Origin of the sequence: Pseudomonas agarici (genome assembly GCF_900109755.1) — a bacterium.
Lineage (GTDB): Bacteria > Pseudomonadota > Gammaproteobacteria > Pseudomonadales > Pseudomonadaceae > Aquipseudomonas > Aquipseudomonas agarici.
The window spans coordinates 1-106,201 of the sequence record NZ_FOAR01000022.1; the positions used below are offsets into that span (position 1 = coordinate 1).

Genomic DNA, 106,201 nt, shown 5'->3' on the forward strand with positions numbered 1-106,201 from the left:
CCCGGTGGACAGCCGCAATGGACTCGTGCGCCGTCCAGCGCGGTGGCAACCCCCATCCATTTCATGGCCGGCAGGCTTTCGACAATCACCCCGGCTTTGCCGCATAACGGGCAAGGGGTGGTTTTATCGCCGAGCCGCAAGACGCCTCGACCACCGCCTTGCGTGGCACTGGGCAGGCTGCTGATACACACCGCGCCAGTGGTGGTCCGATCACCGTCCAGGCCTTGTCCCATGCCGTTGACACTTCCTCGACCCATGATTCAGCCCTCAATCGATGGCAGGCAAGCGAATTCCTCGCAGCCAGCCAGTGGCGGTTCGGTAAAAGCCGACGGATTCAGCGTGCCGAAAACTTCAAGGGAGGTTGGGTGGGTGTAGCGCTGCTGCAAAGGTATATTCATTTTGTTATTCCTAGTCCTTTGGGCTTTTTGGGGCGGCTGTTCCTGCGTCACGTTGTTGTGTGCCTGTAATCGGACGAATATCAGGGCAATGACTGCAAGAAGAGCGGCTGGCCGTTCAAAGGCTAGCGTCCGGGTCGCCAAAAGTAAGTAGGACGCATCTGAAACAGACTTCGAAATATTGCCTTGTCTGTCATGGAGTCGGTTTCAGCAGGCGTTTGGTATGGCTTGATCAGTCGATTGCAGTTCATGGCTTGACCCTCTTTTTTGATGGTCGCTAGCTCCTTGTAAAATCAAGCACTTAGGATGGGGCAAAAAAAGAGGGGTAAACTAACAATCTGGGAATATTTCCCTTTGCGGGCAATGTATTATCATTGAATCGCTCTGGTTCACTGCCGCATAGGCAGCTCAGAAAACCGCAGGCACGTTGCCGGCGTCGAACGCAACGTTCACTGCCGCATAGGCAGCTCAGAAAATAGCGCAGGAGTGTACTGCTATGAACAATAAGTTCACTGCCGTATAGGCAGCTCAGAAATCAGGTGCGCGGGGTGGTGAAGCTACCCCACAGTCCTCTGCCGTACAGGCAGCTTCCCGCCATTCGCTCAAGACCCACCCAACCGCCGTCAGCAAACCGATAAACACAACGATGTGGCGATCACAAACAGTTCCGCGTTTTCTTGACGCCTAAATGCCAGCACTTTATGATGGTGATATCAAAATAATATTAATTGTATCTAGGAATGTACATGCGGGTTGTCACCCTCGGGATGAGGTTCCTCGCGGCGTTGCCGCGCTGTGTTACCCCCCTTCGAAAAACCACCTTTAAATACCCGGAGCGTTCGCAACCGCTCGGGCAATAACGCATCGACCCCCGCAATGAATTCGCGCCGGGAAGCTGGCTGTGTCCGCGCGGGCAGGTCCGGTCGCCGATAGGTCAAGCAATCAAGCCGTTTCGCAATTTTTTTAAGTTCGATCCTCCAGGAGTGTGCTGCGTGAAAAAGATGTCGCAGATAATGGTGTCAGGGATGGCCACGGCCTTGCTGATATCCATCGTCGGTTGTACCACCCAAGAAACTTCCCGGGCGTTACCGGTGCAGCAGGTTGAAAGCGTCAATCGGCCGTTTGCCGGCGTGCGTACCCCGATTGCCGTCGGCAAGTTCGATAACCGCTCCAGCTACATGCGCGGGATCTTTTCCGATGGGGTCGACCGTCTCGGTAGCCAGGCCAAGACCATTCTGATCACTCACCTGCAGCAGACCAATCGCTTTAGCGTGCTGGACCGCGACAACATGGCGGAAATCCAGCAGGAAGCGAACATCAAGGCCCAGGCGCAAAAGCTCAAGGGCGCGGACTATGTGGTCACCGGCGATGTCACCGAGTTCGGTCGCAAGGAAACCGGCGACCAGCAGTTGTTTGGCATCCTCGGGCGCGCCAAGACTCAGGTGGCCTATGCCAAGGTCGCGCTGAATATCGTCAATATCGTGACCTCCGAAGTGGTGTATTCCACCCAAGGCGCCGGTGAGTATGCGCTGTCGAATCGCGAGATCGTCGGCTTCGGCGGCACCGCCAGTTATGACTCCACCCTCAATGGCAAGGTTCTGGACCTGGCCATGCGCGAAGCGGTGAACAAGATGGTCGACGCCATCGACAGCGGTGCCTGGAAACCAGGCCAGCGTTAATTCATTCGATAACAGGGAGCTTCAGCCGTAATGAGTCATCTATTCAAGTTGCTGCGATCCGTCGCGGTTGTCGTTGCAAGCGGTGCGGTGTTGGTCGGATGTGTTCAACAACCCAAGACGTTGTATCAGTGGGAAGGCTATGAGCCTCAGGTTTACCAGTACTTCAAGGGCGAATCCAAGGAAGCGCAGCTCGTGGTGCTGGAAGCGGATCTGGAGAAAATGAAGGCCACTAATCGCGCCGCGCCGCCAGGTTATCACGCTCATATGGGCATGCTGTATGGCAGCCTGGGCCAGGACGATCAGATGGTGCAGCAGTTACAGACCGAGAAGGCGCTGTTCCCCGAATCGGCCGCCTATATGGATTTTCTGTTGAGTAACGCGCAAAAGGGCAGCAAGCCATGAACCTGCGTCTTTTGGCTGTCGTGACCGGGTTGCTCATGGTGAGCCTGTTGACTGGCTGTGCCAAGCCGATCAAGAGCCTCGATTATTCCGCCTACAAGCAAGCGCGTCCACGGACAATCCTGGTATTGCCGCCGTTGAACGAGTCGCCGGATATCAAAGGCTCATACAGTCTGCTGTCCCAGGTAACGTTCCCGCTGGCCGAGGCCGGTTACTATGTGATGCCCGTGACGCTGGTGGACGAAACCTTCAAGCAGAACGGTTTGAGTGCCGCCGCCGATATCCACAATACCTCACCGGCAAAGCTGCATGAGATCTTCGGCGCGGACGCGGCGATGTATATCACCGTGACCCAGTACGGCACCAAGTACATGGTGCTCAGCAGTAATACCATCGTGACCGCCAATGCCAAGCTGGTCGACCTCAAGTCCGGCACCACCTTGTGGACCGGCAGCGCGACGGCGTCGAGCGAGGAGGGCAATAACAATAACCAGGGCGGTCTGGTGGGTATGCTGATCACGGCGGCGGTCAAGCAGATCATCAACAGCTCCACCGACGCCGGGCATCCGATTGCCGGTCTGGCCAGCCGGCGCCTGTTGTCCGTGGGGCAAAACACGGGGCTGCTTTATGGGCCGCGTTCGCCGAAGTACGGTTCTGATTGATGGTCCTGAACGGCGTAGCCGTTGCCGCGCTGCCTGTCGTCTGTTCTTTCTGATCGGCGCCGCCTAAGATGGCCGTCATAAGGATCAGCACAGGGCTTAATGACGGCCAATGTCGAAAAAAGACACCATCTCTATTCATCTGGTGCGTGAGGCGCTGTTGCAAAGTTGCGCCCCGGGAGCCGCTACCGAGGAGGTGCTGGACAAGATCGGAATTGCCCCACGGTTGCTGGAGCAGCCCGACAGCCGCGTACCGGCCAGTGACTACGCCCGGCTGTGGCGCCTGCTGGCGCACCGCAACGACGATGAGTTTTTCGGCATGGACCCGCGCAAGCTGCGCTCCGGCAGCTTCGCCTACCTGTGCCGGGTCGGCATGGCACAACCCACGGTAGCGACGGCACTGGAGGCGGTGCTGGGCTTTCTGTCGCTGATGTTCGAGCGCTTGTCGGCCCAATTGCTGATCCAGCAGAGCCTGGCGGAAATCGTCCTGTTGGAGGCCGAAGGCGAGGCGCGTCGGCCATTCACCTACTTCGCCTACTGGATGATCGTCCATGGGGTCGCTTGCTGGCTGGCCGGGCGGCGCATTCCGATCCTGGCCATCGAGTTGCGTTGCGCCGAACCGGACTACTGCGAAGACTATCGGGTGATGTTTTCCGAGAACCTGCGTTTTGCCCGACCACGCACCCGGATGATCTTCGCCGCCGATTGCCTGGAGCTGCCGATCAAGCGCAGCGCCCAGGAGTTGCAGCGCTTTCTCGGCCACGCGCCGGCCAATATCCTGGTCAAGTACCGCGACGCCCAGAGCCTGGCCAGTCGGATCAAGCACGACCTGCGGCAGTTGCCCGCCGAGCGCTGGCCGGATACCGAAGGCCTGGCGCTGCAATTGTGCATGTCGGCCTCGACCCTGCGGCGCCGGCTGGCGGAGGAAGGACAAACCTATCAGGGCCTCAAGGACAGCGTGCGCAAGGAGCTGGCAATCGTCTGGCTGGCCGAGCCCTTCATCAGTTTCGCCGAAATCGCCACGCGCTTGGGCTTCGCCGATGCCAGCTCGTTCTACAAGGCCTTTCGCAAATGGTCCGGGTCCAATCCGGGGCATTACCGCAGCCTGATCCTCAACGAAGCGCAATAGCTAGTGGCCGGTGTGGTGAGTTCGGCTAATCATTTCCAGCGCCCAAGCCTCTGACCCGCATAGCTGTTCCTCGCCATGGCGATTGCGTCATTGGCCAAACCAGTCAAGCAGGTTGAAGGCTTTGACCATTGTCCCAAGTCCCTGACGGGGCGACTATTTCCAGGGTTTTTCTACGGTTCCCTCTTCCTTCTAATAACAAGATTAAGAGCGAGAGATTGATGTTATGCGCGACTACCTGGCTGCCACCGAGAACTTTAACTATCAGCACACGGTCGATGCGGCCTTGCAAGGGACTTTGACGGCGCTCAACGCCAGCGTCGAATGCTGTGAGCGGCATGCCTTGCCGGGGCGGATCGCGTTGTTCTGGGAAGGCTGCGACGGCAGCAGTGCGACCTATACCTTCAGCGAGTTGCAGGAGCGGGCCGGGCGTTTCGCCAATTTTCTGCTGGCCCAGGGCGTATGCCGTGGCGACAAGGTCGCTGGGCTGTTGCCGCGCAATGTCGAGTTGCTGGTGACCCTGTTCGCCACCTGGCGCATCGGTGCCGTCTATCAGCCGCTGTTCACCGCTTTCGGCCCCAAGGCCATCGAGCACCGCCTGGGCAGTTCCGCAGCCAAGGTGGTGGTGACCGATGCGGTCAACCGCGCCAAGCTGAGCGAAGTCGGCGATTGCCCAACCATCGTCACCGTTGGCGGGCCGCGCGGGCAGGGCATTGTGCGCGGCGACTTCAGCTTCTGGGCCGAGCTGGACAACTATCCGGCCCGTTGCGAACCGGTGATGTTGAGCGGTGAAGAGCCGTTCCTGCTGATGTTCACCTCGGGCACCACCGGCCCGGCCAAGCCTCTGGAAGTACCGCTCAAGGCGATCATTGCCTTCCAGAGCTACACCCGCGATGCGGTGGACTTGCGTCCGGAAGACGCGTTCTGGAACATCGCCGATCCGGGCTGGGCCTATGGTCTGTATTTCGGTATCACCGGGCCACTGAGTCTGGGCCATCCGATCACCTTCTATGATGGCCCGTTCACCGTGGAAAGTACCTGTCGGGTGATCGAGAAATACGGCATCAGCAATCTCACCGGTTCGCCGACGGCCTATCGCTTGCTGATCGCGGCGGGAGAGGCTTTCTCTGGCAGGGTCAAGGGCAAACTGCGGGCCGTTAGCAGCGCTGGCGAGCCGTTGAACCCGGAGGTGATCCGCTGGTTCGCGGAAAACCTCGCGGTGACTATCCTTGACCACTATGGCCAGACCGAACTGGGCATGGTGCTGTGCAACCACCACGGCCTACAGCACCCGGTGCATGTCGGTTCGGCGGGCTTTGCTTCGCCCGGCCATCGCATCGTGGTGTTGGACGACGACTGTCAGGAGCTGGGTGTCGGCCAGCCGGGGATTCTCGCCCTGGACCGCTCCCAGTCGCCGATGTGCTGGTTCAACGGCTATAAGGGCTTTGATACCAAGGCCTTTGTCGGCCGTTATTACCTCAGCGGCGACACGGTCGAGCTGAACGCCGATGGCAGCATCAGCTTCGTCGGGCGCAGCGACGATGTGATCACCACTTCGGGCTACCGGGTCGGTCCGTTCGATGTGGAAAGCGCGTTGGTCGAACACCCGGCGGTGGTGGAGGCGGCGGTAGTCGGCAAGCCCGATCCCGAGCGTACCGAGCTGGTGAAGGCCTTCGTGGTGCTCAGCCGGCAGTACCGCGCCGGGCCGCATTTGGTCGAAGAGCTGCGCCAACATGTACGCAAGCGCTTGGCGGCCCATGCCTATCCACGGGAAATCGAATTCGTCGAGGAACTGCCGAAGACTCCGAGCGGCAAATTGCAACGCTTCATTCTGCGTAACCAGGAAATCGCCAAGGCCCAGGCGAGACTCGACACCTGAGCCGGTTTCGGTAACGGGCCGCAAGGGCCCGCCACTTTATCTATGGTTTTAACGAAGGACATTGGTGATGCATATTCAAGACAAGGCTTTCCTGGTCAGCGGCGGGGCTTCCGGTCTGGGGGCGGCCACCGCCGAGATGTTGGTGGCCGCCGGTGCCCAGGTGATGCTGGTGGACCTCAATGCCGAAGCTGTCGCCGCCCAGGCGCAAAAGCTCGGGTCGCGGGCCCGCAGCGTGGTGGCGGATGTCACCCAGGAGGCTCAGGCCCAGGTCGCGGTACAGGCAGCGGTCATGGCCTTCGGCGGTCTGCACGGTCTGGTCAACTGCGCCGGTATCGTGCGTGGCGAGAAGATTCTCGGCAAGAACGGCCCACACCTGCTGGAGAGCTTCAATCAGGTGATCAGCGTCAATCTGATCGGCAGCTTCAACCTGTTGCGTCTGGCCGCTTCGGCAATGGCCGAAACCGAGGCTGACGCGGACGGCGAGCGTGGGGTGATCATCAATACCGCCTCGGTCGCTGCCTATGACGGCCAGATCGGCCAGGCCGCCTATGCCGCCTCCAAGGGCGCAATCGTCAGTCTGACCCTGCCGGCCGCCCGTGAGCTGGCCCGTTTCGGCATCCGTGTGATGACCATCGCGCCGGGCATCTTCGAGACGCCGATGATGGCCGGCATGACCCCTGAAGTCCGTGCCGCGCTGACGGCCGGCGTGCCGTTTCCGCCGCGCCTGGGCAAACCCTCCGAATACGCCGCGCTGGTTCGGCATATCATTGAAAACGGCATGCTTAACGGCGAGGTGATCCGTCTCGACGGCGCCTTGCGCATGGCTGCGAAATAGGAGAAGCGCTCATGACCACTCAAGACCCGATTGTTATCGTCAGTGCCGTGCGCACCCCGATGGGCGGCTTTCAGGGCGACCTGAAGAGCCTCAGCGCGCCGCAACTGGGCGCCGCCGCCATTCGCGCAGCCGTCGAGCGTGCCGGTGTGGCCGCCGACGCCGTGGAGCAGGTGCTGTTCGGTTGCGTACTCTCGGCCGGACTCGGCCAGGCACCGGCCCGCCAGGCGGCGTTGGGCGCCGGACTGGACAAATCCACCTGCTGCACCACCCTGAACAAGATGTGTGGTTCCGGCATGCAGGCGACGATCCTTGCCCACGATATGCTGTTGGCCGGCAGTGCCGAAGTGGTGGTGGCCGGCGGCATGGAAAGCATGTCCAACGCCCCTTATCTGCTGGACCGTGCCCGTGGCGGCTACCGTATGGGCCACGGTCAGGTGCTTGACCATATGTTCCTCGATGGGCTGGAGGATGCCTACGACAAGGGTCGCTTGATGGGCACCTTTGCCGAGGATTGCGCCCAGACCCACGGTTTCAGCCGCGAGGCTCAGGATGCCTTTGCCGTGGCGTCGCTGACCCGGGCGCAACAGGCTATCAACGCAGGCCGGTTTAAGGATGAAATCGTTCCGCTGCAGGTGACTGTCGGCAAGGAACAGCGGCTGATCAGCGATGACGAACAGCCACCGAAAGCCAAGCTGGACAAGATCGCCACGCTGAAGCCGGCGTTCCGCGCGGGCGGTACGGTCACGGCGGCGAACTCCAGCTCGATTTCTGATGGCGCGGCGGCGCTGGTGCTGATGCGCCAGTCCGTAGCCAAGGCGCATGGTCTCAAGCCTCTGGCGGTGATCCACGGGCACGCGGCGTTTGCCGATACCCCAGGTTTGTTCCCCATCGCGCCGGTGGGGGCGATCCACAAGTTGCTGAAAAAGACCGGCTGGTCGCTGGATCAGGTCGACCTTTTTGAAATCAACGAGGCTTTTGCCGTGGTCACTCTGGTGACCATGGGCAAGCTGGAAATTCCCCATGGCAAGGTCAATGTTCATGGCGGTGCCTGTGCTCTGGGCCATCCGATTGGCGCGTCCGGTGCGCGGATTCTGGTGACCCTGCTGTCGGCCCTGCGCCAGCAAGGCCTCAAGCGCGGGATCGCGGCCATCTGCATCGGCGGCGGCGAAGCCACGGCCATGGCCGTCGAGTGCCTCTAGGAGTGCCCATGTTACCGAGCCAAGAGCAACAACAGATCAGCGACGCGGCCCGATCCTTTGCCCAGGAACGGCTGAAACCGTTCGCCGCCGAATGGGATCGCGAACACCGTTTTCCCCGAGAGGCCATCGACGAGATGGCCGGGCTGGGCTTTTTCGGCATGCTGGTGCCGGAGGCGTGGGGCGGTTGCGACACCGGCTATCTGGCCTATGCCATGGCCCTGGAGGAAATCGCCGCTGGCGACGGTGCCTGCTCGACCATCATGAGCGTACACAACTCGGTGGGCTGCGTGCCGATCCTTAACTTTGGCAGCGAGGAGCAGAAAGCCCGGTTCCTGCCGCCCCTGGCCAGTGGCGCGATGCTCGGGGCCTTTGCCCTGACCGAACCGCAGGCCGGCTCCGATGCCAGTGGCCTGACAACCCGCGCACGGTTGGACGGCGATCACTACGTGCTCAACGGCTGCAAGCAATTTATCACCTCAGGGCAGAACGCCGGGGTGGTGATCGTTTTCGCGGTGACCGATCCGAGCGCAGGCAAGCGTGGCATCAGCGCCTTTATCGTGCCCACCGACTCGCCGGGTTATAAGGTGGCGCGGGTTGAGCACAAGCTCGGCCAGCATGCTTCGGATACCTGCCAGATCCTCTTCGAAGACGTACAGGTGCCGGTGACCAATCGCCTGGGCGAGGAGGGCGAGGGTTATCGCATCGCCCTGGCGAACCTGGAAGGTGGGCGTGTCGGTATTGCCGCACAGTCGGTGGGCATGGCTCGGGCGGCGTTCGAGGCGGCGCGTGATTATGCCCGCGAGCGACAAAGCTTCGGCAAGGCCCTGGTGGAGCATCAGGCCGTGGCCTTCCGCCTGGCGGATATGGCGACCCAGATTGCCGTGGCGCGGCAGATGGCGCACTACGCCGCCGCCCTGCGCGACAGCGGCAAGCCAGCGCTGGTGGAAGCTTCGATGGCCAAGCTGTTCGCCTCGGAAATGGCCGAGAAGGTCTGTTCCGCGGCGTTGCAAACCCTGGGTGGCTATGGCTATCTAAGCGACTTCCCGCTGGAGCGGATCTACCGTGACGTGCGGGTCTGCCAGATCTACGAAGGCACCAGCGACATTCAACGCATGGTCATTTCGCGCAACCTGTGATCAAGGACTCTATCGATGAGCTATGAAACCATTTTGCTGGACATCAAGGGCCGTGTCGGCCTGATTACCCTGAACCGTCCGCAGGCGCTCAATGCCCTGAACGCCCGGATCGTCAGCGAGGTGAACCAGGCGTTGGACGCATTGGAAGCCGATCCGCAGATCGGTTGTATCGTCCTGACCGGTTCGAAGAAGGCCTTTGCCGCCGGCGCCGATATCAAGGAAATGGCCGAGCTGACCTACCCGAAGATCTACCTCGACGACCTGTTCAGCGACAGTGACCGGGTGGCCAATCGGCGTAAGCCGATCATTGCCGCCGTGGCTGGCTTTGCCCTGGGTGGCGGCTGTGAGTTGGCATTGATGTGTGACTTTATCCTGGCCGGCGACAACGCCAAGTTCGGCCAGCCGGAAATCAACCTCGGGGTGCTGCCGGGCATGGGCGGCACCCAGCGCCTGACTCGTGCGGTGGGCAAGGCCAAGGCCATGGAAATGTGCCTGACCGGGCGCTTTATCGACGCCGTGGAGGCCGAGCGTTGTGGGATCGTTGCGCGGATTGTGCCGGTCGACGAGTTGCTGGACGAGGCGTTGAAGGTCGCGACCCTGATCGCGGGCAAGTCGATTCCCATCAGTATGATGGTCAAGGAAAGCGTCAACCGCGCTTTTGAGGTCAGCCTGTCCGAAGGTGTGCGCTTTGAGCGCCGGGTGTTCCACGCGGCGTTCGCCACCGAGGATCAGAAAGAAGGGATGGCGGCCTTTATCGCCAAGCGCGAGGCGCAGTTCAAGGACAGTTGAGTCTATTGGGCATTGTGGCGAGCGGGCTCGCCACAAGACCAGGCTCATCGGTCAAACAAGGTAATGCTTGAGTTCCCGCGCAATCAGCATTCGCTGAATCTCGCTCGACCCTTCGTAGATTTGCGTGATCCGCGCATCGCGGTAGTAACGCTCCACCGGGTAATCTTCCAGATACCCGTAGCCGCCATGGATCTGCAGCGCCGATGAGCAGACTTTTTCGGCCATTTCCGAGGCGAACAGCTTGGCTTGCGAAGCCTGCGACAGGCATGGCAGGTCGGCGCTGCGCAGCCGTGCCGCATGCAGGATCAGCAGGCGCGAGGCGTTGATTCGGGTGTGCATGTCGGCCAGCATATTGGCGATGCTTTGGTGCTCGATGATCGGCTTGCCGAACTGTACCCGCTCACGGGCATAGACCAGCGCCGCCTCGAACGCGGCGCGGGCGATCCCCAGCGCTTGGGCGGCGATACCGATGCGGCCGCCTTCCAGGTTCGACAGCGCAATCGCCAAGCCCTTACCGCGCTCGCCCAGCAGGTTGGCTTCAGGCACGCTGCACTGGTTGAGCGTAACGGCGCAGGTGTCCGAGGCACGAATGCCCATCTTGTGTTCGGTACGGTCGACGATAAAACCGGGAGTATCGGTGGGTACCAGAAAGGCGGAAATACCCTTCTTGCCCAGCGCCGGATCGGTCACGGCAAAGACGATTGCCAGCTTGGCCCTTTTGCCATTACTGACGAACTGCTTGGCGCCGTTGATCAGCCACTGGCCGTCCTTGAGTTCGGCGCGGGTGCGCAGGTTGTGGGCTTCGGAGCCAGCCTGGGGTTCGGTCAGGCAAAAACAGCCGATAGCCTTGCCGGTGGCGAGCGCCGGCAGCCAGGTTTGCTTCTGGGCCTGGCTGCCGTAGTTGAGGATCGGCCCGCAGCCGACCGAGTTGTGGATGCTCATCAGCGCGCCAGTGGCTCCGTCACCGGCGGCGATTTCCTCCACGGCCAGGGCGTAGGCGACATAGTCGACGTAGGTGCCGCCCCATTCCTCGGGCACCACCATGCCCAGCAGGCCCAGTTCACCCATCTTGTCGACGAGGCCGTCGTCGATCCAGCCGGCCTTTTCCCAAGCCTGGGCATGGGGCGCGATCTCGCCACGGGCGAAGTCGCGGGCCATGTCGCGGATCATCACTTGTTCTTCGCTCAGTTCGATATCGTGCATGGTTCAGTTCCCGCTCGTGTCGAGGCCGTGGAAAAAACGGGCGATCTGCTCGGGCCGTAGCGCCTGCAGGGTGGGTGGGTTCCAGCGGGGCTGCTTGTCCTTGTCGATCAGCAGGGCGCGCACGCCTTCTATCAGGTCGCCGTGCTCGAACCATTGGCGGTCCAAGTGCAGTTCCAGGGCAAAGCATTCCTCCAGGCCCAGGTGCCGACCGCGCCGGAGCATTTCCAGGGTCACGCCCATGGCCAGCGGCGAACGGGTCTCCAGCAGGTCGGCGGTGGTCATGGCCCACTCATGGCTGTCGGCGACGGTCGCCTGCCGCAGTTGCTCGACCATGCTGGGGACGTCGGGCAGGGCGAAGAAGTAGTCGATGGCCGGGCGCAGCTTGTCCAGTGGGGCGTCGGGCAACGTCTGTACGCCGAGCCTGGCGAGCAGATTCTGCAAGTCCTTGAGGGGCGTGTCGTGCCACTCCAACCGGTCGAGGCACCCGTCCAGTTCGTGGCGCTTGTCACTGCTCAGATACCAGTCGGCGAGGCCGCAATACAGGGCATCGGCGGCGCGAATCTGGCTGCCGCTGACCCCCAGGTAGAGACCGATCTCACCGGGAATGCGCGGCAGGAAATAGCTGCCGCCGACATCCGGGAAATAACCGATAGCGACTTCCGGCATGGCCAGCCGACTGCTTTCGGTGACTACCCGCAGGTCGGCGCCTTGCGCTAAACCCATGCCACCGCCAAGGACAAAACCGTCCAGCAACGCCAGCACCGGCTTGGGGTAATGATGGAGGCTCAGATCCAGGGCGTATTCCTCGACGAAGAAATCTTCGTGCAGGCGCCCGCCACTCTGGTAGCTGTCATGCAGCGAACGGATATCGCCGCCAGCGCAGAATGCACGATCGCCCGCGCCGCGCAGGGTGACGGCGTGGATGTGCGGATCCTCGGCCCAGGCATCGAGCTGGCGTTGCAGCAGGCGGATCATGTTCAGGGTCAGGGCATTGAGGCCGGCGGGACGGTTTAAGGTCAGGTGGCCGATATGGTTGCGCACCTCGGCCAGCACCTCGGCCGGAGCGTCTGCGAGGCGCGTGACAGCAGCGGATGAAACCTGAGCAGTCATTACTAACTCCCTGCTTTTATTGTCTTTTTGAGTGCGTTCGGCGGACGAACGATGATGGATCGTAACAGTGCAAATTTGCCCAATACAACCCTGATAAGTGCAGGTCTTGTTTGCATTTTTGCCTGTTGGAAGAGTGGTCTGAACAGTCTGGCCCAACGTGCCGGGGTTGCAAGTGCAATCCAGCCCGCTCCACTGGCGGGAGTGCGTTGCGAATCCGGTTCGTATCGTGCCGACTCAATGCTAAAGTCGCTTTTTTTGAGCAGGGAACGGTCATGCGGATGTTAATCGGGGCGTTGGTGGCAGTGGCGTTGGCGGGGTGCATGAGTCCCGGCATGAATCAGACCCGCACCACCGGGCCGACCAAGAGCTTTACCTCGAGCAAGGCCGACAATGCCGTCGCCCAGTGTGTCCAGTTCTCCTGGCAGGACGAGGCGGTGTTTGGCGTGGATGCCGCCGCTTACCTGCAGTTGGGCTACAAGGGCGGCTCCACTGTCTATACCAGGGGGTCGGAGTATTTCGTCGATGTTCGGCGCGACGTTAATGGCACGCTGGTCGATTATTATGCGACCACCAGCAAGCCGATTGGCGCCAGGCGCTTGGCGGCGGTGGCGACTTGTTTGTGATCTTGCGATGACTCATTACCGCGCCTTGACCATGGAGCTGTGATATCCGCACTTGAGCTAACCAATTAACCGTACAGGCCATTAGCCGACTCAACCCGACGCTTGGGTGTGCAGAATGTCAGTTACCCATTGGTTGATGCTCTTGTGAGATAGCTCGGCTTTGGCGGCTATCGAGGCATGGAGCTCTGGAGCCAGGCGTAGGCTGAGTTTCCCCGAGTAAGGTTTTTGAGGCGAGCGGCTCAACTTGGCACAGGTTTGGAGGTAATCATCGACTGCTTCTTCGAACGCTGCTCTGAGCTCTTTGACCGACTCGCCATGGAATCCGACGATATCGCGAATTCCCGCAATATGGCCGACAAACAACCCATCTTCATCGCTGTACTCAATACGGGCAGCGTAGTTTTTGTGATTCATCACATTCATGGTGTGACTCCTGCTTGTTCCAGAAAAGCGCGAGCATCGCGAACCTGATAAGGCTTGGATTCCTTGTCAGGATGCGGCCTGTGAAACGTCACGACGACGCCATTGAGTTCGAAACGTACTCGTGAACCCCTGCCTTCAACAACGCTGGCTCCAACGGCCAGCAGCAGGCTTTCGATGCGGGCCCATTCAAGCGTATTGGGAACCGGCCTTGAAAAGATGGCTTTCAGCGTAGTGAGCTGTTTGTTATTCATGGTATTAAAAAATGATATCAATTTGAAGGGGCAAACTGATTTTAATGGCGTCCGACCCAAGTACAATGGCAATTACGTCACCAATTGATTCATGCCGCCGCCAATGGTCGACGAGATTCAGGTGGTAACAGTTGGCCAACTGTTACCGTATCTCGCGGGATGATGGGTCAAGCTTGACGCAGACTAACCACACAGGCCACTAGGGGCTATCGCGATTAGCCATATCCAGTTAGGAGCGCGGGACCTGCAGGCATGGTTGCTTTCTACCGAGCGGTATTGGCGGCGGGCGATCAGGACAACGGCCTGGCGGCAAACCGGGGCAATGGCGTGCAGGTGAGTGTTCGGCTCGCCTAGCGCTCGATAGCCAGCGCCACGCCTTGCCCGCCGCCGATGCACAGGGTCGCCAGGCCTTTTTTTGCATCGCGCTTGATCATCTCGTGCAGCAGGGTCACCAGCACCCGGCAACCCGAGGCGCCGATTGGGTGGCCGAGGGCAATGGCACCGCCATTGACGTTGACCTTGCTCGCGTCCCAACCCAACTCCTTGCTTACCGACAACGTCTGGGCCGCGAAAGCCTCGTTGGTCTCAATCAGATCAAGCTGCTCCAGGGACCAGCCGGCCTTGTCCAGGCAGCGACGGGTGGCGCTGACCGGGCCGATGCCCATGATCGCCGGGTCGACGCCGGCATTGGCGTAGGCGGTGATTTTCGCCAGCACCGGCAAGCCCAGGGACTTGGCCTTGGCGGCGCTCATCAGGATCACTGCCGCGGCGCCGTCGTTCAGCGATGAAGCGTTACCGGCGGTGACCGTGCCGTCCTTCTTGAAGGCCGGCTTAAGCTTGCCCAGCGATTCGTTGGTGGTGCCGGCGCGGGGCTGTTCATCGGTGGCGAAGGTCACTGGATCGCCCTTGCGCTGGGGAATCACGATGGGGGTGATCTCTTCGACAAAACGCCCGGCCTGGATGGCGGCCACGGCTTTGTGCTGCGAAGCGGCGGCGAAGGCATCCTGGGCTTCGCGGCTGATGGCGTATTTGTCCGCCAGGTTTTCGGCGGTGATGCCCATGTGGTAGTCGTTGAACGCGTCCCACAGGCCGTCGCTGATCATGGTGTCGACCAGTTGGCCATGGCCCATGCGCAGGCCGGTACGGGCGCCGGGCATCACGTAGTTGGACAGGCTCATGTTTTCCTGGCCGCCGGCGACGATCACTTCGGCATCGCCGCAGCGAATAGCTTGGGCTGCCAAGTGCAGGGCCTTGAGGCCCGAGCCGCAGACCTTGTTCAAGGTCATGGCCGGCACCGCGTGGGGCAGGCCGGCCTTGATTGCGGCTTGGCGCGCCGGGTTTTGGCCGGCCCCGGCGGTCAGCACCTGGCCCATGATCACTTCATCGACCTGGGCACCGTCCAGGCCGGTCTGGCTCAGCAACTGGCGAATTACCGCGGCACCGAGGTCCACGGCGGAAATAGTGGCCAGCGAGCCCTGGAAACTGCCCACGGCGGTGCGGGTGGCGGCGACAATCACTACATCTTGCATCGCTTGATTCCTCATCAGGAAAACTGCATTTCAGGCACGTGCTCGGGAACGATCAGTTTACCGGCGGTCTTGCTGACAATTTCTTCGACGCTGACGCCAGGTGCGCGTTCCTTGAGGACAAAGGCGCCATCTTCGATTTCCAGGTAGGCCAGGTCGGTCAGCACGCGCTTGATGCATTGGGCGCCGGTCAGTGGCAGGCTGCAGCGCGACAACAGTTTCGACTCGCCGTCTTTCGAGGCGTGAGTCATGGTGACGATGATGTTTTCGGCCCCGGCCACCAGGTCCATGGCGCCGCCCATGCCCTTGACCAGCTTGCCGGGGATCATCCACGAGGCGATGTTGCCCTGCACGTCGACTTCGAAGGCGCCGAGCACGGTCAGGTCGATATGGCCGCCGCGAATCATCGCGAAGGATTCGGCGGAGGAGAAGATCGAGGCGCCGATACGAGCGGTCACGGTCTGCTTGCCGGCGTTGATCATGTCGGCATCGACTTCATCTTCGCTGGGAAAGGAACCCATGCCGAGCAAACCGTTTTCCGATTGCAACATGACTTCCATGCCAGCCGGAATGTAGTTGGCGACCAGGGTCGGAATGCCGATGCCGAGGTTCACGTAGAAGCCGTCCTGCAGTTCGCGGGCGACACGCTGAGCCATTTGTTCGCGGGAAAGTGCCATTGTAGTGTGCTCCGTTAGTCGATAAGGCCGAGGCTTACTTGCGCACGGTGCGCTGTTCGATGCGTTTCTCGAACGTGCCACAGATGATCCGATCGACGTAGATGCCGGGGGTGTGGATCTGCGCCGGGTCCAGTTCGCCCGGTTCGACGATTTCCTCGACTTCGACCACAGTGATCTTGCCGGCGGTGGCGGCCAGCGGATTGAAGTTTTGAGCCGTGTGGCGATAGATCACGTTGCCGAAATGGTCGGCCTTCCAGCCTTTGACAATGGCGAAGTCGCCGGTGATGGACTCTTCCATCAGGTAGGGACGACCATTGAATTCGCGGGTTTCCTTGCCGTCCGCGACGGGGGTGCCGTAGCCGGTGGCGGTAAAGAAGGCCGGGATCCCGGCGCCGCCGGCGCGCATTTTCTCCGCCAGGGTGCCTTGGGGGGTCAAAATCACCTCGATCTCACCGCTGAGCAATTGCTTTTCGAACAGGGCGTTTTCGCCCACATAGGAGGCCACGACCTTGCGGATCTGGCGGTCTTCCAACAGCACGCCAAGGCCGAAGCCATCGACACCGCAGTTGTTGGAGACCACGGTCAGGTTGCGGGTGCCCTTGCGCTTGATCTCGGCGATCAGGTTTTCCGCAATACCGCACAGACCGAAGCCGCCGCAAAGCACGGTCATACCGTCTTCCAGGCCGGCGAGGGCTTCCTCGTAGGACGCCACGCGTTTATCGAAACCTGCCATCTGCATGATCCTCTTTGTTGTTCGTGGCCCCAGCGGCCTTTGAGTAGAGTGTTGCTCCAGGAAATATATTTGTTAAGTTGATTTTTAGGTTTGATTGATTGATAAATCTCAATAATGGCCATTCACGCCGAGACAATATCGATGACCGTCAAACAGCTTAGAGCCTTTCTCACCGTTGCCCAGAGTTTAAGCTTTGCGGTGGCGGGGGAACGCCTTTATTTGTCGCAATCGGCCCTGAGCCTGACTATCAAGGCGCTGGAGGAGGGGTTGGGCGGTCGCCTGTTCAGTCGCAACACGCGTAATGTCGCGCTGACCCCGGAAGGCGAAGCCTTGCTACCCCTGGCCCGACGACTGATCGCCGACTGGGATAATGCCGAGGATGAACTGCGCCAGCGTTTCACCTTGCAACGGGGTCGGGTGACCTTGGCGGCGATGCCGTCGTTTGCTGGCAACTTGCTGCCGCCTATCCTCAAGACCTTTCGCGCTCGCTATCCCCAGGTCAATGTCGCGGTAAACGACGTGGTCAATGAGCAGGTGCTGGAGATGGTCGGGGATCGTCAGGTGGAACTTGGGGTGGCGTTTGCGCCGTTGCAGAACTCGTCGCTGACGTTCACGCCGTTGTATGTCGACCGTTTTGTCGCTGTGGTACCGGCCGATTCGCCCTTGGCCGAGCGCCAGGAGATCGACTGGGAGTCGTTGCTCAAGGAGCCCTTTATCACCTTGCAGCGCCCCTCCAATGTGCGGGTGATGCTAGAGGAGCATCTGCGAGCCAGGGGCATGACCCTGCCGGTGGAGTTCGAGAGTCATCAGTTGGCGACGGTGGGACGGATGGTCGCCAGTGGCCTTGGCGTGAGCGCGGTGCCAGCATTGTGCGTGGGACAGATGCGCGAGTTGGGTGCCCGTTGCATCACCCTGCATGATCCGGTGGTGGAGCGGGCCATCGGGGTATTGACCAAACCCGGTCATGAGCTGTCCGCCGCCGCCCAGGCATTGTTCGATATCTTGTTGGAAGAAAAATCCCGTTACCTGAATTTTTGAGAAATAACTCGGCCTTGCGTGGATCTTTTCCTACGATGCGCAATCATTACCCCATGAATATTCAAAGGAGGTGCGTATGTTCATCCGGTCTTTGACCCTCGCGGCTCTGTCGCTTGTCGTGTCCAACCCCTTGTTGGCGGCCGATACCGACTCTCCGTTGGCCCAGGACTACCAAAGAAACCGTGCGTTGATCGTGATCGCGCCAAGTACGGCGGACCCGACGTTGGTCGGGCTGAAAAAGGCGCTTGATGACCCTGCCAACCAGAAGGCTTTCGACGAGCGCCAACTGGTGCTCTATGAGGTGGCGCAGACCGTGGGCAAGCGAGCCAACAAATACATGGAGCAGCCGACCACCATGGCCCTGATTCGCGGGCTCAGGCTTGGGGTCACGCCCGAGGGCAAGGCCACGGTGATCCTGGTGGGCAAGGATGGTCAGCAGCAGACCCTCGAACATGACGGGCCATTGGCACTGAAGGAAGTGTTCAGCGCGGTCGATACGTTGCCGGCTTCCGAGAAGGAAACCGTGGCGCCGACGCCCGCTCCACCAACGGCTGGCGCCGAGGCGAAGCCGGTCAAAGGCGCTAAGCCTGGCAAGGCGGAGAAAACCGGCAAAACGCCTACTGTGCCCAAGGCGCTGGACGACTAAGCCGAGTAATATGAGCCCGGTGATTACTGACCGCTTTTTGTCGATCAGCTTTATCGCGGCATTGCCCGCGGCTGAAAAAGCCAAGGTTGCCGGGCAATTGCAAACCCTGATCGCAAGCCACCCAGCCTTGCGTGGCCAAGAGACCATCGCCTTTCCCTACCGGACCGAGGCTTATCGCTGCCTGCGCCTGGACTGATGCTCGACGCCCGGCCTGACGTTGGGCAACAGACGGAAGAGGGGCTCCTATCCGTATCTGGTTATAATCTTAGATTGTATTTTTATAAGCATTCATAACATTAAGCGCTATGCTGCCCACCGGTTTTTGTCGTCTCGCTAGATTCTCCGGGGTTTGCTAATGGATGTCGGTAATTTCGGTTTTGTCACGGCAGGCTTGGTGGTCGGTTTTATTGTCGGATTGACAGGTGTCGGTGGCGGCTCTCTGATGACGCCGATCTTGCTGTGGTTTGGCATCAACCCGGTAACGGCTGTGGGCACCGATCTCTTGTACGCTGCGATTACCAAGTCCGGTGGCGTTCTCGTTCATAAGAAAAACGACAATATCGACTGGAAGATCACCGGCTGGCTAACCCTTGGCAGTGTGCCGGCGGTGGTGTTGACCCTGTGGTTCCTGAGCAGCCTGCACACCGCGCCTGAATCCCTGAACAGCGTTATCAAGCGGTCGCTGGGCGTTGTGCTGCTGCTGACGGCGCTGGCCGTGTTGTTCAAGAACAAGTTGCTGGCTTTTGCCCACCGCCGAGGCGTCGACCACTCGCAAATCAGTGCGCCGAAGTTGAACGGGCTGACCCTGCTGACCGGGCTGGTTCTCGGTACCATGGTGGCCTTGACCTCCATTGGCGCCGGAGCCTTGGGCACGGTGGCGTTGTTTATTCTCTATCCGTTTCTACCGACCCGGCGCCTGGTGGGCACGGAAATCGCGCACGCGGTACCGCTGACGCTGGTGGCGGGCCTCGGGCATGCGAGCATGGGCAACATGAACTGGGAACTGCTGGGCTTCCTGCTGATGGGCTCGCTGCCGGGGATCTATATCGGCAGCCATCTGACCGGGCGGGTATCGGATGGGTGGTTGCGACCGTTCCTGGCAGTGATGCTGTTTATGATCGGCTATAAGCTGGTGTTCTGATATCGCCACCTAATTAATCGCCATAACTCCTTTCAGGTTCCATCTGTTAGATCGCTTCAGTGCGAATCCTGCCGGTCGTCGAGCGAAGCTGGCCTCGGCGGAGAACTCGAGAGCGTTGCTTCAGTCGAGGCAATAAATCGAGGGGCAGGCACGAGATTACCGCGTCAGTCTGACGGCTTCGGGATAAATCTTTGCGTCAGAATTTAAATTTAAAGTACTCGCATTGGATGAAGATCGGCAATTGACCTGCAACCTTTGATGTAACACTCGCGGTGGTTTTTTAGGCTGCACCAGCGAGGCCGGTGTAATGTATTGGAAAATAACGGCGGAGCCCTCTATGTCCGATCAGCCTGCGTTTCGAAACGACTTCGACGATAACCGGTTCCGTCTGTTGGTCGATGCGGGCATCGACTGCGCCATTTACACGATCGATCCCCAGGGCGTTGTCGTCAGTTGGAACAAAGGGGCCGAGCGCTGTAAGGGGTATCCAGAGGAAGAAATCCTCGGTGCACACTTCTCCTGCTTCTACACCCCTGAAGACCGCCGAGACGGAGTGCCCGAGCAGGCCCTGGACACCGCTATCAGCGAGGGGCGATTTGAAGGCCAGGGCTGGCGAGTACGCAAGGACGGCACACGTTTCTGGTGCTATGTAGTCATCGACCCGATTCGCGATCCACTGGGGGGCCTGCTGGGGTTCGCGAAAATCACTCGTGACCTGACCGAGCATAAGCTTGCCGAGCAAAACCTGAAACAGAGTGAGCAGCAGTTTCGTCTGCTGGTGCAAAGCGTTACCGACTATGCCATCTACATGCTTGACCGTGAGGGGCGGGTCAGCAGTTGGAATCCGGGCGCACAGCGTATCAAGGGGTATTTGCCGCAGGAAGTCATCGGGAAGAATTTCTCGATGTTCTACACCGAACAGGATCGCGCCACTGACGAACCCCTCCGGGCCCTGGATATCGCCGCGCGCGAGGGGCGATTCGAAAAGCAGGGCTGGCGGGTACGCAAGGACGGCACGCAGTTCCTGGCCCATGTGATACTGGACCCGATCCGCGCCGATACCGGCAAGATTATCGGCTTTGCCAAAATCACTCGCGATATCAGTGAGTCGGTCGAGGCGCAAAAAAAGCTGGAGCTGGCGCGCGAGGCGCTGTTTCAGTCGCAAAAGCTCCAGGCCATCGGCCAACTCAGTGGCGGTATCGCCCATGATTTCAACAACTTGCTAACGGTCATCCAAGGCAATCTTGAGCTGCTGCACAAACGCGTCGACGGCGATCCGAAACTCTCGCGGCTGGTGGACAACGCTTTGCTCGGTACCGAGCGCGGGGTTTCGCTGACCCAACGCATGCTGGCTTTCGCCCGCCGTCAGGAACTCAAGACCGAAGTGGTGCACCTGCCGCGGTTGATCACCAATCTCCTCGACCTGTTATGCAGCTCGGCAGGGCCACAGGTGGTGGTTCAGGTCCAACTGTCGGAGGAGTTGCCGGCGGTACATGTCGACATCAACCAGTTGGAGTTGGCATTGCTCAACCTGGTGAGCAATTCCCGCGATGCGATGCCGGCGGGTGGCACCATCCGGATCAACGCCGAGATCCACGGCAGGACCGGCACGCTGCCCCACGATGACTATGTGTGCCTGTCGGTGATCGATGATGGCGAAGGCATGGATGAGCAAACCCTGGCTTACGCGGCCGATCCGTTCTTCACTACCAAGGGGGTTGGCAAGGGCACCGGTCTGGGGCTGTCGATGGTCCACGGCCTGGCGGAGCAACTGGGCGGGCAGTTGGTGCTCAAAAGTAGCAAGGATCAGGGCACCACCGCGCAACTCTGGTTGCCGGTAGCTACCGATGCCGTCACGCGGCTGCCGTTGCTACCGGAGAAAACGCCTGGGCCACTGTTCAAGCCCTTGACGGTGCTGGTGGTTGACGATGACAGCCTGGTCCTCAACAGCACCATGATGCTGTTGGAAGATTTGGGGCATCGGGTAATTTGCGCGGTTTCCGGCGTCCAGGCACTGCAGTGCTTTGGGCACAAACCGGATATCGACCTGATGATCACCGACGTGGCCATGCCGCAGATGGACGGGGCGCAGTTGGCCGAGGCTGTGCGCAACTTGTATCCCGCGCTGCCGATCATTCTTGCCACCGGATATGCCCAGCATCTGGAGGGCATGGCTGTGCAGCTCCCGCGAATCCTCAAACCTTACAACCAATTGCAACTGAAGGAGGCCCTGGCGCGGGCCATGCCCAGGGAAACACCGCCAGGCGCCGATCTTCCCCCAGCGCTGGCTTGAAGTAGACTAGCGAGGCACTTCCCTGTATTGCCGACGCATTGTCCTGGCGCGTTTTTCCAGGACCAGATAGGTTATCGCCGCCAGTAACAGGGGTGCCAGATAGTAGAAGGTTCGATAGCCCAGCAAGGCGGCGATCAAGGGAGCCCGGTCCAACTGGTCGTGCAACAGCGCAATAAATACCGTCTCCAGCACACCGAGGCCAGCGGGAATGTGGGCGATGACTCCAGCCACGCAACTGATCAACAGGACACCCAAGATCGAGGGATACACCAGCTCATGGGGCAACAGCATGAAGATCAGCCCCGCCATCAGTGCCCAGTTGCTGGCGCCGAGCCCGACCTGGAGTAGCGCCAGGCGCAGCGAAGGCAAGGTAATCTCGTGCTGGCGCCAGACCCAGGTTCTTCGTTGGACGAAGCCACAGGCATAGAGGTATCCACCCGCCAGGACGAGGAGCAACAGCCCCAACAGTTGCAGGCTGGCAACGCCAATGGCCCAGCTATCGGGTAGTTTGACCAGGCGCAAGGAAAAGACCACTCCGGCCAGAGCTATATAGCCGATCCAGTTCGTGACGATTCCCAGGGTAATGATCCGAGTGATGGTCGGCGTATCCAGGCCCAGGCGCGTATAGAGACGGTAGCGCAGGGCTATGCCGCCGATCCAGGTGGTGAAATTCAGGTTGAAGGCGTAGCAGACAAATGCCACGGGTAGTACCTGGCGTGTTGGCAGGGCGTGGCCGGTATACGAGCGTCCGAGCAGATCGTAGCCGCTGACCACCCCATAGCTCATCAGCGCCATGACCAGGGCGGTTAGCAGTGTCGCGGGAGCATAGCTGCGTGCCGAGCGCACTACTTCACTCCAGTCCAGATGACGCACCAACAGGTAGAGCAGGACCAGCACCAGTACCAGAAAGAACAGTGTCAACAGATGCTTGCTCCATGTCTTCCAGGCTTGAGCGGTCATCAGTTATTGCCCTTGTGAAGGTAACTGCCGGGCTCATCGGGCGTCCATGGGTGCAGGTCCTGGCGGTGCGCCGGCAACCAGCCGGCGATAGTCGGAAAATATCTCGTGCAGTGGAAGCATAGGAAGATCAGCGGCGCCCGCCACCAGTAACCCCGGATCATCCGCTGTAAGGTGATGCGCTTGCAGTGCTGGCTGACCAGTTCGGACAGATGCCGGTGCAGGTTCCCGGTGAAAACCGCGTCGCGGATGAACAGATTGGCTTCCAGGTTCAGCGCCAAACTCAGCGGATCAAGATTGCTGGAGCCGACCGTGGCCCATTCGTCATCTATCAACGCCACTTTTCCATGTAATGGACGTTGGCAGTATTCAAAAATTTTCACCCCGTCGCGCAGCAGGTCGTTGTACAGCAACCGGGAAAAGGCCCGCACCCAGCGCATATCCGGTTGCCCCTGCAGAATCAGGGTGACGTCGACCCCCCGTCTGGCGGCGTTGCGCAATGCGCGCAGGAGCCGATAACCGGGGAAGAAATAGGCATTGGCCACCACCAGCCGTGTGCGCGCAGCCTGAAACGCGGCGAGGTAATGGGCCTCGATGTCATGGGTATGGTGCAAGTTGTCACGTTCGAGCAGCATGGCCCGAGCGGGACCACTGGGCACTGGCGTGGGCAGTAGCTGGCTCGGTGGGGCAAGCACCGCGGCCAGCAGGCGCAGGCTCGAATCGCGGATCTGCCTGACCACAGGGCCTGTGACCTCCACGGCATAGTCCTGCTTGGCCATGGGACCATAGTCGATCAGATGATCGGCTCCGTAATTGAGTCCGCCAATAAAGGCGCGCCGCCCATCGATGACCACGATCTTGCGGTGCAGGCGACGGAACAGATTGGTGCGCAGACCAATCAGACGGGGTTGGGGGTCAAAGATGTGTACCCTGACACCCTCGGCGGTCATGGCATGGATAAACGCCTTCGGCAGGTCAGCCGTGCCGTAGCCATCCATCGCGACTTCGACCCGCACGCCGCGCTGCGCGGCTTTGATCAGCACCTGTTGTAACGCTCGCCCGACCTTGTCGTCGACGATGATGAAGGTTTCTAGCAACACCTCCTGTTGGGCCAGGCGAATGCTCGTGAACACCCGCTCGTAGTAGTCCTCGCCGTTGACCAGTAGTTGTACGTCGTTGCCGTCCTCCCATGAACCGTTCACAGCAGCACCTCCACGGCCAGGGCAGCGTGGTCCGACAAGTGTGACCATGGCCACGCGGAGAGCACGTTGGCCGTGCCCGGCTGCGCGTTGCGCAGGTAGATGCGATCAAGGCGCAACAGCGGCAGGCGCGCGGGAAAGCTGCGGGCCGGGGCGCCCTGGGTGTGGGAGAAGGCTTCGACAAGCGATTGCGCGGCCAGGCGGGTATCGGCACGCCGGCGCCAATCGTTGAAGTCACCGGCAATGATCACGGGCGTAGTGGCTGGCAAGCTCTTCAGGTAGTCGAGCAACAGATCGACCTGGCGCTGGCGCTGGGCTTCGCGTAATCCCAAATGTACACAAATGGCATGCACTTGTGCATGGCCCGACACCTCCAGGCGACAATGCAGCAAGCCACGCTGCTCGTTGCCCCGGACCGAGACATCTAGATTGTCGTAGGCCTGGATCGGAAATTTCGAGAGTAGGGCATTGCCATGGTCGCCATCGGGGTAGACCACGTTGCGCCCGTAGGCGAAATCCGGCCACATGGTGTCGGCGAGAAACTCGTACTGTGGCAACGACGGCCAGGCAGGGTGGCGGCGGGCATGGCGGATCTGGCTGCCATGCACCTCCTGGAGAAACACCAGGTCAGCCCCCGTGGTGCGCACGGCATCGCGCAACTCGGGCAGGATAAATCGCCGGTTGAGCGGCGTGAAACCCTTGTGTACATTGAGCGTGAGCACCGTGAGTCGCCGCACCGGAGGGGCTTGCCGGGTGATATCGGCGAGGTCCGGCAGCGTGCTGCTCCTGATCATGGCTCCTCCGATTCGGCTATCCCATCAATATAGGTGCGACCAGAAGGTTTTCGGCGGAGTTCAAGGTGAGTGACGAATGGCTGCGGGCAGGGTAGCACCGCAAGGTTGTCACACGGCGCTGATCCGGCGATCACATCCGTCATTACTGCAACAGATGTACTGCCAGACCGATGAGCGCACAGACCAGCAACACCTGGATGACGCCCCGCTTGAAGCGCAACAGGGCAATCGCCGCGGCGATGGCGATCAGTGCCGAAGGCCAATCGAGATTGCCCCTGAAGCCCTGTGGCCAGAGCACGTGGTAACCAAAGAAACACGCCAGGTTGAGAATCACACCGACAACTGCTGCCGTAATGGCAGTGAGCGGGGCAGTGAACCTGAGTTCCTCGTGGGTCGACTCCACCAGCGGCCCACCGGCGAGGATGAACAGGAACGAGGGCAGGAAAGTGAACCAGGTTACGAGGGTGGCGGCCACCGCACCCGCTAGAAATACCTGGTCGGCACCGAATACCTGCGAAACATAAGCCCCGACAAAAGCCGCGAAGGCGACCACCATGATCAGCGGCCCCGGCGTGGTTTCCCCCAAGGCCAGTCCGTCGATCATCTGGGTCGCGGTTAGCCAGCCGTAGTGACCGACCGCGCCTTGATAGACATAGGGGAGCACGGCGTAGGCGCCGCCAAAGGTCAGTAACGCGGCTTTGGTGAAGAACCAGCTCATCTGGGTCAAGGTGCCCTCCCAACCATAGAGTGCGCTCAAGACGCCCATCGGCAACGCCCACAGCGCGGCGCCGATCAGTACCAGCCAACCCAGTTTTAACCAACTGAACCGGGCATGCGCCGGGGACGGCGTGTCGTCATCGATCAAGGCGGGGCCAAATGATTTTCTGTCGCTGCTATGGCCGCCCGTCCTGAACTTTTCGGGCGCCAGGCGTCCTCCGACATAGCCGATCAAGGCCGCGCCCAGGACGATCAAAGGAAATGGCAGGTTGAACGCAAAGATCGCCGTGAATGAAGCGGCTGCTATCGCCCACAGTCCATTATTCTTCAGCGCCCGAGAGCCGATCCGATGGGCCGCCTGCACCACGATAGCCGTCACGGCGGGCTTGATTCCGTAGAAGAGCCCCGCCACGACGGGCACTTCACCAAAGGCGATGTACATCCAGGACAACGTGATCAGGATGAACAGTGAGGGCAACACAAACAGTGCTCCGGCAATCACGCCTCCCCATGTCCGATGCATCAACCAGCCGATGTAGGTGGCCAGTTGCTGGGCTTCCGGACCAGGCAACAACATGCAGTAGTTGAGGGCATGCAGAAAACGCCGCTCGGAGATCCAGCGCCGTCGCTCCACCAGTTCCTGGTGCATGATCGAAATCTGTCCTGCTGGTCCGCCAAAGCTGATGAAGCCAAGTTTGAGCCAGAACCAGAACGCCTCGCGCAAACTGATCGGCCTGGGTCTGGACAGCTCTTCAAGCGTTGGGGCGAACGCCTTGTGCATCGGGTGACTCCTGTGTGCATGGCCATGCTATTGGGTTACCTCGATGATACCGGCGTCCACCGACCCCTGTCCGGATCGCTTAGGCCTTCAGTGCTGTTTCGATCGTCGCGATATCGATCTTGCCCATGCCCATCATGGCATCGAAGGCACGCTTGGCGGTCGCCGGGTCGGGATGGGTAACCGCCGCTGTCAGCATGCGAGGGGTGATCTGCCACGACAGGCCCCACTTGTCCTTGCACCAGCCGCAGGCGCTTTCCTGGCCGCCGTTGCCGACAATCGCGTTCCACAAACGGTCCGTTTCGGCCTGGTCGTCGGTGGCCACCTGGAACGAGAACGCTTCGGTATGCCTGAACGCCGGACCGCCGTTCAGTCCGAGACACGGGATACCCAGCACCGTAAACTCGACGGTCAGGACATCGCCCTGTTTGCCGGCGGGATAGTCGCCAGGGGCACGGTGGACGGCTTTCACCGCGCTGTCCGGGAAGGTCCTGGCGTAGAACGTCGCGGCCTCCAGAGCGGTGCCGTCGTACCACAGACAAATAGTGTTTTTGCTGATCATCCGGGTTCTCCACGATAGGGGCTGACACCTGGATTCTAGTCGAGGAGGGTTTTCCGCGTGGTTTCGCCACAGCCGCCCTGCCCGCAGGGCGGCCTCCCAGGACTTAGATTCGCGCCAGCGCCTGCGCCAGGTCCGCCCGCAGGTCTTGGACATCCTCGACACCCACCGACAGCCGGACCAGAGCGTCGCCGATACCGAGTTGCGCGCGCGTCGGTGCGGGAATGGTGGCGTGGGTCATGATCGCCGGGTGTTCGATCAAGCTTTCCACGCCACCCAGGCTCTCGGCCAGGGCGAAGATCCGCACGCTTTCGAGGAAGCGCCTGGCGCCAGCCAGGTCGCTCTTCAGGTCAACAGAAATCATCCCGCCGAAACCGTGCATCTGCCGGCGTGCCAGTTCGTGTTGCGGGTGCGACGCCAGGCCTGGGTAATAGACACGCGCCACCTGTGGCTGCTGTTCCAGCCAGGTCGCCAGTTCCAGGGCGTTGCTGCAATGGCGCTCCATGCGCAGCGACAGGGTCTTCACACCGCGTAGGGTGAGGAAGGCATCAAATGGCCCGGCAATAGCGCCCACCGAGTTCTGCAGAAATCCCAGGCGTTCGGCGAGTTCGGCATTTTGCCCGACCACCGCGATGCCGCCGATCACGTCCGAGTGGCCGTTCAAGTACTTGGTCGTCGAGTGCACCACGATATCAAAACCCAGTTCCAGCGGGCGCTGGATCCAGGGACTGGCAAAGGTATTGTCGGCGACGCAGATGATCCCCCTGTCGCGGCAGAGGCGGGCGACGGCGGCCAGGTCGGTGAGGCTCAGCAGGGGGTTGCTCGGCGTCTCCACCCAGACCATCCGCGTATCCTCGCGCAGCGCCGCTTCGAAGGCGCTCAGGTCCGTCAGGTCGACGAAGCTGAACCGATGGCCGGCGCTACGCTGGCGCACCTTGTCGAACAGCCGGAAAGTGCCGCCGTAGAGGTCGTTGCCGGAAACCACATGGGCACCGGCATCGAGCAATTCGAGCACGCTGGCAATCGCCGCCAGACCCGAGGCAAAGGCGAAGGCCTGGCTACCGCCTTCGAGATCCGCCACACAGCGTTCCAGGGCAAACCGCGTCGGGTTGTGGGAGCGTCCGTAGTCGAAACCCTTGTGTACGCCGGGGCTCTCTTGCAGATAAGTGGAGTTGGCATAGATCGGCGGCATCAGCGCCCCGGTGCTCGGGTCCGGCGACTGCCCGGCATGGATGACCCGGGTAGCGAAGGCGGGGCGTGCGGTAGGTGTGTCGTATGGGCTCATGCCAGGGATCTCCGTAAGTGATTGAGCAGGTCGACGCGGGTAATCAGGCCATGGAAGCCCGACGCGTCGGCAATGATTGCCACCAGCCCGCGATCCAGCTCCGCCTGCAGTTCGGCCAAGCTGGCGGCAGGCGCCAAGGTTCGCACGTTATCGGTCATGACACTGGCCACGCTCAGGCGAAAGTGTGCCGCGTCGGCGTGCATGCCCAACAAGATATCGGATTCATCGATGACGCCTGCCAACCGCTGCCCGTCCACCAATACCGGCAGTTGCGAGACATCCGCCAGGCGCATGCGCTGGAAGGCGGTGAGTAAGGTGTCGTCCGGTCCCACGCTGATCACCCGGCCATCCTCGAAGCGCCGGGCGATCAGGTCGCGCAGGTCGCCGTAGCGCTTGTACTGCAGCAGGCCCTGGTCGTTCATCCACTGGTCGTTGTAGACCTTGGACAGGTAACGGGTGCCGGTGTCGCAGACAAAGGTCACGACGCGCTTGGGTTCGCTCTGCTCGCGGCAGTAGCGTAGCGCCGCAGCCAACAGGGTGCCAGTGGACGAGCCGCCGAGGATACCTTCGGCGCGTAGCAACTGGCGGGCATGGTCGAAACTTTCCTCGTCGCTGATCGAGTAGGCGTGGCGCACGCTGGACAGGTCGGCAATCGAGGGAATGAAGTCTTCACCAATGCCCTCAACTGCCCAAGAGCCTGCGGTACCGACGATGCCGCTGCGACTGTATTCGGCGACCACCGAACCGAGCGGGTCGGCCAGCACCATGGCCAGGTTCGGTTGCACGCGCCGGAAGAAACGGGTCAAGCCGGTCAGGGTGCCGGCCGAGCCGACACCGACGACGATGGCGTCGACATCATGCTGGGTCTGCGCCCAGATTTCCGGTGCGGTACTGGTTTCGTGGGCCAGTGGGTTGGCCGGGTTGTTGAACTGGTCGGCGAAGAACGCGTCGGGAATCTCCTCGGCCAGACGGGCGGCGACATCCTGATAGTACTCGGGATGGCCCTTGCCGACATCAGAGCGGGTGATGTGCACTTCGGCGCCCATGGCCTTCAGATGCAAGACCTTCTCGGTGGACATCTTGTCCGGAACCACCAGTACCACTCGGTAGCCCTTGGCCCGCCCCACTAGCGCGAGGCCCAGGCCAGTGTTGCCCGCCGTGGCTTCGACAATGGTCGCGCCAGGGCGCAGGCGGCCATCGCGCTCCGCGGCATCGATCATCGCCAGACCGATACGATCTTTGATCGAACCGCCGGGATTCTGGGATTCGAGCTTGAGGAACAACGTGCACGGGCCGGTATCGAAACGGCTTACGCGCACCAGCGGCGTATTGCCGATCAGTTCGAGAACGGCAGGGCGGGAGTTGTTCGGCATGTCTTCACCTCGTTTCAGGGGGAGTGCGTACTGAATGGACAGCGGGCGTGGACTGGTGGTTGCACACGCGCTGTTGCTTGGAGCATAGCGCCTGTTTTCATGATCCGGTCATCGAGACCGCCGGTCCGATCGGTCATAGCCTTTGCGTCCGGCACATTCATCTGAACGATTCAGTGTCTATGCTGGTCAACTCCTGTTTAGCCGCAGAATCAAGAGGTGATCGCGATGGTCAAGACTTACAGCTATGCCGCTCAAGACCCGAAAGATTCGCTCAAGCCATTCACCTTCGAACGTCGCTCGCCAGGCGCCGATGATGTGCAGATCGATATCCTCTATTGCGGTGTTTGCCATTCTGACCTGCACACGGTGCGCAATGAGTGGAACAACACCCTGTATCCCTCGGTACCGGGGCATGAGATCGTCGGTCGGGTGACTGCCGTGGGGGCCAATGTACGCAGGTTCAAGGTCGGTGAGCTGGCGGGCGTCGGTTGCATGGTCGACAGTTGCCAGCACTGTGCCTCCTGCGCGGAAGGTGAAGAGCAATACTGCGAGAACGGCTTTACCGGGACCTACAACGGTCCGCTGTTCGGTGGCGAAAATACCTTTGGCGGCTACTCGGACACCATTGTGGTGAAGGAAAAGTTCGTCCTGCGCATCTCTCACGCCGACGCCGATTTGGCTGCCGTCGCGCCATTGCTGTGTGCCGGGATCACCACCTATTCGCCATTGCACCACTGGAAAGTCGGTCCCGGAAAGAGGGTCGGGATAGTGGGCTTGGGTGGGCTGGGCCATATGGCGGTGAAAATCGCCCATGCCATGGGCGCATATGTGGTGCTGTTCACCACCTCGTCGAACAAGCGCGAGGACGGCCTGCGCCTGGGGGCCGATGAGGTGGTAGTGTCGAAGAACCCGGAGGAGATGGCCAAGGTTGCCAACTCCCTGGACTTCATCCTCAACACCGTGGCCGCGCCGCACAACCTGGATGCTTTTCTCGCGCTGCTCAAGCGCGATGGCACCATGACCCTGCTCGGTGCTCCGGACAACCCGCATCCGTCACCGACGGTATTCAACCTGATCTTCAAGCGCCGTAGCCTGGCCGGTTCGCTGATCGGTGGGGTCCGCGAAACCCAGGAGATGCTGGATTTCTGCGCCAGGCATGGCATTGTCTCGGATATCGAGATGATTGCTATCCAGGACATCAACCAAGCCTACGAGCGCATGCTCAAAGGCGATGTGAAATATCGCTTCGTGATCGATATGAACAGCCTCAAGCAGGAAGTCGCGGCAGCTTGATCGCACCCCTGCCGATAAGGCCCGGACGCTCAGCCGGGCCTTATCGGGATCGTGGGGTCAGGGGTCGACCTGACCCATCAACTCGCTGACCGACTCGGGGCGCCGGGCATAACGTTGTGCCAGCACCGCACAGACCATCAACTGGATCTGATGAAACAGCATCAACGGCAGGATCAGCACGCCGACGGTGCTGCCGGCGAACAACACCTGAGCCATCGGTACGCCGGTCGCCAGGCTTTTCTTCGAGCCGCAGAAGACGATGGTGATGCGGTCCTCCTGGTCGAAGCCGAACGCCTTGCCCAGCAGGGTGGATGCCAGTAGCACCAGCGCCAATAGCACGCTACAGATTACCACCAGGCCGGCAAGGTCTCGGAGCGGGATCTGATGCCAGATACCTTCGTTCACCGCGTCGCTGAAGGCACTGTAGATCACCAGCAGGATCGAGCCCTGGTCAACGAATTTCAGCCAGCTTTTGTTGCGTCCCACCCAGGCGCCGATCCAGCGCCGGGCGATCTGCCCGGCAATGAACGGCAGCAGCAACTGCACGCTGATTTTCAGGATGGCATCGAGGATCGAACCGCCGTCGCCATGGACCTTCAGCAGCAGGGTCACCAGCAATGGCGTAAGGAAGATGCCGAATAGGCTGGACGCCGCCGCACTGCAGATTGCCGCCGGTACGTTACCGCGGGCCAGGGAAGTAAAGGCAATCGCCGATTGCACTGTGGCCGGCAGAGCGCAGAGATAGAGCATGCCCATGTACAGCTGGTCGCCGATCAGCGGCGATAGCAGCGGCTTGAGCGCCAGGCCCAGCAGTGGGAACAGGACAAAGGTCAGACCGAATACCAGCAGATGCAGGCGCCAATGACCGGCACCGGCGATGATCGATTCGCGTGACAGCTTGGCGCCGTGCAGAAAGAACAGCAGGGCAATGGCGATATTGGTCAACCAGCCGAAGCCGACGGCGACCTGGCCGCTGGCGGGCAGGAGGCTGGCCAGAAGCACCACGCTGATCAGGGTCAGGGTGAAATTGTCGGGCAAAAAGCGAGGGCGGGTCATCGATGGCATTATCCGGGTGCAAAAAAGTTACAGGGACTTTAACCGGTCTGATGGTTGCCGGCTAACGCCAATAAGCCTGTGGATATCGCCTAAAGGACATAGTGGCAATGCATCACGGCTTTCGCCGCCGAGCCAGAGCGTGCTGGCATCGGCGCAATGCAAGATCCGCATGCAGGTGAGTCGCGCTGCGGCAGGGCAGTGACCGTGACTCAGGGACAGGGTGGCTGTTCTCGGCGAAATTGTCGCCCCAGCTCCTGGGCCAATTCGATGAAGTTTTGCCGAGTCGGCTCCTGGTCCTCGGTGCGCGCAATCAGGGTGATGGGGGCCACCAGCGGTGGGCTCGCCTCGCCGATCCGACAGTAGACGACGCTGTGGCGATGAAAGCTGCGCATCGAAGCCGGTACCACCGAGATCCCGGCACCGGCGGCCACCAAGTTGATGTTGGTCAGCATCCGTTCGATTTCGAAGGCTATTTTCGGGGTGAAACCGGCGTGTTCACAGGCTTCCAACAAATTGGCGTACATACCGGGCGCGCCATGGCGGCGCACCAGGATAAATGACTCGTCGGCCAGGTCGCCAAGGGCAATCACCGGCATGGCATCGATCGCTTCCGGGCTCAGGCCGTTGACTAATATGTCCGCCGGTAACAGGCGATGGCCCACCGGCAGCACCAGCAGCATCTCCTCGTCGAGCAGCCGGTACAGGGTCACGCCTCGGGGCTGGCTGACCGGTGCCCGCAGAATGCCCAGGTCCATGCGCCCGAAACTCACTTCATCGGTCAGTTCCCCGGCGTTGCCCTCGCTGAGCAACAGCTCGACGTTGGGATAGAGCCCGCGATAGGCGCGGATCATGCCGGGAATCAATGGGTGGGCGGCCGTCGAACTGGTGAAACCGATCGACAGCTTGCCCTCCAGGCCCTGCGCCGCCCGTGCCGCCCGTTTCGAACCCTCCTCGATCCGATTGAGAATGGCCCTGGCCTCTTGCAGGAACACCTGACCACCGGTGGTCAGATCGACACCCTTGGGATGGCGCTTGAACAACTCGAAGCCCAATTCTTTTTCCAGCAGGCGGATCTGGTTGCTCAGGGGCGGTTGCTGCATGTTCAGGCGCGCGGCGGCCCGAGTGAAATGCAGTTCTTCGGCGACCATCAGGAAATAACGCAGGTGTCGGAGTTCCATGGGGCTTCTTTTATTGTGGGTGGCCATGATTGCCAGCGCCTTCGGACGGTCTCGATTGTACCGTCAGCCCACGCTGCGCGGCCATGTAAGAAATCAGGCGTGAGTGTGAGCCAAGATGCCAGTACCATGGGCGAGGGTCGACAAGCGACGGTGCAGCGGATGAGGTTGGGGTTCTTCAAGCGAGGGGTGGTACAGATTCTGATCGCGGTCGCCTGTGGCATCGTCCTCGGACGCTGGCATCCGGCGCTGGCGGTGGAAATGAAACCCCTCAGTGACGGTTTTGTCCGATTGATCGGCATGCCCATCAGCCTGCTGGTGTTCGCGTTGGTGGTCTCGGGTATCGCCGGCATGCGCAGTCAGACGCAGGCAGCCAAGATCGGCGGCAAGGCCTTGCTGTATTTCGCGCTGATGACGTTATTGTCGTTGTTGGTGGGCGTTGTGGCGGCCCTGCTGCTGCATCCCGGCAACGATCTGGAGCCGGGTTTTGCTCTGGAGGAACTGTCGAGCTTGACGTCGTCGAGCGAGTATTTTTTCGCCCAATGGCAACAGTGGCAGTTCTCCGAGGCCATGCTGGAGACGATCCCGAGCAGTTTTTTCGGCGCATTCGTCGAGGGTGATATCCAACAGGTGCTGTTGCTCGCCCTGCTGTTCGGCGTCGCCCTGGCCTGGAGCGGCGAGCGCGGCGCGCCGATACGGCAGATGATCGAGCTGTTGCTTGAGTTGTTGTTCAGTTTGATGAACCTTGTGCTCAAGCTGGCGCCCCTGGCGGCGTTCGGAGCCATCGCCTTCACCATCGGCAAGTACGGGATTGGCTCGATGGTACCGTTGCTCAAATTCGTCGCAACCCTGTACCTGGCCAGCGCGGCCTTTATCCTGCTGGTCCTGGCGCTGGTCAGCCAGCTCGCGGGCGTCAGTCTGTGGCGTCTGCTGCTGTATGTGAAGGACGAACTGGCACTGGTGCTGTTCACCACTTCCTCGATTGCCGCGCTGCCGGGCCTGATCGCCAGGATGGAGCGCTTGGGGTGTTCGCCCGCAGTGGTGCGGCTGGTGTTGCCGGCGGGGTATTCGTTCAACCTCAACGGCACCAACCTGTACCTGGCGGTGGCGGTGATTTTTCTCGCCCAGGTCCAGGAGATACCGCTGAGCCTCGGGCAATTGGTGATGCTGGTACTGGTGGCCTCATTGACGTCTAAGGGGGCCACTGGTGTGACTGGCTCGGCCTTTGTCGCCCTGGCCGCGACCCTCAGTGCGCTACCGTTCATGCCCACCGAAGGGATGGTTTTGCTGTTGGGCGTCGAGCGGTTGATGAAGTGCCGCTCGCTGACCAATGCCATCGGTAACTGCGTGGCTTGCGTGGCCATTGCCCGCTGGGATAACGCCCTCGACCGCGAGGTCATGCGGCGTGAACTCAAGGCGCCGTTTTCAGCAGGGCCAATAGCGCCTGACTGAGGGCCTGCGGGCGACCGCTGAACAGGCGCTGCAGCGCTTCGGGACGCTCCAGTTGGCGATAGAGCGCCTCGCGCTCGGCAAAGTTGCCGGCCAGACGGCAGGCTGCGCGGACGTACTCCTCAAGTGTGTGAGTGATGGTCCAGTCCGGTAGGCCGACCCTGCGAAACAGCCCTTCGTCGATATGCTCGAACACTTCCGGTCCGGTCTTGCAAACGCCGGGCAAGCCCACGGTCAGGGCATCGATGATGCCGTTGGTATTGCCGAAGGGCAGGGGACTGAGGAACAGATCGCACTGGTTAAAAATCGCCAGGTAGTCCTGGTACGGTTGATGGGCATACACCACTGCCTGCGGCACATAGCGCTGAATCAACCGGACCACCTGTGGATAGAGCAACCCCTGGGCCTGGCCGATCAGGAAGTGCAGGCGCACTTCGCGGCCATGCAGTTGCGGCATGAGCTCGACGATCTTTTGGCAGGCCAGGAGAAAGCGCGGATTGAGTTTCATGGTGGTGGCCGCGATGGCGATGTGCACCAGTGGCGAGTCCTGGCGTTGACGTTTGGGCAGTGGCACCGCGTGGGCCGATGGGCGATACGGCTGGCCGTCGGCGGGCAAGCGTAACAGCCGTTCGCTGAAGCAGGCCGGATCGCCGATAAAGTCTTCTTCGACGCTGATGTAATCGATATGCCGCGAGCGGGTGGTGGCCGGATGTCCGAGGGCGGCGACTTGCAATGGCGCCAGGCGCAGATTGCTGGCGAACAGGGTGATCGGGAACATGCCGACGCTGGGCATGTAGAACACCTGTGGCGCCCATTCCTGAGCGACGCTCCTGAGCTGGCGCAGGCAGGCATAGAGATCGTCGGGTTCATCGAAGGCGATAAACGAGTCGAAAATCTCGCGACCCGGATCGTCGACATTGGCCTGGTAGCCGATGGCGACCAATTGGAAGTCCGCGCGGGCCGCTTCCAGGGTCCTGGAATGGGTGCGGTAGATCGAGTGCCCGGCGGAAAACCATTCGAGTAGCACCAGCATCACCGGCTTGCCCGAAGTGACGGGACGCGGGGTAGCGGTCGGCAGATCGAGGATATGGGCCGCGACAAGCTTGCGTTCCACCAGGCGATTGATCGAGGCCTTGATGTCATGGCGTTGCGGCAGGTCGGCGTAGCTGCAATGCATGTAGGCATCGTGCAGGATACCCACCGGCAGGGTGTCCAGGCTGTCGATTTCCTCCAGTCGCCGGGGCAGCCAGGCCAGCAGCGCCTCGCGCTTGGAATGAGCGGCCTGGGTGCCGATCAGCCGGGGTGACAACAACGCCATGAACAGTGCCGCGGCGATATCGCGGTTTTGCCGCCAGAGCAGTTCGACATCCAGGGGCACCTCCGATTCCGCCGAGTAGAGCACGCAGAACTTCACCAGGTCGGTGCCGTTGACCTGGAATCCTTCGGCCTGCGGCCCCAGGTTATTCAACGATTGCAGGAGGTGATCGGCATTGACGAAGGCGCTGGCGGCGAACAGCGACGACAGCCAGCGCTGGAAATGGATCAGTTGTCCGAAGCCATCCGGGCTGATGCGAAAGCCGGGGTCGGAGAACAGCGCCGAAATGGCGCTGGTCAGGCGGGTCAGGGCATGGGCCTCCAGCTCTGCGGGGGGCAGGGCCGGTGATACCGCCAGGGAAAAGGTAGTGGACAGCTTGCCGTAATGGCGGTCGATCAACAGCAGCAGGCGTACCAGTTCACGCGCGGCGGCTTCGTGGTTGCGCGAGTAGCAGAGGAACTCGAAGTGCTCCAGCGAGTAGTTGTCTTCGGGCATTGGGTAGGCCTGTGGTAGGGAATGATGCAGTCTCGGGGGGGCGTGGTTTCTGTCCCCGACCTTTCGTGGCTAAACCCGCCTCACGGTTCAGAGATGCACACAGTCCGCGCATCACTGAATCGGAAAGCCTGGGCGAGGACATCGATGGATTCAAGCGTGATCCCTTGACCCCACCGTGCCCTCGATACCTTTTTAACGTCCGCGCGCCAGGAACTCCTTGTCAAGATTAGCCGAAGCCGTGGCCAGTTTCTGGTTCTGCTCCTTGACCCAGTTTTCGTTGCTGCTCAAGCTCGCCTGTTGCGCCGCCAGCATCCGATCCACTTCCGCACGCTGCGGACCGCCGAGGCCCTTGCTCGACTCGATCATGTTCTGCGCGGTCAAGGATTTGCGGAACTGCTCCTGGGTCAGTGGGAATTGCCCATTCTGCATATCGAAGGCTTTCAGCGCTTTGCCGTAGATCTGCTGTACCTCGGCGAAGGGAATATCAGCCGGTTTCATCTTGTTGGAGCGCCCATAAGTCACCAGGTCCGAGGCGAAGTGGTGGCCGACGCGGAACGGTACGTTGGAGTCGCGTTGCAGCACGTCCGCCAGCTCCGTGGTGGTGGAGTAGTCGGCATCGATCTCCTGGAGGGCCCGTGCCTTGTCGATTTGCAGGTTGCTCAGCAGGTCGGCAAGCATCTGGAACGAGCTAGCTGTCAGGTCCAGGGTCTTTTCCACCTGGTCGCGCTTGTAGTCCGGCATACCTGGAGTGACGTTGTGCGCCTCGAACTGATAGGTCATGGCACCGCCCACCACATCGCTGGCCTGTAGACGCAACAGGTTCAGGCCGTAGGGGTTGCGCTTCTGCGGCATGATACTGCTGGTGCCGGTCAGGCGACCCTCGGTGATCATGATCCACGGATAGGGCTGGTGGTACTGGGTGTGCATGTCCTGCACCAGCAGGCCGAGGGTGGTCGCGGCGTTGCTGCAGATACCGGTCAGTTCCATGCCGGTGTCCAGGGCGCCCAGTTGCGCGGCGTCATAGGAGTTTTCCACGGGACCGTCGAAGCCCAACAGCTCGGCCAGTTGCTTACGATCCACGGGGAAACTCGAGGTGCCCAGAGCGCCTGCGCCCAGCGGGCTGAGGTTGAGGCGGGCGTAGGCCTGGCGCAAGCGCTCGGCATCGCGGTCGAACACCGCGCTGAAGGCCAACAGGTAGTGGGCGTAGGTGGTCGGCTGGGCCTGAACACCATTGGTATAAGCCGGAATCAGGGTATCGCGGTTCTGCTCGGCGAGCTTGAGCAGCACTGCCTTGGACTTGTTCATCGCGTCGAGCAGGCTCAGCACACGCTCGCGCTGCATCAGGCGGCGGGTGGTGGACAGGATATCCTGGCGGCTGCGCCCGGAGTGCATGCGCGAACCGTCGGGGCCGGCGATGGCCAGGATCAGCGGTTCGTACTTCAGGTAGTCGGCTGGCCGCTCGGCGCCGGGTCGATTGCCGTCATTGATGACCTGGTCGACGGCGGCGACGATCTTCTTGCCCAGGTCCGCAGGGACAATCTTGTTGTCGATCACCATCACGGTCGAGGCTTTGTTCATTTCCCCCAGGAAATAGAAGTAGTCGTGGGCTACCTTGGGGTCGGCGGCATTCGCCGCGCTCGTTGCCAGCAGTAACAACGATCCGAGGGCCAGCCGGCTGAGGCGAAAAGCAGGGCGGGTCGGCTTAAGGTTATTCATGGTCGCGAGGTCTCTCTACACGGTTATCGAATAGGTTGGAAACAGGAGTCGGCTCGAACCGAGCCAGGTCGATACGCGGCCGGTCGCGCAGGCCATCGAGGAGCGTCAGGCGACTGCGGTCCTGGAGCGGGCTGACCCAGGAGCCATCGCTCATGCTTCTTTGTACGGCGTCGCTGGCCTGGGCGGTCGTCGGGTCGGTCAACAGGTGGTTGATCGTGCCGCCCTGGCGAAACACCACGGGGCCGCTGGCAGCAAAGTGGGTGATATCGTCGGTATGGCTGATAAAGCGCTCGGTGGGCGAGTCGGTATTGACCAGCACACCGCCGCCGCCGCCCTGCAAGTTGTGATTGCCGCCGTCGAAGCTCAAGGCGTAACCGTCGGCACTGTAGCCGTCGAGGCTCAATTGACCGCTACCACCGGTCTGCATCGAGGTGTAGGCGGTATCGCTGTTGCCGACGAAGGCGATACCGGAGCCGCTGCCCTCGCTACGTCCGTTGAGGCGCACGTTACCGCTGTCCGACAACAGGCTCACACCGTTATCCGGCCCTGCCGAGGCGGCGCGAATCAAAATCCCGGACCCGCCACCCGCGCCGCTGGTACCGGTCAGGGTCAAGTCGCCGCTGCCGGTCGACAAGGTGGCCGAACTGGCACTGCCGGAGGGGTAGAAGCTGATGCCGTTACCGTAGGTGGAGGTCCCGATCAGCGCCACCGAACCGCTGCCGGTCGCCTGAATCTGGTTGATCCCCGTGGCCATGCCGATGCCGTCGGCGTAGCCGCTGCTGCCGCGCACGGTCAGTTGGCCGTCGTCGACACTGACCAGCGCCCGGCCACCGCCATAGAAGTCGATGCCATTGCCCTCGTCGGCGGCGCGGCCCTCGAGGGTGATATCGCCGTCGCCGTGGGTCTGGATGATGTTGGTCACACCGAGGATCGCGATACCGTGGTCCAGTTCGCCGCTGTTGGGCGAATGGAAGTTGCCGAGCACGCTGATATTGCCGGTCTGCGAGGTGATGCTGTTGGTCGAGGCGACCCCGCTGCCGCCTAGCGCAATGGCGTCGGAGGTGCCGACCGAGTCGCCGCGCAGGGTGATGTTGCCGCTGGTGGTCGAGACGCTCACACCCTGGGAACCGCCGGTCGAGTTGAAGAGTATCCCGTAGCCGCCGAAGCTGTTGGTACTGTTGCCGCTGAGCAGCAGGTCGCCGGTGGTGGTCGAGAGGTTGACGCTGGCATGGTTGCCCGATGGCGCAATATCGATACCACGCCCCGAAGCGCTGGTGCCGTCCACGGTCAGCCGACCGCTTTGGGTGCTGACGTTGATCGTCCCATAGGCGCCGCTGGCGTCGAAGAAAATCGCCCGGAACGAGCCGCTACTGTTGTTGATCAGGCTGTTGTTGGCGGTCAGCGTGACGTTGCCGGCGCTGCTGGCAATGTTGATCTGCGAGCCCGGCGCCAGCGCACTGCCGCTGCCGGCGCTGACCAGGCCCAACGCGGGCGTGCTGCCGCCCGAGAGGTTGCCCGATACGCTGATATCGCCGTCGCTCAGCAGGTTGATCGAGGAGCTGACACCCGTGGCGTTGAGGATCGTGCCATAGGAGCCGCCGCTGTCGCCGCTGACCAGCAGCTTGCCGCCTGCCGTGGCCTGGAGATTGACCACGCCCGTGCCGGAAGCCGACAGGTTGACCCCGCGTCCGCTGGTGCCGCGGCCATTGATTGTCAACGCGCCGCTGCCCACGCGGACACTTTGGGTGGAGCCGGCGGCCGTCGAGCAGATCAGCACGCCCTGACCGGAAGTCGCGTTGCCGTTAAGGGTGACGTTGCCCGAGCCGGTGGCGGCAATGGTGTTGCTGGTGCTGAAGATCCGCGTACCGTTGCCGCTACCCAGGTTGCTGCTGTCGATACGAATCGAACCGGTACCGCTGGTGACGATCTGGCTGCCGCCGGTGAGTACGAAGGCGTCACCGGTGCCGCTGCTGCTGGCCTGGTTGGCGACGATGGCGATGCTGCCGCCGCCGGCGTCCAGCAGGCTGGCGCCGCCAATCTGCATGGCTGTGGCGGAGGAGCCGCTGGCCAGGGAGGAAGAGGTGGCGGCGCGAATCAGGATGTCGCCGCCGCTGGTGAGCAACTGGCTGTTGTTCAGCGAGACGCCGAAGCCGGTGCTGACATTGGTACTGGCAAAGGACCCGGTGGGCGATGCGGCGCCGCTGATGGTCAGGTTGCCGCCGTTGGTGCGGATGCTGGCATTGCTCAGTTGCACCGAGCCGTTGCCGCTGTTGTTGAAGTTGGACAGCAGTGAGACGTTCAATGTCTTGCCGCTGGCGTTGCTGATGCTGGTGTTGTTCATCACGATATTGCGGTGAGCCTGGAGCGTCAGACTCGCGTTGCCGCCGGCCTTGACGTTGTCCAACACGTTGATATCGCCAGAGGTACCGCCCACCGACGTGGTGTAGACCAGAATGTTGGCGCCTTCGGAGAGCGACGCGTTGAGGGTCGCCGAACTCAGGTTGGAACTGGACGAGCCACTGGAGGTGAAAGGGTTGCTGCTGGTGGCACCGGAGCTGGCGCTGCTGGTGATATTGATATTGTACGGGTCGATCAGCCAGGTCCCGCCGATCCCCGAGGCGGCGCTGAGGTTGACTACGCCAAAGGCATCCAGCGCATGCCCCGAGGTTTCCGCCAGGCCGCCTTTGCCACTCTGGCCGGCACCGGTGACGCTGATATTGCCGTAGAAGCGGGTGCTGTCCTTCGACCAGAGGATCACCTTGCCGCCGTTACCGCTGCTCAGGGCGTCGGCATGAATACTGGCATTGCTATCCATGTAGGTGGCGTCGGCCTGGTGCAACGGCCCGGTACCCTGGAAGTCACCGCCGACCAGCACCTTGCCGCCGCCGCTGGCGCCCGATGCGTCGATGCGGGTGCCGTCGAACAGGCCGACATATTGGCCGGTCAAGGTCACGTCGCCGCCGCTTTCCCCCGCGTTGCGCCCGGATGCGTCGAGGCGGCCGCTGTTGACCACGGCCCCGTTGTCGCCGCCGTCGAGGCGGATGACGCCGTTGCGCTGTTGCAGGCTGGTGGCTTCGATGACGCCGCTGTTGTTCACCACCTCGTTGAGCATCGAGTCGCTGGCCCGAGCCGAGAGCATTACGCGGCCACCATTGGCCTGCAATAGGCCGCTGTTGACCACGCTGGCATTGAGCGCCGGGTTGTCCACCGCCATGTTGATCAAGCCGTCGCCGTTGAGGTCCAGGGTGACGGTTTCCCCGGCACCGAGCATCACCGAGCCGAGCCGGGCGACCACCGTGCCTTCGTTGCGTACCTGGGCGCCGAGCAGGGCGACGTAGCCGCCGTCGGTGGCCTGGATCTGGCCCTGGTTGATCACCGTGCCGCTGCTGCCGTTACCCTCGAAAAGGTTCTTGCCGGCCATGAAGTTGGCGTCGGACAGATTCAGGGTACTGGCCACCAGCCCACCGACATTGACTGCCGAGCCGGCGCCGAACAACACGCCGGACGGGTTGATCAGGAATACCTGGCCGTTGGCGTTGAGTTTGCCGAAGATCTGCGAGGCGTCGCTGGACATCACCCGGTTCAAAGCCACCGAGGAAGCCCCCGGTTGATTGAAGTTGACCTGGGCGGCACTGCCGATATTGAAGGTGTCCCAGGTGGCGGACAGGCGATCGCTGGTCTGGTTGACGTTAAGTACGTTGCCGCTGCTGTTGATGCTGCCACTGCCAGCGGTGATGTGACCGTTGCTCGGTAGCGCATTGGGGTCCAGCGCCCAGGCTGATAGAGGCACCAGGCTGTAGACAGCGGCGAAAATCGCCCAACTCAGCGGGCTGAGCGCCGGGCGGGCCATTCCTGGGGTCTTGTGCGTCTTCATGGTCGCCTCCTCAGAATGAATAGTTGATGCCGGTGCCCAAGGCACTGATCGTGGTCCCGGCACCTGGGGAATAACCGGTGGCCGCATAGACTCCGGAGATCGCGAAGTTATAGTTGGCCAGCGACCGGTTCTGCAGCAGCACGTACTGGCTGAACAGCTCGGTCTGCTTGTTCAGCTTGTAGGAGACGCCAAAGGCGTATTGAGTCGCGCCCATACCGTCGGTGGAGCACTCGCGGTTGTTCCCGGAAATCATCGTGCACTCCCCAGGCAGAGCCTTGGAGTAGGTGGCGCGCAACTGCAGTTGCTTGTTCACATTGTGGCTCAGTCCGACCATCCAGGCCCGGCGGCGATAGCGCGACAGATCGGTGGAGGTGTTGCTGGTGTTGACCACGCCGTCTTCGGAATAGGACAGGTCATCGGCGATCAGCGAGAGCTTGGTCGCCCCGAAATCGTAGGCCAGGCCGTAGCGCACGCTGAAATCTTCGGACGACGTACCGGCTGTCACGTGGGTGTTGCTGCCCACCCCGCGAGCGTTGCGTCCAAGGTTGGCGACGCCGAAGTAATTGACGTGCTTTTCATACGCGGCGATGGCGGTGAAACCTTCGTGCTCATAAGTCAGGCTGCCGCCGTAGATATAGCCTTCGTTGACGTCCGGCGCGGCTTTGAGACCGTTGTTGGAGTACGCCAACTTCATTTGCAGGCCATGCCATTGGGGTGTCCAGTAGGCGAATACCCCGGATTGGCGGCGGTTGAACGCCGCGTCGTCGTTGTTCGCCTCCGAGGCGGTGCCCACCGGGCCTTTATTGCGGGTGATGCTGGTGCTGAAGCCAGGTGAGCCGATGATGTTGTAGTGGGCGGCGCTGGTTCGACCATGGAAGGGATCGAGGCCGGTCATGCTTTCCTTCATCGGCATATCCCAGATGCCATACAGGAACGTCCCGCGATCCGGGTTAGCCAGGGCCACCCCGGTGTTGCGCAATTCGTCGTTGGACGAGGTGTCGTCCGGCACGGATGGGTCGCTGTGATCGGCATAGTTCAGCGACAGGCCATATTCCAGTTGCCAGAGAAAGTTCCAGTCGTAGGCCAGGGGAATCCCGCTGTGCGCGCCAATATAGGACACGTTGTCGCGCACCCGCCAAAAACTGGCCATATTGCGGCCGTTGGGGGTGGCCAGTTTGCTCTGGTTGGCTACGCCCGCCGGGCTGGCGCCATGACGGTCAACGTATTCGGGAACGATGCCGATGGAACCGTAGAGGGTAAAGTCGGTGCTAGGCTCTTCGAAATCCTCGCCCTTGCCGCCGATATCGCTGGCCAGGCCGACGAAGGCCTGGGGCGAACCGGAAATCGACAACCAGAAACGCCGCGCCTCGTGGGGATCGGCGGTCGGCGTGGCGCCGGGAGAAAACGCCAGACTGGCGTTCATCACCAGATCCTTGTGATAGACATTCAGGCCCACGCCATAGCCATACCGGCTGAGCTGATTTTCGCTGTTGTCCCAAGGGTGCTTGTTCACCGTGACCCGACCGGCGTCGGCGAACAGCGCCGCTTCGACCTGGGAGTCGACGAAGCGGCCCAGGTATTTGCGCAGTTCCAGCCTGCCGAGTACGCCTTCGTCACCGGCGGCTTCACCCATCGGATAGGCGCGCACGCCATCGGGGCCACCGAGACTGAGCTTCTCGGACGCGTCGAGGTTCTTGTCGGCATATTGGCCGGTGATCGAGCCGAGCAGGGAGAAGCCGTTGCCCAGTTGTTGCAAGCGGCTGAAGGACGCATTGGCCTTGGTGTAGCTGCCGTCGGCACGGGCGGTGACCCGGTCGAGGGCGGCATCGGCGGCGGTGTCCTTGTTCAAGCTGCCGCGCCCATAGCGCAGGCTCCACAGGTTGCTGCCCAACCAGTCGTCGCGCCAGTCGCCGTAGAGGCCGATGCTATGGAAGTTGGCCGATTTTCTGACCTTGGTCGCTGCGGTGCGATCTTCGAAGCGCCGCCACTCTTGCGCCAGGGATAGGTTGATATTGTTGTTGCGGCTGCGCAGTAATGAACTGGTCAGGTAGACCGTATCGATGTCCGCCGAGCCGCTGGCCTGGGCGTCCTTGAGTTCCTTGCCGATCTCATAGTCCAGCGTGGCGTGGTTGAGCCCGAGGGAGACACCGCTGGCACCCAGTGGTTGCAGGTAGCCGATACTGCGGATGTTCAGGCCCTCCAGGGAGTTCTGGGTATTGAGGAACAGGCTTTCGCCCAGACCCAGGGCGTCGTTGAGGCTGACATTGGTCGAAATGCGTTTGGAACCGGTGTAGTAGTTGCCGTAGTTGTCGATGCTGGCGCGGCTGGTCCAGGCCGTCATCTCGGTGATCTTGAGCACGATGTCGGCGGCCCCCGGTTGGGCGGACGGAGTGAGGACTGCGCGGACCGAGACCCCGGCGATATCGGATAGGCGCAACAGCACCCGTTCCAGGTCGGCTTCGCGGATCACCGTGCCGGGCACCAGGTCATCGATAAAGCGCTGCTGCATGCCGGCGCTCAGGCGTACATCGGGTGCCGCTTCGGCGCGGACCCGGCCGATTACCCCCTCGCGCACGGCAAGGGCGACGTTGCCGGCCTGGATATTCTGCGGCGGCAGGTAGGCGCGGGCCACCAGGTAGCCGTTTTCGCGATACAACGCCGTGATGCTGGCAGCGGCATCGCGCAGGCCGTCGAGGTCCAGTTCCCGGTTCAGGAAGGGCTTCAATCGCGCCTGCAACTGCGCGTCGCTCAATGCCTGGTTGCCGCTCAGGGTGAAATGACTGACCTTGACCTTCAGGGTCGAGGTTGCGGCCGCAGGGCGATTCTGTTCCGTGACCGGTGCATCGATCTGTACCCGCTGGCGGGCCGGTGCGGGTACGCGCTCGGAAGGGCTTAGCTGTGAGCGGTTGGCATCGAATAGAGTGCCGGAGGAGGGCAACGTCTCGCCCTGGGCATGAAGCGTGAACAAGGTGGCAGCCAGCAGCGTCAAATGACGACCACGACCGACCGGCTGGGCAGCGGCAGAAGCACGTATCCATTTCATGATGGGGTGGTTCCCGGATTTTTTAATTGTTTTGAGGGCTAACGGGATGTTCAGGGGAACGCGGCGGCCCTGCCGTCCGTTCCCTAGCGCGCCGGAAATAATCGCTCGGCGGTCAGGGGCGAGGTGTACAGGCCGTTGGCGCTGTGACCGATGCCGGGCACCTGGAACTGCGGATGGTGTACGGCGATGTTCCAGGTCTGACCGAGAAAGCGTTCGTAGGCCAGGTAATTGATCTGGCGCTCGACCCGGCTTGCGCCCTGCATGCGGGCGCCACAGGATTTGTCGAGGATCCGGTTGGCCGGGTCATTGTCTTTCGAGCCCACCAGGTAGGTGACATCGCGCCCCGCGTAGCGGCGGAACAATTGCTCGGCACTCAGGTTCTGCACCTGTAGGTAGGCGGGTGCGGCATCGATCCCGTAGCGATAGCGATTGAAGCTGGGGCACATGATCGTGACGACCGGGGCGAATCCCTCGGCTTGAGGCCGGTTGGCGTCGAAATAAACGTAGGTCGACGGGCTGGAGATCACGTAGCGGATGGCAATACCCGACTGGCGCAGGCTTTCGTCCAGGGGGTTGAGCACGGCATAACGCTGCATCAACTGGGCACCGGCGGAATGACCGATCAAGGTAATACGTTTGAGAGCCGGGAAGCGTTCGCGATCGGCCAGGTAGCGCACCACGTCGTCCAGCGCCTGGAACGATGTGACCCCGCCGAGACCAAATCCCGAAGGTTCGCCCTGCATCCAGTTGTCCTTGCGCCACAGCGGCAGCTCATTGCTGGCGCGGTGATCGGCTTCGGTGAGGAAATTGGGTGCTATCAGCAACGTCTGCGGGTTCTGCAACTGCGCCTGCTTGAGCAATTTACGGCCGGTGGCGAAGTAGGTATCGGCGTTGCGCTTGACCCCGTGGAGAATCACCACCGCCTGTTCGATCCCGGCGTCGGGTGCCCGCAGGTCGTGATTGGCAAAGACCACGAACGGATAACTGGCGCCCTGGGGGCCGATCTGGATGCTTTGCTGCGAGCGATCGGGCCGTGCAGTCTGCGAGGACGCACACCCACTGGCCATCAAGGCACTGGCGATGGCGACAGCAGGCACCAGGACACGTAGCAGGGTAGTGAGGCGAGTGGGCATAAGTCTGGCAAACCTTCGCAATGCAGCGCTTCTTTGTTGTTGTGGAGTAGATGCTAGCAGGTGGTTTTCCATAATAAAAATATTCTGAAAAGTAATAGTCGATACTTTGCAGATATGCTGTTCAAAGCGAAGGCAAATTGCGTTTCTTCGCTGGCCAGGGCGGAGGTGCTCAGTATCAGGCCCAGCCACGCGAATAGGGGGAATGATTTGCCCGTGCCGAGGTCAAATAGGATGGCGAGCCTCGGATAATCTGCCCGGAGGCGGCGCGGCGATACTCTTTTGGGCTGGGGTCATTTAACAGGGCCGGACCATGCGCCTTGCCTGGATAGCCAGTTGTCTGGTGACTGCTCTTGCCACGGTGACGGTCATCGCGGGCGACCCTGAGCCGAAACCGGAAGTTGCCATCGACAAGGCGCAGGCCCTGGAGCACAAAGCCGCAAAAAAGGAGAGCCCGGCGGCGCAACCCCAGGCACCTACGCTGACCAAGGTCGAGGCACAGGCGGTAGATCCGGCGGGCGACGCGGCGGTAGCCGATACCATTACCTGCCTGTCGCGGACCATCTACTGGGAAGCCAAGGGCGGCGGGCCGGCCGATATGGAAGCAGTGACCAGCGTGGTGTTGAACCGCCTGGGACATGAAGGGTTTCCCCGGACGATCTGCGAGGTGGTCAAACAAGGTTCCGAGCAGCGCGTCTGCCAGTTTTCCTGGTGGTGCGACGGACGCTCGGATGAGGTGCAGGAGGAGGGACGTTACACCATCGCCAAGGAAATCGCGCGCAAGGCTCTCAACCAGCAACTCAAGGACCGCACCCACGGCGCGCTGTACTTCCATGACCGGAGCGTCACCCCGAACTGGGTCAAGCAGTACATCAAGACCGCCGAGACCGACAAATTCCTGTTCTACAAACCTCAGGATGACAAGGCGAAATAACCCCGGCGTTTATATTGAACCGCTCCCTGATCAGGCGAACGCGGACTCAACAGCCGAAACGTCAAACCAGGTAGCGGCGAAACCATGCCACTGTACGGTCCCACGCCAGCTTGGCCGCTGCCTCGTCGTAGCGGGGGGTCGAGTCGTTGTGAAAGCCATGATTGACCCCCTGGTAGATATGCGCCTCATAGGTCTTGTCGGCTGCCTTGAGCGCCTGTTCGTAGGCCGGCCAGCCATCGGTGATGCCTTTGTCCAGCTCGGCGTAGTGCAGCAGCAATGGCGCCTTGATCCGGGGCACGTCCTCGGCCTTGGGCTGGCGACCGTAGAAAGGCACCGCCGCACTCAGTTCGGGGTAGGCCACGGCCGCCGCATTGACCACTCCGCCGCCGTAGCAGAACCCAGTGATCCCGACTTTTCCGGTGGTCGCGCCATGGCTCATCAACCATTCGATGGCGGCGAAGAAGTCGTTCATGAGTTTCTCCGGATCGACGGTTTTCTGCAGGGCTACACCTTGCTCATCGTTGCCAGGATAGCCGCCGACCGATGACAGGCCATCGGGAGCCAAGGCGACGAAACCGGCCTTGGCGAGACGCCGGGCGACGTCTTCTATATACGGGTTGAGTCCGCGATTCTCATGCACCACCACTACCGCCGGTACCTGGCTCGTGGCTTTGGCCGGCCGGACTCTATAGGCGCGGACCTGTTGATGGCCTTTGGGCGACGGGTAGGTGATGTATTCGGCGACGATATCCGGATCGGTAAACGACACTTGTTCGGCCAGCGCGTAGTTCGGGCTCAGCGCCGCCAGCACGCTGGCGGCCGCCATGCTGCCGAGGGTGAATTTTGCCGCTCGGTCGAGAAATTCCCGGCGATTGATCTTGCCATGGACGTAGTAGTCATAGAGTTCGAGCAGTTCAGGGGCAAAGTCTTTCGCCGTGAGACGTTCCATCGGTGCGCTACCTTTCGAGTGGATCGAGGCACTCATTAAAGCAGCCTTTTGGCACTTGCGAAAATACCGGCACTATCAGCCATCTTGTTTTTGGCGAAGATGTACTACGCTTTGAGCGAAGCGAATCGGAGGTTTGCTCATGAGTCAGTCTGCAGCGGACGTCGAACGAGACTTGAGGCGTTATTTTTCCCCGGCATGCGTGGGTAGTAAATATTTCGATGCCTATTGTCAAATAGGTGCGCACTTGTCGTCTGTAGATAACTGCAGGGAGCAATTAAAGAAGCTCGATGCTGAAATGTCGGCCATCTTGATTCACCGGATAGCGGAGATGCGGGGGAAACTCCAGCGCATTGGTAATTCATTAAGCCTGGATACGCTGCATGACTTGCTGAAGACTTTGGCGGGGGCGCGCAATAATCGATTTGGCGTCAATTTGAACTCTCCTCAAATGAGTGGATATCTACCGGTGGCCAAGGAGCTTTTTTCAAAACTTCTGACCGAGGCTTTGGGGCGGTGGGAGGAAAAGAGCGGGTTTGATGTGGACCACTATTTTGGTTTGGGCGACCGCCGCCCCGCCGATATCATGCACGGTATTCCCGGATCGCTTTTCAACCAGCAACTGGCAGACGGTCGTCCTTTCAAGGACCTTGGCGCGGGGCCTGCCCATGGCGAGTATTCCCATAGAATACAGTGGTACATAATCGGAAATGGCTTGCCATTACGTAATGCAGGAGATGTCTATAGAGATGTCAAGAGATGGATAAGCGTGGGTGGGTTGTTGAATCACGCGGCACAAGAAAATCTGGAGCAAACGACAACAAGTGTTTTTAGCGATCTCGGGACCGGGGCCTACAGGCGTTACTTATGGGAATATCTGTTTGACCGGGACGGGGATCCACCCAATGCGACGACGATTGCGTTCAAGGCAGAAAAAAAAGATTTCAGGGCGCCGAGCAATCTCAACGCTCACTTGAGGGATTTGAATTGTAATGATTATCCGCTGCTTTCATGGTGTGTGATTGATCGGTATAAAAAACGCACCGACCCTGCTCGCATAGCAGTGGAAGATTACTTTCTCAAAAAGGTTCCGGATAATAGCGATTTTTTAAACTTGAAAAATGGTGACGCCACGACACAGGTTGCCGCGGGTAAAGGGCTCTTTATTCGACGAAAGACCTTTGGTGTCAGTGTCGACTGGCAAAATCTGCCCAAGAAATAGCGTTGCCGTCCGTGGCCTGAGCGTTAGTAGCCGTTGTCTCGCCTAGTCCTTCGGTCAGCCGAACCGGCCGGTGATGTAGTCTTCGGTCTGTTTCATTTTCGGGTGGGTGAAGATCGCATCGGTTTCGTCGTGCTCGATCAGCTCTCCCATGAACATGAACGCGGTGTAGTCCGATACCCGGGCTGCCTGCTGCATGTTATGGGTGACGATGATCACGGTGTATTGCTCTTTCAGTTCGGTGATCAATTGCTCGATGCGCCCGGTGGAAATCGGGTCGAGGGCCGAGGTCGGTTCGTCCAGTAGCAGCACCTGCGGGCGCAGAGCGATGGTGCGGGCGATGCACAGGCGTTGTTGCTGACCACCGGAGAGGCCTTGTGCGCTCTGCTTGAGTTTGTCCTTGACTTCGCTCCACAGCGCCGCGCCGTGCAAGGCCTGCTCGACCCGTTCATCCATCTCCTGGCGCGACAGCTTTTCGTGGTGGCGCACCGCGTAGGCGATGTTTTCGTAGATCGACATCGGAAACGGTACGGGCTTTTGAAACACCATGCCGACATGGCTGCGCAGGCGGTTCATCGAATAGCCGGGGGCGAGGATGTTCTCGCCGTTGAGTAGCACTTCGCCGCGGGCTTCCTGCTTCAAGTACATCGCGTAGATACGATTGAACACCCGGAGCAGGGTCGATTTGCCGCAGCCGGAAGGTCCGATGATCGCCGTGATGCGTTTCTCCGGGATATCCATGTCGATGGACTTCAGCGACCGCTGGTTGTTGTAGAAAAATTCCAGGCCACGAACACGGATCTTGGTGTTCTCGCTGGCAAGGTCACGAGTCTTCATCAGGTCAGCCTATTGCGCAAAAGGATCAATCGGGACAGCAAACTGAGCAGCAGTACAAACAGTGTCAGTACCAGGGCGCCGGCCCAGGCCAGGGCATGCCAGTCCTCGAATGGGCTCATGGCGTACTGGAAGATCACTACTGGCACGCTGGCAATCGGCTTGAGCAGGTTGCTGCTCCAGAATTGGTTGCCGAAGGCGGTAAACAGCAGTGGCGCGGTTTCGCCGGTGATGCGTGCCAGAGCCAGCAGCACCCCGGTGACGACGCCGGCCTTGGCCGCGCGCAAGACAATCTGCAAGGTCATTTTCCACTGCGGTACGCCCAGGGCCAGGGCCGCCTCGCGCATGGTCGAGTGCTGCAACTGGAGCATTTCGTCGGTGGTCCGCACGACCACCGGAATCACCAGCAACGCCAGGGTCAGGGCTCCGGCAATGGCAGAGAAGCCAACCTGATGATTGGTCAGCAGATTGAGCGGTAGGATCACGGCGGTGTAGACGAACAGGCCGAGCACAATCGACGGTGCCGAGAGCAGGATGTCGTTGATGAACCGCACAATGCTACCCAGACGCGAGTGCCGGGCGAATTCAGCCAGCCAGACCCCCGCCATCAAGCCGATCGGAGTGCCGATCAGCAGGGCGATCGCCGACATCAGGGCGCTGCCGTAGAAGGCATTCGCCAGGCCGCCTTCGCTGCCAGGTGGTGGTGTCATCGCCGTGAAGAGTCGCAGGTTGAGGGCCTGGAAGCCGTTGATCACGGTGGTCAGCAGAATCCACACCAGCCAGGTCAGGCCAAACAACGTGGCAGCACAGCTCAGGACCATCGCCAGGCGGTTCTTGAAGGCGCGGGCCCGGTAAAGACGTTCATTGCCCGTCATAAACCTTCCTTGCGTGAGAGTCGCATGAGCATCAGTCGTGCCAATGCCAGGACGATAAAGGTGACGATAAACAGCAAGAAGCCCAGGGCGATCAACGCCGACCGATGCAAGTCGGTATAGGCTTCGCTGAATTCGTTGGCGATGATCGAAGCGATGGAGCTGCTCGGCATCAGCAACGAGGCGGAGAACTGCTGGGCATTGCCCAGTACGAAGGTCACCGCCATGGTTTCGCCCAGGGCCCGACCGAGGCCGAGGAACACGCCGCCGACCACCGCGGAGCGGGTGTAGGGTAGGACAATGTCCCAGACCACCTCCCAGGTGGTGCTACCCAATGCGTAGGCGGACTCCTTGAGAGTGGTGGGAACGCTGCGAAACACCTCATGCATCACCGAGGTGATGAAGGGCAGGATCATGATGGCCAGGACGATGCCGGCGGTCAGCATACCGATGCCCAGGGGCGGCCCCTGGAACAGCGGCCCGATACCCGGCAAGGCGCCGAGGTAGTCGTTGATCCATGGCGACAAGTGGTCGGCCATGAACGGGCCGAACACGAACAGGCCCCACATGCCGTAGATGATCGAGGGAATCCCGGCCAGCAGCTCGACGGCGGAGGCGACAGGCGCACGCAGCCAGGGCGGCGCGACTTCGGTGAGGAAGATGGCGATGCCGAAACTCACGGGAACCGCGATCAGCAAGGCCATGAAGGAGGTCACGAGGGTGCCGTAGATCGGCACCAGCGCGCCAAAATGGTTATTGACCGCATCCCATTCGGTGCTGGTCAGGAAGTCGAGACCAAAGGTCTTGAAGGCGAGGCTGCCACCCCACAGGGTAGAGGCCGCGATGCTTGCCAGGAGGACCAACACCAGCATGGCGGCGCCGAACAGGGTTCGCTTGAACCACAGGTCGTGGCGCTGGTCGCGGGCGGCCCGACCATCGCTGGCCGAATCGCTGCTGTAGGTGGACAGGGCCAAGGATTGTGTGGTGTCGTTCATTATTACTCTGCTCAAGTCCCGTCACCGGGCCGCTGACGGCCAGATGACGGGGTGTTTCAGGCGGGCCGGATCAATGGCTGAAGTCGGACTTCCAGTAACCTTCGATGCGCTGGACCAGCGAATCAGGCAAGGCAACGTAGTCCAGCGAGGCGGCTTGTTGCTGGCCGTTTTCCAGGGACCACTTGAAGAAGTTGAAGGCCGCCGAACTCTGCTCGGCGTTCTTCGGTTGCTTGTACATGATGATCCAGGTGGTTGCGGTGATCGGCCATGCGGCGTCGCCCGGCGCGTTGGTCATGATCAGGTTGAAGTCCTTGGCACCGGCCCAGTCAGCCGTATCGGCAGCGGCCTGGAAGGCCTTGGCGCTAGGCTGGACGAACTTACCGGAGGCGTTCTTCAACTGCGCATGGGTCATTTTGTTCTGCAGGGCGTAGGCGTATTCGACGTAACCGATCGAGTTCTTGATCTGCTTCACGTAGGCCGAAACACCTTCGTTACCCTTGCCGCCCACGCCGACCGGCCAAGGCACGGTGGTGCCGAAACCGATCTTCGACTTCCAGTCCTCGCTGGCTTTGTTCAGGTAGTTGGTGAAGTTGTACGAGGTCCCCGAACCGTCGGAACGGTGGACGACGGTGATCTTCGCATCAGGCAGCTTCAGGTCGGGGTTGAGGGCTGCGATAGCCGGATCGTTCCAAGCGCTGACGGTGCCCAGGAAGATCTTCGCCAGAGTTTCGCCATCGAGCTTCAACTGGCCGGCGGTGACGCCTTCGAGGTTCATTACCGGCACGATCCCGCCGATCACGCTGGGGAACTGGCCCAAACCGCCGGCCTTGAGTTCGTCAGCCGACAATGGCGCGTCGGAAGCACCGAAGTCCACGGTTGCCGCCTTGATCTGGGCGATCCCGCCGCCGGAACCGATGGACTGGTAGTTGATGCGGTTGCTGGAAGTCTTGCCGTAGTCCTGGGACCACTTGGACAACACCGGAAAGACGAAACTGGAGCCGGCACCGGTGACATCGGTGGCATGAGCAACGCCGCTTAGGCAGAGAGAAGCCAGCAGGACCGACAGGCGTTTTTTTGTCAGCAAAATCACGGCAATACCTCGATGTACAGGGGTGAGTGAAAGGGTTTATAAGTCAGACTGATAGCGATTTAATGCCTGAATTATTTCTGTCTGATGACATCGGAAAATATTTAGTAATGCCGGTTGTGGGCAGTCGTGTCGTTTTGATATCACGGAAGGCTCTAGGCCCTGCTTGGTCGACGCTTTGCCGCTGGCGGGCGATGCCGGTGACTGATGGTTTTCTGCAGTTTAATGGGGGATGCGGCGGCGCTGGTGGCCCATGTGGCGAGTTCTGTCAGTCAATTTCGGCCTGGCAAACGCCCAAGGGTAGACAGTGGGCGTTTTACCAAAAGGGAGCTTCGATGCTGTCGAGCAAACGCGATCCGGTTGTATCGTCTGTCTCAGCGGCTCAGCGCCCGGCGCCCGGACACAAAGTGGCTGACATCGTTGAAGCCTGGCGTCGAGGCATGCCCCGGCGTCACCAGCGAATCGATAAAGGCTTCGTCCTCGGTGCTGATCCGTACCGCCAACGCCTGGGTGTAACGGTCCCATTGCGCTTCGGTGCGCGGGCCGACAATCGCCGAGCTGACTGTCGCGTTGTTCAGTACCCAGGCGATGGCGAACTCGACAATGCCCACGCCACGGTCTTGGGTGTATTGCTGGATCTGCTGGGCGATGCGCAGGGACTCCACCCGCCACTCGGTTTCCAGGATCCGCTTGTCCCGGCGGCCAGCTCGGCTGTTACCATCCGGCGCGATATCGGGAGCGTACTGGCCGCTGAGCACGCCACGGGCCAGCGGGCTGTAGGGCACTACGCCGAGGCCGTAAGCCGCAGCGGCGGTGATTTGCTCGGTCTCGGCCTGGCGGTTGACAATGTTGTACAGCGGCTGACTGATCACAGGCCAGTCGACCCCGAGCCGTTCGGCGACGCGAATCACCTCGGCGATGCGCCAGCCACGATAGTTCGACAGGCCCCAGTGGCGGATCTTGCCCTGGCGTAGCAGGTCGCCGATGGCCGCTACCGTAACCTCCAGCGCCGTGTCGTGGTCCTCGCGGTGCAGGTAGTAGATATCCAGGTAATCGGTGCCAAGCCGGGTGAGGCTGGCGTCGATGGCATTGAAGATGTGCTTGCGGCTCAGGCCACCGCGGTTCGGTATTCCGTCTGTCGGGCCGATGCCGACCTTGGAGGCAATGATCCAGTCGTGCCGGTGGCGGGCCACTCCTTCACCGACGATTTCCTCCGAACGCCCGGCATTGTAGACATCCGCCGTGTCGATGAAATTGACCCCCTGATCCCAGGCTTTGTCGATGATACGCAGTGAAGTTTCAGTGTCGGTCTGTTCGCCGAACATCATACTGCCGAGGGTCAGTGTGGAAACCTTGAGGCCGGATTGGCCGAGGGTGCGATAATTCATGATTGACGTCCTTTTGTGGTGACGCAGAGGCTTCAATCAGATACCAGAAGCCCGATGTTGAGCAATCCCTCAAATAATTTGCCAGTATCTGACAAGGTAGCGGGAGAAATGGCAGCCAGGTATTCACTAAATCTGATATCGACGTCTGAGCGGGGCGGGTGGCAAAAAAACCAATCAATCGAGGTGAAAGAGGCAATGGACCGAATCGGTTCAAGGAAGACTTCGCCCCATAAGCCATAAACGGTCGCGCCATTATGATCTTTTGCGCTGCAAGAGTAAGGTGGATCGCCCAGTGAGTCCCGACCACCCTGGCGTTGCCGCACCTGTTCCGGTGGGCCGCAGGGGCGCCATAAGAACCGGAGAGTGCTCCCCATGAAAATCATCATCGCGCCTGATTCCTTCAAGGACAGCCTGAGCGCCGACGCGGTGGCCAAGGCCATTGCCGAGGGGCTGGTCGAGGTGTTGCCAGAAGCACAGTTGATACAGTGCCCGATGGCCGATGGTGGCGAAGGCACGGTGGCGTCGGTGCTGGCGGCCTGCGACGGCGAGTGGCGCGAGGCCACGGTTCAAGGACCATTGGGGAGGTCGGTACAGGCTCATTGGGGCTGGCTGGCTGCAAGCCAGACCGCGATTATCGAGATGGCCAAGGCCAGTGGCTTGCAATTGTTGCCGCCTGGCCAACGGGATGCCTGCATCAGCAGCACCTTTGGCACGGGCCAGTTGATTGGCGCGGCCCTTGATGCGGGAGCTCGACGAATCATCCTCGCCATCGGCGGCAGCGCCACCAACGATGCTGGCGCTGGCGCCTTGCAAGCGTTGGGCCTGGGCCTGTTCGACGCTCAGGGCCGAGAACTGGCACACGGTGGCCGAGCCTTGACGGACTTGCGGCGAATCGAACTGGCCGGGCTGGACCCGCGCCTGGCCGAGGTGCGTTTCGAAATCGCCGCCGATGTGAACAACCCCCTGTGTGGCGAGCAGGGTGCCTCGGTGATCTTCGGCCCACAGAAAGGCGCCACACCGGCTCAGGTCCGGGAACTGGATGCCGCGCTCGGCCATTTCGCCGACCTGTGCGCCGGGGTAATGCCCAAGGATGTGCGCGCTGAGCCCGGCAGCGGCGCGGCTGGGGGACTGGGGTTTGCGGCCAAGGCGTTCCTTGGCGCACGATTCCGGCCAGGCGTGGACGTGGTCGCGGAACTGGTGGGCCTGGCGCAAGCGATGCAGGGTGCCGATCTGGTGATCACCGGCGAAGGGCGTTTCGATGCGCAGACGCTGCGAGGCAAGACGCCCTTTGGCGTGGCGCGGATTGCCCGCCAATACGGAGTGCCGGTCATCGTCCTCGCCGGAACCCTGGGCGAGGGTTATGAACAGATGTACCAACACGGTGTCGATGCGGCATTTGCCCTGGCGTCCGGCCCGATGAGCCTGGAACAGGCCTGCGCGCAAGCCGCACCGTTGCTGTCGGCAAGGGCTCGCGACATCGCCCGGGTGTGGAAGCTGGCTGCTGGGCGATAAGTACCGCAACGCCATGTTTGTCGGTTGTCCAGGGCGCAGCCGGACCCGCTCGACCTGCGAAGCGACCGCCGTTGGGGAATACGCGGCAAGTCTCGTTGATGATTGCTCAGCCCTACTGATTCAGCGCAACCAGGCTCAATGAATCCATACACTGCACGCCCGCCGCCTCCATCTGCGCCATGGCTCGTTGCAAGGAGCCGTTCAGGTCGATGGCGCGGCAGGCGTCGGGGATCAGGATCGTGGTGAATCCCGCCGCACGGGCATCCAGGGCGGACCAGGCCACGCAGTAGTCCAGGGCCAGGCCGGTGAGGTACACCGTGTCGATAGCGCATTCCTTGAGATATCCCGCCAGGCCGGTCGGGGTCTTGCGATCGGCTTCGACAAACGCCGAGTAGCTGTCGATGCCAGGGTTGCTGCCCTTGCGCACTATCAGTCGAGCGTGGGGCAGGTACAGCTCGACATGCAGTTCGGCGCCATGGCTGCCTTGCAGACAGTGGTCGGGCCACAGCACCTGGGTGCCGTAGGCCAGTTGCACGGTATCGAAGGGCGCGCGTCCCGGATGACTGCTGGCGAACGAGGCGTGGCCGGCGGGGTGCCAGTCCTGGGTGATGATTACATTGCCAAAGCGGCTCGCCAGGCGATTGATCAGCGGCACGATTTCGTCGCCACCGGTAACGGCCAGTTGACCACCGGGGATAAAGTCGTTCTGCACGTCGATCACGATCAACGCGCAACGTGGGTCGTTCAAGGCTGGCAGGCTGGCGGTGGAGAGCATTCCTGGGTTCTCGGATGGGAGTTCAATGGGGTACCGTCAAGCAGACAAAGATAACTGTCTTTTTTGCGCCTCATATTCTTCACACCGGCTGCCGCTGAGTGATTTGATGGTCTGCAACTGCTCTGTTGAGTCCGTTCAACGCTTGCTGATACGGCTTGTCCTTGACCAGGTTGTAGGCGTGGTCGGCGCGGCCCTGATCGGGGGTGGTGCTGGTCACCCGTGGATCGCACTGGTTGGTTTGCGGGTTCCACACCTGTTGATCGGTGCATGTGGGCTTGGGCGGTTGCAGGGCGTCGTCGGAAGCGAGCGCCAGGCTGCCCGACAGCGCAGCCACCAGGCAACCGGCCGTGAGGAGGGGAGCGGTGAATGTGCGGTTACGAAGGTTCATGGATACTGCTCCGCTGTCGGCAACCTGGAGAGCGTCCGTGCGTCGGATTTGACTCCCAGAATTCGAAAGTTATTTCAGGCGGGTGCCCGGCAACATTCGTCGTAAGGTATCGTCGCCCAGAACATAGTGATGCACCAGGGCCATGATCGCGTGCAAGCCCGCCAGTATCACGATAATCCATGCCACTTGTTCGTGCAGGCCGGACAGTAGCGGGCGCAGCGAGCGGTCGAGGCTGACCAGTGTCGGGATATCCATCAGGCCAAAAAAACGGAAAGGCTCACCCTGGGCCCAGCGAAAGGCGAAACCCAGGCAGATCTGTGTCAGCAACAATCCATAAAGCGCCCAGTGGGCGAGTTTGGCCGGGCCATCCATGGCGCCGCGCTGCTGGGCGGGCAAGCGGCGCGCGGCGAACAGGCGCCAGGTGATCCGGGTGAGGACGATTAGCGCCAACAAGATGCCGCAGGAGATATGCAGCGACTGTAGGTCTTTGCGTAACGGTGTACCGCGCTCCAGTTGAGCCCAGATCTGCGAGCTGGCGAAGAGATAAATCACCAGCAGTGCGGTCAGCCAGTGCAGGCCGATGGTCAGGCGGTCATGGCGCCGGGTGGGCGAGTTGCCCAGGGGCAGGGAGACGGTGTACATGAGCAATCCTCGGTGGTGGTATCGATTGAACACGCGATATTCGGAGTTTATTCATTTGTTGCCGGATGGGTTAGCCTGATCGCTCCAGCCCTGAGCTTGGGAGCGATGAGTCGGGCGACAACGGCGAGAGGGTGGTTACAGACCCAGCTCCGACAGGCCCGGATGATCATCGGGGCGACGTCCCAAAGGCCAGTGGAATTTGCGCTCCTCAGCCTTGATCGGCAAGTCGTTGAGGCAGGCGAAACGACGGGCCATCAGGCCATTCTCGGCGAACTCCCAGTTTTCGTTGCCATAGGAGCGGAACCAATTGCCCGAGTCGTCATGCCATTCATAAGCGTAACGCACCGCAATACGGTTGTCGGTAAAGGCCCAGAGTTCCTTGATCAGCCGATAATCGAGTTCCTTGGCCCATTTGCGGGTCAGGAAAGCCTTGGCTTCCTCGCGGTTGTTGGCGAATTCGGTACGGTTACGCCAGCGGGTGTCCAGGGTATAGGCCAGGGAAACTCGTTCCGGGTCACGGGAGTTCCAGCCGTCTTCGGCGAGGCGAACTTTCTCAATTGCCGATTCTCGAGTGAAGGGTGGAAGTGGCGGGCGGACGTCTGCGTTTGATGACATTTCAATGTTTCCAATGAGGTTGAGTTCAGACTCGTTGTCGCACTGCGTTCAAGCGATACGCGTAGCGCTCCACAAGTCGCCATCCAGATCAAGCGATGATTCCCGGAGCATGACACCCTCAGAGCACCAGCAACGTGCTGGCCCGCGTTCGCCTGGCTTGTGCGCGAAAACATCAGGTAGATTTTGGTTTAGGGGATGCAGAGTAGAACGGTCGTTCTCCCTGATCAATCTTTGTTGTCGCCATACACTGGCAAGAAGAGTATCGCCGTCCCTGGCAACCGTGAAAGCATTGGTTCAAACTTTGAAGAAGCTGACTTTCTGCGTCAGGCTGTCAGCCAGTAGCGACAACTCACGGCTGGAGCGGGCCACCTGGTTGGAGCCGACTGAGGTTTCCATGGCCGCGTCGTGAATGCGATTGATGTTCTGGTTCACTTCCTGAGCCGCGACGCCTTGCTGGGTAGAGGCGCTGGCGATCTGCGCGTTCATGTCGTTGATCGCGCCGACTTCCTCCCGAATCCGGATCAGCGCGCCTTCGGCGAGACGGGTGTGTTCGACGGTTTGCTGGGCCATTTCGCGGCTATTGCGCATGATCTCGGCGGTCTTGCCGGCACCGGACTGCAACTGGGCAACCATTTCGCGGATTTCCCGGGTCGAATCCTGGGTACGGGTCGCCAGGGAGCGGACTTCATCGGCCACCACGGCAAAACCGCGCCCGGCTTCACCGGCTCGTGCCGCTTCGATAGCGGCGTTGAGGGCCAACAGGTTGGTCCGTTCGGCAATCGAGTTGATCACCGCCACCACATTCTCGATGGCCTGGCTGTCATGGGACACTTGACCCACGGAGTCAGCGGCCTGATCCAGCACCAAAGCCAGGCGCTGCATATCGCCAGCGGTGGTTTCGACCACCTGTTTGCCGCTTTCCACCGCTTGATCGGCGGCATTGCTGGCCAGCGCGGCTTTCTGCGCGTAGCCGGCGATTTCGTGAACCGTGACCGCCATTTGGTTGATCGCGCTGGCCATGCGCTGGGTTTCCCCGGTCTGCACGCGCATCTGCTCGTTGTTGTTGTCGGAGCTGGCCAGTAATTGGTTGGAGGAGCCCATCAGATCGTGGGCCACCGCGCGCACTTGGTGGATGGTTTCAGCCAGACGCTGGTTACTGGTCTTCAGCGCTCCCATGACACTGTTGGGATAGCGAGTCTCGATCTCGCCGTCGAGTTGACCGTTGGCCAGTTGGCGGATCGAGTCGGCAACCGCTTCCGGCTCCGCGCCGAGGGTCGACTTGAGGTTGCGGATGATCAGTAACGAGACCAACACGCTGAGCAGCACGGCGACGCTGGTGGTCAGTAGCATCAGGGTGGCGAAATGGCTGGCGGTGGTGCGCACTTGCGCCAGTAGTGTGCCGATCGAGGCCTCCTCCCAATCGATTAGCGCGTTGATGCGTTTCAGCCATTGCGTATAGGCCGGGGAAATGTCGGACAGCAGAAAAGCCTGGGCCTTGTCCATGTCGCCCTGCTTGCGCAGGTCGAGCAAGCGAGCGGTCAGGGCCAGGGTGGTGCGCTCGCTGTCCTTGATGTCATCGAGCAGGCGCCGTTCGGCGTCGGAGGCACCCATGTGGGAAAAGATCGCGTCCATCGGCTGGGCCGAGGCTTGGTAATCGGCGTTCAGCCGTTCGATAGCGCGCAGATGGGTTTCCAGGCCGGCGCCATCGCGGACCAGCACCGCATCGCGAATGGCAATGGCGCGGTCATGCACACTGCCGCGGAAGTTGATGGCGTAACGTTGCTTGACCGCACTGTCGTCACTGACGTTGGTCAGGGTCGAGTCGATCAAGCCCACGCGATTGACCCCAATCAGAGTCACCAGAATCAACAGCGAAAGTACCAGCCCAAATCCCAATCCAAGGCGTTTGGCGATTGTCAACGAGCGGGGCATTCAGATTTCCTTAGCGAAAGAAACAAAATTGATGTCAGTAGGCCATTAGATAGGCCAAGTTTTGCTGTGTTACAAGGGAGGGCCTGAATTTGTTTTGGCCTATCGGACCGATGGCGAAAGGAGCCGAAAGCGTGACAGCAGTGCCCGGTTGCAAGACACACGCAAAAAGCGATGCATGGTGTAAGCTCTCGGGTTCTTCGCATTCGACCCTTAGCGAGCCTTATGCCGTCGCTCTTCAAACGCTCCTTGCTGCCCAAACTGCGCGGTTTTCCCCTGGCTGCCGATGCGTTGACCATCCTGTCGGGCGCCGCCGAATTCCGGCGCTGCCTGTTAGAGAAGATCGCCGGAGCACGGCGACGCATCACCCTGGTGGCGTTGTACTTGCAGGAGGACGAGGCGGGGCAGGAGATTCTCGATGCGCTGCATGCGGCCAAGGCAGCCCATCCGGCGCTGGAGATCGTCGTCGTGGTCGACTGGCTGCGGGCCCAGCGGGGCCTGATCGGTGCCGGCAAGCAGCCGGGCAACAGCGCCTGGTATCAGGCGCAAACCCGTAACCACAGCACCGAAGTGCCGATCTACGGCGTGCCGGTGCAGACTCGTGAGTTGTTCGGCGTGCTGCACCTCAAGGGGTTTGTGATCGATGATTGCGTGATCTACAGCGGCGCCAGCCTGAACAACGTCTACTTGCACAAGTTCGACAAGTACCGCTTCGATCGCTATCACCTGTTGCACAATCGCGTCTTGGCCGACTCCATGCAGAGTCTGGTGCGTGAAGAGTTGCTGGCCTCCCATGCGGTCTGCCGCTTGGACTTGCCGACCTTGCCGAGCACCCGCAGCCTGCGTGGCAATATCGGCGATTTGCGCGCCCGGCTGAAAAAGGCCCAATACGATACCCATGCCGGTGTCGCGCCGAGCTTCAGTCTTTCGGTCAGCCCACTGCTGGGCCTGGGGAAAAACAATCCGCTGAACCGGGTGATCTGCGAACTGATCGCCACCAGTCAGCAGCAACTGACTCTCTGTACACCGTACTTCAACCTGCCGCTGGCGGTGGTACGGGAAATCAACCGGGCTCTGGAGCGCGGGGTGAAGATCGACATCATCGTCGGCGACAAGATCGCCAACGATTTCTACATTCCACCGAGCCAGCCGTTCAGGGTCATCGCGGCATTGCCGTACCTGTATGAGATCAGCCTGCGACGCTTTGCCAAACGTCATCAGGCGGCCATCGACAGCGGTCTGTTGAACTTGCATCTGTGGTGCGATGGCGAGAATACCTACCACCTCAAGGGTATGTGGATCGACCAGCGTTATACCTTGCTGACCGGTAACAACCTCAATCCTCGGGCATTCCGCCTGGACTTGGAAAACGCCTTGCTGATCGACGACCCGCGCAGCGAATTACTGGCGCCACGGGCTCGGGAACTGGCGTTGATTTTCGAGAACGCGCGGCGCATCGACAGCTTCAAGGAGCTGGATACTCTGGCGCAATATCCGGAGGCGGTGAGCAAGTTCCTGCGGCGGGTCAGTCGGGTGAAGATCGAAAGATTGTTGTATCGGATGCTCTGATTGCCTGATGGGTGGCACATTGTCAACTCGTATCAAAAGGGCTAAGTGTTATTATTAAATAATATAAATACCTGTTATTTTTGACAGTAGATGATTGTCGCGCATGTATGTAGTTTCAGTCCTATGGCTGTCTCTCCAGTACTTTTCGATTCCGAGAGAGCCTAATGATAGAGGCTCAGTGCCCTTGGAGAGTTGCGATGCGTGCCGGTATTTTTTATCTACTTGTAACATTGATATTATTCCAAGGCTGCTCTTTCTCTCGGGAGGGGTCGTTGTCGGATTCCTCCACGGATGAGCTGCCAACGACAGCTTCCGAAAATAATCCCGACGCAGCCAGGGCAGCCGGCACTTATGCAGACCCGAAGCACTGGAGCGAGGCCACCTTTATAGGGGCGATACATAAGGGCAATGATGGTTTTTATGAGGCAAGATTCAACGGTGGCGCATGCCCGACCTGTTACTACCCGCCCGCTGGAGCCGATAATGCCTGGTGGTTCTTTCGCGGTGTGAATTCGGGTTTGTATTCGAATCCGAAGTCCTGGAGTGAAACTACCTATGTAGGAGCGATACATCGGGGAAATACCGGTTTCTATGAGGCCAGGTTCAACGGTAGTGCATGCTCGACCTGTTACTATCCACCTGCTGGCGCCGATAATGCCTGGTGGCTTTTTCGTGGGGCACATGCCGGGACTTTTAATGATCCGAAATCCTGGAGCGAGTTCTCTTATGTCGGCGCAATACATGGGCTCGGTCATACAAAGCGCTTTGTTTCAAAATTCAATGGTGCTGCATAAGCCACACATTATTACCCAACCAACACGCGGGAGAATGCCTGGTGGCATACCGCCGCCAGCGGATGTTGGACAGGGAGGAGTCCGGTAACCTCGCTGAGCGACCTGGCAATGGCCGATACCAGCCAACAGGCCAAGCTGCCTGAGGGGCGTTTTCCGGACATTCAATCATTGCTCTCGAAATCGCCGACCGGGCAGCTCTCGTCGTTACTCAAGGGCGTTCGCCCTTCCATGTTGGAACTCAGGAACATCTATGAAGATTATCAGGTAAGCAGCGCGAATTTGATAAAGGATAATGGCGATTTTGGGGCTCTGATTGTTGCCATTCGCGCCGACGGTAGTTTTGTTGCATTTCTCGATACTCCGGAAAACCGTGGAACTATCATTGGTAGCGCCAACGGAGCACAAACCTGGATCAAGGAAGAAAAATATGATTATCTTACCCCGGACACCGTTGAGTCCGATGCGCAGTTCGAGGATTTGTCCTTTGTCGCGGATAACTCGGTAAACAGCCTGCTGGTTGATCATGATTGTAATGGCCGGATCATTGTCGATGTATTGGCCGGGTTCTCGAAGTCTGTCGCTGATCGGGTGGGAGACGCTACCGCTTTTGCACTTGCGCAAATCGAAAGTGCAAACTTGGGACTGCGAAATTCAAGAGCCGATACGGTGCGTCTCAGGTTAGTGGGCACCCAGATTGTCAACGAGGATTATCCGGTCACTGAGACAACTCTTAGCTTGGTCACGAGTATTTTCAAGAATGGTATTCTTGAGTCCGGGGCTGATATGGTTGCCGGGTATTTTAATATGCCTACAGGTGATGCGGCGGGGGGCATTGCTTATGCGCCTGGCCGTTATAGTATTCAGAGAACTGCCCAGCCTGCCGCATTTCGGCATGAAATCGGGCATAATGTCGGCGGCGGGCACTGCAATACGGGTGGCACTGATAATTATAAGTTTGGATTCAGTAATGGCACATCGGCAACTTTTCTATGTGGAAATAATGTTAATTATTATTCGACGCCTTTTGTTCTGGATGGTAGCGGTCGTCCACTAGGCAATGCAAAAACCGCGGATATGACTAGGTTGTGGGGTGAAAGAGCTGCGGCGATGTCTGCCTATGCTAAGTCCATCACCGCTCCTGTTGGCGTATACCCCTGATCCTGGAGCACTGTTGGAAAGCCCAGTCACCGATATCGGTGACTGGGCGTGTTCCTGTTTACTCAGTTCAGACCCAACTTGCCGCGCAGGGTCGACAGGTCTTCGGCCAGGGTGTTGACCGGGCCGACCAACGCCTTGCGGTCGGCGTCCTTGACCTTGTCATAGGTCTGGAAACCACCGTCCTCGGTTTTGTACTTGGCCAGGATCTTGTTCACTGCGGCAAAGTTCTTGTCGACTTTGGCGGCGAAGGCCTTGTCCTGCTGCTCGATCTGCGGGCGGAACAGTTCGACGATTTTCTTCGCACCGTCGATGTTGCCTTGAAAGTCATAGAGGTCGGTGTGACTGTAGCGGTCTTCTTCACCGGAAATCTTGGTCGCGGCCACTTCTTCGAGCAAGGTGGCGGCGCCGCCCACGACTTTCTCGGGCGGGAAGGTCAGGTCGGCAACACGGGCCTGTAGCTCTTTGACGTTGGCGTTCAAGCCATCGGCCAGTTCGCCCAGGCTATCGGTGGTCTTCTCGGAGAACAGGCTGTATTCGATGCGGTGAAAACCGGTGAAGTCCTTGGCCTTGACGCCTTGCTCATGATCATCGACACGGGAGTCGATAGCCGCGTCGAGATCACTGAACAGCTCAGCGATCGGCTCGATCGACTCGTAGTGAACACGGGTCGGCGCGTAGAGTTTCTGCGCGGTGGCCAGGTCGCCTTTCTTCACGGCATCGGTGAACTGCTGGGTTTTGTTGGCCAGCTCGTCGAGCTGTTCTGTGACGTAGATCTTGTAGTCCGAGAGCGGCCCCACCAGGTCCAAGGGCGCAGTGGCCGCGAAAGCCGAGAGCGGAGCGTGAACCAGGCCGAGAGCCAACAACCAAGCAAGAGGCGACTTTTTCATGGGACGTTTCCGGGTGAGTTAAGGATTAAGCTGTTTTTTTGCTGATGTTGCCGAAAGTAGCGAGCGACCGATGAAGTCCTGATCGTTCGCGACCCCCGGCAAGGTGAAGAAATAACCGCCACCGATCGGCTTGAGATATTCCTCCAGGGGCTCGCCGTTGAGCCGTGTCTGGACCGCGATAAAACCTTGCTCCAGGTTGGCCTGATAGCAGATGAACAGCAGGCCCATCTCCAGTTGACCGTTCTTGCTCACGCCGTTGGAGTAGTTGAACGGGCGGCGCAGGATCAGATTGTGCTGGGTCTCGGCGGTACGCGGGTTGGCCAGGCGGATGTGGGCATCGAGCTTGGTCAGCTTGCCTTCAGGGTCCTTGGTGTAGTCCGGTACCTGGGTTTCCTTCTGGCCGTCCATCGGTGCGCCCGAGCTCTTGATGCGGCCAATGATGCTCTCTTGCTCTTGCAGGGGAGTGCGGTCCCAGCGCTCCACGAGGTTGCGGATGATGCGTACTGCCTGGTAGCTGCCATGGCTGGCCCAGGCGGGCTCGTCGCTGCCGGGCTGGATCCAGACGACACGGTCCATGACGGTGTTGTCGTTGGAGTCCGGGTTGGCCGAGCCGTCACGGAAACCGAGAAAATTGCGCGCGCTCTGAGCCGGCTCGCCGGGCTGGGTCGGGGCCTGGGGCGGTACCGTACCTTCCTGCTTCCAGCGCACCAGCAACAGGTCCGGGGTGTTCTTGACGATATCGCGCAGGGCGTGGATGTTGGTGTCCGGCGTGTTCGCGCAGAATTGGATACTCAGATCACCGTGGCACAGGTCAGGTTGCAGGGCATCGTTGGGGAAACCGATCATCCGGCTCAAGCGCTTGGGCTTGGCGGCCTCCAGGCCGAAACGCTCATCGAACAACGAGTCGCCGACAGAGACGGTAATGGTCAGGTTGTCCGGAGTGACGACCGGGCCGAGAATCCCTGAGTCCACGGGTGGCAGCTTCGGGTCGAGCTGCTTTACCGCGCCACCGCTCATCAGGAAGGCGATGCGTTGGTTGAGGGTGCGGAACAGCCGCTCAAGGTCTGCGCGGTCGCTGGCGAGGACGTCGAAGGCGACGATCATCCCGGCTGCCGGACGCGGCGTGACGATGCCGGTCTGGTGCCGACCGTGGAAATCGTGGCGGTCCTGGGTCTTATCGCTACTCGGCGCCTGGGTCACTTGGGCTTGTGTCAACCGGGTCTGTGCGGCAGCGGCCATGGCCGGGCAGCTCAGGGCGCTGCCAGCGATTGCCGCGCCGGCTACGCCCATGCCCAGTAGGACACGACGGCGGTCGGCGGAAAACTCGTTGTTGCGGGGTGGTAAATCGCTCATGTTCGGGTCGTCTGCTCAATTACAGGCCAGAGAGGCCAAGGGCGGGATCGATTCCTTCGAGTGCATCGGCCACGACCTTGGCCTTGTCGGCGATCTGCTGGCGCTGCTCGGCGCCGACGGTGTCATAGGTCACGTAGCCACTGGCAATCTTCAGGCCGTTGAATTCGGCTTCGAGGGCAACGGTGGCCTCGTCGAGCTTGGGTAGCAGATCGGCGGCCGATTTCACCAGTAATGGCCGCAGGAGGTCGATGACCTTGCGCGTGGTTTGCAGGTTGGCGGCGAAACCGTCGAGGTCGACATGGCTGTAGCGTTCTTCCTCACCGCTGATGCCACGGCGGTCGGCGATGCTGCGTATGTTCCGGGCTACCAGACTGATCAGTTGCTCGGGTGGCAGCGACTGGCCCAGCAGCTGTTGCTTGAGGTGGGTCACATCGGCTTGCAGGCGCAGGGCAATCGGCAGCAGGTCGGCGAGGTGGCGTTGTTGAAACAGCCCGTATTCAAGGCGATGAAAGCCACCGAAGCCAGGATCCTGTTCGCGTTGTTCGTAGTAGTCGGCGCGGGCGTTGATAGCGTTGTCCAGCTCGGAAAAACGTTGGGCGGCAGGTGCCAGACGTTGATAGGCGGCGCGGGCCGGCGCATAGAGTGCCTGGGCCTGGATCAGGTCGCCGGCGGCGATAGCTTGCTGTAGCGCGTCGACCGCCTGGATCAGGGCACTGCCTTGGGTGCTCAGATAGACGCGAAATTCCGACAGCGGGCCGATAAAGGCGGTCATCGGCGGGCGCGCCTGGGCAGCTGCTGTCGAGGCGGCGGTCGAGGTCACGTGCAGCGTGCCACGTGGATTGCTCAGCAGTCCGCAGGTAATCATATAGTCGCCTGGAGCGAGGTTGGCCCTGATCACCTGGCTCAGGCCGGGAGCGATGTTCTCGCGCTCTTCGACCACCAGCACGCCGTCGAGGATTTCCCATTCCACCGCGCGATCCGACTTGTTGAGAATCCGGAAGCGGTTCAACCCTGCCGGAACAGTCAGTGCGTTGGGCTCGCAACCGTGGGACAGGATGCTGACGCTGATTTCGTGGTGCTGGCCCTGGCGTTTGCTCGCCGCCAGTTGCGAGGCGTAATAGAACAGTCCGCCGGCTGCGATCATCACGATCACCGAGCCGGCTACTGCCCAGCGCAAGGCTCGGGGCAGCTTGCCAGTTGCAGGGTTGGACATGGGTAACCTTACTGATTGGGAACGGAAGAAGTGTGCTTGGGGGGTGGTGATGCAGCCGGGATGAAAAACATCACCAGCGCGATCACCAGATACAGCAAGTAGGCGCTCACGACACTGACGGTCGGGGCGTCCTGGTAACCCAACATGCCGGCCAGGACCGAACCGGTCGGGCCATCCATCGGTAGCGTGGCACTGATATCGAAAACCACGCCCTGCAGGTGATTCCACAAGCCGGCTTCATGCAGCGCCTGTACCGCATTGGCGAGGATACCGGCGGCGACCACCAGAATGAACAAGCCAGTCCAGCGGAAGAACAGGCCCAGGTTCAGACGCATGCTGCCGGTGTAGATGGCCAAGCCGATGAAAATCGCCAGGCTCAGGCCGAGTAGGGCGCCGATTGGGGCGCTCGGGCCTTCGCTCTGTTGGAACACCGCCAGTAGGAAGAACACGGTTTCCAGGCCTTCCCTGGCCACGGCGAAAAACACCATGGCAATCAATGCCCAGACCTGATGCTTGGAGCCAGCCAGGGCGTGGTCGAGGGAAATATGCAGGGAGTGTTTGATGGAGCGTGCGACTTTGCGCATCCAAAACACCATCGAGCTGAGGATGCCGACGGCGACCAGGCCGACGATACCTTCGAAGAGTTCCTGTTGCTTTTGCGGGAATTCGGCGCTCATCAGCTCCAGGCCGCCTCCGACCAGGAGGGCGAGGGCAGCCGCGAGGAAAACGCCGACCCACACGGCGGGCATCCACTGGCCCCGGCCGGTCTGCTTGAGGTAGCTGGCAATGATGCCAACAATAAGCGCGGCTTCGATGCCTTCGCGCAACATGATCAGAAAGGGAACCAGCATGCGGTTATCATGTCCGTTACAAAATGAATGGTAATTTGTAACATAATGATACTCATTGCTAAACCGCTTTCATTGACAATAGCTGAACCTTGGCTGAACGGTCGGGGAAGGTATGCTGCCTGCGCTGATGGTTACCACGAGCTAGCCGAGTGCAAACTCCACGGCCGCCATGGCGTGTAACTCGGTCGTGTCGAACAGCGGCAGGTCGCTGTGCTCGGGCTTGATCAGCAGGCTGATTTCCGTGCAGCCGAGAATCACTGCCTGGGCGCCGCGGGCGGCTAATCCGTCAATCAGTCGCCGGTAAGCCTGGCGCGAGTGCTCGCTGATGATACCGACGCAGAGTTCCTCATAGATGATCCGGTGCACGGCCTGGCGCTCGTCGGGCTCGGGCACCAGTACCTCCAGGCCCAGGGCGGCCAGCCGCTGCTTGAAAAAGTGCTGCTCCATCGTGAACGCGGTGCCGAGCAGCCCCACGGTGCGTGCTCCGGCGTCGAGGGCAGCTTGTCCGACCGGCTCGGCGATATGCAGGAGGGGTATGTCCACTGCTGCCTGGATTTGCTCTGCGACCCGATGCATGGTGTTGGTGCAGAGTACGACGCATTCGGCGCCACCCGCCTGCAGGCGCTGCGCGGCGTTCTCCAGGATCAACCCAGCTTCGTCCCAGCGTCCCGCGTGCTGGGCTTGTTCGACAGGTCCGAAGTCGACGCTGTACATGAGCAACGACGCCGAGCGCAACGGGCCTAGCCGCGAGCGAACCCGCTGGTTGATGATCCGGTAATACTCGGCGCTGGACTCCCAGCTCATGCCGCCGATAAGGCCGATGGTACGCATGTGGTGCTCCTGTCGATACTGTGGGTGCTGTTCATGAGTTAGTTGTACGCCTGCGGATACGATCTGCCATGATCGTAACTTCGATTCAGGTTCACCCGAGGAGCGGCTCAATGGACGACATACGGCAACTGGGGGAAATGCTTCGGCACTACGCCGAGAGCGAAGCACATAAGCGACAACTGTTCGACAGTCAGTCGGCCCACTGGACCGCGCGGATTGGCGAGTTGTTCGATCATATCGAACACTGGCTGGAGCCGGTCAAGGCGCCGCATCTGCTGGAAGTACGACGCGAAGAGTATGTGGCCTTCGGTGCTGGCGTCGCGGTGGAAACCTCGACCTTCAAGACGCAGAAACTGAGCATTCATATCGTCGGCAAGGCGGTGGAGTTCGTCCCCGAAGTGATGGGGGCCGGTGGCGCGATTTCCCTGGCGGTGGTGGGCTTGACCGCGGCGCGTTATGGCAGCGTTTCACTGGTGGGTGTGCCGGGTACAGGGGACTGGCAGTGGCGCAAGACCAATGGTCTGAAAGACCCGGACATCTTCGCGTTCGATGCCAATTTCCTTGCCGCGCAGTTGCAGAGCCTGATTCCTCGCGAACGCGCTTGAGCGAGCTCGGAAGTGGGCAACGGCGCTTTGCTCCCGTTCCTACACTAAAAAGCTGTTTTTCAGGTTTGCCACGCCAGGGATCGTATGACACTTTGTGCGTCCCTTGAGGTCGCCAAACACTGTTGTGTTTAATTTCGGCCTCTTCAAAAAACGTCTGGAAGGATTTCGTTCATGGCTCAAGTCACCCTCAAAGGCAATCCGGTTCAAGTCACAGGTCAACTGCCATCAGCCGGCTCCAAGGCACCTGCCTTTTCGCTGGTAAACGCCGGTCTGGCCGACGTTACCCTGAGCAGCTTTGCCGGCAAGCGCAAAGTGCTGAACATTTTCCCAAGCGTCGATACACCGACCTGCGCCACCTCCGTGCGCAAATTCAACGCTCAGGCCAGCGACCTGGCCAACACCGTGGTGTTGTGCATCTCGGCTGACTTGCCGTTCGCCCAGGCGCGTTTCTGCGGTGCCGAAGGCCTGGAAAATGTCCAAAGCCTGTCGACCCTGCGTGGTCGTGAGTTTATCGAGAACTATGGCGTGGCCATCGCTGACGGCCCACTGAGCGGCCTGGCCGCCCGTGCGGTCGTGGTGCTGGACGAAAACGACAATGTCCTACACAGCGAGCTGGTCAAGGAAATCGCCGACGAGCCCAATTACCAAGCGGCCCTTGCCGTGCTTAAGTAAAGGTTGCGGTGGTGCCCGACGGCCTGGCTCTGCCCAGGCCGTTTTTCGTGGCCAAGCGTGCTGCGAAAAATCGTTGAACGTGCTTCAGTGGCGCTCTGGTGTGACAAATTGTGTTTGCCGGTAGGTCGTAAGATCGTATCGTGGTTAACTTCGATCTTTTCATCTCTTCATTCAGGAGGATTCAGGTCATGGCACAAGTGACGCGCAGGGGCGTAGTGGTTCAGATCAACGGTGAGTTGCCGCGTCCAGGGACCCGGGCACCGGCGTTTTCCCTGGTGAACCAGGACCTGGACGATATTTCCCTGGAGGATTTTGCCGGTCAGCGCAAAGTGCTGAATATCTTCCCGAGCATCGATACGCCAACCTGTGCCAAGTCGGTCCGGACTTTCAATGCCAGGGCCAATGAGTTGACCAATACCGTGGTGTTGTGCATTTCCGCCGACCTGCCGTTCGCGCAGGCGCGCTTCTGCGGGGCGGAAGGGCTGGGCGAAGTATTCAATTTGTCGACCCTGCGCGGTGGCGAATTCATGATCAATTATGGCGTGGCCATCGCCGATGGCCCGCTTGCCGGCCTGACAGCCCGTGCGGTGCTGGTCCTCAATGAGCAAGACCAGGTGCTGCACAGCGAACTGGTCGCCGATATCGGTCAAGAGCCCGATTATGCCGCGGCGCTCGAGGTGCTGCGTTAAGCGCTTTTACAATTATTGACGGCCTGCCTCTGTCCAGGCCGTTTTTATTTGTGCTTCAGTGCCTTAGTCGAAGGCTGAAGAACGTCAGGCGAAGGTAAATTGCCGGTAAAGGCGCTTTGCTTGAAACCTCCGAGTGCTTATCTTTCAGCCTCCTAAGGAAGAAGCGCTCGCACAATGGTTGATCACTCCATGCAATCCTCTGCTCCTCGCAATTCCCGTCGCTGGCTATTCGGCCTGCTGACCCTGCTGATCATCGCGGCGCTGTGCTGGCATTTCTGGCCCGCCGGGGACCATAAGGCCGAACGCCAACCTGTTGGGCGTACCGGCAAGAGCGGCATGATGCGCCCCGGTTTCGGTGCTTCGGCGGGGCCGGTACCGGTGCGCGTAGCGCCGGTCACCGTTGGCGATTTCCCACTTTACTACAAGGCACTGGGCACGGTGACCGCGCTCAACACGGTCAATGTGCGCTCGCAGGTAGCGGGGCAACTGGTCAAGATTTATTTCCAGGAAGGACAAATGGTCAAGGCCGGCGATGTGCTGGCCGAGATCGACCCGCGCAACTACCAAAGTGCCTTGCTGCAGGCCCAGGGCACCTTGTTGCAGAGCCAGGCGCAACTGAAAAATGCCCAGGTCGACCTGCAACGCTATCGCGGGTTGTATGCCGAGGACAGTATCGCCAAGCAGACCCTGGATACCGCCGAAGCCACGGTGCTGCAGTACCAGGGCATGGTCAAGAACAACCAGGGGGCGGTCGATGCCGCCAAGTTGAACCTGGAGTTCACCAAGGTCCGCGCACCGATTGCCGGGCGCCTGGGCCTGCGCCAACTGGATGTCGGCAACCTGCTGGCGGCGAACGATAGTCAAGCGCTGGCGGTGATCACCCAGACCCAACCGATCAGCGTGGCGTTCACCTTGCCGGAAAATAACCTGGCCGTCGTCTTGCCGCGTTTTCGCAGCGGCGCGCACCTGCCTGCCGAGGCCTGGGATCGCAGTGACGTGAAGCTGCAAGCTACCGGGGTGTTGCAGAGCCTGGACAATCAGATCGATATCACCACTGGCACCCTAAAGTTCAAGGCGCTCTACGAGAACAAGGAACAGACCCTGTTTCCCAACCAGTTCGTCAATGTGCGCCTGCTTGCCGATACCCTGAAGAACGTAGTGCTGGCACCGAGCGCGGCGATCCAGTTCGGCAACGACGGCACCTTTGTCTACGCCATGGACGGTGACAAGAAGGTCAAGATCCGCCCACTGAAAGTCGGCGCCAGCGACGGCAACGTCACGGTGATCACCGAAGGGCTCGGCGCCGGCGACCGCGTCGTGCTCGAAGGTACCGACCGTCTCAAGGACGGCGGCGAGGTGGAAGTGGTCAACGACAGCCAGGACGTGCCGAGCACGCCGACCGAACACCTGCACGGCGCGAAATCGCAGAGCGACGACGCTTCGGCGGATATTAAGGCGAAAAAGGTCGGCGCATGAATCTCTCGCGGCTGTTTATCCTTCGCCCGGTAGCGACCACCCTGAGCATGTTGGCGATTGTCCTGGCCGGAGTGATCGCCTACCGGCTGCTGCCGGTCTCGGCGCTGCCGCAGGTCGACTACCCGACGATTCGCGTTATGACCCTGTACCCAGGCGCCAGCCCGGATGTGATGACCAGTGCGGTGACCGCGCCGCTGGAACGTCAGTTCGGGCAGATGCCGGGGTTGATCCAGATGGCGTCCACCAGTTCCGGTGGTGCGTCCGTGCTGACCCTGCGCTTCAACCTGGACATCAACATGGATGTCGCCGAGCAGCAGGTCCAGGCGGCGATCAATGCCGCGACTAACCTGCTGCCCAAGGACCTGCCGGCACCGCCGGTGTACAACAAGGTCAACCCGGCGGACACCCCGGTGCTGACCCTGGCGATCACCTCCAAGACCATGCTGCTGCCCAAGCTCAATGACTTGGTCGACACTCGCATGGCGCAGAAGATCGCCCAGATCAGTGGTGTCGGCATGGTCAGCATTGCCGGCGGCCAGCGCCAGGCGGTACGGATCAAGGTCAACCCCGAGGCTCTGGCGGCCAACGGCCTGAACCTGTCCGATGTGCGCACCTTGATCGGCGCCTCCAACGTCAACCAGCCCAAGGGCAACTTCGACGGCCCCACCCGGGTGTCGATGCTCGATGCCAACGACCAGTTGCGCTCGCCCAAGGAATACGCCGAGTTGATCCTCGCCTACAAGGATGGCGCACCGTTGCGCCTGAAGGATGTGGCGCAGATCGTCGATGGTGCCGAAAACGAACGCCTGGCGGCCTGGGCCAACGAAAACCAGGCGGTGCTGGTCAATATCCAGCGCCAGCCGGGAGCCAACGTGATCGAAGTGGTCGACCGGATCAAGGCGTTGTTGCCGAGCATCACCGACAACCTGCCGGCCGGTATCGATGTCACTGTACTCACCGACCGCACCCAGACCATTCGCGCCTCGGTCACCGATGTACAGCACGAGCTGCTGATCGCCATTGCTCTGGTGGTGATGGTGACGTTCCTGTTTCTACGCCGGGCCAGTGCCACCATCATTCCCTCGGTGGCCGTGCCGCTGTCGTTGGTCGGAACTTTTGGCGTGATGTACCTGGCGGGCTTTTCGGTCAACAACCTGACCCTGATGGCCCTGACCATTGCCACCGGCTTTGTGGTCGACGATGCGATTGTGATGTTGGAGAACATCTCGCGCTTTATCGAGGAGGGCGATAGCCCGATGCAGGCGGCACTCAAAGGCGCCAGGCAGATCGGTTTCACCCTGGTGTCATTGACGCTGTCGCTGATCGCGGTGCTGATTCCGCTGCTGTTCATGGCCGATGTGGTGGGGCGCTTGTTTCGCGAATTCGCCATCACCTTGGCGGTGGCGATCCTGATTTCCCTGGTGGTGTCCCTGACCCTGACCCCGATGATGTGCGCACGCCTGCTCAAGCGTGAGCCCAAGGAAGCAGAGCAGGGGCGTTTCTACCGTGCGAGCGGGGCCTGGATCGACTGGTTGATCGCGTCCTACGGGCGCAAGTTGCAATGGGTACTCAAGCATCAACCGCTGACCCTGCTGGTTGCCGTCGGCACACTCGCCCTGACGGTACTCCTCTACCTGGCGGTGCCCAAGGGCTTTTTCCCGGTGCAGGACACTGGGGTGATCCAGGGCATTTCCGAGGCGCCGCAGTCGGTGTCGTTCGCGGCCATGAGCCAACGCCAGCAGGCGTTAGCCAAGGTGATCCTCAACGATCCGGCGGTACAAAGCCTGTCGTCCTATATCGGCGTCGACGGCGACAACGCCACCCTCAATAGCGGGCGCCTGCTGATCAACCTCAAGCCCCATCGCGAGCGCGACCTGAGTGCCGCGCAGGTGATCGCCCGCTTGCAGCCCGAGTTGGACAAGCAGGTGGGGATTCGCCTGTACATGCAGCCGGTGCAGGATCTGACCATCGAGGACCGGGTCAGCCGCACCCAGTACCAATTCAGCATGTCCTCGCCGGATGCCGACCTGTTGGCCGAATGGAGCCACAGGCTGGTCGAGGCTCTGGCCCAGCGCCCGGAACTGACCGATGTCGCCAGCGATTTGCAGGACAAAGGCCTGCAAGTGTACCTGACGATCGACCGGGACGCCGCGTCGCGGCTCGGGGTGTCGGTCGCCAATATCACCGATGCGTTGTACGACAGCTTTGGCCAACGGCAGATTTCCACCATCTACACCCAGGCCAGTCAGTATCGCGTGGTGCTCCAGGCGCAGTCGGGAGAGAAGATCGGTCCGGCGGCTCTGGATCAGATCCATGTGAAGACCAGCGACGGCGGCCAGGTACGTCTGTCGAGCCTGGCTCGCGTCGAGGAGCGCCAGGCGCAATTGGCGATTACCCATATTGGCCAGTTCCCGGCGGTGATGATGTCGTTCAACCTGGCACCGGGCATCGCCCTGGGCAAGGGCGTCGAAATCATCGACCAGGTGAAGCAGGACATCGGTATGCCGGTGGGCGTGCAGACCCAGTTTCAGGGCGCCGCCGAAGCTTTCCAGGCGTCGCTTTCGAGCACCTTGCTACTGATCCTGGCAGCAGTAGTGACTATGTATATCGTGCTCGGCGTGCTCTACGAGAGCTACATCCATCCGATCACCATCCTCTCGACCTTGCCATCGGCGGCGGTCGGCGCCTTGCTGGCGCTGATCCTGACGGGCAATGACCTGGGCATGATCGCCATCATCGGGATCATATTGCTGATCGGCATCGTCAAGAAAAACGCGATCATGATGATCGACTTCGCCCTCGACGCCGAGCGCAACCAAGGCATGCTGCCCGAGCAGGCGATTTACCAGGCGGCGCTGTTGCGCTTCCGGCCCATCCTGATGACCACTCTGGCGGCGTTGTTCGGTGCCGTGCCACTGATGCTGGCGACCGGTTCCGGCGCTGAGCTGCGCCAACCCTTGGGCCTGGTGATGGTCGGCGGGCTGTTGGTCAGCCAAGTGCTGACGCTGTTCACCACGCCGGTGATCTACCTGTTCTTCGACCGTCTCGGACAGCGTTGGGGCCGCCATCCGAGTCGCCTGGAACAGGCGGATACATGAACCTTTCCGGCCCCTTTATCCGCCGGCCGGTGGCGACCCTGCTGCTGAGCCTGGCCATTGTCCTGCTCGGCGGCGTCAGCTTCGGCCTGTTGCCCGTGTCGCCGTTGCCGCAGATGGATTTCCCGGTGATCGTGGTCCAGGCCAGTCTGCCCGGAGCGAGTCCGGAAGTCATGGCTTCGACCGTCGCCACGCCGCTGGAGCGCTCGTTCGGCGTGATCCCCGGCGTCAACACCATGAGCAGCCGGTCCAGTCAGGGCTCGACCCGGGTGATCCTGCAGTTCGATCTCGACCGTGATATCAACGGCGCGGCGCGGGAGGTCCAAGCGGCCATCAACGCCTCGCGCAACCTGCTGCCCAGCGGTATGCGCAGCATGCCGACCTACAAGAAGGTCAATCCATCCCAAGCGCCGATCATGGTGCTATCGCTGACCTCCGATGTGTTGCAGAAGGGTCAGCTTTACGACCTGGCCTCGACCATCCTGTCCCAGAGCCTGTCCCAGGTGCCAGGAGTGGGGGAGGTGCAGATTGGCGGCAGCTCGCTGCCGGCGGTGCGCATCGAGCTCGAACCTCAGGCCCTGAACCAGTATGGCGTGGCCCTGGACGAAGTGCGGAACGCCATCGCCAATGCCAACGTGCGCCGACCCAAGGGTTCGCTGGAGGACGCCCAGCGTAACTGGCAGATACAGGCCAACGACCAGTTGGAGAAGGCCAAGGACTACGAGCCACTGATTATCCATTACCAGGATGGCGCGGCATTGCGTCTGGGCGATGTGGCGAAGATCAACGACAGCGTCGAGGACCGTTACAACAGCGGTTTTTTCAACAACGACGCAGCCGTGCTGTTGGTGATCAATCGTCAGGCTGGGGCCAACATCATCCAGACGGTCAACGCGATCAAGACCCAACTGCCGGCTCTGCAGGCGGTGCTGCCGGCCAGCGTCAAGCTGAACCTGGCCATGGACCGTTCGCCGGTGATCAAGGCAACTCTGCATGAAGCCGAGAGGACCTTGCTGATTGCCGTGGTCCTGGTGGTCCTGGTGGTCTATCTGTTTCTCGGCAATTGGCGCGCCTCATTGATTCCGACCCTGGCGGTGCCGGTGTCGTTGGTGGGCACTTTCGCCATCATGTATCTCTACGGGTTCTCCCTGAACAATCTGTCGCTGATGGCGCTGATCCTCGCCACCGGCCTGGTGGTGGACGATGCAATCGTGGTGCTGGAGAACATTTCCCGGCACATCGACGCTGGCCTCGCGCCGATGAAGGCGGCGTACCTGGGGGCTAAGGAAGTCGGCTTTACCTTGCTGTCGATGAACGTATCGCTGGTGGCGGTGTTCCTCTCGATCCTGTTCATGGGCGGGATCATCGAGAGTCTGTTCCGCGAGTTTTCCATTACCCTGGCGGCTTCCATTGTTGTTTCGCTGCTGGTCTCCCTGACCCTGACCCCGATGCTCTGTGCCCGCTGGCTCAAACCCCATGCCCAGGGGCGGCGCACGCGCTTGCAGCGCTGGAGCGAGAACGTCAACGAGCGGATGATCGCCAGTTATGCCGTCAGCCTGGACTGGGTGTTGCGCCATCGGCGCCTGACGTTGCTCAGCCTGTTCGTCACCATTGGGGTCAATATAGCCCTGTACGTGGTGGTACCGAAAACCTTTATGCCACAGCAAGACACCGGGCAGTTGATCGGTTTTGTGCGCGGCGATGACGGCCTGTCATTCGGCATTATGCAGCCGAAGATGGAAATCTTCCGCAAAGCAGTCCTGGCCGATCCAGCGGTGGAGAGCGTGGCCGGCTTCATCGGTGGCAACAGCGGCACCAACAACGCCCTCATGCTGGTGCGACTCAAGCCGATCAAGGCGCGTGGTGTCTCGGCGCAGAAGGTGATCGAGCGCCTGCGCAACGAAATGCCCAAGGTTCCCGGTGCGCGCCTGATGCTGATGGCCGACCAGGACCTGCAGTTCGGCGGTGGTCGTGAACAGACCACCTCACAGTACTCCTACATCTTGCAAAGCGACGACCTGGCGGCCTTGCGCGAGTGGTATCCGAAGGTGGTCGCCGCCTTCAGGTCCTTGCCGGAACTCACCGCCATCGACGCCCGCGAAGGTCGTGGCGCCCAACAGACCACCCTGGTGGTCGACCGCGACACCGCCAAGCGCCTGGGCGTCGACATGAACATGGTCACGGCGGTACTGAACAATGCCTATAGCCAGCGCCAGATCTCTACCATCTATGACAGTCTGAACCAGTATCAGGTGGTGATGGAGGTCAACCCGAAATATGCCCAAGACCCGCAAACTCTGGAGCAGGTCAAGGTGATCGGCAGCGATGGGCAGCGCATACCGCTTTCGGCCATCGCCCATTACGAAAACAGCCTGCAGGACGACCGGGTCGACCATGAGGGCCAGTTTGCCTCGCAAAGCCTGTCGTTCGACATGGCGCCTGGGGTGACGGTGGAGCAGGGCACCGCAGCGATTGAGCGGGCGGTCGCCAAGGTCGGCCTGCCGGAGTCTGTGATTGCCAAAATGGCCGGGACCAGCAACGCCTTCGCTGCAACCCAGAAAAGCCAGCCGTTCATGATTCTCGGAGCGCTGGTGGCGGTCTACCTGGTGTTGGGGATTCTCTACGAGAGCTACATCCATCCGTTGACCATTCTCTCCACCTTGCCGTCGGCGGGTGTCGGCGCCTTGCTCAGTATCTATCTGCTGGGGGGCGAGTTCAGCTTGATTTCCCTGCTCGGGCTGTTCCTGCTGATCGGTGTCGTAAAGAAAAACGCGATTCTGATGATCGATCTGGCCCTGCAACTGGAGCGGCATTCGGGACTTGCGCCCCTGGCCTCGATCCGCGAAGCCTGCCTGCTGCGCCTGCGCCCGATCCTGATGACCACGTTGGCGGCGATCCTCGGCGCCTTGCCGTTGCTGCTCAGCAGCGCCGAAGGTGCGGAAATGCGCCAGCCATTGGGCTTGACCATTATTGGCGGGCTGATCTTCAGCCAGATCCTGACGCTCTATACCACTCCGGTGGTTTACCTTTATCTCGACCGGCTGCGCCACCGCTTTAACGCCTGGCGCGGTGTACGTACCGATGGTGCTCTGGAAACTCCGCTATGACTGACCGTTCACACTGCAACGCGCCCGTACCGGCAGCCCTACGCCTTGAGACGGCCCGTGGCTCGCGCCTGCTGACTCTGGCCTTGGCCGGGCTGTTGCTCAGCGCTTGTGCTGTTGGCCCGGACTACCGGCGCCCGGATGCCCAGACCCCGGAGCAATACAAGGAGGCGTCCGGTTGGCGCCAGGCTCAACCCAGCGATTCGCTGGCTCGTGGCGCCTGGTGGGAGCTGTATGGCGACCGCACGCTCAACGACCTGGTGGCGAAACTCAACAGCAGCAACCAGACGGTGGCCCAGTCCGAAGCGCAGTTTCGCCAGGCCCAGGCCCTGGTGCGCAGCTCGCGCGGCGCATTCTTTCCGAGTGTCGACCTGAGTGCCGGCAAGACTCGCTCCAGCCAAGGCAGCGGTAGTAGCACCTCAAGCCTGAGCAGTTCGTCGAGCGGGATACGTGATACCTACAACACTCAGCTTGGGGTCAGTTGGGAGGCCGATATTTGGGGCAAGTTGCGCCGTGGCCTGGAAGCCGATCAGGCCAGCGCCCAGGCGAGCTTTGCCGATCTGGCGGCCATGCGCTTAAGCCAGCAATCGGAGCTGGTGCAGAATTACCTGCAGTTGCGAGTGATCGATGAGCAGAAGCGTCTGCTCGAAGCCACGGTCATGGCTTACGAGCGCTCCTTGAAAACCACCGAGAACCAATACCGTTTCGGGGTTTCCGGTAGGGCGGCCATTGCCCAGGCGCAAACGCAACTGAAAAGTACCCAGGGTGATCTGATTGACCTGATCTGGCAGCGTGCCCAATTCGAAAACGCAATTGCCGTACTCACCGGTCAACCACCGGCGCAATTCACCCTGGTGGCCACCCAGGATATTCCGGCGTTGCCGCAGATTCCGCTGAGTCTGCCATCGCAGTTGCTGGAGAGGCGTCCCGATATCGCCTCGGCGGAGCGTGCGGTGATTTCCGCCAATGCCAAGATCGGTGTGGCGAAGTCGGCGTACTACCCGGACCTGAGCCTGAGCCTGTCCGGCGGTTACAGCAGCAGTACCTATGCCAATTGGATCAGCCTGCCGAACCGATTCTGGTCGGTGGGGCCTAAACTGGCGATGACTCTGTTCGACGGCGGGCAGCGCTCGGCGGAAGTCGACCGTACCGAGGCGGTGTATGACCAGACCGTCGCGAAATACCGCCAGACCGTGCTCGATGGCTTCCGCGAGGTGGAAAACTACCTGGTGCAGCTCAAGGTCATGGAGGACGAAGCAGCAGTCCGCCAGCAGGCACTGGATGCAGCCCGTGAGTCACTGCGGCTGACCGATAACCAGTACAAGGCCGGACTGATTGCCTACCTGGATGTGGTCACGGTGCAGACCACCGCCCTGAGCAATGAGCGCAGCGTACTGAGCCTGCTGCAAAGCCGCTTGATCGCCAGCGTGCAGTTGATTGCGGCGCTCGGTGGCGGCTGGGACGGCAATACGGATCCGAGTGCTGCCCGGTAGCTCAGGCGGACATGGTCCACGGCTGTAAGTCGTAGCCTTTTTTACTCAATTCGGCACGGGCCTGTTCCAACAGTAATTTCAGTTGCTTCGGATCCGAGTAGTCGCTGCAGGATATCTGCTGGCGGCCAATGCTGTTATTAGTGCGATCGATCACCGTCAGGCTCAGGTCGCCTTTGTCTTGTGCCGTCCAGGCTACGCATTGGAAGGGTTTGAATGCGTTGCCGGCCATCAGGAGTGCTTCGTTGAAACGGAGCGGGGCGTTCATGGGGTCTTCTCTCAAAGTGGCCCGATAATCATGCTGCAAGCCGTCGGTTGGGCGTACCGTCGCGGCTGGTTATATATACTGATGTCCGCTAAGTGCTATCAGGTCACATGGTAAATAAAGTTTTTTCATTTTTGTTTATATAGTTCGTTAACGCACTATTGTGCGACTGGGCATAGAAAATTGTGGCCTCGGTCATGTGTACCGTCAGCCGTGGCTGAACAAGCTAATAATCAAACGATGCAAGTAGGCGTCAAGTTATTGCAGGTGTGCCGGTCTGGTTTTACAAGCTGCTGTTTTTAATAGTATTTTTCAGCTCAAGTGGTGGCGAGTAACCTTGCAGCAAACCGCCCCTCCCAAAAGTCTCCTGGTCGTCGACTCTGCTGACCACGGTTATCGGTTGCGTCCCTGCGCCCTGGTTTACCCATCGTCGGCTGATTACCTCGCTTGCCCTCAGGTCTCCAGCAGTTGCCCGACCGCCGCCATGAGCTGTTGGCGTCGTTGTTGCCAATCACCGTCGACTACCTGGACTGCCTGCCGATGTGCTGTCAGCCACGCCAGGCTGGCGGCAAAAAAGGCACGACGCTCGTTCAGGTCCGGTTGGCAGCGTTGGCCGTCGTCGCTCCAGCCCACCCCGTCGGGGCTGAGCAACAGATGCAGGTCATACTGTCGGGCCAGCAGTGCCGGTTCGAGCCACGCCGGGCACGCGCCGAACAAGGTCTGGCTCCAGAGGATATTGCTCAGCAGATGCGTGTCGAGAATCAGTAGTGACGGCTGGCGGGCGCGGGCTTCGTCCTCCCAAGCCAGTTGACCGCGAGCGATCTCGGCGATATCGGCCAGGCAGGTGTCGCGCCCGTGTTGGTCGATGAAGTGACGTACATACTCACCCACCAACAGGCCGCCGAAGCGTGCCTGCAACTCGCCCGACAGCCAGCTTTTGCCGCTGGACTCGGGGCCGGTCAGCACCACTACCTGCATGTTTGCGGCGCCAAGTCGGTTCGCCATGCCTGCCAGCCCTGTACAGCCAGCAGGGTGAACAAGGCATAGAGGGCCGCGGTCAGGTACAGGTCCTTATAGATAAACAGGCCGACAAAAATCACATCGACAGCGATCCACAGCGGCCAGCACTGGATACGCTTCTGCGCCATCCAAACTTGCGCCACCAGGCTGAAGGCGGTCAGGGCGGCATCCAGCCAGGGTTGGGCGGCGTCGGTCCAATGAGCCATGGCGGCGCCCAGCAGCAGGCTGCCCAAGGCACCGGCGGCGAGTCCCGTGAGCAAGGGTCGCAAGCCAAGGGCCGTGACCTTTCGGCCATGGCGGACGGCGCCGCCGTAAGTCCATTGCCACCAGCCATAGAGCTGCAGTACGGCGTAAACCACTTGCAGCAGCATGTCCGAATAGAGCTTGACGTCGAAGAAGATCCAGCTATAGAGCAGCACCATGACCAGGCCGATCGGCCAGCACCAGGGGTTTTGCTTGACTGTCAGCCAGACAGCAATCACGCCGAGCGCGGCGCCAACCAGTTCAAGCCCGGACATGGAGTTTCCTTTGAATCGAAAAAGAAGGGGCGGATTGTAACCAGACTGTCTCCGGGAGAGGAGTGGGTTGATTGCTCCTTGTGACCTGCTTATGACTATATCGAGGCAGCGATAAACAAGTATGTCTGATAGGATTTCGGCCCGAAATCGCCAAACCTGATTGATGTTTGATTTTGCAGGCATTTTTCACGGTTTGGCGACAGGTGGTGAGGCCGCTTCGATGCGAGATGACACCAGGGGCGAGCCGCGGCTTTTGAATTTTATAAGGGCCCGCAGGGGCGGGCCGTGAGGGGGAATGATGGATCTTTGGAGCGCCGCACAGGCGTTGATACTGGGTATTGTCGAGGGTTTGACCGAGTTTCTGCCGATTTCCAGCACTGGACATCAGATCATCGTAGCGGATCTACTCAATTTTGGTGGTGAAAGGGCGATTGCTTTCAATATCATCATTCAGCTCGCGGCAATCCTGGCGGTGGTCTGGGAGTTTCGCGAGAAGATTTTCACTGTGATACGGGATCTGCCGACCCAGCGCACGGCACAGCGTTTCACCGTCAACTTGCTGGTGGCGTTCATGCCGGCGGTGATTCTCGGGGTGTTGTTCAAGGAGGCCATCGCCACTTACCTGTTCAACCCGATTACCGTTGCCACGGCGCTGGTGGTCGGTGGCCTGGTCATTCTCTGGGCCGAGCGTCGGGAGCATGTGGTGCGTGCCGAGAGCGTCGATGAGATCAATTGGAAAGATGCCTTGAAAGTCGGCTTCGCCCAGTGCCTGGCGATGATTCCCGGTACTTCGCGCTCGGGGGCGACTATCATCGGTGGCTTATTGTTCGGCCTGTCGCGCAAGACTGCTACCGAGTTCTCGTTCTTCCTGGCGATGCCGACCATGGTCGCCGCCGCGGTGTACTCCGGCTACGGCTTTCGCCATCAGTTCCAAATGGCCGATCTGCCGGTGTTTGCCGTGGGCTTCGTGACATCCTTTGTGTTCGCGATGATCGCCGTCCGTGGCCTGCTGAAATTTATCGCCAGTCACAGCTATGCGGCGTTCGCTTGGTATCGGATCGTGTTTGGCCTGGTGATTCTGGCGACTTGGCAGTTCGGCTGGATCGACTGGTCGAGCGAAGGATGACGGGGGCCGGGTAACCCGTGACGCAACTGGCCAACGCCCGTTGGCCAGTTGCAGTCCCCCAGGCTCAAACTCAAGTTTGGGTATTGCTTTGCGAGCTATCGCGCTACCGCACCAGGTGTTTTGGATCGCCCCGTTGTTTCTCGGCACTGGTTTGGCTCGTCTGTCCTTTCTATAGCAGCAGGCCCACCTGCATGCGCTTGGGCAGCCTGCCGACCACCAGTTGATGAGAGCGCTTGAGCAGCATCTGCAGTTCGCCGGCGCTCAGCGGGTAGGGCGCCGTCATGGTGATCCAGTAGGCCCGGGCCAGATAGGGGGCGGGGCGGATTCCCGGACGATCGATATGACCGAGGAACAGCTCTTTGTCGACCTTGAACGACAAAGTGTCGCCGCTCAGGTTGAGCAGGGCGAACATCTTGGTCTCGGCAATGGAAAATACCTGCACGCCGTTCCACTTGTCGTCCTCCCTGGCACCTGGCAGATCAAGGCAGAAACGCGCAATTGCTGCCGGGTTCATCGTGGATCCTTTCACAGTGTCCTGTCTCCACATCCGTTGAATACTTCGGCCAGGTGATCGATCCAGGCTCGCACGGCCGGTAATACTCCGCGTCGATGGGGATAGACCGTCTGCAGCCAGCCGCTGGGCAACGACCATTCGGGCAGGATCCGCACAAAGGTACCGTTGGCCAGCTCCTGTTCGCAGTACAACATGGGCAGCACGGTAAAGCCCAGCCCAGCGAGCGCGCAGGCCTTGCGCACGACAAAATCGTCCACCCCCAGCCGGGCCTCGAGGGTCAATTCGCGTTTCTGGTCACGCTCGTCCCGCAGGCTCAGGTGGACCAGTCGATCCGCCTCCAGGGCGCCGAGGATCGGTGCGTCCTTGAGATCGTCGATGCTGTTGATCGGGTGTTCTTGCAAGAAAGCCGGCGTAGCTAGCATGAAGGTCTGCGCCTGGCGTAGCCGCCGGGTGACGAGCAACGGATCTTCGTCGCCGTGCTCGCGAACCCGCAGAGCGACATCGATGCCCTCGGCGACCAGGTCGACACGACGGTTGACCATCAGCACTTCAAGCTGGACCAGCGGATGCGCGGCCAGGAAGCTGGAAATCACCCAGGGCATGAATTCCTGGGCCAGTCCCACCGGACACGACACCCGCAATCGCCCACGCGGTTCGCTGGACATGCTGGCCACGGCCTCATCGGCCATTTCTGCCTCCAGCAACATTGCCTGGCAATGGCGCAGGTAACGTTCACCGACAGCGGTCAGTTTCAATTGCCGCGTGGTGCGCTGCAACAACCTCGCGCCGAGGCGCTCCTCCAGTTCGGCGATACGCCGCGACAGGCGCGACTTGGGAACCCCCAGCAAACGCCCGGCGGCGGCGAAGCCACCGGCTTCCACCACCTTGGCGAAGTAGTAGAGATCGTTGAGATCCTGCATTGTGATCGCTCGATTGTTCTATCAGTGGGACAAGCTATCGTATTTTAAGCGACTAATCAGCTATTGGTTTCATAGGTAGGATTGTCCCAACTTGATCGCTGAGAGGCGATTCTCACTTGGAGAGACCACATGAAACTCTTGCACATCGATTCCAGCATCCTAGGCGACAACTCGGCCTCTCGCGAACTGAGCCGTCGCGTGGTTGAAGCCTGGCAAGCCGCCGAACCTTCGAGCGTGGTGACTTATCGCGACCTGGCAAGCGATGCCATCAGCCACTTTTCCAGCCTGACCTTGGTTGCCGGTGGCACCGCCGCCGAACTGCGTGACGCGGCCCAACGCCATGAAGCCGAGCTCAGTGCCTCGACCATGGAAGAGTTCCTCGCCGCCGATGCCATCGTGATCGCCGCGCCGATGTATAACTTTTCCGTGCCGAGCCAGCTCAAGGCTTGGATCGACCGTATCGCCGTCGCCGGCAAGACCTTCCACTACACCGAAAACGGTCCCGAAGGCCTGGCTGGCGGCAAAAAGCTGGTGATCGTCTCCACTTCCGGTGGCCTGCACGAAGGCCAACCGACCGGTGTAGCCCACGAAGACTACCTGAAAGTGCTGTTTGGTTTCCTGGGCATCACCGATATCCAGTTTATTCGTGCCCACGGCCTGTCTTACGGTGAAGAGGTTCGCGCCAAGGCGATGAGCGACGCCCAGGCACGGATCAACAACAGATTGTTCGCCGCTGCGTAAAGCTTTTGTAAACGAGCAAGAAACTTCCGGTAACAAACACTAAACTCTGTGCTCTGATCATGCGAGTGATCGAATACGGAGTTTTTTGCGTCGGGTGGCTTTGGTTGACGTGACTTGTGCCGACTGAGGATTGCTCTTCGGCACAGATGCTCCGAACACCTCGAAAAGTCAGTCGAAGTCTTAAGCGCAGCTCCAATTTTCAGGGAATGAAAGAGAACTTAGCATGCTAAATACACAGCAAAGGTGGGCATCTCCATGATGCGTCTTTGTGCAGTGTTACTGATCTGTTTATCCAGCAGCCTGATGACGGTGCGGGCGGCGCCGGCAGCTCATTGGAGCGTGGGCTTCCATCGCCTGACGTTTCTTGACCCGCTTGACCTGCAACCGATGAAAGCGCTTGCCTTCTATCCGTCCTTCGGTCGCGAGCAGCCGAGCAGAATCGGCGGTTACACCATCCAGGCCAGCGAAGACTCGCCCATTGCTATCGGCCGCTACCCACTGCTGATGTTATCCCATGGCAATACCGGTACGCCGCTCGCCCTGCATGACCTGGCGACCTCGTTGGCGCGCAAAGGCTTTATCGTCGTGGCTGTGCTGCATCCGGGCGATAACTATAAGGACAACAGTCGCCTGGGGACCTTGAGCAACCTCTACGGTCGACCGATGCAAATTTCCGCGGCCATCACCGCTACCCTTGGCGACCCGATGCTGTCGCCGTTTGTCGAGGCAGAGCAAGTTGGAGTGATTGGTTACTCCGCTGGTGGCGAGACCGCGCTGATTCTTTCTGGCGCACAACCGAATCTGGATCGCCTGCGCCACTACTGTCAGGAGCGTCCGGAAGACAAAGATGCCTGCAGGACAAAGGGCGAGTTGATCGTCGATCGCGATGACTTGCGACCGGTCGCCGATCCGCGCGTTCATGCACTGATGCTGATGGCGCCGCTGAGCCTGATGTTCGGTCGTCACTCCTTGGCCGACGTGCATGTGCCGGTACTGATGTACGGCGGTGATGGCGACAAGCTGGTATTTCCCGACAAGAACGTCGCGGCCCTGGCACGCAAGCTGCCGGTGGCACCGCAGTTCAGGATGATCGCCGGGGCCGGGCATTTTGTGTTCATGGCGCCCTGCAATGAAGAGCAGCTCAAGGCCACGCCCGCGTTATGCACCGATCCTGAAGGAGTCAATCGTGTGGATATTCACCGCGATCTGATCTTCGAAGCCGCACGTTTCTTCAGCGAGGTCCTCAGCGTGCCGAATCGCGGCGGTCTACAGACCGCCGATCAATGACTCAGCGTGCTGTCGGGCGATACGCCAGCAGCACGGCGACGGACAGACCGGTGATCGACAGCAATGCCGCCGTGAAGAAAATCCATGTATAGCCCAGGTTCAGCGCCACTGCGCCCATCAAGGGGCCGGCGATGGCCAGCGCCAGGTCAAAAAACAGCGCATAGGCACTCAGCCCCGCGCCACGACTGGAGTTTGGCACCTGCCGAATGGCTTCCACACCGATGGCCGGGTACACCAGCGACAGGCCGAATCCGGCCAGCCCGGCTCCAGTCAGCGCCATCTCGGGGGAGGGCGACAGCCAGAGCAAGGCCAGGCCCAGGGTTTCGATGCTCATGCAGGCGATCGCGACCTTGAAACCGCCGTGGCGATTGATGCTGCTGATAAAGAATAAACGCGCGATGATAAAGCAACTGCCGAAAACCGTCAGGCAATAGGCTGCGCCTGTCCAGCCGCGGCTGAGGTAGAACAGGGTGATAAAAGTGGTCAGCGTGCCATAGCCGATAGACGCTAACGTCAGGCTTGCACCATAGGGCGCAATGCGTCTGAACACCGCTCTGAAGGGCATGCGCTCGCCACGAACCACCGGTACCGACGGCCTGTTGCGGATTAACAGCAATGCTCCTGCAGCCAGTGTCGACAAGGCAATGCCGAGGCTGGGGAAGCCATACTCGGCGACCATCAGCACCCCCAGCGGCGCGCCGATGGCAATGGCGCCATAGGAGGCGATGCCGTTCCAGGAAATTACCCGAGCGGTCTGGTCGGCACCGACTTGGCTGATCCCCCAACTGCTGGTGCCCACGCCGATCAGTCCCTGGGCGACTCCCAGCAGCAACCGCCCGGCGATCAGAATGCCCAGGCTCAACAGGGGCAAGTGTTGCACCAGCGTCGACAGCAGGGTCAGCCCACCGCTGAGGAAAATGCCCGACAGGCCATAGATGATCGAACGCTTGGTGCCGACGCTGTCGGCCATGCGCCCGGCCAGGGGCCGGCTAAGGAGAGTAGCCAGATACTGTGAGCCGATGGTCAGCCCGGCGATCACGGCACTGAAACCCAGTTGCTCATGCACGTAGCCGGGCAAGACCGCAATCGGCAGGCCGATGCACAGAAATGCGACAAAGGTGTAGAAGACGATGGAAACGATTTGCAGGGTGACGGTCAGGTTGCCAGGCAGTCGGGGAGGTTGCTGGGCGGACATGAGGGCTCGTTCGCGGGCGGGCGGTTGGAGAGCTTCATCATGGCGGGCCGGAGGGATAAAAGAAAGCAGGCTAATTAATTTTTCTGAAGCGCCGAACCTGAAAACTCCGCACAGCCTGTGTCAATAGCGGTTGCCGATAACGGCGGCCGACCGGACGATACAAGGCTTGAAAGCCTCGATCGCCGGTCCTGACAAAGCTGTGTTTAGAAAACCACGCCCTGGCTGCGCAGGTAGTCGTCATAGGTGCCGCTGAAGTCAGTCACACCGCTCGGGCTCAGCTCGATGATACGGGTGGCCAGCGACGAGACGAACTCGCGGTCGTGGCTGACGAAGATCAGCGTGCCGGGGTAGTTTTCCAACGCAAGGTTGAGCGCCTCGATGGATTCCATGTCCAGGTGGTTGGTCGGTTCGTCCATTACCAGTACGTTGGGTTTTTGCAGGATCAGCTTGCCGAACAGCATGCGACCCTGCTCACCGCCGGAAATCACCTTGACCGACTTGAGGATTTCGTCGTTGGAGAACAGCATGCGGCCCAGGGTGCCGCGTACCAATTGTTCACCACCTTGGGTCCATTGGCCCATCCAGTCGAACAGGTTGACGTCGTCTTCGAAGTCATGGGCGTGATCCTGGGCGTAATAGCCCAGCTCGGCGGCGTCGGTCCACTTCACGGTGCCGGCATCCGGGCTCAGTTCGTTGACCAGGGTACGCAGTAGGGTGGTCTTGCCGATACCGTTCGGGCCGATGATGGCCACGCGCTCGCCGGCTTCGACGGTAAAGCTGAAGTCCTTGAACAGTGGGACGCCATCAAAGCCCTTGGCCATATGCTCGACGATGACCGCCTGGCGATGCAGTTTCTTGGTCTGTTCGAAGCGGATGAACGGGCTGACACGGCTCGATGGCTTGACCTCGGCCAGTTGGATCTTGTCGATCTGCTTGGCGCGGGAGGTGGCCTGTTTGGCTTTCGAGGCGTTGGCCGAAAAACGGCTGACGAACGATTGCAACTCGGAAATCTGCGCCTTCTTCTTGGCGTTGTCCGATAGCAATTGCTCGCGCGACTGGGTCGCCACGGTCATGTACTCGTCGTAGTTGCCAGGAAACAGACGCAGCTCGCCGTAATCCAGGTCAGCCATGTGGGTGCACACGCTATTCAGGAAGTGACGGTCGTGAGAGATGATGATCATCAGGCTGGAGCGCTGGGTCAGGATGTTTTCCAGCCAGCGGATGGTGTTGATGTCCAGGTGGTTGGTCGGCTCGTCGAGCAGCAGCACTTCGGGGTCGGAAAACAGCGCTTGGGCCAGTAGTACGCGCAATTTCCAGCCAGGGGACACTTCGCTCATTGGGCCGAAGTGCTGCTCGATGCCGATGCCCAGGCCCAGTAGCAGCTCGCCGGCACGGGATTCGGCGGTGTAACCGTCCATCTCGGCGAACTCGGTTTCCAGCTCAGCCACTGCCATGCCGTCTTCTTCGGTCATTTCCGGCAGCGAGTAAATGCGGTCGCGCTCGGCCTTGACCTTCCACAGTTCCTCGTGACCCATGATCACGGTGTCGATCACGCTGAACTCTTCGTAGGCGAACTGATCCTGGCGCAGTTTACCCAGACGCACATTCGGCTCCAGCATGACCTGGCCGCCGGACGGCTCGAGGTCGCCGCCGAGGATTTTCATGAAGGTGGATTTGCCGCACCCGTTGGCGCCGATCAGGCCGTAGCGGTTACCACTGCCGAATTTGACCGAGACGTTCTCGAAGAGCGGCTTGGCGCCGAACTGCATGGTGATGTTAGCTGTGGAGATCAATTACTTTACCTATCAATAGCTTAGGGTGCGCTTATTTGAGCCGGGACCCATTTGGGACCCATCTGGAGCTGTTTCATTTCGCTCCAATCCGAGCTTGAGTTGATCCAACGCGCATAAGTCGAGAGCAGCATCTGCACACTATGGCCGAGCTGCTGGGAGATGAAGGCGGGGTTCATGCCAGACATACTGCATATTGTCGCATAGGTGTGACGACAGTTGTATGGCAGCCGACAACGGATATTCACCGCTTTGCCCGCCACGACGCCGCTGAAGCTGGCGACTTCGGGGGTGGCGAGAGGCCGGTGGTGAGTCGTCCGGCGACGTATGGACGGTCCAGTGGCCCCGGCCAGGTGTATGGTGGGAGAGCAACCCTTGGATATCTCTACTGAAAGGAGGTGGCTATGAGCGTTTCACTGCTCTGGAAGATGCATGTCAACGGCTATGAGGTAATCCACGCCTGCGGCGGTCCTTGGAAGGTGCGCACTCAGGCTGATCGATTGAGTTCATTCAGTACTCGGGAAGAGGCCATGGCCTACGTGGTGTCGCTGCCGATGCACAAGGTCATGCGAGCGAAAAACAGCCAGTAACCGATTGGTTGACTGAGAGTCGAACCCCGGCAGTGCCGGGGTTCCTTGCGTTGGCGATAGCGCCTGTGCCCGGCAAATCACCGGTTACCAGCGCATGCGCAGCCCGATGGTCGCGGAAACGGCTTCCTGTTGCCGGGTATCGATATTGCTGCCGTAGTCGATGCTGCTGTAGAGGTCGACGTCCCGGCTCAATGTCGCCACCACGCCAGCGCCGAAGTCCAGGGTGGTGCCGGTATGCTCGGTCTTGATCGGGTAATCGTCGAAGGTCGCGGTGTCGCGTGCCTTGAAGTCATGCCAGAGGTTGCCGCGCACATAGAGTTCGAGGGGCACCGAGCCTGCGTGGTATGGGCCTTTGGCACGCACGCCAATGCGACCTTTCAGATACTCTTGGGTGTCGAAACCGACTTGTGAGATACCGTCTTCGTCATTGTTCATCGATACCTTCTGGCCGATCAATTGGACTTGCGGTTCGATGGCCCAACGCTCGGACAGCGGCAGCGGATAACCGCTTTCCACGGACAGCGTCACCGCATGCCCCTTGAGGTCGAGTTTGACACCACGGTCGGAGCGGGCGCTGCCGGTATAGCGCGTGCCCATGGCGACGGTATCGATATACCAGTCGGTGGGACCGATCAAGGTCCAGTAAGCGCCCAGGCTATCGCCGTTGAGGCGCAGATTGCCGGCTTCGCGATCCTGGAAGCCGTCGATGAAACCACGCACGTCACCGTCCAGGCGCGCATGGCTGAGGAACAGTCCGGCGTGTTGCCGGTAGCCTTGTGTGCTGGTCGAGCCGAACAGGTCGTGACCGACCTGGAATCCCCAGATCGTACTGTCCAGGCTCGGATTCACATCTCCCGACCAGCTGCGCCGCCCATGGCTGGCGAACGTGCGGGCCCAACCGGCGGGCAGCTCGCCGTTTTCCCGCAATAGGCCTTGCTCGCCCTGACGCTCATGAAAGGTGCCCAGCGCGGTCTGGGCCAACTGCGCGGCGGCTGGCGTGACGACCGCGTCGATCGGTACTTCGGGACGGTAAAAGGGAATGGTTTCTCCCGGTTCGGGTGTCGGCAGATCGGGTCCACCAGGTTCTGGCAGCGGTGTGACCGGCCCTTCCGGTTCAGGCAGCGGTACCACTGGAGCGGTCACGCTGGAGCGCAGGTACCAGTTGTTTTCCGTGCCGGCGGTGACGCCGCCCTTGAACAGATAGTAATCGAAGGCGCCAGCGGATACCGAACCTGCCAGGCTGAAGGCGTTGGCGCTGCTGGTGGCACCCTGGTTAGCCTCGACGACCTGGATACCGTTTTGCAAGGTTTGGGCACCGCCTCCGCCGAAGTTGCTGACCTCTATGGCGGTCGTACCGGAGAGCGTGCCTCGCGATACCACCAGCCGGTCGGAGGGTGAATCATCGTCGGCGAGGATGCTGTGCAACTTCAAGTGACCGTTATTGCCGATATAGTTACCGACCACGGTGAAGCGGTCGTCCACCTGCGCGCCGCCGCTGGTGAGGTTGATCGTACCGGCGTTGGTCAGAGTGACATTCTGCCCGGCGGTGAAGGCCGTGACCACGCCGCTGTGAGCGCTCAGACTGCTGCTGGCATCGATATCCAGGGTGCCCGTGCCGGTGCCGGCGTCTCCCAGGACTAGATTGTCATTGAGGGTCAGTTGAGTGCCTTGGGTAAGACTCACCGATTCCCAGTTGACGTATCGCGCGCCATTGATCGGCGTGCTGGCCTGGAACGTCAATTGGTCATTGCCCTCTCCGCCATCCACTGCTGGAGTGGAGGAGAGGGTCGCGTCCGAGAGGCCGTCGAGCAGTGCCCGGTCGTCATCGAGCTCCATCACGATTGCGCCGTGGATGATGCCGGCGTCGCGCCAGTTGAAGACGTCCGCGCCCGCGCTCATGCGAATTTCACCGTGTATGGTCCCGTCACTGACCAGGATCTGATCGTCGCCACCGCTGACGCTGATGTTGCCGCCGATGGTCCCGCCCTTGACGAGGATGGTGTCCTTGCCGAAGCCAGTCACCAGGTTGCCGACGATAGTGCCGCCGTCCATGTCGAACAAGTTATCGTCCAGCTTCATGTCGACGCGTCCAATCGTCCCGCCTGTCATGTGAGCCTTGTCACCATCCTCGAACTCATCGGCGATGACCCCGCCGCTCATCTCGAAAGTGTCGAGGCCGTCGCCCTGGTGCAGCGATTGGATCTGTCCACCGGTCATGGTGAAGTTGTCGGTTCCGCTGCCTTCATCGACATCACCATGGATCGTGCCGCCGCCGATGACGACGCGGTCGTTGCCGGTGCCGAAGCTCACCGGGCCGGTAATGCTACCGGTGCCGGCGGTGGGCATCGTCAGGCTGTTGTTGCCGGCGTTGTCGACGAGTGTCGGAGCGGTGTCACTGTCGCAGGTGTAGTCATCGTTGCCGGCAGTAGGAGGGGCGAAAGTGCAAGCGGCGTGCGCGCCTTGCAGTGTTATCAGGAGGCAAAAGCAAACAAAGAGGGAACGAAGCAGAAAATAAGGCATCGCATTTATCCTTTTTTCAAGGATAGGGCGTAGCCACCACGGCGCATGTTGAGGGCCCTATGCGCTCAACATGGGTGTTCGTGGAGGGTTATAACGTAAAAAAGATCAGCGCATAACTGTCAAAGTTGACAGGTTATATTGGAGGCGAAATAGGCGTAGTGTGAAGGGTTTGATCCGACTTTGTTTCACTAAAGTGATTTGGCGATGAGCCTTTCGCGCTATAGTCTTCGATTCGCTGAAGCATTCTGTCATATGAAATTTCTCCCGCCCTCGAACCTCCGGCGTAGGGTGTTATCTAATTTATAAATAGCTATCCAACGCCGACTAATGCGTCCCAAGAGAGGCATCATGAACAGACTTGTCTTCGGTCTGACTCCGTTGTTGGTCATCGGCCTGCTGGTCGTTGCGCTCCCTGCCGACGGCGCCGTCCTGGATCCGAGAGCGACCGCTACGCCGCAACTGGCGCAGAACCTGCCCAATAACGACAACCCCTATAACAACCCGATTCGCCGCGCCAATCCCAATAGCCAGCAGGGGACCAAACCGGCCACACCGCCTGTACGCGGTCTCAATACCCTGCCGACGCTACGCCCTTCGACGCTCGAGAACGGAGCGGTGCGCAATGGTTATCCGCGTGAACAGCAGGCGCCGACGGCGGTGCCGATCCAACCCGGAACTCGCGCCGATCCGAACCCACGCCGTTGAGACGGGGTTGACGGTCGGTGTGATGGGTGTTTTTCCTCCATCCATAAGGATATGCCTATGTTGCTGAAAACACTTCTGGCGACTTTGTGCGCAGGCTCATTGATGAGCCTGTCCGTGTGGGCGGCCGATAGCGCTTCCCGAACCTTCCAGTCCGAATTAGGGCCGGTGACCGTCAGCGAAATCGTCGAGGGGCTCAAGCATCCCTGGGCGCTGGCGTTCCTGCCCGACAAGCAGGGCATGCTAGTGACCGAGCGCCCTGGGAACCTGCGGGTGGTGAGTCCCGGCGGCGAGCTGTCGGCTCCGCTGGGCGGTGTTCCCGAAGTATGGGCCAAGGGCCAGGGCGGCTTGCTCGATGTAGTGCTGTCGCCATCGTTCAAGCAGGATCGCCTGGTCTACCTGTCCTACGCGGAGGGCGGCGGCGCGGGCGGTAAGGCCGGCACCGTGGTGGGGCGAGGGCACCTGTCGGTCGACCTGAAGCAATTGAGCGACTTCAAGGTGATCTTCCGCCAGGAGCCGAAGCTGTCGGTGGGCAATCACTACGGCTCGCGCCTGGTGTTCGACCGCGACGGCTACCTGTTTATCGCCCTGGGTGAAAACAACGAACGGCCGACAGCCCAGGACCTCGACAAGTTGCAAGGCAAGGTGGTGCGGATCTTCCCTGACGGCGGGATTCCCGACGACAATCCCTTTGTCGGTCAACCGGGCGTGCGTGGGCAAATCTGGTCCTACGGACATCGCAACCAGCAGGGTGCGGCGCTCAACCCCTGGACAGGTACCTTGTGGACCCACGAACACGGGCCGCGAGGTGGTGACGAGATCAATATTATCGTGCGGGGCAAGAACTACGGTTGGCCGCTGGCCACCCATGGCATCAACTATTCGCTGCAACCGATCCCCGAGGCTCAGGGCAAGACGGTAAAAGGCACCGTGCCACCCCATCATGTCTGGGATAAATCCCCTGGCCTCAGCGGCATGGCATTCTACGATGCTGATCGCTTCCCGAAATGGCAGCACAACCTGTTTGTCGGCGCACTGGCGGCCCAGGAGTTGATCCGGCTGCAGTTCGAAGGCGACCGCATCGTCCATGAAGAGCGCCTGCTGAGCGAACTGAAGTCACGGGTTCGCGATGTGCGCCAGGGACCGGACGGCTACCTGTATGTCCTGACCGATGCCGAGAACGGCGCACTCTACAAGGTGAGCCTGGAATAGAGGATAACCGCCCGCTGCCATTTCTCGGTGATTACTCGCTGACGGCTTTTTTGGTCAGCTTGGACGGTGTCCAGATACGGTAGCGGATTTCCACATCGTCCGGGGCGTAGATCACCAGCGGCAGCTTGCTGTTGTAGCGCAGCATGTAGCCGGTGCCGATCACCGGGACAAAGTCCTTCTTGCTCTTGGTGCCAGGTGGGCAGGCCATCAGCGTGGACATCGGGCCGCTGACGCTTTCCAGGCGATAGTAGGAGTAACCCCAGCCTTCGAGGTTCTTCTCGTCGAGGTTGCTGCTCAGGCGTTTCTGGTTGCAATCGACGGGCAGGATCTTGCCGGCGATGATTTCCACCCGGTGATCGGCGTCCTTGGTCATCTTCGGTACCCGGATCACCGTGCGGGTAAAGCCAGCTTCTGCCTTGGGGAAGGGGGCCAGGTCCGATTTGTCGGCGGCGACCGCGTTGGCGGTAGTGGTCAATGCCAACAGAAATGTGGTGGCGATAGTCGTCGAATTCATGAGCTCTTTTGCCCTGTCAGGAGGGAACTATCCCTCGTTTGAGTCACACAGTCCCGACGTTATGCCGTATGGGCTGCGATGGTTTTTGTCCGGGTACCCAAGCAAGTTGCCAAGATAAGGGCAAATTGCACTATGCCAAAGCGATTTTCTTGCATTTTGCATGGTGTCACTTTGCTATTGGTGCGTCAAAGTCGTTGTTTTTCCAGCAAATCATTATTTAGCGTGGCAGGCATGCTTCCTGCTGTCTTCCGGTGACAACCACTGGCCGGATTGTCGGGCGAATAACCTTAACAGCGGGCAAAAAGCGGCCTAATCTTGAAGGTGGTTTCGTTGTCCGGGACAGGGCGAGACGAGCCACCCGTGAATTGAGAGACGGCCAGTGGCCGTTACTACAATAAAATCTGGCTGCCTCATAGAATGGAGAGCGTCGCCATGCTATCGCTATCGACACTGGAGTTACGCAATATCATTGAAAGCAGTTTCCTGCCCATGCGCTGCCAGTGCACCCTGAGCGCGGATGAGTCCCTGACCGTCAAGGTATTCAACAGGAAATCCGCACGGGTCGACCTCATGGTGACCGGGATCTGTGCCTCGAAACTAGACAGTAATCGCGCCATTTGCGAACTGATCGCCGAATTGCGCTATGACCTTGAGCATGGTCGGGAGCGCCATCACGGTGAGGGGCGAGCGAGGGTCCGCTGAAACATCCCGACAATATTGTATGAGCCTCCCGGACGCCCCGAGGCGCAGGGGATGTCTACTGCGGAAAATCTTCCCGTCATGGCTTAGATAGCCTAACGTCAACGCCGAACTGCCAGTAAACTGCGCGCTTTTCCCCCTCCGTATTCTTCATTTCCAGAGGTTTTGCATGACACTCAGTCCTTTTGCGGGCAAACCGGCGCCGGCACAGCTGCTGGTTGATATCCCGCGACTGGTATCGGCCTATTACACCGGCCAACCCGATGCCGCGCTCGCCACCCAGCGCGTTGCCTTCGGCACCTCGGGGCATCGGGGCAGTTCATTCGAACTGAGTTTCAATGAATGGCATGTCCTGGCCATTTGCCAGGCCATTTGCCTGTATCGCCAGTCCCAGGGAATCGATGGTCCGTTGTTCGTCGGGATCGATACCCATGCATTGTCGACTCCGGCTGGCGTCAGCGCCCTGGAAGTGTTTGCCGCCAATGGCGTGGAAACCATGATTGCTCCTGACGATGAATACACGCCGACGCCGGCGGTGTCCCACGCGATCATCTGTTACAACCGCGGCCGTACCCGCGGCCTGGCGGACGGTGTGGTGATTACTCCGTCTCACAACCCGCCGCAAAGCGGTGGTTTCAAGTACAACCCGCCCAACGGCGGCCCGGCCGATACCCACATCACCCGATGGATCGAAGCCAAGGCCAATGAGTTGCTGGGCAATCAGTTGGCCGGCGTCGAACGTATCAGCTATGAGAGGGCGCTCAAGGCTGACACCACTCACCGGCATGACTATCTCAACAGCTATGTCGCCGATCTAGTCAATGTCATCGACATGGACGTCATCCGTGGCGCCAACCTACGCTTGGGTGTCGATCCGCTGGGCGGTGCCGGCGTGCGTTACTGGTCGGCGATTGCCGATCATTACCGGTTGAACCTGGACGTGGTGAACACCGAGGTCGATCCGACGTTCCGCTTCATGTACGTCGACTGGGACGGCAAGATTCGCATGGACCCATCCTCAAGCCATGCGATGCAAGGCCTGATCGGCTTGAAGGAGCGTTTCGACGTGGCTTTCGCTTGCGATCCCGACCATGACCGTCACGGTATCGTCACACCGTCCGCAGGCCTGCTGGCGCCGAACAATTACCTGGCGGTGTCCATCGACTACCTCTTTCAAAACCGTCCACAATGGCGTGTCGATGCTGCGGTCGGCAAGACGGTGGTCAGCAGCGGCCTGATCGACCGCGTAGCAGCACGCTTGGGCCGGCGCCTGCACGAGGTGCCGGTAGGTTTCAAGTGGTTCGCCGACGGCCTGTTCGACGGCTCCCTTGGTTTTGCTGGCGAGGAGAGTGCCGGGGCGTCGTTCCTGCGCAAGGATGGCAGTGTCTGGTCCACCGACAAGGATGGCCTGATCCCGGCCTTGCTGGCGGCGGAGATGACCTCGCGCACCGGGCGTGACCCGAGCCAGATCTACCATGGCCTGACGGAGGAGCTGGGCGAGCCGTTCTCCGTGCGGGTCGATGCCAAGGCGACGCCGGCACAGAAGGTAATGCTGAGTAAGTTGTCGCCGGAGCAGGTCGCCTCGACGCAATTGGCCGGCGAGGCCATCCAGCAGATACTCAGCCACGCACCGGGCAATCAGCAGGCCATCGGTGGCCTGAAGGTTATGACCGAGAACGGTTGGTTCGCCGCACGGCCATCGGGCACTGAGGATATCTATAAGATCTATGCCGAGAGTTTTGTCGGTGACGATCATCTCAAGCAACTGGTGGCGGAAGCCCAGGTACTGGTAGATAAGGCCATTTCGCTGGCCTGATCGTTGAGGCAGAGAAACACATGGTGGCGAACGGGCTGACCCGCTCGCCACCATGGCTGTTCACCTTGCCTTTGTGCGTCGTTCCGTGAATCAGGCCAAGTCGACCAGGATGATCTCGCTGTCCTGCACGGCGGTGATGCGCAAGACTGCTTCCTGAGCTACGGCCACGCCATCGCGGGCTTCGGCGCGCAGGCCATTGACCTCGATCACCCCGGTAGCCGGCACCAGATACGCCCGACGATTGCTGTCCAGGTGGTATTCGGCGCTTTCGCCGGCTTTCAGGTTGGCTGCCGCCAACCGGGCATCGGCGCGAATCCGCAAGCTCTGGTCATCGCCGGCCTTGCCGCTTGCCAGGGTCACGAAACCCTCGCCACGCTCGCCCTTGGGAAACGGTTTGGCACCCCAGGAAGGGGCTGAACCGGCTTCGTTGGGGATGATCCAGATCTGGAAGATCTTGGTGGGTGTCGACTCCAGGTTGTACTCGCTGTGGGCGATCCCGGTACCGGCGCTCATCACCTGCACATCGCCAGCTTCGGTGCGGCCCTTGTTGCCAAGGTTGTCCTCGTGGCTGATCGCACCTTCTCGGACATAAGTAATGATTTCCATGTCCCGGTGCGGGTGTTGCGGAAAACCGGTGCCGGGGGCGATCACGTCATCGTTCCAAACCCGCAGGTTGCCCCAGTTCATGCGCTGCGGGTCGTAATATTCGGCGAATGAAAAGTGGTGATGCGCGTCCAGCCAGCCGTGATGGGCGCCGCCCAGGGTGTTGAAGGGTCTGAGTTGCAGCATGAGTCTTCTCCTGTTCAGGTTCGTCGAGGGCTGGCGCGGGCCAGGACAGGACGGTGACCGATTGATAGTGGGATTATCTTCGATCAAATCAATATCGATAAAAAGCGTAAATAATGCTTAAAAATAATCGAAAAAATTGATGTATTCGCACGCTTCGAAGAGTCTCTCTACTTTCAATTCATCGCCTAAATAACTGATAGATAGGCAATTGACTAGAAGTCCCGGCGTAATGGAGCGACCATAGGCCTCCCGCCCGGACAGCCCCAAGACCTGGAGTCAGCGTGTCGTCATACCCCCCCGAACCGCCTGCCAAACTTACCTCCCTGACCCAATTGCCGCCGCTCAAGCGCCTGATAGCCCGCGTGTTGGGCAGTGGCCTGAGCCGATTACGGGCACAGCACATGGCCTCTTGGTTGCAGGGCCAGGCGGATGGCTTTCGCAGTGGCCACAGCGCGGGAGTGGAATACGGTTATCAGGAAGGGCGCGCCGACGGCCTGGAGCAGGGACGCCAAATATTATTGATTCGCGATACCCGGCCCGCGCAGCACCAGGCGCCTGGAGTCGACGGTCATCTATTCGACGACTGGCGCCTGCCGCTGGGTGTTGAGCTGAAGAAGCTCATCAAGGCGGACATCGCCCGTCTGTTGCCGGCCCATGCGCAACCGAGCGCCGCGCAATGGAAAATGATCTTCAGTGATACGCCGTCTACCTCGGTGATCGCCGGGGCTGGCGCCGGTAAATCGACATCCCTGGTCCTGCGCATTCTCTTGCTGACCCACTACCTGGGCTTCGAGCTTGACTCGCTGACCGTCGTGACCTTTACCCGCGAGTCGCGCAAGGATTTCATCGCCAAGCTGATTGAGGTTTTTGCGTTATGGGGACATTCCCTCAGTCTCAGGGACGCCAGGAACGTGGTGCGCACTTTCCACTCGCAGATCCTGCCCATGGTCCGCAGTCTGCCGGATTTTGCCCAGTTGCAGGCGTTCGAGAACCTCGGTACGCGCACGTTGTTCGAGGACGAAGGCGCCGACAGCAATCCCTTCGATCTGCGCATCAATGATGCCCAGCGCCAGCAGCTCAATGCCTGCTACCACCGGCTGTACCGCGATGAGCCACGTTTTCGCGACGTTCTGGTACCGCTGTACAAGCAGGCGCTACAACTCAAGGAGCTGGAACAGGATCACCCGGATGTGCAGAAACGCATGGCGGTCACCGAACTCTCTTCCAGGCGCGACGAAGAGCTGTGCGATACCGTCGAGGACCTGTGGTTTCGCGCTGGCGCCTGGCCGATCGAGGGTATCGAGCCGAACCGCGAGACGGTCGATATCAACGGCTCGCCGTTTCATTGCCATGGCTATATCCCGCAGCTGGATGCTTGGGTAGTGCTGGGTTTCGATCAGCGCGAAAGTCCGCAGATCGCTCGCCCAGGCTCACGCTTGACGGTGCGCGCGGAATGGGCGGTCAAGCGCACCTTGTTTCAAGCTTTTTGCCGTAAGCCTTTGATATGGCTTGATAGTTATGAATCTGCAAAGCGCCTTCTATCCTCCTTGGATGGGGAGGCTATGGCTGGTCCCGGCTTTGATTACAAGGTCAAGGGCGAACTCGCCTCGGCACCGTTGCTCGATTGTTTTGTCATGGCGGCCGGGTTTATCGAGAACCTTGGCTTGGACGTCCATGTTGCGGTGGGCCAGATGAGTTTTGCCCAGGATGACCCGGACCGATTCTTCTTCGAAGCCCTGAGTTTGTTCTGGAAGGCCCTGGAAACGCACTTGCTTGCGCAATCGCCGCCGATCATGACCTATAACCGGATGTTCTCACTATTCGGCGAGAATAGCCCGGAAAACCAGGCATTGCTCAGCGACGAACTGTTGCGGCCGCTGTCGCACCTGATGATCGACGAGTTTCAGGATGTTTCGCCGCAGATCGTCTCCTGGTTGCGGGCCAGCCTGCGGGAGATTCGTCGGCGCACTCCAGCCTTGCATGTCGGACGTGAGGCCCAACATTCGTCGTTGTTATGCGTGGGCGATGACTGGCAGTCGATCTATGGCTGGCGGGGCAGTTCACCCAAGTACTTCATGGAGTTCGCCAAGCAGTTCCCCTCGCCGATGACAACCCGGGTGATGCTGAGTGACAATTATCGCAGCCACCAACATATCATTGATGCTGCCGAGCATATTGTGCGGGCAGCTCCGACCATCGCCGGGAAAAAAGCCAAGGTTGCGGGAGAAGCGAAGGATGCGCTGCCCGTGAATATCCTTGATCGGGATGACGCCGAGCTGGGCCAGCGCTTGGCAGGACACTATCGAAAGGGCGACAGTATCTTGATGTTGTTTCGAAGAAATAGTGATAAGTCATTGATAAGTGAGCATATTCAATCGATAGTTAATGTGGATTCTAGTTTGCCCCGCGAACAGCGTCGGCTCAAGCAATTGACCTATCACAGCGCCAAGGGGTTGCAGGCCGATGTGGTGTTCCTGTTGGGTGATTGCCTGCACCTGACCCGTTCACCCTATAAGAACCAGGTCTACCGGATGGCGGGACTCGGCAAGGATGGCGATACCGAACCCTATGACACCGCGCAGAAAGATGAGATCCTGCGCCTGGCTTATGTCGGGATCACCAGGGCGGTGAAACATTGCTATTGGTATCTGGATCGGCAGGAGGCCCAGGCGGCGAGCGCGCCCAAGGCATCCGATCGGATTGCTGGGGATAAGGCGTTTTTTGCCGATTTTCGTGTCAAGGCATAAACCCGCATAGATAGACAGATGGTCACGCCTCATCGGGAGGACCGTGTCTAGGGGGTCAGGCCAGGGCTTTGAGGTTCTGGGGTGGCACAAAGGCCTCGAGTTCGGCCTCGATTGCCTCGATGATGCGTTCGACATCAGCAGCATTCATCACTGTGGCACAGGGTATTCCAGCAATGGCGATCAGGGTTTCGCCACTGGCCCGGTCGAACAGTCGGGCGATCATGCTGACGGGGGCGTCCATGGTGGCTTCGAAACCCAAGGGGTGAAAATGCCAGCGCATCAATTGGCAGGCATTGGGGAAGGTGACCTTGCTGAAAACTTGGCTCATGCTGCCCACCTGTTTCATTGAACGCTTCCTTTCGCCTGCGGGTAGGAACGGAAGGACCTCATGGTCCAACCTGGCTCATGCTAAAAATAATATCCGTTCGCAGCAGGCAGGGGAGTTTTTTCAGGTCATTCGGCGATTGTTTTCGTGCAATTCGATCACTGTCATAGCTCACCTTCGTTGGCGTGCTCTGTATCCGACGACGACTCAAGTCCAGGTCATCGGCGACGCTCCCTGCCCATCGGTACTAGGATCGCCATCATTTGTTACAGCTTGTAGAGTCTGGAATGCCGGTTTGACGAAATATCGGTTGAGAGCTGGATCAGCTCGATGACCCGATGAAGCCGGCATAGCTGCTCCAGGTCATCCACCCGTAGGACTCATCCCCTGAGCACGCCAGCAAAAATCAATGGTGGAGGGCGCCCCATAAGCGGTATCAGCAACTATGTGAAGTACCTCAACCACAATTCAGTGACCGACAATCTGATGGACTCGAAGCGATGCAGTTACATGGCTGAACCGTTTTATTGATATCAAATAGCCATTTTTTTGGCGTCACCTGCATAGCCATTCGATTGTTTATCATTATTTAATGAAATTTTTACCTCTCACCCTGAATAAAGCATGAAGTCCTGCCGATATTGATAATAAGCCCGTGAGCTTTTCACAGATGCGATGTTGAAACTATCTGGCGCTAGATCCCGATAGACAAATGGCAGGGACGCTAGCAACCCCAATGTTCAGAGAGAGCTTCCCATGTCCCTACGTAATATGAATATCGCCCCTCGAGCCTTTCTCGGTTTTGCCTTTATCGCACTGTTAGTGGTGGTGTTGGGGGTGTTTGCACAAACGCGCATGACGGTGATCCGCCAGGTTTCGGTCAATATGCAGAGCCATCATCTGCCCGGTGTGGGTTATCTGGGGAATCTCATCGAGGGTGTCCTGCGGCTGCGCATCCTGTCCTTTCGCGTGCTGGTCAATCGCGAGCCAGCAGCACTACAGGAGGCCGATGCACGTATTACGTTCCTGACGAACAAGATCCGCAAGGACCAGAAGAGCTATGCCGGTCTCCCCTCAGCGGGAGAGGAGTTGGCCAAGTACAAGGAGTTTGCCGCGACCCTGGAAAGCTATCTCGAGAACCAGGCGCGAATGCTTGAGCTGTCACGGCAGAACAAGCTCGATGAGCTGCGCTTGCTGATCAATAGCCAAATCAAGGCCGGTACCGACTTGATGGGTGTGCAACTCAATCAGTTGGTTGAGATCAATAAGGCTGGGGCGGCGCAGGCATCGGAGCTGGCGGGACAGGAATATGACGGCGCCAGCCTGGGCATTATCACCGTATCGGTCGTCGCCGCACTGATGACCGTGTTGCTCGCATGGTTGCTGACCCGCAGTATTGTCGCTCCTTTGAACAAGGCGCTGATCGCGGCCGAGGCCATTGCCGGTGGTAATCTGGCCCAACCGATCGAGGTTGCTGGCAGAGATGAACCGGCACGTTTACTCACGGCGTTGTCGGCCATGCAGGGCAACCTACGCAAGACCATCGAACAGATTGCCGGTTCGGCCACCCAACTGGCCTCGGCGGCGCAAGAGCTCAACACGGCGACCGAGGAAGCTTCGCGCGGGCTGCAACAGCAGAACAATGAAATCGAACAGGCAGCCACCGCCGTCAACGAGATGACCAGTGCCGTAGAGGAAGTGGCGCGCAACGCCGTCTCCACCTCCGAAGCCTCCCAGCAATCCAATCTGGCGGCGCGCGAAGGTCGCGACCGAGTGGTCGAAACCGTCGAGGCGATCCAGGCCATGAGCCAGAACGTGCAAAGCACCTCAATACTGATCGAAGGGTTGGCGACCCAGGGCCGCGACATCGGTCAGGTACTGGACGTGATCCGGGCGATAGCCGAGCAGACCAACCTGCTGGCACTCAACGCCGCCATCGAAGCGGCTCGTGCCGGTGAGGCCGGTCGTGGTTTTGCCGTAGTGGCCGACGAAGTACGGGCCCTGGCCCATCGTACCCAGCAGTCGACTCGGGAAATCGAACAGATGGTGGCCGGGATCCAGAACGGCACGGGCGAAGCGGTGCAATCGATGCATCAGAGCAATCAACGAACCCAAAACACCCTGGAAATGGCCCGTGCCGCCGGTGCCGCCCTGGAGCAGATCACTCATTCGATCAATCTGATCAACGAGCGCAATCTGGTGATTGCCAGCGCTTCGGAAGAGCAGGCGCAAGTCTCTCGGGAGGTCGATCGCAATCTGGTGAACATCCGCGATCTGGCGACCCAATCGGCTGCGGGAGCTAACCAGACCAGTGTGGCCAGTCATGAGCTATCGCGCCTCGCAGTGGACCTGAATGCGATGGTGGCGGGCTTCGTTATCTAAAGGATCGAGGCTGATCGTTCCCACGTCGAACCGTTTGCGTGGGAACGCCTATCAAGATGCCAGGAAGGGAGGTGGTATCGGGCGATATTTAAAAGTCCGCGGCGCCAGGAGGTTGTTCAATGGGTTGTCTTACATTGATAGGGTATAAACGTGTCGAGCACCATTGAAGTCGCCAATCTGCAAGCAGGCAATGTTGGAGGCAGCCAGCAGCATCTTCTTTCAACCGTTCGTGAGTTCAGTGCCAAGTCTGAGCGCCCAGGGGGAATGACAGTCAATGGGAAACCCTCTTATTCAGTGGATCAAGCCGCGACGAATCTGTTGAAGGGCTCAACGCCTTGGGCGGACATTGATAAGAACGGGAAAATAGAGCTGACCTACAGCTTTCCGAGAGAGTCGCAACTGCAGTCCAATGATGATTATTATGCGTTGGATATCGCCGGACTCAGGGAATTCAGCCCCTTGCAAAAGGCTCAGGCGGTGTTGGCCATGCAATCCTGGTCGGACGCCGCCAATCTCTGGTTTTCCGAAGCGCCACAGGGTGGCGACGGTCATATCACCTTTGGCAATTACAAGGTCGGGCTCGGCGCCGCCCAGACCATTCGCCCGGGGGATGCATCGGGATTGGGTGGGCAGTCCTGGTACAGCATTGCTGAAGGATATGCTGACAACAACAGTCCGGGACTGAACAACAATGGTCGACAGACCTTGACCCATGAAGTCGGCCATGCACTGGGTTTGCCACATCCCGGCAACTATAACGGAGCAGGCGTGAGCTACACGAGCAATGCCGGCTATGCGCAGGACACGTTGGGTTATAGCGTGATGAGCTACTGGAGCGAAGCCTCCAGCGGCCAGGACTTCACTCGCGATGCCGCCACCTTCTACGCGTCTGCCCCCTTGATGGACGACATCGCGGCCATTCAGAAACTCTACGGCGCCAATTGGAGCACCCGTGCCGACGATACCACCTATGGCTTCAATTCCAATGCGGGGCGCGACTTCCTGAGTGCATCTCAATCCTCGGATGCCTTGGTCTTTTGTGTCTGGGACGGCGGCGGTGAAGACACTCTGGATTTCTCCGGCTTCACCCAGAACCAGAAGATCAACCTGAATGCCGGCTCGTTCTCCGACGTAGGGGGCATGGTCGGCAATATCTCCATTGCCCAGGGCGTCATGGTGGAGCATGCCACTGGCGGTGCGGGTCATGACCTGTTGCTCGGCAACGATGGAGTCAACGAGCTGCGCGGCGGTGCCGGCAACGACATCCTCCATGGCGCGGGCGGGGCGGACAAACTGTGGGGCGGGGCGGGCAACGATACCTTCGTATTTATCGTCGTTTCCGACTCGGCGCTGAATGCCGGCGATCGGATCATGGATTTTGTCAGCGGCCAGGACAAAATCGATCTGTCGGGGATCACCCAGGGTTCGGCGCTGAACTTCGTCAATGCCTTTACCGGGCATGCTGGCGATGCGGTGCTGAGTTACGTGGCGAGTACCGGCCTGGGCACCCTGGCGATCGATTTCTCGGGGCATGGCGTGGCGGACTTCCTGGTCACCACGGTGGGGCAGGCAGCAGTCACGGATATCGTCGCCTGAGTCGGTAAAGCAGGAGGCGGCGTTCGCGCTGCCTCTTCCAAAGCCCTATTACCTCTGATCAGAGCTCTTTTCGAAATTTGGAAACGACGAGTAGGACACCAAGACCAAGTTATTTGGTGGCAATTAATAGAGCTGTTTTAATCGCCTATTATTCCTAGCTCTTCACCTTCCTTGGTCTAAGTTTCCATCCAGTGGATCCAACTTAGACCAAGGAAGGTGAAGAATGGGCAAGCAGATTATTATTGTCGGTGCAGGGGTTGGTGGCACGATGCTCTCCAACCATTTGGTCAGCAAACATGCGGTATCGCTCCGTTGGAGACGATCTTGATGTTCGACGATTTCCTGCGTTGTCGTAGTGTCCGAAATAAACTTGAAATTATTTACACCTACGCTACTACCACTCTGCTCCGCCATAATTTCTGGTGCTTACAGCGACCAACCGGCGAGATTGTGCCAAGTATCTTCGAGCAGAAAAACATTCGCTTTCAGCGTGATTTTACCTTGGATGAAGTCGGTCCGGAGCGGCGTATCGCCTACTTCGAAAAGGCCGGTTGCGACCCCTCGCATCGCTACCGAAATCCGCCTGGGGGCGCCGCCCTGTGCAGTGTATGACGAGCACCCATTGTGGAGTAGCACTGATATTTGGAACACGGCATGTCATTGGAAAGCAACTTTCACCTAAAGGACTAGCTCATGATTATCAAGCCTCAGCCGTCAACGGCAAGGACTGCCAATACCCAATGGGATCCCCAGGCATATCTCAAATTTGCCCGTCTGCGAGAACGACCAGTGGTGGAGTTGTTGAACCAGGTCAGTCTGGAACATCCTAAACGAATCTATGACTTGGGGTGCGGCACCGGGATTGCAACTCAATTGTTGGCCACGCGCTGGCCACAGGCCGATCTGACGGGAGTGGACAGCTCGACGGAGATGCTTAAAGAAGCCAAGAGCTTGCCAATCAAAGCGTTTTGGCAGGCATGCGACCTACAAGTCTGGAAGGCCGATCAGCGAGCAGACCTGTTGTTTGCAGCGGCGGTGCTGC

The 106,201-nt window shown here is 60.2% G+C and carries 93 protein-coding genes and 4 pseudogenes; 44 read left to right on the top strand and 53 right to left on the bottom strand.

All coding sequences use genetic code 11. The features are described 5' to 3' along the window. Positions 1–257 (bottom strand): PAAR domain-containing protein (locus tag BMX68_RS18555; RefSeq protein WP_177178868.1); only part of this gene is annotated, 257 nt, incomplete at its 3' end. 3 nt (positions 258–260) lie between these two features. Continuing rightward, positions 261–398 (bottom strand): hypothetical protein, encoded by a 138-nt coding sequence (locus BMX68_RS25980; RefSeq protein WP_017130064.1) that lies wholly within the window; start codon positions 396–398, stop codon positions 261–263. 998 nt (positions 399–1,396) lie between these two features. Between BMX68_RS25980 and BMX68_RS18565 the strand changes: the two genes are divergently transcribed. From BMX68_RS18565 to BMX68_RS18605, 9 genes are all read left to right on the top strand, one after another. After that, entirely contained in the window at positions 1,397–2,074 is a 678-nt protein-coding gene (locus BMX68_RS18565; protein WP_086009301.1) for a CsgG/HfaB family protein, read from the top strand. A 30-nt stretch (positions 2,075–2,104) separates the two neighbouring features. Continuing rightward, on the top strand, positions 2,105–2,476 hold the full coding sequence (locus BMX68_RS18570) for a DUF4810 domain-containing protein (protein WP_017131940.1): 372 nt from the start codon (positions 2,105–2,107) through the stop codon (positions 2,474–2,476). Continuing rightward, positions 2,473–3,135: a DUF799 domain-containing protein gene (locus tag BMX68_RS18575; RefSeq protein WP_017131939.1), complete on the top strand. Its 663-nt coding sequence runs from the start codon at positions 2,473–2,475 to the stop codon at positions 3,133–3,135. Before BMX68_RS18570 ends, BMX68_RS18575 begins: the two co-directional genes overlap by 4 nt. A gap of 109 nt (positions 3,136–3,244) precedes the next feature. Then, complete coding sequence (locus BMX68_RS18580) at positions 3,245–4,261, top strand: AraC family transcriptional regulator (RefSeq protein ID WP_060782320.1); 1,017 nt, start codon at positions 3,245–3,247, stop codon at positions 4,259–4,261. A gap of 223 nt (positions 4,262–4,484) precedes the next feature. Further along, the gene (locus BMX68_RS18585) at positions 4,485–6,137 is read left to right on the top strand and encodes an AMP-binding protein (RefSeq protein ID WP_060782321.1); all 1,653 of its coding nucleotides are present in this window, start codon (positions 4,485–4,487) and stop codon (positions 6,135–6,137) included. 67 nt (positions 6,138–6,204) lie between these two features. Beyond that, complete coding sequence (locus tag BMX68_RS18590) at positions 6,205–6,972, top strand: SDR family NAD(P)-dependent oxidoreductase (RefSeq protein ID WP_017131936.1); 768 nt, start codon at positions 6,205–6,207, stop codon at positions 6,970–6,972. An 11-nt stretch (positions 6,973–6,983) separates the two neighbouring features. Further along, complete coding sequence (locus BMX68_RS18595; protein WP_074862465.1) at positions 6,984–8,171, top strand: acetyl-CoA C-acyltransferase; 1,188 nt, start codon at positions 6,984–6,986, stop codon at positions 8,169–8,171. Between the two features lie 8 nt (positions 8,172–8,179). Beyond that, positions 8,180–9,307: an acyl-CoA dehydrogenase gene (locus tag BMX68_RS18600; protein WP_017131934.1), complete on the top strand. Its 1,128-nt coding sequence runs from the start codon at positions 8,180–8,182 to the stop codon at positions 9,305–9,307. Between the two features lie 15 nt (positions 9,308–9,322). Beyond that, a complete protein-coding gene (locus tag BMX68_RS18605) occupies positions 9,323–10,096 on the top strand; it encodes an enoyl-CoA hydratase (protein ID WP_017131933.1) in 774 nt (257 codons plus the stop codon). A 51-nt stretch (positions 10,097–10,147) separates the two neighbouring features. Here the strand turns inward: BMX68_RS18605 and BMX68_RS18610 are convergent, their stop codons facing one another. Both BMX68_RS18610 and BMX68_RS18615 read right to left on the bottom strand, forming a co-directional pair. Further along, positions 10,148–11,299 (bottom strand): acyl-CoA dehydrogenase family protein, encoded by a 1,152-nt coding sequence (locus BMX68_RS18610; protein WP_074862469.1) that lies wholly within the window; start codon positions 11,297–11,299, stop codon positions 10,148–10,150. Positions 11,300–11,302: 3 nt separating this feature from the next. Beyond that, positions 11,303–12,409, bottom strand: coding sequence for an enoyl-CoA hydratase/isomerase family protein (locus tag BMX68_RS18615; protein WP_060782325.1), 1,107 nt, complete (start codon positions 12,407–12,409; stop codon positions 11,303–11,305). A gap of 272 nt (positions 12,410–12,681) precedes the next feature. On the opposite strand from BMX68_RS18615, the gene BMX68_RS18620 reads away from it, so the two are divergent. Further along, positions 12,682–13,032 (top strand): hypothetical protein, encoded by a 351-nt coding sequence (locus BMX68_RS18620; protein ID WP_026013175.1) that lies wholly within the window; start codon positions 12,682–12,684, stop codon positions 13,030–13,032. A 90-nt stretch (positions 13,033–13,122) separates the two neighbouring features. On the opposite strand, the gene BMX68_RS18625 is transcribed toward BMX68_RS18620, so the two are convergent. From BMX68_RS18625 to BMX68_RS18645, 5 genes are all read right to left on the bottom strand, one after another. After that, entirely contained in the window at positions 13,123–13,455 is a 333-nt protein-coding gene (locus tag BMX68_RS18625; RefSeq protein WP_017131931.1) for a type II toxin-antitoxin system HicB family antitoxin, read from the bottom strand. Next, complete coding sequence (locus BMX68_RS18630; protein WP_074862472.1) at positions 13,452–13,706, bottom strand: type II toxin-antitoxin system HicA family toxin; 255 nt, start codon at positions 13,704–13,706, stop codon at positions 13,452–13,454. Before BMX68_RS18630 ends, BMX68_RS18625 begins: the two co-directional genes overlap by 4 nt. Before the next feature lie 350 nt (positions 13,707–14,056). Beyond that, positions 14,057–15,235, bottom strand: coding sequence for an acetyl-CoA C-acetyltransferase (locus tag BMX68_RS18635; protein ID WP_017131929.1), 1,179 nt, complete (start codon positions 15,233–15,235; stop codon positions 14,057–14,059). Between the two features lie 14 nt (positions 15,236–15,249). Next, entirely contained in the window at positions 15,250–15,909 is a 660-nt protein-coding gene (locus tag BMX68_RS18640; RefSeq protein ID WP_017131928.1) for a CoA transferase subunit B, read from the bottom strand. A gap of 34 nt (positions 15,910–15,943) precedes the next feature. After that, positions 15,944–16,642: a CoA transferase subunit A gene (locus BMX68_RS18645; RefSeq protein ID WP_026013174.1), complete on the bottom strand. Its 699-nt coding sequence runs from the start codon at positions 16,640–16,642 to the stop codon at positions 15,944–15,946. 141 nt (positions 16,643–16,783) lie between these two features. On the opposite strand from BMX68_RS18645, the gene BMX68_RS18650 reads away from it, so the two are divergent. From BMX68_RS18650 to BMX68_RS18665, 4 genes and pseudogenes are all read left to right on the top strand, one after another. After that, positions 16,784–17,680, top strand: a complete 897-nt coding sequence (locus BMX68_RS18650) for a LysR family transcriptional regulator (protein WP_026013173.1) — start codon at positions 16,784–16,786, stop codon at positions 17,678–17,680. Between the two features lie 76 nt (positions 17,681–17,756). Continuing rightward, a complete protein-coding gene (locus BMX68_RS18655) occupies positions 17,757–18,326 on the top strand; it encodes a DUF4174 domain-containing protein (protein WP_017131925.1) in 570 nt (189 codons plus the stop codon). A 19-nt stretch (positions 18,327–18,345) separates the two neighbouring features. Further along, positions 18,346–18,522, top strand: a pseudogene (locus BMX68_RS18660) (class I SAM-dependent methyltransferase); the annotation flags it as partial. Positions 18,523–18,681: 159 nt separating this feature from the next. Then, on the top strand, positions 18,682–19,467 hold the full coding sequence (locus BMX68_RS18665; protein WP_060782326.1) for a sulfite exporter TauE/SafE family protein: 786 nt from the start codon (positions 18,682–18,684) through the stop codon (positions 19,465–19,467). 24 nt (positions 19,468–19,491) lie between these two features. On the opposite strand, the pseudogene BMX68_RS26445 reads toward BMX68_RS18665, so the two are convergent. Further along, a pseudogene (locus tag BMX68_RS26445) lies at positions 19,492–19,575 on the bottom strand (creatininase family protein); the annotation flags it as partial. Positions 19,576–19,804: 229 nt separating this feature from the next. Here BMX68_RS26445 and BMX68_RS18670 point away from each other — a divergent pair. Further along, a complete protein-coding gene (locus BMX68_RS18670) occupies positions 19,805–21,760 on the top strand; it encodes a hybrid sensor histidine kinase/response regulator (RefSeq protein WP_017131923.1) in 1,956 nt (651 codons plus the stop codon). A 6-nt stretch (positions 21,761–21,766) separates the two neighbouring features. On the opposite strand, the gene BMX68_RS18675 is transcribed toward BMX68_RS18670, so the two are convergent. The 7 genes from BMX68_RS18675 to BMX68_RS18705 all read right to left on the bottom strand — a co-directional run bounded on the left by BMX68_RS18675 (position 21,767) and on the right by BMX68_RS18705 (position 29,422). Continuing rightward, positions 21,767–22,720, bottom strand: a complete 954-nt coding sequence (locus BMX68_RS18675) for a lysylphosphatidylglycerol synthase domain-containing protein (RefSeq protein ID WP_017131922.1) — start codon at positions 22,718–22,720, stop codon at positions 21,767–21,769. After that, entirely contained in the window at positions 22,720–23,919 is a 1,200-nt protein-coding gene (gene clsB / locus BMX68_RS18680) for a cardiolipin synthase ClsB (protein ID WP_017131921.1), read from the bottom strand. Before clsB ends, BMX68_RS18675 begins: the two co-directional genes overlap by 1 nt. Then, complete coding sequence (locus tag BMX68_RS18685; protein ID WP_017131920.1) at positions 23,916–24,710, bottom strand: endonuclease/exonuclease/phosphatase family protein; 795 nt, start codon at positions 24,708–24,710, stop codon at positions 23,916–23,918. Before BMX68_RS18685 ends, clsB begins: the two co-directional genes overlap by 4 nt. Positions 24,711–24,852: 142 nt before the next feature. Continuing rightward, positions 24,853–26,208 carry a chromate efflux transporter gene (gene chrA, locus BMX68_RS18690; RefSeq protein WP_017131919.1) on the bottom strand — a complete coding sequence of 452 codons (1,356 nt, stop codon included), beginning with the start codon at positions 26,206–26,208 and terminating at the stop codon, positions 24,853–24,855. A gap of 79 nt (positions 26,209–26,287) precedes the next feature. Next, a complete protein-coding gene (locus BMX68_RS18695) occupies positions 26,288–26,767 on the bottom strand; it encodes a VOC family protein (protein ID WP_017131918.1) in 480 nt (159 codons plus the stop codon). Between the two features lie 103 nt (positions 26,768–26,870). Continuing rightward, positions 26,871–28,049, bottom strand: coding sequence for a cystathionine gamma-synthase (locus tag BMX68_RS18700; RefSeq protein WP_017131917.1), 1,179 nt, complete (start codon positions 28,047–28,049; stop codon positions 26,871–26,873). Next, positions 28,046–29,422: a pyridoxal-phosphate dependent enzyme gene (locus BMX68_RS18705; protein WP_017131916.1), complete on the bottom strand. Its 1,377-nt coding sequence runs from the start codon at positions 29,420–29,422 to the stop codon at positions 28,046–28,048. Before BMX68_RS18705 ends, BMX68_RS18700 begins: the two co-directional genes overlap by 4 nt. Positions 29,423–29,647: 225 nt before the next feature. On the opposite strand from BMX68_RS18705, the gene BMX68_RS18710 reads away from it, so the two are divergent. Next, positions 29,648–30,715: an NAD(P)-dependent alcohol dehydrogenase gene (locus tag BMX68_RS18710; protein WP_017131915.1), complete on the top strand. Its 1,068-nt coding sequence runs from the start codon at positions 29,648–29,650 to the stop codon at positions 30,713–30,715. A gap of 57 nt (positions 30,716–30,772) precedes the next feature. Here the strand turns inward: BMX68_RS18710 and BMX68_RS18715 are convergent, their stop codons facing one another. After that, complete coding sequence (locus BMX68_RS18715; RefSeq protein ID WP_017131914.1) at positions 30,773–31,771, bottom strand: bile acid:sodium symporter family protein; 999 nt, start codon at positions 31,769–31,771, stop codon at positions 30,773–30,775. A 209-nt stretch (positions 31,772–31,980) separates the two neighbouring features. Next, complete coding sequence (locus BMX68_RS18720) at positions 31,981–32,949, bottom strand: LysR family transcriptional regulator (RefSeq protein WP_017131913.1); 969 nt, start codon at positions 32,947–32,949, stop codon at positions 31,981–31,983. A gap of 99 nt (positions 32,950–33,048) precedes the next feature. Between BMX68_RS18720 and BMX68_RS18725 the strand changes: the two genes are divergently transcribed. Continuing rightward, a complete protein-coding gene (locus BMX68_RS18725; RefSeq protein WP_244159619.1) occupies positions 33,049–34,398 on the top strand; it encodes a cation:dicarboxylate symporter family transporter in 1,350 nt (449 codons plus the stop codon). On the opposite strand, the gene BMX68_RS18730 is transcribed toward BMX68_RS18725, so the two are convergent. From BMX68_RS18730 to BMX68_RS18750, 5 genes are all read right to left on the bottom strand, one after another. Further along, complete coding sequence (locus BMX68_RS18730) at positions 34,358–36,205, bottom strand: hypothetical protein (protein ID WP_017131911.1); 1,848 nt, start codon at positions 36,203–36,205, stop codon at positions 34,358–34,360. The genes BMX68_RS18725 and BMX68_RS18730 overlap by 41 nt on opposite strands. Positions 36,206–36,397: 192 nt before the next feature. Next, a complete protein-coding gene (locus tag BMX68_RS18735; RefSeq protein WP_017131910.1) occupies positions 36,398–37,921 on the bottom strand; it encodes an argininosuccinate lyase in 1,524 nt (507 codons plus the stop codon). Beyond that, positions 37,914–41,795, bottom strand: a complete 3,882-nt coding sequence (locus tag BMX68_RS18740) for a beta strand repeat-containing protein (protein WP_074862475.1) — start codon at positions 41,793–41,795, stop codon at positions 37,914–37,916. The genes BMX68_RS18735 and BMX68_RS18740 overlap by 8 nt, the downstream gene beginning before the upstream one ends. 10 nt (positions 41,796–41,805) lie before the next feature. Then, positions 41,806–44,838 (bottom strand): ShlB/FhaC/HecB family hemolysin secretion/activation protein, encoded by a 3,033-nt coding sequence (locus BMX68_RS18745; RefSeq protein ID WP_017131908.1) that lies wholly within the window; start codon positions 44,836–44,838, stop codon positions 41,806–41,808. Positions 44,839–44,921: 83 nt separating this feature from the next. Next, positions 44,922–45,971, bottom strand: a complete 1,050-nt coding sequence (locus BMX68_RS18750; RefSeq protein ID WP_017131907.1) for an alpha/beta fold hydrolase — start codon at positions 45,969–45,971, stop codon at positions 44,922–44,924. A gap of 310 nt (positions 45,972–46,281) precedes the next feature. Here BMX68_RS18750 and BMX68_RS18755 point away from each other — a divergent pair, with 310 nt between their 5' ends. Further along, positions 46,282–46,902, top strand: coding sequence for a cell wall hydrolase (locus BMX68_RS18755; RefSeq protein WP_074862479.1), 621 nt, complete (start codon positions 46,282–46,284; stop codon positions 46,900–46,902). Positions 46,903–46,963: 61 nt separating this feature from the next. Here the strand turns inward: BMX68_RS18755 and yghX are convergent, their stop codons facing one another. Beyond that, the gene (yghX, locus tag BMX68_RS18760; RefSeq protein WP_074862482.1) at positions 46,964–47,851 is read right to left on the bottom strand and encodes a YghX family hydrolase; all 888 of its coding nucleotides are present in this window, start codon (positions 47,849–47,851) and stop codon (positions 46,964–46,966) included. Between the two features lie 139 nt (positions 47,852–47,990). Between yghX and BMX68_RS18765 the strand changes: the two genes are divergently transcribed. Further along, positions 47,991–49,070, top strand: a complete 1,080-nt coding sequence (locus BMX68_RS18765; protein ID WP_017131905.1) for a LirA/MavJ family T4SS effector — start codon at positions 47,991–47,993, stop codon at positions 49,068–49,070. Between the two features lie 54 nt (positions 49,071–49,124). Here BMX68_RS18765 and pstB read toward each other — a convergent pair whose 3' ends face one another. The 6 genes from pstB to BMX68_RS25625 form a co-directional block, all read right to left on the bottom strand. After that, positions 49,125–49,904, bottom strand: coding sequence for a phosphate ABC transporter ATP-binding protein PstB (gene pstB, locus BMX68_RS18770; RefSeq protein WP_017131904.1), 780 nt, complete (start codon positions 49,902–49,904; stop codon positions 49,125–49,127). Next, entirely contained in the window at positions 49,904–50,776 is an 873-nt protein-coding gene (gene pstA, locus BMX68_RS18775) for a phosphate ABC transporter permease PstA (RefSeq protein ID WP_017131903.1), read from the bottom strand. Before pstA ends, pstB begins: the two co-directional genes overlap by 1 nt. Next, complete coding sequence (pstC, locus tag BMX68_RS18780) at positions 50,773–51,768, bottom strand: phosphate ABC transporter permease subunit PstC (protein ID WP_017131902.1); 996 nt, start codon at positions 51,766–51,768, stop codon at positions 50,773–50,775. Before pstC ends, pstA begins: the two co-directional genes overlap by 4 nt. A gap of 70 nt (positions 51,769–51,838) precedes the next feature. Further along, positions 51,839–52,855 carry a phosphate ABC transporter substrate-binding protein PstS gene (pstS, locus tag BMX68_RS18785; protein WP_026013170.1) on the bottom strand — a complete coding sequence of 339 codons (1,017 nt, stop codon included), beginning with the start codon at positions 52,853–52,855 and terminating at the stop codon, positions 51,839–51,841. A 374-nt stretch (positions 52,856–53,229) separates the two neighbouring features. Then, positions 53,230–54,243 carry an aldo/keto reductase gene (locus BMX68_RS18790; protein ID WP_017131900.1) on the bottom strand — a complete coding sequence of 338 codons (1,014 nt, stop codon included), beginning with the start codon at positions 54,241–54,243 and terminating at the stop codon, positions 53,230–53,232. A 32-nt stretch (positions 54,244–54,275) separates the two neighbouring features. Next, positions 54,276–54,629 (bottom strand): hypothetical protein, encoded by a 354-nt coding sequence (locus BMX68_RS25625; RefSeq protein ID WP_143063322.1) that lies wholly within the window; start codon positions 54,627–54,629, stop codon positions 54,276–54,278. Between BMX68_RS25625 and BMX68_RS18795 the strand changes: the two genes are divergently transcribed. Beyond that, positions 54,616–55,755 carry a glycerate kinase gene (locus tag BMX68_RS18795; protein ID WP_017131899.1) on the top strand — a complete coding sequence of 380 codons (1,140 nt, stop codon included), beginning with the start codon at positions 54,616–54,618 and terminating at the stop codon, positions 55,753–55,755. The genes BMX68_RS25625 and BMX68_RS18795 overlap by 14 nt on opposite strands. Positions 55,756–55,867: 112 nt before the next feature. Here BMX68_RS18795 and pncA read toward each other — a convergent pair whose 3' ends face one another. From pncA to BMX68_RS18820, 5 genes are all read right to left on the bottom strand, one after another. After that, positions 55,868–56,530 carry a bifunctional nicotinamidase/pyrazinamidase gene (gene pncA, locus BMX68_RS18800; protein ID WP_017131898.1) on the bottom strand — a complete coding sequence of 221 codons (663 nt, stop codon included), beginning with the start codon at positions 56,528–56,530 and terminating at the stop codon, positions 55,868–55,870. Positions 56,531–56,609: 79 nt separating this feature from the next. Next, positions 56,610–56,918 carry a hypothetical protein gene (locus BMX68_RS18805; protein WP_017131897.1) on the bottom strand — a complete coding sequence of 103 codons (309 nt, stop codon included), beginning with the start codon at positions 56,916–56,918 and terminating at the stop codon, positions 56,610–56,612. A 69-nt stretch (positions 56,919–56,987) separates the two neighbouring features. Beyond that, the gene (locus BMX68_RS18810; protein WP_017131896.1) at positions 56,988–57,560 is read right to left on the bottom strand and encodes a cytochrome b; all 573 of its coding nucleotides are present in this window, start codon (positions 57,558–57,560) and stop codon (positions 56,988–56,990) included. A gap of 135 nt (positions 57,561–57,695) precedes the next feature. Then, positions 57,696–58,175 (bottom strand): nuclear transport factor 2 family protein, encoded by a 480-nt coding sequence (locus BMX68_RS18815; protein ID WP_017131895.1) that lies wholly within the window; start codon positions 58,173–58,175, stop codon positions 57,696–57,698. Between the two features lie 294 nt (positions 58,176–58,469). After that, on the bottom strand, positions 58,470–60,107 hold the full coding sequence (locus BMX68_RS18820; protein WP_060782335.1) for a methyl-accepting chemotaxis protein: 1,638 nt from the start codon (positions 60,105–60,107) through the stop codon (positions 58,470–58,472). A 222-nt stretch (positions 60,108–60,329) separates the two neighbouring features. On the opposite strand from BMX68_RS18820, the gene pssA reads away from it, so the two are divergent. The 3 genes from pssA (at position 60,330) to BMX68_RS18830 (ending at position 63,625) form a co-directional block, all read left to right on the top strand. Further along, entirely contained in the window at positions 60,330–61,673 is a 1,344-nt protein-coding gene (gene pssA / locus BMX68_RS18825; RefSeq protein WP_060782336.1) for a CDP-diacylglycerol--serine O-phosphatidyltransferase, read from the top strand. A gap of 197 nt (positions 61,674–61,870) precedes the next feature. Beyond that, positions 61,871–62,467 carry a hypothetical protein gene (locus BMX68_RS25630; protein WP_143063323.1) on the top strand — a complete coding sequence of 199 codons (597 nt, stop codon included), beginning with the start codon at positions 61,871–61,873 and terminating at the stop codon, positions 62,465–62,467. Between the two features lie 108 nt (positions 62,468–62,575). Further along, positions 62,576–63,625: a hypothetical protein gene (locus BMX68_RS18830; protein WP_017131893.1), complete on the top strand. Its 1,050-nt coding sequence runs from the start codon at positions 62,576–62,578 to the stop codon at positions 63,623–63,625. 62 nt (positions 63,626–63,687) lie between these two features. On the opposite strand, the gene efeO (BMX68_RS18835) is transcribed toward BMX68_RS18830, so the two are convergent. The 5 genes from efeO (BMX68_RS18835) to BMX68_RS18855 all read right to left on the bottom strand — a co-directional run bounded on the left by efeO (BMX68_RS18835) (position 63,688) and on the right by BMX68_RS18855 (position 68,760). Continuing rightward, the gene (efeO, locus tag BMX68_RS18835; RefSeq protein ID WP_017131892.1) at positions 63,688–64,512 is read right to left on the bottom strand and encodes an iron uptake system protein EfeO; all 825 of its coding nucleotides are present in this window, start codon (positions 64,510–64,512) and stop codon (positions 63,688–63,690) included. Between the two features lie 18 nt (positions 64,513–64,530). Continuing rightward, on the bottom strand, positions 64,531–65,865 hold the full coding sequence (gene efeB / locus BMX68_RS18840) for an iron uptake transporter deferrochelatase/peroxidase subunit (protein ID WP_017131891.1): 1,335 nt from the start codon (positions 65,863–65,865) through the stop codon (positions 64,531–64,533). Between the two features lie 19 nt (positions 65,866–65,884). Next, on the bottom strand, positions 65,885–67,078 hold the full coding sequence (gene efeO, locus BMX68_RS18845) for an iron uptake system protein EfeO (RefSeq protein WP_017131890.1): 1,194 nt from the start codon (positions 67,076–67,078) through the stop codon (positions 65,885–65,887). Between the two features lie 8 nt (positions 67,079–67,086). Continuing rightward, positions 67,087–67,929 (bottom strand): iron uptake transporter permease EfeU, encoded by an 843-nt coding sequence (efeU, locus tag BMX68_RS18850; protein ID WP_017131889.1) that lies wholly within the window; start codon positions 67,927–67,929, stop codon positions 67,087–67,089. 141 nt (positions 67,930–68,070) lie between these two features. Then, complete coding sequence (locus BMX68_RS18855; RefSeq protein WP_017131888.1) at positions 68,071–68,760, bottom strand: aspartate/glutamate racemase family protein; 690 nt, start codon at positions 68,758–68,760, stop codon at positions 68,071–68,073. A gap of 110 nt (positions 68,761–68,870) precedes the next feature. Here BMX68_RS18855 and BMX68_RS18860 point away from each other — a divergent pair, with 110 nt between their 5' ends. The 7 genes from BMX68_RS18860 (at position 68,871) to BMX68_RS18890 (ending at position 79,894) form a co-directional block, all read left to right on the top strand. After that, a complete protein-coding gene (locus BMX68_RS18860) occupies positions 68,871–69,365 on the top strand; it encodes a hypothetical protein (RefSeq protein ID WP_017131887.1) in 495 nt (164 codons plus the stop codon). A gap of 171 nt (positions 69,366–69,536) precedes the next feature. Next, complete coding sequence (gene tpx, locus BMX68_RS18865; protein WP_017131886.1) at positions 69,537–70,037, top strand: thiol peroxidase; 501 nt, start codon at positions 69,537–69,539, stop codon at positions 70,035–70,037. A gap of 188 nt (positions 70,038–70,225) precedes the next feature. Then, complete coding sequence (tpx, locus tag BMX68_RS18870) at positions 70,226–70,726, top strand: thiol peroxidase (protein ID WP_017131885.1); 501 nt, start codon at positions 70,226–70,228, stop codon at positions 70,724–70,726. A gap of 174 nt (positions 70,727–70,900) precedes the next feature. Next, the gene (locus tag BMX68_RS18875) at positions 70,901–72,202 is read left to right on the top strand and encodes an MdtA/MuxA family multidrug efflux RND transporter periplasmic adaptor subunit (RefSeq protein ID WP_026013168.1); all 1,302 of its coding nucleotides are present in this window, start codon (positions 70,901–70,903) and stop codon (positions 72,200–72,202) included. Beyond that, entirely contained in the window at positions 72,199–75,300 is a 3,102-nt protein-coding gene (locus BMX68_RS18880; RefSeq protein WP_017131883.1) for an MdtB/MuxB family multidrug efflux RND transporter permease subunit, read from the top strand. Before BMX68_RS18875 ends, BMX68_RS18880 begins: the two co-directional genes overlap by 4 nt. Beyond that, positions 75,297–78,404 carry an efflux RND transporter permease subunit gene (locus tag BMX68_RS18885; RefSeq protein WP_017131882.1) on the top strand — a complete coding sequence of 1,036 codons (3,108 nt, stop codon included), beginning with the start codon at positions 75,297–75,299 and terminating at the stop codon, positions 78,402–78,404. The genes BMX68_RS18880 and BMX68_RS18885 overlap by 4 nt, the downstream gene beginning before the upstream one ends. Then, the gene (locus BMX68_RS18890) at positions 78,401–79,894 is read left to right on the top strand and encodes an efflux transporter outer membrane subunit (RefSeq protein ID WP_017131881.1); all 1,494 of its coding nucleotides are present in this window, start codon (positions 78,401–78,403) and stop codon (positions 79,892–79,894) included. Before BMX68_RS18885 ends, BMX68_RS18890 begins: the two co-directional genes overlap by 4 nt. Before the next feature lies 1 nt (position 79,895). Here BMX68_RS18890 and BMX68_RS18895 read toward each other — a convergent pair whose 3' ends face one another. The 3 genes from BMX68_RS18895 to pnuC all read right to left on the bottom strand — a co-directional run bounded on the left by BMX68_RS18895 (position 79,896) and on the right by pnuC (position 81,694). Continuing rightward, the gene (locus tag BMX68_RS18895; RefSeq protein WP_017131880.1) at positions 79,896–80,159 is read right to left on the bottom strand and encodes a hypothetical protein; all 264 of its coding nucleotides are present in this window, start codon (positions 80,157–80,159) and stop codon (positions 79,896–79,898) included. A gap of 450 nt (positions 80,160–80,609) precedes the next feature. Continuing rightward, positions 80,610–81,134 (bottom strand): AAA family ATPase, encoded by a 525-nt coding sequence (locus BMX68_RS18900; RefSeq protein ID WP_017131879.1) that lies wholly within the window; start codon positions 81,132–81,134, stop codon positions 80,610–80,612. Next, positions 81,125–81,694, bottom strand: a complete 570-nt coding sequence (pnuC, locus tag BMX68_RS18905; protein ID WP_017131878.1) for a nicotinamide riboside transporter PnuC — start codon at positions 81,692–81,694, stop codon at positions 81,125–81,127. The genes BMX68_RS18900 and pnuC overlap by 10 nt, the downstream gene beginning before the upstream one ends. A 298-nt stretch (positions 81,695–81,992) precedes the next feature. Between pnuC and BMX68_RS18910 the strand changes: the two genes are divergently transcribed. Then, entirely contained in the window at positions 81,993–82,820 is an 828-nt protein-coding gene (locus BMX68_RS18910) for an undecaprenyl-diphosphate phosphatase (RefSeq protein WP_026013167.1), read from the top strand. 169 nt (positions 82,821–82,989) lie between these two features. On the opposite strand, the gene BMX68_RS18915 is transcribed toward BMX68_RS18910, so the two are convergent. Both BMX68_RS18915 and BMX68_RS18920 read right to left on the bottom strand, forming a co-directional pair. Continuing rightward, a complete protein-coding gene (locus BMX68_RS18915; RefSeq protein WP_017131876.1) occupies positions 82,990–83,334 on the bottom strand; it encodes an MmcQ/YjbR family DNA-binding protein in 345 nt (114 codons plus the stop codon). A gap of 11 nt (positions 83,335–83,345) precedes the next feature. Then, on the bottom strand, positions 83,346–84,254 hold the full coding sequence (locus BMX68_RS18920; protein ID WP_017131875.1) for a LysR substrate-binding domain-containing protein: 909 nt from the start codon (positions 84,252–84,254) through the stop codon (positions 83,346–83,348). Positions 84,255–84,383: 129 nt separating this feature from the next. Between BMX68_RS18920 and BMX68_RS18925 the strand changes: the two genes are divergently transcribed. Together BMX68_RS18925 and BMX68_RS18930 are read left to right on the top strand one after the other, a co-directional pair. After that, entirely contained in the window at positions 84,384–84,995 is a 612-nt protein-coding gene (locus BMX68_RS18925; RefSeq protein ID WP_017131874.1) for an FMN-dependent NADH-azoreductase, read from the top strand. A 255-nt stretch (positions 84,996–85,250) separates the two neighbouring features. Next, positions 85,251–86,282: an alpha/beta hydrolase family protein gene (locus tag BMX68_RS18930; protein ID WP_074862485.1), complete on the top strand. Its 1,032-nt coding sequence runs from the start codon at positions 85,251–85,253 to the stop codon at positions 86,280–86,282. 1 nt (position 86,283) lies between these two features. Here the strand turns inward: BMX68_RS18930 and BMX68_RS18935 are convergent, their stop codons facing one another. From BMX68_RS18935 to BMX68_RS26450, 3 genes and pseudogenes are all read right to left on the bottom strand, one after another. Then, a complete protein-coding gene (locus tag BMX68_RS18935; protein WP_017131872.1) occupies positions 86,284–87,477 on the bottom strand; it encodes an MFS transporter in 1,194 nt (397 codons plus the stop codon). Between the two features lie 203 nt (positions 87,478–87,680). Continuing rightward, positions 87,681–89,270, bottom strand: coding sequence for an ABC-F family ATPase (locus BMX68_RS18940; protein WP_074862487.1), 1,590 nt, complete (start codon positions 89,268–89,270; stop codon positions 87,681–87,683). A 20-nt stretch (positions 89,271–89,290) separates the two neighbouring features. Then, positions 89,291–89,515 (bottom strand): annotated as a pseudogene (locus BMX68_RS26450) (hypothetical protein); the annotation flags it as partial. Between the two features lie 156 nt (positions 89,516–89,671). Between BMX68_RS26450 and BMX68_RS18950 the strand changes: the two are divergent. Further along, positions 89,672–89,857: a hypothetical protein gene (locus BMX68_RS18950; RefSeq protein WP_017131870.1), complete on the top strand. Its 186-nt coding sequence runs from the start codon at positions 89,672–89,674 to the stop codon at positions 89,855–89,857. A gap of 84 nt (positions 89,858–89,941) precedes the next feature. On the opposite strand, the gene BMX68_RS18955 is transcribed toward BMX68_RS18950, so the two are convergent. Further along, positions 89,942–92,377 (bottom strand): autotransporter family protein, encoded by a 2,436-nt coding sequence (locus BMX68_RS18955; protein ID WP_017131869.1) that lies wholly within the window; start codon positions 92,375–92,377, stop codon positions 89,942–89,944. Positions 92,378–92,725: 348 nt separating this feature from the next. Here BMX68_RS18955 and BMX68_RS18960 point away from each other — a divergent pair, with 348 nt between their 5' ends. Next, on the top strand, positions 92,726–93,082 hold the full coding sequence (locus tag BMX68_RS18960) for a hypothetical protein (RefSeq protein WP_017131868.1): 357 nt from the start codon (positions 92,726–92,728) through the stop codon (positions 93,080–93,082). 57 nt (positions 93,083–93,139) lie between these two features. Next, complete coding sequence (locus tag BMX68_RS18965; RefSeq protein WP_017131867.1) at positions 93,140–94,291, top strand: PQQ-dependent sugar dehydrogenase; 1,152 nt, start codon at positions 93,140–93,142, stop codon at positions 94,289–94,291. Positions 94,292–94,322: 31 nt separating this feature from the next. Here BMX68_RS18965 and eco read toward each other — a convergent pair whose 3' ends face one another. Next, complete coding sequence (gene eco, locus BMX68_RS18970; RefSeq protein WP_017131866.1) at positions 94,323–94,805, bottom strand: serine protease inhibitor ecotin; 483 nt, start codon at positions 94,803–94,805, stop codon at positions 94,323–94,325. A gap of 432 nt (positions 94,806–95,237) precedes the next feature. Between eco and BMX68_RS18975 the strand changes: the two genes are divergently transcribed. Together BMX68_RS18975 and pgm are read left to right on the top strand one after the other, a co-directional pair. After that, a complete protein-coding gene (locus BMX68_RS18975; protein ID WP_017131865.1) occupies positions 95,238–95,507 on the top strand; it encodes a DUF1652 domain-containing protein in 270 nt (89 codons plus the stop codon). A 166-nt stretch (positions 95,508–95,673) separates the two neighbouring features. Beyond that, positions 95,674–97,320, top strand: coding sequence for a phosphoglucomutase (alpha-D-glucose-1,6-bisphosphate-dependent) (gene pgm / locus BMX68_RS18980; protein ID WP_017131864.1), 1,647 nt, complete (start codon positions 95,674–95,676; stop codon positions 97,318–97,320). 90 nt (positions 97,321–97,410) lie between these two features. Here pgm and BMX68_RS18985 read toward each other — a convergent pair whose 3' ends face one another. Then, a complete protein-coding gene (locus BMX68_RS18985; protein WP_017131863.1) occupies positions 97,411–98,109 on the bottom strand; it encodes a pirin family protein in 699 nt (232 codons plus the stop codon). 281 nt (positions 98,110–98,390) lie between these two features. On the opposite strand from BMX68_RS18985, the gene BMX68_RS18990 reads away from it, so the two are divergent. Next, positions 98,391–100,856, top strand: a complete 2,466-nt coding sequence (locus BMX68_RS18990; protein WP_017131862.1) for a UvrD-helicase domain-containing protein — start codon at positions 98,391–98,393, stop codon at positions 100,854–100,856. Between the two features lie 55 nt (positions 100,857–100,911). On the opposite strand, the gene BMX68_RS18995 is transcribed toward BMX68_RS18990, so the two are convergent. Next, complete coding sequence (locus BMX68_RS18995; protein ID WP_074862492.1) at positions 100,912–101,184, bottom strand: DUF1652 domain-containing protein; 273 nt, start codon at positions 101,182–101,184, stop codon at positions 100,912–100,914. Between the two features lie 768 nt (positions 101,185–101,952). Here BMX68_RS18995 and BMX68_RS26770 point away from each other — a divergent pair. The 5 genes and pseudogenes from BMX68_RS26770 to BMX68_RS19015 all read left to right on the top strand — a co-directional run. Then, a pseudogene (locus BMX68_RS26770) lies at positions 101,953–102,705 on the top strand (MCP four helix bundle domain-containing protein); the annotation flags it as partial. After that, positions 102,700–103,563 carry a methyl-accepting chemotaxis protein gene (locus BMX68_RS26775; RefSeq protein ID WP_428829769.1) on the top strand — a complete coding sequence of 288 codons (864 nt, stop codon included), beginning with the start codon at positions 102,700–102,702 and terminating at the stop codon, positions 103,561–103,563. The pseudogene BMX68_RS26770 and the gene BMX68_RS26775, both read left to right, overlap by 6 nt. Before the next feature lie 177 nt (positions 103,564–103,740). Beyond that, positions 103,741–105,159, top strand: a complete 1,419-nt coding sequence (locus tag BMX68_RS19005) for a serralysin family metalloprotease (protein WP_218165202.1) — start codon at positions 103,741–103,743, stop codon at positions 105,157–105,159. A 327-nt stretch (positions 105,160–105,486) separates the two neighbouring features. Further along, complete coding sequence (locus BMX68_RS19010; protein ID WP_017131858.1) at positions 105,487–105,771, top strand: hypothetical protein; 285 nt, start codon at positions 105,487–105,489, stop codon at positions 105,769–105,771. An 81-nt stretch (positions 105,772–105,852) separates the two neighbouring features. Further along, a partial coding sequence (locus BMX68_RS19015) for a methyltransferase domain-containing protein (protein WP_143063324.1) occupies positions 105,853–106,201 on the top strand: 349 nt, incomplete at its 3' end.

What these genes read in the sequence shown, in the direction of transcription:
- BMX68_RS18925 (WP_017131874.1), top strand. Translation starts at nt 84,384, where the DNA reads ATGAAACTCTTGCACATCGATTCCAGCATCCTAGGCGACAACTCGGCC.
- BMX68_RS18740 (WP_074862475.1), bottom strand. Translation starts at nt 41,795, where the DNA reads ATGAAGACGCACAAGACCCCAGGAATGGCCCGCCCGGCGCTCAGCCCG.
- BMX68_RS18755 (WP_074862479.1), top strand. Translation starts at nt 46,282, where the DNA reads ATGCGCCTTGCCTGGATAGCCAGTTGTCTGGTGACTGCTCTTGCCACG.
- BMX68_RS19010 (WP_017131858.1), top strand. Translation starts at nt 105,487, where the DNA reads ATGTTCGACGATTTCCTGCGTTGTCGTAGTGTCCGAAATAAACTTGAA.
- BMX68_RS18565 (WP_086009301.1), top strand. Translation starts at nt 1,397, where the DNA reads ATGTCGCAGATAATGGTGTCAGGGATGGCCACGGCCTTGCTGATATCC.
- yghX (WP_074862482.1), bottom strand. Translation starts at nt 47,851, where the DNA reads ATGGAACGTCTCACGGCGAAAGACTTTGCCCCTGAACTGCTCGAACTC.
- BMX68_RS18620 (WP_026013175.1), top strand. Translation starts at nt 12,682, where the DNA reads ATGCGGATGTTAATCGGGGCGTTGGTGGCAGTGGCGTTGGCGGGGTGC.
- BMX68_RS18720 (WP_017131913.1), bottom strand. Translation starts at nt 32,949, where the DNA reads ATGGAACTCCGACACCTGCGTTATTTCCTGATGGTCGCCGAAGAACTG.
- BMX68_RS18765 (WP_017131905.1), top strand. Translation starts at nt 47,991, where the DNA reads ATGAGTCAGTCTGCAGCGGACGTCGAACGAGACTTGAGGCGTTATTTT.
- BMX68_RS18715 (WP_017131914.1), bottom strand. Translation starts at nt 31,771, where the DNA reads ATGACCCGCCCTCGCTTTTTGCCCGACAATTTCACCCTGACCCTGATC.
- efeB (WP_017131891.1), bottom strand. Translation starts at nt 65,865, where the DNA reads ATGAGCGATTTACCACCCCGCAACAACGAGTTTTCCGCCGACCGCCGT.
- tpx (WP_017131886.1), top strand. Translation starts at nt 69,537, where the DNA reads ATGGCTCAAGTCACCCTCAAAGGCAATCCGGTTCAAGTCACAGGTCAA.
- BMX68_RS18625 (WP_017131931.1), bottom strand. Translation starts at nt 13,455, where the DNA reads ATGAATGTGATGAATCACAAAAACTACGCTGCCCGTATTGAGTACAGC.
- BMX68_RS18585 (WP_060782321.1), top strand. Translation starts at nt 4,485, where the DNA reads ATGCGCGACTACCTGGCTGCCACCGAGAACTTTAACTATCAGCACACG.
- BMX68_RS18595 (WP_074862465.1), top strand. Translation starts at nt 6,984, where the DNA reads ATGACCACTCAAGACCCGATTGTTATCGTCAGTGCCGTGCGCACCCCG.
- BMX68_RS25625 (WP_143063322.1), bottom strand. Translation starts at nt 54,629, where the DNA reads ATGATGATTTTCATGGGGAGCACTCTCCGGTTCTTATGGCGCCCCTGC.
- BMX68_RS18650 (WP_026013173.1), top strand. Translation starts at nt 16,784, where the DNA reads ATGACCGTCAAACAGCTTAGAGCCTTTCTCACCGTTGCCCAGAGTTTA.
- BMX68_RS18885 (WP_017131882.1), top strand. Translation starts at nt 75,297, where the DNA reads ATGAACCTTTCCGGCCCCTTTATCCGCCGGCCGGTGGCGACCCTGCTG.
- eco (WP_017131866.1), bottom strand. Translation starts at nt 94,805, where the DNA reads ATGAATTCGACGACTATCGCCACCACATTTCTGTTGGCATTGACCACT.
- BMX68_RS18590 (WP_017131936.1), top strand. Translation starts at nt 6,205, where the DNA reads ATGCATATTCAAGACAAGGCTTTCCTGGTCAGCGGCGGGGCTTCCGGT.
- BMX68_RS18665 (WP_060782326.1), top strand. Translation starts at nt 18,682, where the DNA reads ATGGATGTCGGTAATTTCGGTTTTGTCACGGCAGGCTTGGTGGTCGGT.
- BMX68_RS18830 (WP_017131893.1), top strand. Translation starts at nt 62,576, where the DNA reads ATGGCCGATACCAGCCAACAGGCCAAGCTGCCTGAGGGGCGTTTTCCG.
- BMX68_RS18810 (WP_017131896.1), bottom strand. Translation starts at nt 57,560, where the DNA reads ATGTACACCGTCTCCCTGCCCCTGGGCAACTCGCCCACCCGGCGCCAT.
- tpx (WP_017131885.1), top strand. Translation starts at nt 70,226, where the DNA reads ATGGCACAAGTGACGCGCAGGGGCGTAGTGGTTCAGATCAACGGTGAG.
- BMX68_RS18700 (WP_017131917.1), bottom strand. Translation starts at nt 28,049, where the DNA reads ATGAGCCCATACGACACACCTACCGCACGCCCCGCCTTCGCTACCCGG.
- BMX68_RS18580 (WP_060782320.1), top strand. Translation starts at nt 3,245, where the DNA reads ATGTCGAAAAAAGACACCATCTCTATTCATCTGGTGCGTGAGGCGCTG.
- BMX68_RS18880 (WP_017131883.1), top strand. Translation starts at nt 72,199, where the DNA reads ATGAATCTCTCGCGGCTGTTTATCCTTCGCCCGGTAGCGACCACCCTG.
- BMX68_RS18820 (WP_060782335.1), bottom strand. Translation starts at nt 60,107, where the DNA reads ATGCCCCGCTCGTTGACAATCGCCAAACGCCTTGGATTGGGATTTGGG.
- BMX68_RS18750 (WP_017131907.1), bottom strand. Translation starts at nt 45,971, where the DNA reads ATGCCCACTCGCCTCACTACCCTGCTACGTGTCCTGGTGCCTGCTGTC.
- BMX68_RS18895 (WP_017131880.1), bottom strand. Translation starts at nt 80,159, where the DNA reads ATGAACGCCCCGCTCCGTTTCAACGAAGCACTCCTGATGGCCGGCAAC.
- BMX68_RS18960 (WP_017131868.1), top strand. Translation starts at nt 92,726, where the DNA reads ATGAACAGACTTGTCTTCGGTCTGACTCCGTTGTTGGTCATCGGCCTG.
- BMX68_RS18655 (WP_017131925.1), top strand. Translation starts at nt 17,757, where the DNA reads ATGTTCATCCGGTCTTTGACCCTCGCGGCTCTGTCGCTTGTCGTGTCC.
- BMX68_RS18910 (WP_026013167.1), top strand. Translation starts at nt 81,993, where the DNA reads ATGGATCTTTGGAGCGCCGCACAGGCGTTGATACTGGGTATTGTCGAG.
- BMX68_RS18735 (WP_017131910.1), bottom strand. Translation starts at nt 37,921, where the DNA reads ATGAATAACCTTAAGCCGACCCGCCCTGCTTTTCGCCTCAGCCGGCTG.
- pgm (WP_017131864.1), top strand. Translation starts at nt 95,674, where the DNA reads ATGACACTCAGTCCTTTTGCGGGCAAACCGGCGCCGGCACAGCTGCTG.
- BMX68_RS18930 (WP_074862485.1), top strand. Translation starts at nt 85,251, where the DNA reads ATGATGCGTCTTTGTGCAGTGTTACTGATCTGTTTATCCAGCAGCCTG.
- efeO (WP_017131890.1), bottom strand. Translation starts at nt 67,078, where the DNA reads ATGTCCAACCCTGCAACTGGCAAGCTGCCCCGAGCCTTGCGCTGGGCA.
- BMX68_RS18730 (WP_017131911.1), bottom strand. Translation starts at nt 36,205, where the DNA reads ATGCCCGAAGACAACTACTCGCTGGAGCACTTCGAGTTCCTCTGCTAC.
- efeU (WP_017131889.1), bottom strand. Translation starts at nt 67,929, where the DNA reads ATGCTGGTTCCCTTTCTGATCATGTTGCGCGAAGGCATCGAAGCCGCG.
- BMX68_RS18965 (WP_017131867.1), top strand. Translation starts at nt 93,140, where the DNA reads ATGTTGCTGAAAACACTTCTGGCGACTTTGTGCGCAGGCTCATTGATG.
- BMX68_RS18900 (WP_017131879.1), bottom strand. Translation starts at nt 81,134, where the DNA reads ATGCAGGTAGTGGTGCTGACCGGCCCCGAGTCCAGCGGCAAAAGCTGG.
- BMX68_RS18890 (WP_017131881.1), top strand. Translation starts at nt 78,401, where the DNA reads ATGACTGACCGTTCACACTGCAACGCGCCCGTACCGGCAGCCCTACGC.
- pncA (WP_017131898.1), bottom strand. Translation starts at nt 56,530, where the DNA reads ATGCTCTCCACCGCCAGCCTGCCAGCCTTGAACGACCCACGTTGCGCG.
- pstB (WP_017131904.1), bottom strand. Translation starts at nt 49,904, where the DNA reads ATGAAGACTCGTGACCTTGCCAGCGAGAACACCAAGATCCGTGTTCGT.
- BMX68_RS18605 (WP_017131933.1), top strand. Translation starts at nt 9,323, where the DNA reads ATGAGCTATGAAACCATTTTGCTGGACATCAAGGGCCGTGTCGGCCTG.
- pstA (WP_017131903.1), bottom strand. Translation starts at nt 50,776, where the DNA reads ATGACGGGCAATGAACGTCTTTACCGGGCCCGCGCCTTCAAGAACCGC.
- BMX68_RS18915 (WP_017131876.1), bottom strand. Translation starts at nt 83,334, where the DNA reads ATGAACCCGGCAGCAATTGCGCGTTTCTGCCTTGATCTGCCAGGTGCC.
- BMX68_RS18600 (WP_017131934.1), top strand. Translation starts at nt 8,180, where the DNA reads ATGTTACCGAGCCAAGAGCAACAACAGATCAGCGACGCGGCCCGATCC.
- BMX68_RS18695 (WP_017131918.1), bottom strand. Translation starts at nt 26,767, where the DNA reads ATGATCAGCAAAAACACTATTTGTCTGTGGTACGACGGCACCGCTCTG.
- BMX68_RS18795 (WP_017131899.1), top strand. Translation starts at nt 54,616, where the DNA reads ATGAAAATCATCATCGCGCCTGATTCCTTCAAGGACAGCCTGAGCGCC.
- pssA (WP_060782336.1), top strand. Translation starts at nt 60,330, where the DNA reads ATGCCGTCGCTCTTCAAACGCTCCTTGCTGCCCAAACTGCGCGGTTTT.
- BMX68_RS18815 (WP_017131895.1), bottom strand. Translation starts at nt 58,175, where the DNA reads ATGTCATCAAACGCAGACGTCCGCCCGCCACTTCCACCCTTCACTCGA.
- BMX68_RS18670 (WP_017131923.1), top strand. Translation starts at nt 19,805, where the DNA reads ATGTCCGATCAGCCTGCGTTTCGAAACGACTTCGACGATAACCGGTTC.
- BMX68_RS18675 (WP_017131922.1), bottom strand. Translation starts at nt 22,720, where the DNA reads ATGACCGCTCAAGCCTGGAAGACATGGAGCAAGCATCTGTTGACACTG.
- efeO (WP_017131892.1), bottom strand. Translation starts at nt 64,512, where the DNA reads ATGAAAAAGTCGCCTCTTGCTTGGTTGTTGGCTCTCGGCCTGGTTCAC.
- BMX68_RS18790 (WP_017131900.1), bottom strand. Translation starts at nt 54,243, where the DNA reads ATGAATTATCGCACCCTCGGCCAATCCGGCCTCAAGGTTTCCACACTG.
- BMX68_RS18610 (WP_074862469.1), bottom strand. Translation starts at nt 11,299, where the DNA reads ATGCACGATATCGAACTGAGCGAAGAACAAGTGATGATCCGCGACATG.
- pstC (WP_017131902.1), bottom strand. Translation starts at nt 51,768, where the DNA reads ATGAACGACACCACACAATCCTTGGCCCTGTCCACCTACAGCAGCGAT.
- BMX68_RS18935 (WP_017131872.1), bottom strand. Translation starts at nt 87,477, where the DNA reads ATGTCCGCCCAGCAACCTCCCCGACTGCCTGGCAACCTGACCGTCACC.
- BMX68_RS18645 (WP_026013174.1), bottom strand. Translation starts at nt 16,642, where the DNA reads ATGGCAGGTTTCGATAAACGCGTGGCGTCCTACGAGGAAGCCCTCGCC.
- BMX68_RS18805 (WP_017131897.1), bottom strand. Translation starts at nt 56,918, where the DNA reads ATGAACCTTCGTAACCGCACATTCACCGCTCCCCTCCTCACGGCCGGT.
- BMX68_RS18630 (WP_074862472.1), bottom strand. Translation starts at nt 13,706, where the DNA reads ATGAATAACAAACAGCTCACTACGCTGAAAGCCATCTTTTCAAGGCCG.
- BMX68_RS18995 (WP_074862492.1), bottom strand. Translation starts at nt 101,184, where the DNA reads ATGAGCCAAGTTTTCAGCAAGGTCACCTTCCCCAATGCCTGCCAATTG.
- BMX68_RS18685 (WP_017131920.1), bottom strand. Translation starts at nt 24,710, where the DNA reads ATGATCAGGAGCAGCACGCTGCCGGACCTCGCCGATATCACCCGGCAA.
- BMX68_RS18955 (WP_017131869.1), bottom strand. Translation starts at nt 92,377, where the DNA reads ATGCCTTATTTTCTGCTTCGTTCCCTCTTTGTTTGCTTTTGCCTCCTG.
- BMX68_RS18875 (WP_026013168.1), top strand. Translation starts at nt 70,901, where the DNA reads ATGGTTGATCACTCCATGCAATCCTCTGCTCCTCGCAATTCCCGTCGC.
- BMX68_RS18710 (WP_017131915.1), top strand. Translation starts at nt 29,648, where the DNA reads ATGGTCAAGACTTACAGCTATGCCGCTCAAGACCCGAAAGATTCGCTC.
- BMX68_RS18860 (WP_017131887.1), top strand. Translation starts at nt 68,871, where the DNA reads ATGGACGACATACGGCAACTGGGGGAAATGCTTCGGCACTACGCCGAG.
- BMX68_RS18575 (WP_017131939.1), top strand. Translation starts at nt 2,473, where the DNA reads ATGAACCTGCGTCTTTTGGCTGTCGTGACCGGGTTGCTCATGGTGAGC.
- BMX68_RS18635 (WP_017131929.1), bottom strand. Translation starts at nt 15,235, where the DNA reads ATGCAAGATGTAGTGATTGTCGCCGCCACCCGCACCGCCGTGGGCAGT.
- BMX68_RS18570 (WP_017131940.1), top strand. Translation starts at nt 2,105, where the DNA reads ATGAGTCATCTATTCAAGTTGCTGCGATCCGTCGCGGTTGTCGTTGCA.
- BMX68_RS25630 (WP_143063323.1), top strand. Translation starts at nt 61,871, where the DNA reads ATGCGTGCCGGTATTTTTTATCTACTTGTAACATTGATATTATTCCAA.
- chrA (WP_017131919.1), bottom strand. Translation starts at nt 26,208, where the DNA reads ATGCACAAGGCGTTCGCCCCAACGCTTGAAGAGCTGTCCAGACCCAGG.
- BMX68_RS18950 (WP_017131870.1), top strand. Translation starts at nt 89,672, where the DNA reads ATGAGCGTTTCACTGCTCTGGAAGATGCATGTCAACGGCTATGAGGTA.
- BMX68_RS18745 (WP_017131908.1), bottom strand. Translation starts at nt 44,838, where the DNA reads ATGAAATGGATACGTGCTTCTGCCGCTGCCCAGCCGGTCGGTCGTGGT.
- BMX68_RS18985 (WP_017131863.1), bottom strand. Translation starts at nt 98,109, where the DNA reads ATGCTGCAACTCAGACCCTTCAACACCCTGGGCGGCGCCCATCACGGC.
- BMX68_RS18855 (WP_017131888.1), bottom strand. Translation starts at nt 68,760, where the DNA reads ATGCGTACCATCGGCCTTATCGGCGGCATGAGCTGGGAGTCCAGCGCC.
- BMX68_RS26775 (WP_428829769.1), top strand. Translation starts at nt 102,700, where the DNA reads ATGCAGGGCAACCTACGCAAGACCATCGAACAGATTGCCGGTTCGGCC.
- BMX68_RS18615 (WP_060782325.1), bottom strand. Translation starts at nt 12,409, where the DNA reads ATGACTGCTCAGGTTTCATCCGCTGCTGTCACGCGCCTCGCAGACGCT.
- pnuC (WP_017131878.1), bottom strand. Translation starts at nt 81,694, where the DNA reads ATGTCCGGGCTTGAACTGGTTGGCGCCGCGCTCGGCGTGATTGCTGTC.
- BMX68_RS18975 (WP_017131865.1), top strand. Translation starts at nt 95,238, where the DNA reads ATGCTATCGCTATCGACACTGGAGTTACGCAATATCATTGAAAGCAGT.
- BMX68_RS18705 (WP_017131916.1), bottom strand. Translation starts at nt 29,422, where the DNA reads ATGCCGAACAACTCCCGCCCTGCCGTTCTCGAACTGATCGGCAATACG.
- BMX68_RS25980 (WP_017130064.1), bottom strand. Translation starts at nt 398, where the DNA reads ATGAATATACCTTTGCAGCAGCGCTACACCCACCCAACCTCCCTTGAA.
- BMX68_RS18920 (WP_017131875.1), bottom strand. Translation starts at nt 84,254, where the DNA reads ATGCAGGATCTCAACGATCTCTACTACTTCGCCAAGGTGGTGGAAGCC.
- BMX68_RS18640 (WP_017131928.1), bottom strand. Translation starts at nt 15,909, where the DNA reads ATGGCACTTTCCCGCGAACAAATGGCTCAGCGTGTCGCCCGCGAACTG.